This is a genomic window from Peribacillus sp. QJM3NY_7, from assembly GCF_056173225.1.
This window is the reverse complement of record NZ_CM149663.1, coordinates 4,410,787-4,526,129: the sequence shown is the minus strand read 5'-3', so window position 1 is coordinate 4,526,129 and position 115,343 is coordinate 4,410,787. Positions and strand designations below refer to the sequence as shown.

Sequence of the window (115,343 nt, the reverse complement as noted above, 5' to 3'; positions counted from 1 at the left end):
GTAGTACGGGAAGCAGGTGTTGACTTATCTGCTAGCCCATTCAAATTAGTAGGAGATGAAAAAAAAATCCGACGCTTTATCATGCAAAATTTGGATTTTGCGACATTGGAAACCTATCCCGATAAAGATTCTCTCGATGAAAAGGAATTTCAAACAACTTTACTTCAATTGTTTTCAAAACATTCGATGTCATTTCGGACTGGTGCCTTACAACGACTTACAATGATTTTATATATATCTAACCTTCGTGTTTCCATGGGTTATTTCGTTTCATATCCAAAATCAGTCTTAATTAATTATGAAGGCAGTAAGTATTTTGAATTCTCCAAGGAACTAGGACATTACATGGAAAGATGCCCCACAAGAGATATCCAGCTTCAGGAAATATTTTACTTAGCGATTTATCTCATGAGTGAGGAAAAACCACTTAATAGATCACAACATCTTCGATACCTTCGAAACAGGATGAAAAGTAAACGAGGGTTTCCGTTAACTCAATTTTTAGACTCCCTTTCTGAATATGTTTGTTTTAATCTATCACAAGATGATATCTTCTTGTTTCATTTATACCAAACATTAAAGAGAATATCACTTGAAACAGAATTTGAAATGGAGACTGTAAGGAATTCCATGTTGCAATATCTTCCATATTTCGAGTATAATCCAATTTTTCAGACCATTGAGGAGCTGGCTACTAAATCTTTCTTGACAGTTCCGCTTAAAATTAAGAAGCTGGATGTTTTGGAAATATTCTCGCTCCTTCAGGCAGCCATTTTACGAAATAAGAATCAACACACAATAATAGTTGCTTTAGTATGTCGTACATATACCGAAAAAGATTATATAAGGGAAGTGTTAAAGTATCACTACGGAAGTCAGGTTAGAATTTCAACATTCGATCCCTCCAGCAAAGAATTGATTTACAAGTATGAAGAGATTGATTTAATCATTTCGACGGAAGAAGACACTGGTGTATTTCAGAAAATTCCGGTAATTAAGGTATCCTCTTTTCCAACTACTTCGGAATTAATGCAAATTAAACAATTTTTTGAAGATCATTTTTTTGACCAATTCAGTATGGACCCGGGATTGATTTATCCATATGAAAAAATGAATGCCGTTGTTAAATGATTCACTATGCAGAAAAAACAGATTCGACTTTATTTTGCACAAACGAATGCTACCAATGGCAGGAAAACGTTGGGTTTCTGGGGTACTCCCTCTTTACCAGGGGTTTCACTTCAGCAAGGAATAGACATATGTATCATGAGGGATCCCGTTTTGGTACATATAACTCCTTAATATTCCTTCCTGGATGAAACCCAGCTTAAGCAAGAGCTCACTTGATGGCTGATTTTCCAGAAAAACGACCGCGCCGATACGGGTTAAATCAAGGTCGGTGAAACCGTAGGTGATAGCTTCCTTAAGCGCTTCTGACGCAAATCCTTTGCGCCAATGTGCTGGATGGATTTCATAACCGATTTCGGCCCGTCTGTATTTGGGACTGTGGGCATGAAAACCGATGGTGCCAATCAATTCCTGTGTATCTTTTCTTTCAATTCCCCATCGAACGGCTCGTTTTTCATGATAGTTTTTCGCAAAGGCTGCTACAATATCCTTGGCCTGTTCGACATTTTCCAATGAATCCTGTCCATAAAAGCGGGTGACTTCATCTTTTGATAAGCATTGGAAAAGAGCTTCCGCATCACTTTCACGAATTTCCCGTAAGCGTAACCTTCCCGTGTTCAATACAGGAAACATTTTTTTCCTCCTCATAAATCAGTTTTCTATCTATTCGGTCTCGATAAAGGTTTTTCCTTTATTATGAAGTGCTTATTTTGCCGGTATTATCGGTGGTAATCGGACAAGCTAATATTAGTTCAATTTTAAAAAAACATTGGATGAAGGGGAGATCGATCATGGGAAAAAAACATCGCAACCGCATCGCTTCACCAAAAAAGAATAACCATATACCGAAAGCGGATATCATTGCAGAACATGAAGCACACGGTAAGGAATATTCTGCAAATAAACGAAAGAACGGTCCTGGTTCCAATACAGATTGAGTAAACGTAGTGACCGCTCCTGCCTTTAATGGCTGGGCGGTCTTTTGTGTTTCTTGCCATCGAAGGGTCCATCCTATATCTTAAAGAATGAAGAAAGATTGAAGGGAGTTAGGATGATGAAAGCACTTGTCTTTGATGATTTCGGCGGACCGGAGGTTCTGTCCGTAAGGGAAATTGCAGAACCTGAACGTTCAAAATCAGCCGTGATCGTTCGAATGAAAGCAATTGGGTTGAATTTTGCTGATGTATATAGAAGGAAAGGGAATTATCATTTGGTGGGTGATCCCCCATTCATTCTAGGGTATGAAGGGGCAGGGGTCATCGAATATGCCGGGGAAGATGTCCATCATGTGAAAGCAGGAGATCGTGTCGGGTTCGCTGATGCTCCCCATGCCAATGCGGAGCTGGTTTCAGTTCCAGCTGAAAAGCTATTGCCGCTGCCTGAGGGCATTACCTTTGAAACGGCCGCTTCCGTTTTACTTCAAGGATTGACTGCCCAATATTTAACGCATGACAGCCATCGAGTTAAAGAAGGGGAAACCATTCTGGTCCATGCCGCTGCAGGCGGAGTCGGTCAATTACTGACACAGATGATCAGGATGAAGGGCGGTCAGGTCATTGGGTTGACCTCATCAAATGATAAAGCGGCTGTTGCCAAACAAATGGGTGCGGATCATGTTTTCCTTTACGGATCGGACTGGGTGGAGTCCATTAAGGATGTTACCGGCGGTAAAGGCGTTGATGTCGTTTATGAATCAGTGGGCCAAACCTTGATGGATAGTTTCCGTGCGACCAAGACTGGAGGAGCTGTCGTATTCTTTGGGATGGCAGGCGGTGATCCTGAGAAAATCGATCCCAGGATGTTAATGGATACATCCAAGGCATTAATAGGCGGAGACCTTTGGAACGTCCTGACTACCCATGAAGAACGGACAAGAAGAACAGCAGAGCTGTTTCAATGGATTCTGTCAGGGGAAATCCGCATCAAAGAACCGACTCTTTTTTCGTTGGAAAATGGGGCGGATGCACATCGACTTCTTGAAAGCAGGAAAAGTTCGGGGAAACTATTATTAATACCATAACAAATCATGAGGGCTTTCCATTCTAAATGGGGGCCTGTTTGTTTGCCGAGATTCAACCCCTTATTCATACTGATGATTAAAACCTTTTTCAGTTCCTTTATATAAACCCATGCTTAGACCCTTGGAATAACTCCATAATAAATGCACCTGCCTTTACAAGTGTTATGGCCTGCCGTCAAAACAACTTGCCTCCTAAGTCCCCTTATCCACAAAAGCCATATGCAATACACGAATTCAGAGGAGAAATCCACAGTGCGCCAATCACCAAACCACAATCGTCATTCTGCAATTCACAGTCGGCATTTGTTACAAGCAAAAAAAAGAGAACGGATCCGTTCTCATGGTAAGCATATTATTTTAGGCTCTTTTCGTAAAGATTGTTGTTTTTAAAACGAAACTATTTAAGGGTGATTGGAGCGGAAGTGCGAGACTCCTGCGGGAGCAGCGGGACAGGTGAGACCCCACAGGCGTTTACGCCGAGGAGGCTCACCGCCCGCCCCGCGGAAAGCGAGCATCTGGAGGGGAAATCAACCACACCGCACTACTTAGTAAATAGCAACAAAGTATGCGAAAACAGCCTTATTTTAAGACGAAATGGAGAGAACATCGAGACGCTCCTTTTGGATCGCGAAATAGGATTGGAGGGTTTCCTTTTTCTTTGTGAGAGGGAAGTTCCGGACGTCCGGGGCCACTGCATGATTGCCGAATTGGAGAAGCAAGGTCAACAGCCTGTCCAACTGGCCATATGCATCGTTTCTAATGCGGGCCATATATTCGGCCGCGGCCTGTTTATCTTCGGTATTTTTCCTTTTTCCTTCCGCCCGGAATTCATCGGTCACTGTCTTTACACGGGAAATGAGCCATGTTTCGCACCAGTCGTTCAGCACATGGCGGATGAAGTCCGCTTGATGGTATTTACGGAGAATGGGCTCGATATGTTCATCCATTTCCAAATCATTCACTTCCCGGCGGAGAGCTTTCTCGGAGATGTTTCTATGAAAATGGTCGCGTTCAAGCAGGCTTTTGATGGATTCTGCCTGGTGGGCATACTTGACCATCTGTTCCAATGCTTCATTGTACATGATTTTGCTTAAATAAGCAGAGGCTTGTTTTGGGGCTAGAAGCAACTGCTTATTGGCAGGTAGAGCCTTTCCAAATTTCTTAAGGGAATGAGAATAGATGAAACGGGCTAACTTCTGCAGTTCCTTTTGGATATCATGGGAGATGTTCGTCGCTTCTTGCAGAAATGAACGGAAAATATATTTGCCGACACGTTCCAATTCCCTGCATACAGAATCATTGATATGCCCAAGGTAGCCAGAGTTAAAAATCGTTCTCCGCAACAAGGTCCGTTCCGCCCTATTTTCCTTATACTCATCCAAGATGCCTTCGGTAAAGGTGAATACCAGAACTTCTTTTTTTGAAAAAGCCCTGCTCGCAAAAGAAATCTTTACGATATGGCCTAAAGCGTCATGGATGGCAGCGACTGCATCCAATAAGCGCTGCCTTGTGAATGGCGAGCTGGAATCAGGAACGATTTCATGATAATCGAACAGGACTTCTTCAGACTTCAAAACGGACATTCGGAAGGCACCCATAAGCAGCAGCCTTTTTCCATGAATCGTTAGGGCTTTGAAAGCAGCACTATAAAAGAAACGGTACTTTTTGCAATAACGGTCCGTCTTCCTGTTATAGCCAAGATTACTTGCAGGACCAAGGTTAAACTTGTACAAAACATCTTCACCTAGATGAACAGGCACAAACACTTTTTTTAGTGATCCTTGTGGTGCGGTGAATTTATGGATGATCTGCCTTAAGTACTTTTCTGTCGTTCCGACTCCCCGGGCCATCATATGAAGCGGGCTCTGAATGACCCCATCCCAATCACTGTGGAGCAAGGCGTACAAACACGTATCGAATTCAGTGGAGGATACATTTCTTAATAGGTATCGGTATGTTTCTTCATAAATCATAAGGCTTCGTCCCCTTTGGCATCGATTCTTTTCTAGAGTCTATATAAACATTGAATCGGAAAAAGTAGCATCGGTGGAGCAAATAGTTTGACGTAATTTCGCTAGATTTAAAAAATAGTAAATTAGTTGCACAAAAGTGGTAAAATGGGTAAATAGGAACATACATGACAAGGAGAGATTTTTCAAACCATGATACTTTCACTACTCGGTTTCATCTTAAAAGGAATTTTAATGAAAATACCATTTGCCATATTGGGACTTTCCTTGATTCCGCAGAGATGGACGAACGCCATCACCAAAAAAGATATACCTTTTTTCATAGAACAAGTGCTGAGACTTTTAGTTTCTGCTGCCGTATTGTTTTTCGTTATCGATATCATGCTGCTGGATCTTACTGCCGCTGCATTCTTTTCGTGTTTTGCCATTATTCTCGGGCTCTTTCTCATCATCGATTCAAGCATGTATATGTACAGGGCCACTGAATCTTCAAGCACCCGACGGAATCGGAGGGGAAATGAAGCGGCAAAGCAGCCAAAAACACCTTGGAACGTACACTTCAACAGTTTGATGGGTGTCGTGTTGATTGCCGCATGGATCATCATGCTGTTCTACCCGCTCACTTTTGCCGCAAATCTCCATGGATTGGCGAAGGTCGATAAGAAAAAAGAGCTGGAAGAAGTTCAAGATATAAAAACCATGCCGCTCGTTACAGTGAAAATGGCTGACGCAAAAGGCGATGCAGCGATTAATAAAATAGAAAATGCATCATATTTCACTGAAGGCGAATACCGTCTGACCAATATCAATGATGAATTGGCTTATACATCACCCATTGAAATGGACGGGTTTTTAAAAGCCGGGAAAGCGGAATACACGCCAGGTTATAATCTGATTTCCGCCATATCGACGGATAAAGGGGCAAGTACTGTCAAAGGGAAGATGCTGTATGCTCCATCACAGTACCTTGATCATGATTTGGAAAGGACCATCCGCAAGGCATATCCGAATAAAATCATCCATGATTCATATTTGGAACCGAATGAAGATGGAAAGCCCTTCTTCGTAGCTTCAGTCGGACATTATTTGAAATACCGCAGCGGTCCCGTGGTGGACGGGGTGGTATTGGTGAATCCGGAAACGGGGGACACGAAATACTATCCAAAAGGAAAAGAACCTAAATGGGTAGATCGGACATTCACATTGGAAACAGCCCTGGAATATTGGACTTACTGGGGAAAATATGTTCATGGTTGGAAAAACCAGTCCCTGATTGGGCCGAAGAAAGATGTCCTTATTCCTAATGAGGATAATATGCAGGTTACGTTTAACGAAAAAGGCGAATTGATTTATGTAGTGGACTTTACCCGGGCTAAATCAAAAGGCAACTCCAAAACCCTTGTAGGTTATGGTGTTTTCAATGCCAAAACCGGTGAAATGACGTACTACAAAGGCGTCACGTCCGTTCTGACTGGAAAGGAAGCAAAATCCAACGCGAATGCGAGTGAGTTTTTGTCCAAATATCCAGGCTGGAAAGCCACTAATGGAATTTTCTATACGATTTACGGTGCTCCCACATATGTGATTCCGGTTACAAAGGGCAGCAAGTTCCAAGGTGTGGCGATCGTTTATGCCAATAGCGATAATCCCCAAGTGGTCTTTGGGAAAACGAAAGACGAAGCTTTCCGCAATTATAAAAAACTGATTGCCTCTTTAGGGAAAGTAAGCGGTGTGACGCCTCAAAAAGGATTTGAGATGAAAGAAATAAAGGGGAAGGTAATGAGGATCAATGATGCCAATCTCTCGAATGGATACGTATTCCATTTAATCGTCGAAGGCAATGCCAAGAGGTTCTCGGTGGACCCAGGTGTCAATGCGCTATCTGATGTTGTGTTGACGAATGTAGGAGACCGGGTTGTGCTGAAGGTGATGGATATGGAAGAAGACATCGTTCCAGTCGATGAATTCACTAATCTGGATTTGCCAAAGAAATGATAATGGACCGTGGACATATACACTTTCCATATCCAATATAAGCATGAAAAAAAGCATTGTTATCCACAATGCTTTTTTCATGTTTTCGAATGATTGTCATGATAAGTCCGATAAATTGAATGAATGGATGGATTCCATATAATATCCCTTTTGAATGACGGCTTTTATGGCAAAGTGCCCATTTAACCGTTTCCGCACGCGATACAGAAGTGAAGCGATTTCCTCTGCCGTCACAATTTGCTCGGGATCCCCGACCCGCTCTGGCCAGACTTGCTGGACAATTTCTTCCTTTGAAATAAGATTGTCCAAATTTTCATATAACAGTTTAAAGCAATTGAATTCCTTGGTCGGCATTTTAATGGGTGCTTCTTCATTGATGATCACGGTCTGAAGGTGCTCATTGATAGCGACGGTTTGCAGGAATTCGGCGGGGTTCACCGGCGTGAAATCCATTGTTAAATCGTTGTCGATGGAGATTATGAATTCAATCAATCCATTGACCAACGTAATCGAATCCCCCGGTTCAATGTGACAGGGATTGCCCGGTACAAGCGGCATCTGGTTCACGGAGGTGCCGTGTTTGCTTGCCAAATCTTCAATGAGGAGCTGCCCTTCCTCCATATAAATCCGGCAATGTTCCCTGGAAACAAAGTCATTGTAAAGCCTGAAATCAGCTTTGGAGTGCTGGCTTGCCCGGCCGATCAGCAGGCTTTTCCCTTCATATACATAGGCGAATTCCTCGGTTTGGCCTTTGTGCATGGTCCTCAATACAACCTTGAAAGTTTTATAGATCATTCACTTCATACCCCTTAAAAAATCTGAAAATTTAAATTATTTTCATGAATTTATCATTTTGGCTACATGGCTGTTTAGTGGGTTCAATTTTATAATTATAAATTATCAGTCGCTTACTTACTAACGAAAAATGAAAAAAATCCAAATTAGGCACACAGCCATTATAACAAAGAGGAACGAAGGATGAAGAAGAAACTCTATTTTTGCTGATGTCCGCTTTGACTGTGGGAGAAGTGGTTCCTCAAAGCCGGCCAGGCAGCACCGGAAGAAGTTTGCGATTTAAAATGTACATTACGCTTGTGGAAAAGGAGTTGACCAAAGGTGAGTATGTGGAGAGATAGGATAAATGCCTTCAGCATCCTGCTGATGATCATCAGTATGATCGTATATATTATTTTTCCCCAGCCCTTTACCCTCATTCTGTACTGTATATTTGGCATTGCCTTTATCAGCCTGACTTTACTGAATTAAGCATATCCTTGAATGGGTGGAGGATGGAACCAATAAGAGGAGATGAAACTAGCCTGCCGAATCAATGGCAGGCTTTTTTGATGCATAATGTTTCATAATGGAATTGTAACTATTGGCATCTTAGGAAAAGAAGCAGGAACCTAAAGGGTCCGTACTTGAGTTTATAGGCAAATGGAACAAAATTGATTGGAACGGAAGGCGCGAGACTACTGCGGGATAAGCGCGTCGAGGGAAGGCCCCACAGGAGTAAAGCCAGTGCCTCGGGTGGAATGATTTTCATCGGGTTTGTCTACAGTCTGAAGCAGGAACCCATTAAGGGTACCTGCTTTCTTTCATCCCAAGGAACCGCAATCGGTTTATGAAATCCCGGGAAGTAATGGATTTAACACGACTTTAAAAGAGCCATTTTTATGCAAAAAAGGTATAATTAATTGTTAGAAGCAGACATTAAAAAATGGACTGCAACTTAGTTTCATCGCGTGTTTTAACTGAATCTTGAGCGAAATATCTTTTATAAAAAAGTCAAAATAAGAAAAGGAGAAACCATGACTAATGAAACAGGATGGAATTTAGACAATAGCTATGCACGTCTGCCGGAAAAGTTTTTCACGAGCACGAACCCGACTCCTGTACGTTCACCGGAGTTGATCATTCTCAATGAGGGTGTGGCGGATTCTCTTGGTTTGGACGTGAAGTCGCTGCAAAGCGAAGATGGTGTGGCGGTGTTTGCCGGAAACGAGATCCCGCAAGGTGCTTCGCCTCTTGCCCAAGCATATGCTGGGCATCAATTCGGTCATTTTAACATGTTAGGGGACGGCCGGGCGATATTGCTTGGCGAGCAGGTGTTGCCAGAAGGCGGTAGGGTCGATATCCAGCTGAAGGGTCCAGGAAGAACGCCATATTCCCGCGGGGGCGATGGCCGGGCTGCGCTTGGACCGATGCTGCGCGAATATATCATCAGCGAGGCGATGCACGGGCTCGGCATTCCTACCACCAGAAGTCTGGCAGTGGTGACGACCGGTGAAACGGTGCTCCGTGAAACAGGGCTGCCTGGTGCCATCATGACCCGTGTGGCTTCGAGTCATCTTCGTGTCGGAACTTTTCAATTTGCTGCAAAATGGGGCACGATCGAGGAACTGCGGACACTTGCCGATTATGCCATTGAGCGTCATTTTCCAGACATTGAAGCAGATGAAGGCCGTTATCTTTCACTGCTGCAGGAAGTGGTCAAGCGTCAGGCTGAGCTCATTGCCCAATGGCAGCTGGTCGGCTTCATTCATGGAGTGATGAACACCGACAACATGACGATTAGCGGGGAAACCATCGATTATGGCCCTTGCGCCTTCATGGATGCCTATGACCCTGCAACCGTATTCAGTTCAATTGATAGGCAAGGCCGCTATGCCTATGGAAACCAGCCGGTAATTGGAGGCTGGAATCTTGCACGGTTCGCCGAATCCCTATTGCCGCTGTTGCATGATGACGAGGATCAGGCCGTTACACTGGCCCAAGATAAGATTTCCGTTTTTAATGATCTGTATCACTCCAATTGGTTAGCGGGAATGAGGGCGAAACTGGGGATATTCAATGAAGAGACTCAGGATGAGGCCCTTGTTAATGGCATCCTCAGTATGATGAAGAAGCATGGTGCCGATTATACCAATACTTTCCGTGCTCTGACCTTTGATAAAATGGAGGATACGGTCCTTTTCGGTACACCGGAATTCGCCCAGTGGCAGGAGCTTTGGCAGGCGAGGCTAGGGAGGCAGAAGGAATCGAAAGAGTCTTCGAACCAGTTGATGCAGAACAGCAATCCTGCAGTGATTCCGCGGAACCACCGGGTGGAAGAGGCGTTGGAGGCGGCAGTGGAACAAGAGGACTACAGCGTGATGGAACGGCTGTTGGATGTTCTTGCAAATCCTTATGCACACTGCGAAAAACAAGCAGAATACGCCGCACTGCCTGAGTCAACAAAACCTTACCGGACTTTTTGCGGTACCTGATCATAACATTAGAGAAAATAAATTGTATAGATTGAGAAAATAAGACGGTGCCCCGAGGTCATTTGATTCTCTGGATACCGTCTTTTTTACTTTTTTAGCATGCAAATCAGATGAGGATTTGCTTTGTTTAACGGAAGTTAAACATACTAATGGGGAAAATGAAGGAACTAGGAATAAGAGGGGGCTATAGGGGCTTCTCAAGAAAACAAACAAAAAGTAGAGGAGATAAAACAATGTCTAAAAGCGGAAAATTCAATAAAGGGATACCGACATATATACCTTTAAAATTAAAGCATTTTCTAAATTAATGAGTTTATCCATATCATATTGAAAGGGTCTGAATAGCAAATACAGCTGTTCAGACTTTTTTCATTGTAAGAACATAACAATTTAAAGAAAGTTACAAATAAGATATAATTAAAATTTAATGGAGGTTGTTTTTAATGATTGAAGTTTTACTAGAAAAAATAAATAAAAATTCCATTGATACAACTTCTGATATAAATAGAAGTCTTTATAAGGAGCAGAATGACCAATACTTTACTCCAATTTCTATTGCTAATTTTATGGGCTCAATGTTTAAAGAAGTTAATAAAAATGAAATTAATATTTTAGATCCAGGTTGTGGTACAGGGAATCTTACTGCATCATTGATAGCTAAGATTTGTAATTGGAAAAGAAAACCAAAAGTGATAAATGTTGAATTATTTGAAATTGATAACTCGCTTTCTGAAAAATTAAATGAAAATTTACTTGAATTAAATAGGTTATGTGAGAATTTTAGGATTACTGTTAATTTTACGATTAGATACAAAGACTTTATTAATGAAGGGTTAATGAAAATTAATGAGGTCAATAAAAATGAATTATTCGATTATATTATTTTAAATCCCCCATATCGTAAATTAAGTAGTGATTCTGACCATAAAAAAGAATTGCTAAAAAATGATATCGATGTGCCGAACTATTATGCAGCCTTTTTAGCAGTATCATATAGATTGTTAAAAGATAGAGGACAATTAGTTGGTATAGTCCCAAGGAGCTTCTGTAGTGGGACATATTTTAAATCTTTTAGGGAAGACTTAATTAATCATACAAAGATTGACCATATTCATATTTTTAAATCTAGAAAAAATTTATTTTATGATGAAGTATTGCAAGAGACTATTATTTTATCTCTTCAGAAACGGAAACAAAAATTAAATGATATTATCAAAATAACAGAATCTTTAAAAGACGATTTTACAGAAACTAAGAGAACACATAAACGTTTTGACAATGTAATATTTCCTTTAGATAGTGAAAAAGTAATTAGAATTATTCATACTACAGATAAAAAAATTGTAGATCAGATGCATTCATTACCATGTACTTTAAGTGATTTAGAAATCGGAGTTTCGACGGGGCCAGTTGTTGATTTTAGAGAGAAGCCAGGGAATCTCCAGTTCGAACGTGATTTATCTTCATTCCCTATGATTTATCAAGATAATTTTAATAGTGGCATAATTAATTGGCCAATTGAAAATATTAAACCAGGAGTAATAATTGAAGATGATAGTAACTTTAAACGTTTAAGGAATTCTGGAATATACGTTTTAGTAAAACGGATGACTACAAAAGAAGAAAAGAAACGTATAATAGCAGCTGTGTTTAACAACACTAATAATCCTTATCAAAAAGTCGGATTTGACAATAAAATCAATTACTATCATGTAAGACATGCGGGAATAGGGAATTTAAACTTAGCTAAGGGGTTGTGTCTTTATCTTAATTCATCTTTAGTGGATTTTTATTTTAGAACTTTCAGTGGAAGTACACAGGTAAATGTAGCGGATCTAAAAGGTTTAAAATATCCTTGTATAGAGGATTTAGAAAAGATGGGGAAATTATATATCGGAAATCTTCCAACTCAAGATATTATAGATAAAATCATAAACAACTTATTAAAAGATACTACGAATAACTAATTAAATAGTCCATTTGTTTGTATTAAATATAGTGCAGAATTGTAAATTATGTTATTTAAAGGAGAGGTCAATCATGGATTTGGAAATACAGATAGCTAAAAGTATAAATAATATTAATACAGATTCTTATAGTATGTCTATAGGGGAAGTTGTTAATCTATACAAAGACGGCGATATTGATATTTCTCCTGTATACCAAAGGTATTTTAGGTGGAGTATTAATCAAAAATCAGATTTAATCGAATCAATTATTTTAGGTATTCCAATACCTCCAATATTTGTTGCGCAAGATTCATCAGGTAAATGGGATTTAATAGACGGGCTACAACGCATTAGTACTGTTCTGGAGTTTATGGGTGTATTGAAAAAAAAGGATGATGGAGATAATCTTTATCCACCGAGTCAAATGATTGGTACTAAATTTTTACCTGCACTCGAAGGAATGTGGTGGGACAATATGGATTATCCACAACTGAGCCTGAGTGAAGAAGTTAGACGTAAGTTTAAAAGAAATAAACTTAATTTCATAATTATTGATAGTACTGTTAATCCAAAAGCGAAATATGAAATGTTTCAAAGGCTAAATACCAATAGTTCGGAACTCACAGGGCAAGAAATTCGGAATTGTTTGATGATTATGATTGACCGAGATTATTTCGATTTAGTTATGAGTATGTGTGAAACTAAAGAGTTCCAAGAATTATTAAGGATTACAGACAGACAATCATCGGAACAATTTGACAAAGAATTGGTAGTGAGATATTTAATAGCTAGATTTGTTGATTTAGAAAAAATTAATCATCAACAAGATATGGGTGATTTTTTAACTATCGAACTTGTTAACTTAATGGAAGGAGATACTAATTTCGCCAGTATCATTGGAGAATTCTATAAAACAGTTTCTTTGTTAAATAAAATTTTAGGATCAAATACCTTTAAAAAGTTTAATTCCGAAAAAGGTGAGTTTGAAGGAGCATTTTCTTTAAGTATGTACGAAGCTATTATGGTAGGGTTAAGTATGAATATAGACAAATGGCAAGATGTCAATAGATTGGAAAATCTAATAAAAGCGATTCCAAGTGATGCAGCATTTTTAAGAGCTACTGCTAGAGGGAAAAGAGCTATATCCCGGTTTAAAGAATTAAACTTACTTTCTAAAGAGTTGTTCGGAAATGAAAATTAAAAATTTAGAAAAGTTAGAAGATCAGATAGATAGAGATTTTGCATGGAGAAAGATGGAATTAGCCCAAATACATTTAGCTATAAAAGGAGTGAATGCTTCTGCTGGTATTCATAAAAAAACACTGGTCAGAGGTGGAATTACACTATTATGTGCTCATTGGGAAGGTTTCATTAGAAACGTAGCTAATTATTATATAATATACATCTGTCATCAAAAAGTTAAACATCGGTATCTGAAAGAAAATTTCATATCCTTTAAAATGTATCAAGAACTTAAGTTAATTGGGGAAACTTCAAGAAAGACAATTCATACAGCATTTATAAAGGAAATGGTTAAAGTCCAAGATCAAGTATTCTTTATGAAATACTCAGATAAAAAAGGAGAAAGGTTTATAAATACGGAATCTAACTTAAATTATGCTCTATTCTCTGAAATAGTAGAATGTTTAGCACTAGAGAATAGATATTCTACAAAAGAAAAGTATATAGATAATGTTCTTTTATCATATAGACATGAGATTGCACATGGAGAATTTGATAGAAAAGATAATTATGATTTTGAAGATGTTTACATTAATATATTAAGTATAATGGAAGATTTTAAGAATCAGATTATTGAGGCGGCATCTCAAAAATCTTATTTAAAACCATTATATCAATTTGATTATATGAATTAAATTTTAACGAAACATAGAAGGTTAAAGAAATTGTAAACCTTAAGGAAATAGGGGATGGAATTTCAATAGCTTTTATAGTTCATTGGGTTACATTGATTCTTTTGAAAAGAAAGCATTGAGGAAAAATACTATTATAAAAAAAAGCCAGAATATACTATTTTATAATTGTTTAGTTCAGTTATAGTATATTTATACAATCCACAAAAACATGACTAGCAAAATAATCATTATAAGAATCATTAAGAAGAGCACTTCTCTATTTAAAGTAGGAGATTTGATTATCATTTGGTGGGTTAAACAATGAACTAATTAATAAATAAGCGAAATATTATGAATATCATATTAAAAACTTTTCTTTTACTTCGAGATTTCTGTAAAGTTGTTAAATAATTTTCTTACAAAGTGACTTACTGTAAAAAAGATAACATTTGAAAACTTAAAAAACTTTATTGTTTGGTAGACTATAGTGCATGTATAAAGCAGCTCCCGCGATTGAAGTCGATTCTTCGTCAACTTCAATTGCGGGAGCCCTTTTTGTGTTCATCAGTAAAAAAGTTTTGTTTGAAGAATGTCCAGGGCACGGTCAATCTCCGCTAAATCTTCCTTTGATGCATGTTGCAGCCGGCTTTGAAAACGGGATTCCACGATTGCAAAAGCCTCGTTCATCATCATTTCCCCTTCTTTGGAGAGGCGGATGTATTGTTTCCGTCTATCTTCCGAATCACTTATTTTTTCAATTAAATTCTTTTCGCTTAATTTTTTCAGTTCACGGCTCGTGTTAGGCATGGAGATATGATGACAGTCACTGATTTCACTTGGTGTGACAGGCTGACTGACGGTTATATATTCAAGGATTTTATATTGTACCGGCGTGATGGAATCGGATTTGGCGTTTTGTGTCAATTCGTGTGTGACTTGATGTACGGAAGTTGTAAATGTGAGCATTTTTTCAAAAAGAGCTTTTTTGTCCATAACTTTCACCTCTTACTGAGAAGATATCAAAAATATTATCAAAATACAATTATCATTTGACAATAAAAAAGATGGTGTTATATGATTGTTATCAAATGATAAGTAAATAGGGGGTGCGTCATGAACATGCTGGTCATCTACACATATCCAAATCATAAAAGCCTAAGCCATGCTTTTTTAGAAAAAGTCGTCAAGGGTAGTAAGGAGAACCCGAACATAAAGGGGCTGCAGGTCTTGGATTTATATGAAGAGGGCTTCAATCCGCTCTTGGAGTTCAATGAGCATAAACGAAGGCGTGATATGCATCGTGATCCTCAGTTTGAGAAATATAGAAAGCAAATTATTTGGGCCGACAAGATTGTCTTGGTCTATCCGATCTGGTGGGGGAGGCCACCGGCCATGCTGATGGGATACATCGATCAAATATTTTCTGCGAATTTTGCCTACAGGGATAAAAAGGGCTTGTTCCCGGAAGGCCTTCTGAAAGGAAAGTCGGTCGTATGTGTGTCCACGATGAAGGGACCTGCAAAGTATCCGCTTCTCTGGTTGAATGATGCGCATAAAATATTGATGAAAAGAGCACTATTCAATTTTGTCGGGATCAAGAGAGTGAAGTTTTTCGAATTCGGTAATATGGAAAGCCCAAAGGGGAAACAAACGCAAAAGCTAGAAAAGGTTTATCGGTATTTCAGGAAGGTGGCTAGCTAAGTTTTTACGAGATTAAAGAAGAACCCCATTCATGCATAATGAATGGGGTTGGCCGTATTCATGGTTTTGTTTTCACGATCCTCCATTTGTTCTTGATGAGGGTAAGGATCGTACAAATCACCAGGATCATCAATGAAGTCAATCCGCTGAACCATATGCTTTGGAATTCGCTTACATGAGGCTGGATGATGTATGAAGCCACAATCGCCAGGACCGCGCTTATCGGTATGTAATCAGGGACTTTTCCTTTACTGAATACGATAACCAGGATTGGAGCCAGCAATGCCGAGTATATATTGCCTGAATAAAATAAGAGCTCCAATAGGTTTGGGGAATAGAAGAGTGTGGCAACGAAAACCAATCCTCCAATACAGATCGAAAGCAGGCAGGCCATCCTTATTTTTTGCTGGTCGCTTTTTTTTGTTTGTAATGGTTCAAGAATATTGGCTACGATCAAGCTTACCAATGAATGCAGGCAGGCACCGAATGTTGAGGTGATTGCACTGATGGCGCAGAGCACAAAAAGGATGAAAAAGAATGGTGTCGTTATTTTATTTGCCAATCCAGCCAGAATCGAATGTATATCAGTGAAGCCGCCCGTAAAGATTACCATGATGAACAGGGATGAAAAGGAGAGCGGGAATATGATCCATATAAGGCCGGATAAAGAGAATGTCAATCGAACTTTTTTCATTTCTATCATGAATAATCGCTGCCACGAAGTCAGGTCAAAGAAAAACTGGCCGAACCCGACAAGAAGTCCTGCAAAAAGAAAACTCCATAGATCATACTTATTGATTACGAGCATGTATGGATGGTATAAACGAATCCCATCATAAACAGGCTGAATCCCTTCCTTGACGAAAAAGTATAAAGGAATCAAGATAACTGCGGCAAACATGGATATGACCTGAAAAGCGGCGAATCCATGAATGAGCTTTAACCCGCCGAATCCAGCATAAAGGACACAGAAGGCGAAAAAAAAGAACAGCCCGACATAGAGGGGCGTATCGAAAAGAAACTGACATAGGGTGGACGCGGCCATTCCCTGAATGAATAAAATGTGTAAGCTGGTTATGACCAGGATCACGATCAATATCCAATATCCGAGGGGATGGAGCCGGGCTTTTAAATAGTCCGCGATGGTCAAGCCCTCGGGGAAATCCTGCCGGACCCTCTTCCCGATGAAGCTGAACATGAACAGGGCGATCGCTCCCATCAGGGCGTATCCGATCCCTCCGAAAACTCCATACTTCACCATCGATTCAGGGGAGGATAATATTGTGGTGCCTGTCACCCAGCGTGCCAGGAGGGAGATGATCCCCAATCCCATCCCGATTTGAATGGGGCCTTGTACGTATTCTTGAAATGTACGTGATCGCAATGTTCATTTTCCTTTCTCGCGGAACTCCTTGGGCGTGATTCCCTCTATCTTCCGGAATAAAGTGCTGAAATAATGCTGGCTATTGAAACCCGATTTTTCAGCGACGTCTGATATGCTCCAGCTGGTGTTATTGGTCAAGGCCCTTTTTGCGGCCTTTATTCTATAGTGCATTAAATATTCCGAAAACGAAGTGCCGACTTCTTCATGGAACTTCCTGCTTAAATAAGTCGGATTGGTATGCACTTCACGGGCGATGTCCGAAAGGGAGAGTTTTTCGGCATAGTTTTCATGAATGAATGAAAGCGAATGGTGAATAAGCGTTGAATAGTTATGGGAAGATTCCCTTTTGTCATACTTGGCAAGGACTTTATGCAAATCGCTTTCTATTACAGGTTTCGTTAAATAATCAACCACGCCTATCCTGATGGATTGCTGGGCATAATCGAAACTTTGATGCGCGGTCACCATGATGATTTCGACTTCTTTGTTCAGCGCCCTTAGGTCTTCACCAAATTCAAGACCCGATCGCCCCGGCAGATTAATATCCAGGAAAGCGAGGTTGATTTTATGATTTTGGTTGAGGGTCAGTGCCTGACAGGCATCAGCAGCTTTGTGAAATTTCCAAAAAGGGTAAATGGACTGAATCATATATTCCATTTGTTCAAGGACCAATGGTTCGTCATCAACTAATAATACATTCATTCCTCCGCCTCCTCCATTTTCCTATCAAAAACCAGTGGCCATGATACCTCTACCTTTGTTCCCGATTCATTGGAAGCTATATGCAATTGTGCACGGTCATTGAAATACAAATATAAACGTTTTTGGATATTATCGAGGCCATGGCCGCCATCGTCCGTAACGGAAGATTCATTTCCCATCAATCCATTGTCCGCCACTTCCAGATACACCATCTGCGATTCCAGATAGAACCGGATATGCAGCAGGGCTTCACCCACTTTTTTTTCCAACCCGTGTTTAAATGAATTCTCCACCAAGGTCTGGAGAATGAAGGGTGGGACCAGTGCGGTTGATAACGGTTCCGGGCACTCCATATCAATCTTGAGCCGATCACCGAAGCGAAGGGTCTGGATGTCGAGATAATGCTGGGTATACTGGATTTCCTGGGAAAGGGGGATCAATGGTTCCGATGCTTTATACTTGAATTTCAGGAATTGCGAAAAAGCCTCTAAGGCCCGTATCAATTCTGCCGTCCTGTTCAGGCGGGCCAAGCCCAGAATGACATTCAGGGTATTAAACAAAAAGTGCGGCTGGATCTGCTGGTTCAATTTATTATATTGTGCTTCTTGCAGTGCTTGCTCCAGGCGGATCTCCTTGTTTTTATTTTCAAGAAGATCGATCCTTTTCTCGAATATGAATAGAAATAAAAGAGCGATAGCTCCCATGATGGGAGCTAAAATGAAGAGCATGATAATTAACGTGAATCCCTCGTAACTTAGCATGGAGAACCTCTGCTTGTTATATTTTTAAATAACTTGAATGATTCTGTTTATTAGTATCATACTAAAGACCCCTCCGGAAATCTACAGCTTAAGACACAATGTGACAAGCCACTTGATGGTTTTGTGCCGATCGTTTCAGTTCGGGCAGATGTGTTTTGCAGATATCCTGTACAAACGGGCACCGTGTATGGAAGCGGCAGCCGTTTGGCGGGTCGATGGGTGACGGGACATCACCCGTCAATAGGATCCGTTCTCTTTCATGTACAGGATTCGGTACTGGGATGGCCGATAGCAATGCCCTTGTATATGGATGCTGCGGCTGTTCGAAAATGGACTTTTTATCGGCTATTTCGACTATTTTTCCGAGATACATGACCATGACCCGATCCGAGATATGTCTGACCACACCTAAATCATGCGAAATGAAAAGAAAGGTAAGGTCGAATTGGCGCTGCAAGGATTTTAATAAATTCAGCACTTGCGCTTGAATGGAGACATCCAGTGCAGATACAGCTTCGTCACATATGATCAATTTGGGGTCCACGGCCAGAGCCCGCGCAATCCCGATCCGCTGTCTCTGGCCGCCGCTGAATTCATGCGGGTATCTTTCCATGGATTCAGGTCTCAGCCCGACATGTCCCAATAATTCTTCAATCCGGCTCTTCCGGTTTTCTTTAGGGACTACATTTTGGATCGCCAAAGCTTCCCCGAGAATTTTGCCGATCGTCTGTCTTGGGTTGAGGGAGGCAAAGGGGTCTTGAAAAATAACCTGCAGATCCTTCCTGGTACGCCGCATTTCTTTTTTGCCTAAACTCAGTAAATCCCTATCCTGAAAGTGTATGCTCCCGCTCGTCGGTTCATCCAATCGAAGGATGGCCCTTCCGGTGGTCGATTTCCCGCAGCCGGATTCGCCGACGATGCTTAAGGTTTCACCCTGTTTGATATCGAAGGTAATGTCATCAACGGCTTTTACATGATTGATGGTCCTTCCGAAAAATCCACCCTTGATCGGAAAATATTGCTTCAATTGATCCACTTTAAGCAGAACCTTTTTCTCTGCAGCTGGTACACCCATCATTAAATCCCCACCTTCTCTTGAGCTTCATATGCCTTCTCCCATTGGGGGGTGAACATCCAGCAGCTGACCTCTGTGCTTGGGCCGATGGCCTGGAGATCCGGCACGGCTTGTTCACAAATGCTCTTCGCATGTGCACAGCGGGGAGCGAAGCTGCATCCCTTGGGCATGTTGTAAGGGCTTGGAACGGTCCCGGGAATTGTGGTCAGTTCTTCCTGGTCCATGTCCAGACGGGGAAGGGAGTTCAATAAACCAATGGTGTAAGGATGTTTAGGGTTCGTGAATATTTCCTTGGCCAGGGTGTATTCAACGATTTTCCCTGCGTACATGACAGCGACCCGATCACAGGTTTCGTATACGACGCCCAAATCATGTGTAATCAAAATGACAGCCGTCCCGAAATCCTTTTGCAGCGTCTTGATCAGTTCGAGGATTTGGGCTTGGATCGTCACATCCAGTGCTGTTGTAGGTTCATCGGCTATTAAAACCTCAGGGTGGCAGGCAAGTGCCATGGCAATCATGACCCTTTGCCTCATTCCGCCGCTTAGCTCATGCGGCTCCTGTTTTGCCCTCTTTTCAGGTGAAGGGATCCCGACGAGCCGAAGCATGTCGACGGCTTTATCCCATGCTTCCTTTTTTCCCAGCTTTTGATGGAGCCGGATCGCTTCCGCAATTTGCTCGCCCGCTGAATATACGGGATTCAATGACGTCATCGGCTCCTGAAAAATCATCGAAATTTCATTCCCGCGTATGGACCGCATCTGTTTTTCAGACTTCGTAAGCAGATCCTCCCCTTTAAAAAGGATGCTGCCGCCGGCAATCTTGCCGGGTGGCGATGGAATGAGCCTTAACAATGAGAGCGATGTTATGCTTTTCCCGCTTCCCGACTCCCCGACGATTCCGAGCGTTTCCCCTTTATTGAGGGAGAAACTGATCCCATTGACTGCTTTACTCGTTCCTTCATCAGTGAAAAAGTGGGTCTGCAGATTTTTTACCTCCAGTATTTTATCAGCAACCTGATTCATCATCCTACCTCCTTAGTTCAAGTCTATTCTTTTGTTAAAGTACCGATAGAGGACATCCACTGCCAAGTTCATGAATACGAAGATGACGGAAGCGATGAGGACCCCGCCTTGGACCATCGGCAAATCCCTCGTCCTGATTGCATCGACTATCAATCTTCCAAGTCCATTGATGGCAAAAACGGACTCTGTCAATACCGTGCCGCCAAGGAGTGCACCGAACTGGAGGCCAACGACGGTAATGACGGGGATGAGCGCATTTTTCAGGCCGTGTTTATAAATGATGATATATTCTTTCAATCCTTTGGCTCTCGCGGTCCGGATGTAGTCCTGGCGAACGACTTCAAGCATGCTCGACCTGGTCATCCTGGCAACGATGGCCGCTCCGCCGGCCCCGAGGGTTATGGCTGGGAGAATCATGTGGCTGAAGGTTCCCCAACCTGAAACCGGAAACAAATGAAGGTTCACGGAAAAGAAGTAGATAAGCATGAGACCCAGCCAAAAACTAGGTAACGAGATTCCCAATAAAGCAACGATCATGATGGAAATGTCAGCTGCCGAGTATTGCTTGGTGGCCGAGATGATTCCTGCGATCATTCCAAGCACAACGGTTATGAATATGCTGGCAAGTGCCAGTTCAAGGGTGATGGGCAAGCGGACCATGATTTCGTCCAAAACTGGGCGGCTGCTTCGGAGTGATTCCCCAAAGTCACCTTGAACGGCATGAAGGACATAGTCAACATATTGATAGAGGATTGGACGATCCAAGCCAAGCTCATGCCGCAGTGATTCAATCGTTTCCTTGGTCGCTCCTTCACCTGCAAGCAGTGTTGCCGGATCTCCCGGGACCATTTGCATGATGAGGAAAACAACAAGACTTACTCCCAGTAATACCGGTATCGTTTGAAGTACCCGCCGGATAATGAATACGAACATTTTCTCTCCTCCTTATTTTTTCATTCTTGGATCAAGGGCATCTCTAAGTCCGTCCCCGAAGATGTTGAAACCAAGTACCAGTGTTGATATCGCTATCCCCGGAAACAAAGCGATGTGGGGGGCACTGAACAAATAATCCCGTCCGCTGCTCAGCATCGCTCCCCATTCTGGTGAGGGCGGCTGGGCTCCAAGTCCCAGGAACGACAATCCGGCTGCCGACAGAATGGCCGTTGCCAGACGTAAAGTAGCTTGTACGATGACGGGTGATAGAATATTCGGAAAAATGTGCTTGCATATGATCGTGAAGTCAGTCGCTCCCAATGCACGAATGGCATCGATATATTCCAGCTTCCTGACTGAAAGTGTGGAACCGCGTACAATCCGGGCAAACATCGGTATCGAAAAGACGCCGACCGCTACCATTACATTGATCAAGCTCGGACCAAGGGCACTAATGATCGCAAGAGCAAGCAATATTCCCGGGAAAGCCAGCAGCACATCGACAATCCTCATAATGACGGTATCGATCCATTTTCCGTAATAACCAGCTGCTAACCCGAGGAGTATGCCAATGAACGCCCCGAAGAAAACAGAGACAAACCCAACCGTTAATGAAAGCCGTGTTCCATATAACAATCTGCTTAAAATATCCCTTCCCTTATCATCCGTACCCATCCAATGTTCGGCTGATGGAGTCTGGAGTTTGTTGACCAAATCAATTTCATAGGGATCCTGCGGTGAGATCAAAGGGGCAAAGATAGCCAATAAAATATAAAAAAGTACGATGTACCCGCCTACCAATGCCAATTTATTTCGCTTGAATTTTTTATAAAAGGCTTTCCAGTGTCTTAGTTTCGGAGATTTTCTTTCTTTTACATTCAATTCGGTATTATTGATGACGACCTCTGGCTTCATTGGATTTCCTCCTTTTCTTTCATTCAATTTATTCAAAAAAAGGATTGAAGTAAATATGATGCGGAAAAGCAGTAAAGATAATTAAAAAAAGAGTAAAGATTCTGAAAATATAAAATTCGGTTTTTTTTTATAATTTACAGTAAGCCCGATGTACTCATAGCTGTAAGTTACTTGGAGAAACAAAGGCAGGTTAAAAAGGGAGGAAATAGAATGAGAAAAGGTATGATTGGGTTGCTTTTTGCTTCTTTATTAGGCATCTCATCCGTTTTATCAGGGTGTGCAACAGAAGAAACCGGCAGTAAGGAAACAGTAGAAAAAGCGAAAGAAGGAGGTACGCTGATCGTCGCGCGCTTATCTGACGCGACCACACTTGACCCCCATTTCATAACAGACATTCCATCTGCAAACGTCATTTATGAAAAGGTTTATCAAACATTGGTCGTTCCTGACAAGAACATGGATCCTAAACCGCTGCTCGCAAAAGAGTGGAAACAACTGGATGATGTCACTTGGGAGTTTAAATTGCAGGAGGGAGTCAAATTCCATGATGGAGCTCCTTTCAATGCCGAAGCGGTGAAAACCAATTTCGACAGGATACTGGATCCGGCAACAGCTTCTCCGCAGGCTGGTAAGTTGGAAATGATCAAGGAAATTAAAGTGATTGATGAAACGACCGTACAATTCAAGCTGAAATATCCTTATGCTCCGCTGTTATCGATTTTAGTGAGTAATGAAGGAAGCATCATCAGCCCTAAAGCGATTAAGGAAAATAGTGACAAACTGGGGCAAAACCCGGTTGGGACAGGTCCATTCGTTTTTAAATCGTGGAAGCCTGGTGAAGAAATCGCCCTTTCGAAAAACAAGGACTATTGGGGGGATAAGCCTAAGATTGATGGGGTGGTATTCAAGGTGGTCCCTGAAGATGCCACGAGGATTGCGATGATTGAAACGGGTGAAGCGCATGTGACCGATCAAGTGCCAGTGACGGAGATTGATAGGATCGAAGCGTCGGGCACGATGGATTTATATCGCACAGAGGGACTTGCCGTTGAATACTTAAGCTTCAATGTTAAGAAAAAGCCCTTTGATGATGTAAGGGTCCGTAAGGCGGTCGCTCATGCCATCGAGGTCGATTCCATCATCAAAGGGGTTTATAACGATGTCGGCACAAGGGCAAATTCAACAATGAGCCCAAAGGTGTTTGGTTATGATCCGGATATAAAAGGCTATGACTATGATATTAATGAATCGAAGAAGCTCTTGACTGAAGCGGGAGTCAAGGATGGTTTGGAGTTTACCCTGACGACGAGTGACCGTAAGGAAAGGATCAATATGGCCGAGGTGATTCAATCCCAGTTAAAAGGAATTGGAATTAAGGTCAAGATTCAAGTCCTTGAGTATGGGGCTTACATTGATGCGACAGCCAAGGGCGAGCACCAGGTATCGATAGGCGGCTGGGGCAATGCTACCGGGGATGGAGATTATAATCAATTCAATCTTTTCAATAGTAAATCCCAAGGTGCTGCGGGAAATAGTTCATTCTATAGCAACCCGGAAGTGGATAAATTGATTGAAAATGCACGGAGAGAATCGGATGGCGATAAACGTAAGGAACTATATTCGAAGGCACAGGCAATTGAAAGAGAAGAAGTTCCATATGTTCCTATCCGTAACTATGAACACTTGGCCGTATATGGCGGGACAGTTAAAGGACTTTGGCTGAATCCGGCAAATTATTTAATGCTTGATGACGTAACCGTGAAGTAGGAATTCATCACAAAAGGAAGGCAGCATAAGGATGTTATGCTGTCTTCTCAATTAGGAGGGGAAAGTATGATAGATTTACTGCTAATCCATGGGACCGTCATTACCATGGATCAAAACAGGAGAATTCTGCAAGATGGCGCCGTCGCCATACATCAAGGAAGGATTTTAGCTGTAGATGCGACCGAAAAACTTAAATGGAAGTATGAGGCAGTAAAAGTCATCGATTGCAGCCATCAGTGCATATTGCCCGGATTGATAGATGTTCATGGGCATGGGGGACATTCCATGTTCAAAACGATTGCCATGGAGAATATTGATTTTTGGATGCCGATCATGACGAATACGTACAAGCATTTTGTAACGGATGAGTTTTGGTATTACGAAGGAAAGCTATCCGCCCTTGAGAGATTGAAGGCTGGCGTGACGACTGGGGTGAGCGTGTTAGGTTCCATGCCGCGGTCCGATGAACCGATTTTCGCCATCAATCATGCAAAAGCATACGCCGAAACGGGAATCAGGGAAGTGGTATGCACGGGTCCTTGCAATCCTCCATGGCCCCATTCATTCAGCCGATGGATCGACGGAAAGAGAGTGGTAAAGGAAGTTACCTATGAAGAAGTATTACAGGGGGCCGAAGCGGTAATCGAGGCGCTGAACCATGCAAATGAGGACCGCACGAGAGCCTTCATTACACCATTTGTCATCGTTACATCAGTGGATCCCTCCAATCCGACATCTCCTGACAGGCTTTATGGGCTGACTGACCATGACCTGTATCAAGCGAAGAAAATAAGGGAGATTGCCAGGAAATATAACACACGCATTCACTCAGATGCCTTTGGCGGGATGATCCATTTAGCGATACAGGATAAGGAAAATGCCCTATTGGGTCCGGATGTCCATCTACAGCACTGTCGGGGCATTTCCTTCGATGAGGCAAGAATACTGGCAGAAACAGGTACCAACGTCAGTGCATCACCTGGATTTGGCCAGGTCCATGCCCGTACCCCGATAACTGAATTATTGGAGATGGGTGCAACTGTGGCAATCTCCACGGATGGGACGTCCCCTTCGACAAGTTTCGATATGTTTCAGGCAATGAGGAAAACACAGTTCGTTCACCAGGCCGCCCTTAGGGACTACTATTATTTACCGCCAGGCAAGCTGTTGGAAATGATCACGATAGATGCTGCGAAATGCATTGGCTGGGATGATGAAATAGGCTCCCTCGAGATCGGGAAAAAAGCGGATGTCATTACGGTCAATCTTCATCAGCCTCACCTGACCCCTGAATTCATGCATGTTCACCGGCTTGTATTTCAAGCTGTGGCGAATGATGTGGAGCATGTCATCGTGGATGGGAAATTGATCATGGAAGGCAGGAATGTACGGACGGTCCATGAAAGTACAGTGCTTGATGAAGCGAATGAGGAGGCCTTTTCAACGATAAAGCGTGCAGGGCTCGAAAAGTATATGCAGCCGACTAAATATTTCTGGGGCCATGCCAGGGCCTATGTAGATGAAAAGCGATATGACGAACGCGAAGACGCTGCCGCGATGGTGAAAGGGGAATAAGATGAAAACCAAACTTAAAGGAAGATATGTAATCGGGTATGATGGGTGCGATCATGTCATTTTGGAAAACGCGGAGATCGTTTATGAAAAAGACACGATTTTGTATGTCGGAAAAAATTATCCAGAAGAAGTGGACGAGGTAATGGATGCCGGTAATGCGATTATCAGTCCCGGGTTCATAGATTTAAATGCATTAGGGGACATTGACCATGATATTTTACATTTTGAAGCCGGTGCCGACAGACAGAAAAACCTTCTTTGGTCGGAGAATTATATCAAAAGCGGACATCCCGAATTAATGACCAAGGAAGAAGAAGCTTTTAAATCACTATATGCTTATTCACAGCTCATACTGCATGGCGTGACGACGGCGATGCCCATTACTTCCGTCTTTTATAAAAGCTGGGCTGAAACCTATGATGAATTGGCAGCTGCCGCAGAACATGCCGCTGGCTTGGGGTTAAGGATTTACCTTGGCCCAAGTTTCCAATCAGGAATGAGAGCCGTCCAGCCTGACGGGAAAATCAAACTGCATTGGGATGAAAAAGCCGGTGAAGCGGGGTTACGGAAAGCGGTCGAGTTTGTGGAAAAGTTCGATGGAGCCCATGAAGGCATGGTCAGGGGGATGCTTGCTCCAGAACGGATTGAGTCTCAAACGGCCGATCAATTAAAACAGATTAAATATTACAGCGAAATATTGAATGTACCCATAAAGCTTCATGCTGCACAAGGAAGTTTTGAATTCAGCACCATCTGGGAAGCCCATCATGTTACACCGATCAGATATTTGTATGACCTTGCCTTTCTCGGTCCAAGAACAGGGATCCCGCACGCCCATTTTATTTCAGGATACAGCAAAGCGAAATATGGCGAGGGTGATGACTTGGCGCTGCTTGCGGAAACGAATACAACGGTGATCCATTGCCCGCTGATCATCGGGAGGCATGGGGAAGCTTTAGAATCTTTTGCCAAATATAAACGGGCTGGGATCAATATAGCCCTTGGAACGGACACATTCCCTCCTGATATGTTCCAGAACGTCAGGACAGGCAGCATGCTCTCACGGCTGGCGGCGGCAGGAGAAACGGAAGGCTCTGTCTATGCCGATTTCTTTCGGTCAGCCACACTGGATGCGGCCGCTTTTCTTGGCAGGAACGATCTAGGACGCATAGCTGCGGGGGCCAAGGCGGATATCATCGCGATTGACCTGGACGGTTTCCATATGGGGGTAATCGATGATCCGATTCGAACCATGTTCGCAAGCGGATCCGGGAGGGACGTTAAATTATCGATCATCAATGGAAAGGTGGTCATGAAGGATCAAAAAATCCCCGACCTTGATTTAACGGAAATCAAATATATGGGGCAGCAATATTTCAATAAGATGAGAAGAGGCTATATGGAAAGGGACTATCAGGAGCTTCCCGAGAATGAATTGTTTAAGCCATCATTCAAGGTCGTTGAATCGGTAAGCGCTACAGAAGCCATTTGTGAAAACAAGTAAAGAAAATGAAAAACATAGTAAAGATATTCGAAAAAAATAGTCAGAATATTTCCTATAATTAGATAAATGTTCGAAAAATGAAATTGGGAGGTAGAAGACCATGGGGGTAAAACGTGGGGCAGGAAAGCTTTTTCTAGTCATGATCATGGCTATCATCATTACGGGCTGTTCTTCTAACAATGACGTAAGCACAACAGAAAGTGATCCGAACAGAGCATCAAACGAAGGGGGTACATTGGTCATTGCCCGCCTATCCGACGCTGAGAATTTGGATCAGCAGTTCATGTCCACGATTAACGCCGCTAGCGTCACTCACCATAAAATCTATGAAGGTCTTGTACAGCGGGATGAGAATAGTGAGATACAGCCAATGCTAGCAGAAAAATGGAAGCAAATAAATGACACGACCTGGGAATTCAAGCTTAGGGAAGATGTAAAGTTTCATGATGGCACACCATTTAATGCAGATGCGGTAAAGAAGACGTTTGATCGGCTATTGGATCCGGCGGTCGCTTCTCCCAGAGCGGTGGTATTCGATATGGTGAAAGAGGTGAAACCGGTTGATGAATTTACCGTGCAATTCATCCTGAAGGAGCCTTTTTCCCCTCTCCTTTCCATATTGGCGAATCACGAGGGGGGAATCATCAGTCCGAAAACGATTGAAAAGTACGGCAAAAAGATTATCCAGGAACCGAATGGAACCGGTCCTTTCGCTTTTGATTCATGGTCCCCAGGCCAGGAAATCACATTGACGAAAAACGACAGCTATTGGGGAGACGAGCCAAAAGTGGACAAGGTCATCTTCAAGGTCGTCCCGGAAGACTCCACGAGGATATCGATGATAGAAACCGGTGAAGCGCATATCGCCGAGCCGCTTCCTGTAGCGGTCATGGACCAGGTGGAATCATCACCGGCAATGGATGTTTACCGCAGTGAAGGGTATGGTACCGAATATTTAGGATTTAATGTCAATAATGAACCGTTCAATGATGAAAGGGTCCGTAAAGCCATTGCCCATGCCATTGAGATGGACTCGATTATCAAGGGTGTCTTCAATAATGTGGGAGTAAAGGCGAACTCCTTGATGGGCTCTAAAGTATTCGGGTACAACGAAGATCTCGAAGCCTATGATTACAACTTAAAGGAAGCAAAGAAACTGATGGCCGAAGCTGGATATTCAAAAGGCTTGGATGCGACCATCCTGACAATGGATAGTAAAGAAAGAGTCAACTTGGCTGAGGTCCTGCAATCCCAACTGAAAGGGATCGGGATTAATTTGAAAGTACAGGTCATGGAGTACGGTTCGTTCGTGGAACAAGTGAATAAAGGACAATCGGAAATGTTCATCATCAGTTGGAGAAACGCGACAGGAGATGCTGATTATAATCAATATAACCTTTTTCATACGGAATCACAGGGAGCGGCAGGTAACACATTCTTTTACAGCAATCAAAAGGTTGATCGTTTAATAGATGCCGCCAGGAAGGAAAAAGAAGAAGGGAAACGCAAAGAACTATACGCAGAGGCACAGGAAATCGAAATGGCTGACACCCCGTACATCCCTGTAAGGGTCATAGAAAATGTTGCTGCAGTCGCCAAAGAAGTAAAAGGATTTTCAATCAGCCCTTCAGGTTACCTGGAGATAAATGAAGTAACGATCAAGTGATGCAGTGTGTAGAGGAAAGGGGTTCGGAGTCCGAAGAATGATTCTTTCTTGTAATCCTCATTGGAAGAGATTTGCGACACTCCTTCCGAATTACTGGCTAGCCGAGACCCCACAGGCGCTTGCTTTGATGCGGCTTGGCAGACAGTCGGCGGAAAGGGATTTTAAAGCAAAGTTGATTGGAACGGGTGTACGAGACTCCTGCGGGAAAAGCGCGTCCAAGGGAGACCCCACAGGCGCAAAGACGCCGAGGGCGGACCGCCCGCGGAAAGCGAGTGCCCTACGTTTCAATCAACGTCTATAAAAGAAAGACAGTCGATCTCTGAAATCAATTGAACGTTTCAAATACTGCAGGCAAACTGAGTTTTCATCGAGTTGTCTTCAGTCTGAAAGGGTTCATCCATTAGGGTGAGCCTTTTTCTTTGGAACAATAAGTAAAAATAACATAAAAACGAGTAAAAATACTGAAATTATTTGTTGATCTTTAAAACTATAATGAAAGTGATGCATAGTCAATCTGGAATGAAAGGGTGAGTGTAATGTCTCAATCGTATTGGTTAACGAATGTCCGCTTGGAAAATGGTTTTATTTATAATGAAAATGAAACGATCACCGGCACGGAAACCGGCAATTACCACATCAAGATTGAAAGTGGGAAAATTTCTTCCATTTTATCGGCGAAGGAATCGATAACGGATCAGGATCCGCAGCATGATGTTCACGGTCTCCTGATGGTTCCCTCGTTTAAGGAAATGCATATCCACATTGATAAAACGTACTATGGCGGTCCGTGGAAGGCTTGCATGCCTGCCATTAATGGCGTGAAAACCCGGATAGAGGAAGAGCAGGTCTTGCTGCCCGAATTATTGCCTACCGCAAAAGTAAGAGCAGAGAAAATGCTCGATTTATTATTGAACTTCGGATCTACCCATATACGCACACATTGCAACATCGACCCCGTCATCGGACTGAAGAACTTGGAAGCGACCATTCAGGCACTGGAAGGCTATAAGGATAAATTGACATATGAAATCGTCGCATTCCCACAGCATGGACTTTTACGCAGCGATTCCGTTCGGTTAATAAGGGAGGCCATGAAGAATGGGGCGAATCTGGTAGGAGGCGTGGACCCCGCCACCATTGATGAAAACATAGAGCGGTCCTTAGAAACGATCATGGATATCGCGGTTGAATCCAATTCCGATATCGATGTCCATTTACATGATCCGGATCACCTTGGTCTCTTCACCATGCAGCGACTTGCTTCACTGACGGAAGACGCAGGCTGGCAAGGAAGGGTCACGGTTAGCCACGCCAGCGGGTTGGCAGATCTTTCAGTCCCGGAGGCTACGGGCATAGCCGAAAGGTTTTCGGAAACAGGAATATCGATTACATCCACAGTGCCCATCTTCAGAACGATCCCCATCCCCCTGCTTCATGAAAAAGGGGTGAAAGTGGAATTGGGTAATGACAGCATCACTGATCATTGGACACCATTTGGGATCGGGGACAATCTGGAAAAGGCCGGTCGCCTTGCAGAGAGGTTTCGCATGATTGATGAACGTTCCTTAGCGAAAAGCCTGCAATTCATAACAGGAGGGAAGACCCCATTAAACCAAGACGGGGTCAAGGCATGGCCTAATGTCGGGGATGAGGCGAATATCGTTTTGCTTGAAGCCAGCTGTTCAGCGGAAGCGGTGGCTAGAAGGGCGAAGCGTGCTGCTGTCATCTTCAGGGGCAATGTTGTTAGCGGATCCATTTCATCTTTTGAGACGACAGGTGTTTAATCTTTTAATAAAGAGAGTGATTGGATGAATGAAGCATACTGGCTTACAAACGTTACGCTTGATAGTGGATTTGTTTTTGAGAATGAACGGATTGATCGGACGAAAACAGCTACATACAACATGTATATAAAAAATGGGATCATAGAGGATTTGCAATTGGCTTCAACTATGCCTTTGAAAACGGATGGTCCTGTTCACGACGCGAGAAAGCTGCTTGCACTTCCTCCTTTTAAAGAGATGCATAACCATCTCGACAAGACTTATTTAGGACTGCCATGGAAATCATGCACTCCGGTTCCGAGCTTAATCGAACGCTTAAAATTAGAAGCAAAAGAGCTTGCAGAACTGGCTGAAACTGGACAGCTCCGGGCTGAACGGATGCTTCAACTATTGTTAAGCGGCGGGGCAACGCATGTAAGGACGCATGTAAATATCGATCCATACATTGGTATGAAGAACTTGGAAGAGATTCAACGTGCCCTATATCGTTTCAAAGGGAAAGTGACATACGAGATCGTGGCTTTCCCGCAGCACGGACTGCTAAGAACGAATTCAAAAGGGTTGATGAGACAAGCAATGAAAGAAGGGGCATCCTTGGTGGGCGGCCTGGATCCTGGCGGGGTGGATAATAATATAGAAGCTTCCCTGTATGAAATGGTAGATTTGGCTGTTGAATTTGATGCAGATATTGATATTCATATACATGATCCAGGTCACCTTGGTTTATATACGATCAAGAAACTGGCTTCTTTGATCGATGAAGCAGGCTGGAAAAACAGAGCGGCCATCAGTCATGCTTTTGCACTTGGTGATGTTTCAATAGGAGAATCGAATGAACTGGCCAGTGAATTATCAAACCTGGGGCTAGCGATCATGTCTACAGTTCCGATCAACCGGGTCATGCCCCCGATTGATTCACTGCATGAGAAAGGTGTCCATGTTGCTCTCGGTTGCGATGGCTTTTACGACTCCTGGTCCCCATTCGGTACTGGGGATATGCTGGAAAAGGCAGGCCGATTGGCTGAGAGGTACAACTGGAAGGACGAGTATGCATTGTCTCAATCGCTCCAATTCATTACGGGCGGAGTCAAGACATTGGACGATGAAGGAAATCGTTTATGGCCGAAAGCGGGAAATGACGCAACTATGGTTTTTGTGGATGCATCATGTGCTGCCGAAGCAGTTGCCAGGAGATCGACGCGGGCTGCGGTCATGGTCGATGGAAATGTGGTTTACGGCGGACTTGATCGCGAATTTGCCTTGAAGTCGAATTGAAGATATGGTTCAAGAAGGGAGAAGATCATGAATAGAATCTATTGGTTAAAGAATGTTCGTTTGGAATGTGGTTATCGGAAAGAGAATGAAAGAGTTACAGGAACGATCACCGGGTTATTTCATCTGTTGCTGGAGGATGGCAGGATCACGAAGATTGTCAAAGATGGGGAAGCCGTACGTGATGATTTACCAGTGGAAGATGCAAAAGGATTGCTGGCTGTACCATCCTTCATTGAAAAGCATGTCCATCTTGATAAGACACTGATGGGGGATGTTTGGAGAGCGTGCACTCCTTCTTCAAGTGTCATTGAACGCTTTGAAAATGAGAAGAGGGTTCTGCCTTCCATTGCAACAAGTACATGTAAACGTGCAGAATCTTTACTGGAAATCCTGTTAGCTTCCGGCTCTGCACATATTCGGACTCATGTTGATATCTATCAGGAAGCGGGCTTGCAAAACTTAGAGCAAGTTCAGCAGGCGCTTGCTGGCTATTCCAATCGACTCAGTTCAGAAATCGTCGCATTTGCGCAGCACGGTTTGCTGCGGTCCGGCTCTGTCAAGCTTGTCAGGGAGGCATTGCGGAACGGAGCAGGAATCGTCGGGGCGGTGGATCCGGCCACAGTCGATAACAATATTGAAGCATCGCTCGTGCAATTGATGGATTTAGCAGTGGAAGCTAATGCTGATGTGGACTTGCATTTACATGATCCCGGCCATCTGGGCACGTTCACCATGAAACGTTTGGCAGCTCTGACCAAGCAAGCGGGCTGGGAAGGAAGGGTGGCATTAAGCCATGCGTTCGGCATCGGGGACGTATCCAGGGAAGAAGCCTATGAACTGGCTGACATTCTTAGGGAGGCGGGGATTTCCATCGTCACCAGTGTCCCGATCAACAGGCAGATGCCCCCTGTTGATTTATTGCATGAAAGAGGGGTTGAAGTATCAGTAGGAAATGATAATATCTTTGATGTATGGTCACCTCTTGGGAATGGTGACATCTTGGAGAGGGCAGGAAGGCTCGCAGAACGTTTCAAATGGATTGATGAAGTCTCGCTTTCCCGGACACTCGGATATATAACTGGCGGAAAAACCCCATTGGATGATAAGGGTAACCAGGCATGGCCGAAAGTTGGGGATGCCGGAAGTCTGGTGTTAATTGACGCAAGCTGTTCTGCAGAGGCAGTTGCCAGGCGTTCGGAACGTAAAGCGGTCATTTACAAGGGGAACTTGGTTTCCGGTTCACTATATAAACAAAAGCAGTCCATTGAACGGTAGGACTGAACCAAAAAAGGATTTCTGGATATTTCCGGATTTCCTTTTTCGTTTTTGGCGGCTTCCGTGTACTTTTATTTACATCTGTTATATGCTGTGGAAGTGATTTTTTTTGGCTATATGAATTAGCCCCCCCAACTTTATCATTATTATATTTTAAAACGCTCTGCTTGCCTGCCTTGCATCCTTTATCCAAGCAAACAAATTAGCGGGGAGACGCAGTCTTTGTTACTATTAATGGGAACGTTATCATTTCTCATGCATCTGCAAAGGTCATATGACATAAATCATGTGTCCAGCCATGCAGCAGCGGACCATCCGGGACCGCGTCTATTAACATGGTGCTGTCCTTTCGCCATTTTCAAGGGAAGGACAAGTGAAGTTCACCATGAGTTTGAAAAGTATCATGTTCAAAGGAGATGGAATCTATGAAAAGTTGGAGATCTTCTGTGACTCTATTTTCTTCTTTTCAATGGTTGTTTTTTATTTTTGCAAATACGGTAGTTGTGCCCATATCGATTGGCGCAGCTTTTGATCTTCCTCCCGATGTTACGGAAATGACCATGAGAAGCTCGCTCATTTTCACGGGGATCGCTTGCGTGTTTCAGGGGTGGAAGGGGCATAAGTATCCGCTTATGGAAGGTCACTCCGGTCTATTGTGGGGAGTGATGCTTAATTTAGGTTTATCTGCACCATCCATAGGTCTCGGTTATGCTGAGATAGGAGGGGGCATAGCTACTGGCCTCATTGCCGCTGGTGTCGTGACCCTCATTATTTCTGCCTTCAACCTGATATCTCATGTCCAGAAGATTTTCACTCCCATGGTCATGACGGTTTATTTATTCCTTTTGACGTTCCAGCTCATTTTTGTCTTCTTTAAGGGGATGCTGGGGATTACGGAGAATGGCGAAATCAACATCCCGGTCAGTTTCCTATCAGTGGGGATTGTACTTCTAGTCAGTATATTAAAAATAAAAGGACCAAGGACAATAAGCAATTTCTCCATATTGATCGGGATTATAGTGGGATGGATTTTTTACGAGCTGCTATTTCCGGAGGCCGGGGGGGAAATGGGATCGACGAGTGCCGCTTTTTCATTTTTCCCATTAGGTGCTCCAAACCTTCAATTCGGGATCATAGCGATTTCCTTTTTTGCAGGATTGCTGAATTTGTGCAACACGTTCGCTTCCATTCAGGCTGCATCGGAATTAATCGGTGATGAAGCTGAACACAAGCAGTATCGAAATTCTTTATTCATGACTGGCGGATTTACCATTTTCGCTCCGCTGCTTGGCCTTGTTCCGTATACACCTTTTACTTCATCGATTGGATTTTTGCAGAGCACTCAAATCTATGAGCGGAAGCCCTTCTTGCTTGGAGGCATGTTATTGACCATAATCGGGCTCATTCCTCCTTTCATTTCTTTCCTGGCCACGATGCCGATAACAGTCGGGAATGCAGTATTGTTCGTTGCGTACCTTCAGCTGTTCGGTACGGCTTTCAACAGCGTCAAGGGTCAGAATTTCACTTCAGACACGATATTCAGGCTTGCCGTACCAGTATTGATTGGCGTGAGTTTGATGAATGTCCTGCCTGCTGCATTTTCGAACCTGCCCGCGCTATTACAGCCCTTTTTGACGAATGGGCTCATAATGGGAGTATTGATATCAATCGTGCTGGAAAAATCGGTCAACTGGACTCGTTATGAACAACTGCATAACTAATGGGACTTTGATTGAAAAGGCTATACATAAAGGGAAACGACAATGCTAATTGAAGAGGCGATCATGAAAACCGGAAGGGTATTACCCTTCCGGTTTTCTGTTTTTTCATGGGTCTTTTAATGGGAAATGGGCGTTGTAATCAGTAGCAATACCCACTCCCTTTACATATTTTGTTGGAGGGAATACTTGACGTGGTGTTAATTCCCTGACCATTTCGTTCTGGCTTCCCTTTCTAATCTAAGCTCTACCTTATAAATAATAACGGAGGTTATATAAGATGTATGAATTTCAAAATCAATTGCAAAATCTGAATGTCGATGATTTCCAGGTGACTCAGCCAGTTCCTTGGGAGCAAAACCAGTATAGTTTGGATGATTCGTCTCGCCAATTCATTGGTGTGGGCGGCTTTGGTTGTTTTGGCTGTTTCTTGTGCTTCGGTTGCTTTGGTTGCGGCGGTCGCTGTGGACGCTGTGGTGGATGCGGACGTTGCGGCGGGTGCGGCGGTCGTTGCGGACGTTGCGGACGTTGCGGCGGTTAAGGTTTCAGGTCTTCTAAAGAAAAGTCCCTGCGGTGCTGAACTGTGCCCCATTTTACGGACAGTATAAAAAAGTGCCTAAGCGGCTAATAAATGGTCCCGGTATTGTACCGGGGCCATTTTCTTTAGCCCCCATTGATAACGATGATCATTATATTCTTCAATAACTCGATCAACTTCTTCCTTCACATCCGTTAAATGAGTACATGTTTTATATTCTGCCAAATCCTTAAAGTGGCCAAAGAAACTTTCCATTGGCGCATTATCCCAACAGTTTCCCTTGCGGGACATGGATTGGGTTATCCCAAGTTCCTTCACTTTGCGCTGAAATAGCGGATGGGTGTAATGGAACCCCTGGTCAGAATGAAGGATTGCATTCGGATGGAACTTGTGACACACAGCCTGCTTTAGCTTACTTAAAGTCTCGTAAACGATATCCATTTCTAATGAAGTGGATAAATGGTACGTAACGATTTCTTTTGTCGCGGCATCTTTTACGCAGGATAAATACGCTTTTTGGCCTTTCCCATAATAAAGATAGGTAATGTCAGTAAGCAGGACCTTGCCTGGCTCCTCCTGATTGAATTCACGATCAAGGAGGTTTGGACAAGTAAGGTGCTCCTTGGTTGCTTTGGCCATCTTCCGATATGGGTTGGCCCTTCTGATTTTCGCTAGGAGATTATATTTTGTCATCAACCGCCTGATTTTTTTATGATTCATTACCGCTGAGTAGTCATTCTCCATAATCATTTTGATTTGGAGGGCGCCTACTTTTTCCTTTTTACTGATGAAAATATTTCTAATCAATTCTATGTCCAATTCATCCTGTTCTTCACGAAGCTCACGGTAAGGAGCTGCCTTTAACCAATCATAGTAGCCACTTCGACTTACACCAGCCAACTTGCATAGATAGGAAACAGCCTTCTTTAATTGGTGTATTCTGATTGTCCTTTCAATTAGATAGAACTTCTCAGCAACAGTTAGAATCATTTCTTTTTCAGAGCCTGCCTTTCTAGCTCTTCCAGCTTTTTTAGGAAGTCATTTTCTGCTTCAAGGAATTTGATTCTCGCCTCGGCCTTCCTAAGTTGGTCCTCTACAGACTGTGGCTTAGAAGTGGGGCGTCCTGTACTTCCTTTTCCACGGCGTTCCGTAAGGAAGCCTTCCTCACCAAACCTTTCAAAGGTACTACGCCAGCGCTGTAGACAACGTTTAGGTTGTTTCTTTCCAATTATTTCGAGATTAAATCCCTGGTCAATGAAAATTTGAGAGGGGGATTTCCCCTTTTTATAATCCTTAACAGCTTTTGTCTTAAATTCCGGACTATAGGAAATAGATCGCTCGGAAGCACTAATGATATTTGGATTCTTTTCAAGTTCTTTAATCTGAAATTCAGTATATATATTCTTACTCATAGAAACCCTCCGTCCATACTCATTACATCTATTGAAACATAAAAAAACCCGGATAAGGGACACTTTTTTATGTGTGTCCGTTATCCGGGGTATAGTTCAGTGCAGCAGGGACTTTTCTTTATGGCATTAGACATAAGAGACAAATTGTCGTACATAGGATTGAAGTGAAGTACTGTGCTAAAAGCGGTACTTAGAATGCATCGGGTTAGGAGGAGCGGAATGGTGAATTTAACCCCTTCTATGCGTTTGAAAGTGAAAAGGGATACGTTTTTTCTTCCGGAACCAAACAGAGGTGTGTATTTCAGGAATAACGTAAGTTCGTTCCGTATGGAGGGCACCTCGATCGTTCAGTGGATTGAAAAGTTATTGCCGATGTTCAACGGGAACCATACATTAAGCGAGTTGACGGATGGATTGCCTGACCCATACCGGAAGCGGGTGATGGAAATCGCCGAGGTTTTGTACGGGAATGGGTTTGTTCGGGATGTAAGCCAGGACAGTCCCCATCAATTAAGGGAACAAGTTCTTGAAAGGTATGCTTCGCAAATCGAATTCCTGGAAAGCTGCGGCGATTCGGGGGCTCACCGTTTTGAAACTTATCGAAAGAAAAAGGTGTTGGCCATAGGCTCTGGCCCCTTGTTCCTTTCATTGGTGTCCTCCCTGATCGAATCCGGATTGCCTGCTTTCCATATCTTCATTACGGACACGGTACCGACCAATAGAAAAAGATTGAACGAGATCGTGGCACATGCCCGTAAGACAGACGACGAGGTTGCCATAGAGGAGGTCATGCTTGAAAAGGGAAATGAGATTGAATGGCGGGAGATCGTGCGGCCTTTTGACTCGATCTTATATGTGTCACAGGAGGGTGATATAGAGGAATTAAGAGAACTTCATTCGGTTTGCAGGCAAGGGGAAAAGATCCTGTTTCCTGCGGTGATCATCAATCAAGCAGGCATGGCTGGACCGCTCATCCATCCGGATTCCAAGGGGTGCTGGGAGTCAGCGTGGCATCGTTTACATCAAGCTGAGCTGGAAAAGAATCAGGCATCATCTTCTTTTTCCGCCACAGCCGGAGCGATGTTAGCCAATATCATGGTATTCGAATGGTTTAAAGACGCTGCAGGCGTTATGACAGCAGAACAAGCCAATCAATTTTATCTGTTGGATATGGATACATTGGAGGGAAAATGGCATCCGTTCATTCCCCACCCTGGCGTGACGGGTAAAGGGACTGCTGCATGGATTGAAGATTTTGAACGGCGGCTTGAACAGAAAGCGGACCAGAATGATCCGGGGAAAGTGTTTATGTATTTCAGCCGGTTGACATCCGCGGAATCCGGTATCTTTCATCGTTGGGATGAGGGGGATTTAAAACAGCTGCCGCTGGCTCAATGCCGCGTTCAGGTCGTGGATCCGCTATCGTCCGGTCCGGCCGGACTCCTGCCCGAAATCATCCGTTCAGATCTGACGCATGAGGAAGCGAGGAGGGAAACCGGTCTTGCAGGAGTTGAAGCATATGCATCCAGAACACTCAGCCAGCTCGTTGCGACTCTTCCTCCGCTTAAGGGAGCAGATAAAATAAAGGAATCGATCGGTGTCGGAGCAGGGGAAACATTTGCTGAATGTGTCTGCCGTGGACTGCAAAGCAGTTTGGATACAGAGTTTTTAAATAAGCGATTCAACCAAGAGAAACTTGTGACGGTGCAATTGGCTCAAGTGGAAGATGAGCGCTGCAGGTATTATCTACAAGCGTTGACCCGGCTGCAGGGAGATCCGATCATCGCCTTGGGTGAGGGAGTGTCAGGCTTCCCGGTAGTTTGGGCAGGAACGAGCGATGGCTGGTCCGGCGCTGTCGGTTTGAATGTAACGATCGCATTACGGAACGCATTGCAAAAGGCCGTCATGAAAGTCCAAAACCAGACCGTTTGCTTAACAGCTCCAGGTTTAGTGGCATCACCTGTTCTTGAAGAAGAAAAGGTGGATCTTGTGATTCCTTCATGCGGGGTGAAAGGTAATTCCGAACTGGTACTGTCCGCCATTCATGTTTTGAAGAAGAACAGTAAGCGAATTCACGTTTTCGAAATGGATCTGGAACCTTTCTTGAAGGAAGAAATGGCAGGAGTGTTCGGGGTGTTTTTGCGAGAGGAGGAATCAGGGTGAAAACTGACGTATTGCTTGTCGGGGAAGGAGTGTTGGCCGACCATGTTCATGGGGACCTGTCTGGACAATATCAGGTGAATCGCCAAACCGATTTCGAGGCAGGAATCCCGCAAACCACGGCGATGGTCCTTCTGCTGCAAGATGCTTGGAATCCCGCTGTCCATATAAAGGCGGAAGTGGTGATAAGGCAAGCGGGCATTCCATGGCTGAGGGGGTTCGTATCATTTGGAGAGGGAGTGGTAGGGCCGTTGGTGCACCCTGGTGTTCCTGGCTGCTCACAGTGTGCGGACCAAAGGCATCTCATGGCCGGGCGTGATCGAAAAGAAATGTGGGGAATCCGCCAGCAGCTGGAGGAAAATGGGGGGATGGAGCGTGATCCGGCGGCATCCCGCACTGGCCTTTTACAGATGGCCCACTTGATTTGTGCAGAGGTAAGGAAGGTGATGAAAGGAGAGCGCGCCCGTTCGGAAGGGCATGTATCTTTAATCAATCTGAAAACGCTGAATGGTTCTTGGCATTCCTTTTTACCAGATCCATTGTGTCCGGTTTGCTCAACATTACCTGATGACTCGAAGGAGCGTGCAAGAATTTCGTTGCAGCCAAGTCCGAAAGTCAGCCCCGACAGTTACCGAACCCGTTCAATGGATGAGCTGAATGAAGTGCTGGCCAAGGATTACTTGGACCACCGCACAGGATTCCTGAATAATAAAATGATAGACCTTGTACCGCCATTTGCCGATGTAAGTGTTAATTTGCCTTTGTTCATAGGCGATGAGGGGGCGGCTGGCCGGACTCTCTCATATGCGGTCAGTGAGATGACGGCCATATTGGAGGGATTGGAAAGGTATTGCGGAATGGAGCCCCGCGGTAAACGGACAGTCATACATGACAGCTACAACAACCTGAAAGATTCTGCGCTCGACCCCACCAGGATCGGGGTGCACTCGAAGGAAAATTACGCACAGCATGATTTCCCGTTTCAACCGTTTAATCCCGACCGCTCAATAGATTGGGTATGGGGCCACTCATTCTTGCAAGAGAGGCCGATCTTGGTCCCGGAATTGCTTTCCTATTACAGCTTGGGCTGCGGTCATGGATTTGTCTATGAAACTTCCAATGGCTGTGCTTTAGGGGGAAGTTTGGAGGAGGCCATTTTCTACGGCATCATGGAAGTGGTCGAACGTGATTCGTTCCTGCTGACCTGGTATGCGCAGCTGCCACTCACACGCCTTGACCCTTATTCTGCAAATGACAAAGAACTTGAGCTGATGATTGACAGGGCGAGGGCGGCAGCGGGATATGACATCCATTTGTTTAATGCGACAATGGAACATGGTATACCGAGCGTATGGGCGCTGGCGAAAAACAGGAAACAAAAAGGATTGAATATCATCTGTGCGGCAGGGGCCCATCTCGACCCGGTCCGGGCTGTGAAAAGCGCAGTCTTCGAGTTGGCCGGCATGATGCTGACACTTGACGATAAATTGGAAGAGAACCGGGATGAGGTTGAGAAAATGCTGCAGGATTCCTCACTGGTACGGAAAATGGATGATCATGGCATGCTGTACGGTTTACCGCAAGCCGAAGAGCGACTGCAGTTTCTGCTGGATGATGACCGCCCGATGAGAACTTTCGCTGAAGAATATGGGGAAAAGGTGAACCATCCGGATTTGACGGAAGATTTGCAGGAAATCCTTCAGCAGTTTCGCCGATTGCAACTCGAGGTGATTGTGGTGGATCAGACGACACCGGAGATTGCACGGAATGGATTACATTGCGTGAAAGTCCTGATCCCGGGGATGCTGCCGATGACATTCGGCCATCATCTTACCCGCATAACGGGGCTTGAGAGAATACTGCGGGTTCCGATGGAACTTGGATATGCTGAACGGCCGCTTGATTTCGAACAGCTCAATCCGCATCCGCATCCTTTTCCATAAGCGGTGACGTAGGAGGTTGGAGGATGAGTCTAGAGGCATTTTTGCACAATTTACATTTTGATATCGAAAAGGCAAGTCCGCCGGATTGGGAAGTGGATTGGGATGATGCACCGCTAACGTATAAGCTTTACCGTGACTTGCCTGTTTTTCCGCTATCACTGGAGGTGCCGCTGACGCTCGAGGGGGGAAGCGGGCCTTCAAAGCAGGACCTCGAAGGAATCGGTCATTTCCTCTGGTATGCCTATGGCCTGACCCAAGTCAGTCAGGTACCGAGATCCTCGGAATCTGAGGACCTCATGCAGTCATTCCGGCGCTTTCCGCCATCAGGGGGGGCTTTGTATCCAAGCGAATTGTACGTATATTTGAAGATCGAGGGATTACCTGCTGGCGTATACCATTATGATGCGGCACACCACCGGCTGGTTTTGCTGCGGGAAGGGAATTTCGATTCATATGTAACAAAGGCTCTTGGTGGAACCATTGATATGTCCGCTTCCTTTGGCACGGTTTTCGTATCGACGATGTTTTGGAAAAACTTCTACAAATATAATAACTTTTCATACCGTCTGCAAGGTCTTGATGCAGGGGTGCTTCTTGGACAGTTGCTCGAAGTGGCGAAACGCTTTGGAATCGCTGCCGGGGTGTGCTTCCAATTCCTTGATCGGGCCATCAATCATCTGCTCGGGCTTTCGGAGGACGAAGAGAGCACGTATGCGGCGATCCCCTTATCGGCAGAGCCTTCTTGGAGATTTAAGGAAGTAAGGAGTATGGAACGACCTGTCACTTCTACGGAATTATTGCTGGAATTGAAGGGAATTCAGCCTGAACACTATGTTCGGTCGCAAAGGATCAAGGAATTTCCGATGCTGACCAAAATGAATGAAGCATCCATGATCGAATCCACCCAATCATTCCGGCGGATCCATCCAAAGAATGGGACGGAGTCAGAAGGGAAAATTATAGCCCTTCCTATCGTGAAACGGTTGTCCTATGACTTGGCATCAGTTTGCCGGAAGCGCTTCTCACCTGAAATGGACTTTGTACTCGGGAAAGTCAGTCAATCGCAACTGGCCGTTCTCCTGCAGGAAGCAACCGCTTCGTTCTCCTATCGAAATGACTTGGATGGAACAAACGGGAACAACGGAAATCGCGTTTCCCTCTATGCTTGTTTATATAATGTGGAAGACATACAAGATGGGGCCTACCATTATGACAGCACCACACATTCATTACGGCAAATACAACCAGGAGATCATCGGCTCCTATTGCAATACGGAATGTCCCTCGATATCATGAACTTTCAGCAAGTGCCGATCTGCATACATGTAGTTGGTGAGCGGGACCATTCCAAAACGCAACTTGGATATAGAGGATACCGGATCCAGCAAATGGAGGCGGGGATGCTCGTTCAGAAATTACTGCTGGCATCGTCAGCCCTTGGAATGAATGGGCACCCGCTGCTCGGCTTTGATGTGAATATATGTGATGAGCTTTATAAGATAGACGGTCCGCAAAGGAAAACGAGCCTGATTCAAATCCCTATCGGACACTTTCTGAATCGCCCTTGGCTGAAGGGGAGTCTGCATAGTTGAAGAAGATGAAACGAAAGTCTCCATTTCATTTAAGGAATGGAGGCTTTCATTTTTATATTGCAGTATGGCAGAGTGCAATAATCGCTGCTGAAGATTATACTGAATGAATAAGTAGATAAAGTATTAATGCAGTACGCTTTTAACTAAACATTTTAAAGGATGTAGCTTATGGAATGGAAAACGGACAGAAAATCCAAGAAGCCTTTATATAAACAAATAGCCGCTTACATCGAGAGTGGCATAGCTGATGGAACGTTCCTATTGGATAAGCCGTTACCGTCTGAACGCTTCCTGGCAAGTGAACTGGGAGTTAACAGAAGCACAGTTGTTGCGGCTTATGATGAATTGGAAGCAAATGGGCTGGTTGAACGAAAAAAAGGAAGCGGAACGATGATCAGCAAAGATATCTGGGGAATTACCCGAAAACGTATCCCTAGCTGGAATAGATATATCGAAGCGGGTTCTTTTTTGCCCAATATGCCAGTAACCCAAAAAATACGTAAAGAGACGGAAGGGCATAACCTTATTAACTTAGCTAGCGGGGAGCTTTCAGAAGACTTATTTCCAGTCCAATCCTTACGTGAGATCATTTCCAATAGATCCTTCATTGGTAGCTTAGGTTATGATCACCCTCAAGGCAATGCGGTTTTAAGGGAAACGATAGCCAATCATGTTAAACAGTATAGGAGAATTGACACGGATCCATCTTCTATACTCATTACTTCTGGTGCACAGCAAGCCCTGCATCTGGTAGTCCAATGCTTGTTAAAGCCAGGGGAAGCCGTTGTATTGGAAGATCCATCATATAGTTACAACCTTCCCATCTTTCAATCCGCGGGGCTAAGAACCTTTCCTTTGCCGGTTGATAAAGATGGCATCAACCCAGAGGATTTACTGGAACTCCATAAAAAACATCGGATCAGGATGATTTTTTTGAACCCTATATTTCAAAACCCTACAGGAACTGTCCTTCATATCAACCGTCGTAAAAGGATTCTTGAGCTTTCATCCGAATATGGAATACCGGTCATAGAAGACGATCCTTATAGTTTAACGTCCTTTGCCGGGGAAGAAATTTCCACTCTTAAATCGATGGACAACAACGGAAATGTTTTATACATAAGCTCTTTGTCAAAAATTGTTGCTTCCGGTTTAAGAATTGGGTGGATCATTGGACCGAAATCAGTCATAGATAGACTATCGGATGCTAAGCAGCAGGTTGACTTCGGTCATGGCTCATTCACTCAATGGATAGCGAATGATTTTTTGGATTCAGATTATTTTCCTGCCCATCTTGCCGGCTTAAGGGCGCAACTGGAAAAAAGAAGGGATGCAATGGTTTCGAGTCTTCAACAATTCCTGCAAAAGGAAGTAGATTATCATTCGCCAAATGGCGGAATTCATTTGTGGTGTAAGCTGAAAGTGCCATTGAACGAAATAGAGTTACTGGAGGAATCCATCAAAAGAGGAGTCATATATGTTCCGGGTTCTACGCTAGGTACAAATAAGGAATACGTACGCTTTACATTTGGAAGGGAAAATGAGGATTCCATTCACGAAGGCATCAAAAGGTTTGCGGAGGCGGTAAAAAGTTTATAATCATATGATTCCAGACTGTAGACAAACTTGATGAAAACCAGTTTCATACGTTCTTTTCTAAATAAATATCCAGCTTGATTTCAGAAATCCGCTCCCTTTCCGCCGACTGTCTGCCAAGCCTCCTCGACGCAAGCGTCTGTGGGGTCTCGGCTAGCCAGTAATTCGGCAGGAGTGTCGCAAATTTCTTCAATCCAATAAGTATTTCAGGAAAAAAACATGAAGGGTAAATCCTGAGATATTCCGAAATCTCCTTTTGTTAACAAACTCGAAGAAAACCAGTTTCATACGTTCTTTTCTAAATAAATATCCAGCTTGATTTCAGAAATCCGCTCCCTTTCCGCCGACTGTCTGCCAAGCCTCCTCGACGAAAGCGTCTGTGGGGTCTCGGCTAGCCAGTAATTCGGCAGGAGTGTCGCAAATTTCTTCCATCCAATAAGTGTTACAGGAAAAAACATGAAGGGTAAATCCTGAGATATTCCGAAATCTCCTTTTGTTAACAAACTCGAAGAAAACCAGTTTCATACGTTCTTTTCTAAATAAATATCCAGCTTGATTTCAGAAATCCGCTCCCTTACCGCCGACTGTCTGCCAAGCCTCCTCGACGCAAGCGTCTGTGGGGTCTCGGCTAGCCAGTAATTCGGCAGGAGTGTCGCAAATTTCTTCCATCCAATAAGTATTTCAGGAAAAAAACATGAAGGGTAAATCCTGAGATATTCCGAAATCTCCTTTTGTTAACAAACTCGAAGAAAACCAGTTTCATACGTTCTTTTCTAAATAAATATCCAGCTTGATTTCAGAAATCCGCTCCCTTTCCGCCGACTGTCTGCCAAGCCTCCTCGACGCAAGCCTCCTCGACGCAAGCGTCTGTGGGGTCTCGGCAAGCCAGTAATTCGGCAGGAGTGTCGCAAATTTCTTCAATCCAATAAGTATTTCAGGAAAAAAACATGAAGGGTAAATCCTGAGATATTCCGAAATCTCCTTTTGTTAACAAACTCGAAGAAAACCAGTTTCATACGTTCTTTTCTAAATAAATATCCAGCTTGATTTCAGAAATCCGCTCCCTTTCCGCCGACTGTCTGCCAAGCCTCCTCGACGGAAGCGTCTGTGGGGTCTCGGCTAGCCAGTAATTCGGCAGGAGTGTCGCAAATTTCTTCCATCCATTAAGGAGTACAGGAGAAAAAAAATGAAGGATAAGCTAGTCTTAAAGAGTGTTTGGAATAAGACGAGCCAACAGTTACTTCTTTTAAAACACAAAGTTGATTGGAACGGAAGGTACGAGACTCCTGCGGGAAAAGCGTGGCATGGGAGACCCCGCAGGCGCGCCGAGGAGGCTCCCGCCCGCCCGCGGAAAGCGAGTGCCTGGAGTGGAAATCAACATCTGAAAATTGTAACCATATCCGAGGGGTGAAGTTCTTTTTCGAGGATGCAAGTTAGGCATGAGTTCCTGCAATCCGCGGTATCTTAGCAATTTCTTCAGTGGCGCTTTGCGCTTTTCTATGGATATTTGCGAGAGAAACAAAAAGTGGATGGTGGAAATTTTACTGAATTGGATGGTCCTAAAAATGGTTGTTCTTTTATTATAGAGGGGAAGGGTTTTACTAATATATTTACTCAGTAAACACAAAGAGCGATCTACCTGTCATTTTGACATGCAAATTAGGTGCGATCTTCATGAAGTTACACTGCGAAATGCGATGAGAATCGGAAGGATTTTAAATGGTTCAAGGAAATAGAAAATAATATTGGGAGGCGTTGATTCATGACGGTAAGTGTAATAGCAGTGGTGGTCATTTGTTTAGTTGCCCTGGTCGGCACCCTTTCATTAACGGGGAAAAGTGATAGTGATTATTCTGCAGCAACGAGAGGGAATTTATTGAACCTTAGTTATATTTATATCGGTCTCGCCCTAATATTAACTGTGGGCATCATCTACTTCGTAATAAAATCAGCCTAAGATACCGTGATGATTTTATAATAGCCTATCAAAATGAATGGAAATGTGAATTTGTTCACAAATGTGTCGAAAATATGAACGAAAAGAATCTGATCGATACCTGGAAACAATACCTTTGTAAGCTGAGTGAACAATCCTTTCGACATAATTATGGATGAAAAAAATATAGATGAATCATTAAATAATAGAGTAGCGGAGATGATCAAATATGACATGGCCAGTATTGATTTTGACAATTATCTTAAGTTTGCTTAAATTATTAGTTACGTGTCTTCCAACCGATGCCGTGAATTGGATTATGAGTAAATTTAAAATACATTCTGAAATTAGTGACGCGGATGCAATCGTGACCTTTGATGGAAAGCGTTTGGAGGGTGAAGATAAAGTTCAAGTGCTTCATTATTTTAACGAAGCTAAGTTTTTGAAAAAAAATCATATATTTCCCGGGAACGAGAAATTGTTTTTACATCCAGAGAACAGCGGGACTCCCATTATAATGGATGTAAAAAGAGGGAAAAACGATGTTAGATTATATGTGTACATATACAACGACCATGTGGACGTAGTCAAACAGTACAAGAATAAAGTAGTGGCGTATAGTCTTCTTTCCGAGAGCCTCCAAGAACGTTCCATGCCAGTAATAAGGAATTTAGTTTAAAAGGAATAAAAGTGAACTGCACCCCAATTGGAGATGCAGTTTTTTTATGAAGAATAACGACAAGGACTATTGCACAAGGTTCAGCTAAGCAAGCAAACTGATAACTTTCAGATGCCGAAAGTCAGTCGGTCTCGGTTAATACCTTTAAAGTCTTTTCCCTGATGCTTATCCGGTTTTTATAATCTTTAGCTACCAACTCTGTATATAATAAATCAAAAAGCAAAAGGAGCGGAAGCAATGGAGAGATGTTTTGTCCCATATGCATGCTGTTTTTGCTTGTGACCAATAGTGTTAGGTCGCCAAGCTGGGAGAGTGCGGAATTCTTATCTCCAGTAAAGACCAAGATGCATGCGCCTTGCTTCTTTGCGATTTTAACTGCAGAAATCACTTCTTTCGTCGTTCCGGAAATGGAAATGCCGATGACAACACTATTCTCGTTACTTAAAGCTGCATCCATCATGGACTGATGGGGGTCTGTAATGGCTTCGACAGTTAAGCCGATACGAAAGAACTTGGACTTGAACTCCTGGGCCGCTATACCAGAACTCCCTATTCCATATACATGAATCTTATTTGCCTTTGTAAGGAAAGAGACAGCTTTTTGGATATTGTCATATGTCGTTATATGAAAGGTATTATCAATGATACCTAAGTGATCTTGATACAGTTTAGCGAAATAATCCACCTGCTTGATGTTCTTCATGTTTTTCGGCGTATTTCGGAGATCGACGAACCTTTTTAACTCATGCCTGAACTCATTAAACCCAGAAAAGGCTAATTTCTGGCAGAAACGCGTAATGGTTGCAGGTGAAATATGGAGCTTTTTAGCTATTTGACTGATCGTTAACTGACTTACTTCTTCAGGGCGCTGCAGAATATAATGGGCCAATTCTTCCTCTGTTTTGGTGAACTTGTCCATGCTGCACTCTATGCCGTATATGAGGTTTTCTGCTAGGTATTCCATTTGATCACCCATTTCGGATTTCTTATCTGTATTTATAGTTTAATGTATCCAGCAGGGACGTCAATAACCGGAGGAACGGAAACAGGAATATGAAAAAAGAAAAGACCCAAACTGTTGTTGCCAGTCTGGGTCTTTTCATTACTATGTGCCATGTTCTATTCTTGGATGGCATCGACGAATCTTTTGGTGATTTGCTGCGGCCTGGTAATGGCACCGCCCACCACTACTGCATGGACGTTCATATCCAATACAGAGCGGGCGATTTCTGGTGTGATGACATTTCCTTCCGCGATCACTTTCGCTTTTTTCACTGCTTTTACAATCTCTTTGAGCACAGCATAGTCATCCTGATATATTTTCTCTCCGAGAGTTTCGTTCGTATAGCCGTATAAAGTGGGCGCCACAATATCGAATCCTAAATCGTCAGCGTATTTGGCTTCCTCAATGGTGGATACATCCGCCATTAGCAGGACATCCGGATATTTTGCCCTTATTTCACCATAAAACTGCTTTAACGTTTTACCGTCCGGCCTTACACGGGCTGTAGCATCCGTCGCAATGATTTCCGCTTTGGTTTCCATCAATGCATCGATTTCGGTCATGGTGGGAGTGATATAGACATCGTTTCGTCCATACACCTGTTTAATGATCCCTATGACTGGAAGGTCCACATTTTTCTTGATTTCCATTATGTCAGCTACAGAGTTTGCGCGAATGCACTTCGCACCGCCTTCTTTGGCAGCAATGGCCATGCGTCCCATAATAAAAGAGCTGTGCAGCGGCTCATTCTCCAATGCTTGACATGATACAATTAAGCCCTTGTGAATTTTATCCAGCACCTGTTGCATGTTTAACACGTCCTTATCGTTGTCTATATTCTCAATGTCCCAAGAATTCTTCCACTTCATTTTTGATGATCGTCACTTGGGGACCGTAAACTATTTGAATGCCGTTTCCTTTTTTTACGACACCTTTTGAACCGGTTTGTTTTATGACGTCTTCTTTCACCAATGTTTCGTCCTTTACCGTGACACGGAGACGGGTTGCACAGCAATCGACGATCTCGATATTTTCCTGTCCGCCCAATCCGTTAACGATGGTCTGGGTTCTTTCTGATGCCGTTACTTGTGTAACAGCGGCCTGTTCATCATCTTCACGGCCAACCACTTTCAAATTCTTCTTCCTGATCAAGAATTTAAAAGTGAAGTAGTATAGGAAAAACCACGGAATGCCGACGAAAAGTACATAAATCCAGTTTGTTTTACTGATGCCTTGGAGTATCCCGAATAAAGTAAAATCAATGAATCCTCCAGAAAAGGTTTGACCGATCGTGATATTGAATATATCTGCCATCATGAAGGCAAGTCCGTCAAACAAGGCATGAAAAACATAAAGGATCGGTGCGACAAATAAGAAACTGAATTCAAGCGGTTCGGTGATGCCTGTTAAGAAAGAGGTCAAGGCAGCTGAAAGCAGCAAACCGGCCACGACTTTCTTATTTTTAGGTTTAGCGCAATGGTAAATGGCCAATGCCGCGCCAGGCAGACCAAACATCATCGTGATGAACCGTCCCGACATGAACCGGGAAACACCCTCATAATATTTGACGGTAGTTGGGTCGGCCAATTGTGCAAAGAAGATGTTCTGGGTCCCGCTGACAAGCTGCCCTTTAATTTCCATCGTTCCGCCTAAAGCTGTCTGCCAGAAGGGAAGGTAGAAAATATGGTGCAGCCCTAACGGCCCGAGCATCCGTAATATGAATCCGTAAAAGAAAGTCCCGATCGTACCTGTGCTCGTTACCAGCGCACCTAATTGGTTTATGAAAAGTTGGAAATAAGGCCATACGATAAAAAGCACGGCTCCAACCAAGATGGATGCGAAGGAAACGATGATGGGAATGAAACGGGAACCCCCGAAAAATCCTAACACTTGCGGAAGCTGAATTTTATTATATTTATTGTGCAAAAGTGCGGCAACGATCCCTACTACGATACCGCCGAACACACCGGTCTCCAGTGTCTGGATCCCGACCGCCATTCCTTGTCCGGCACCTGCCAAATTCTCTTTGGCAAGTTCCCCGGTTATTTGAAGCAGTGCATTGATTGAACTGTTCATGACGAAATAGCCGATCATGGCGGCCAATGCAGCGGTCCCTTTATCCGAACGTGCCAGGCCTACTGCAACACCTACGGCAAAAATAACCGGCAAGTTGCCGAATACGATGCTTCCTGCAGAACTCATGATCGTGAAAATGGCCTGCAGCCAAGCAAAGTCTAAAAATGGATAAGCCTCAACTGTATTTGGATTGGAAAGAGCACCGCCAATTCCCAGCAATAAACCGGCCGCTGGCAAAACGGCAATCGGGAGCATAAAAGATTTACCGAATTGTTGCGCTTTCTCGAAAGCTTTCTTCATAAATATTCCTCCCTCATTTAACGAGCCTTTGATACTCTTTATTTTTTATCGCTCTATACTAGCTATATTAAATCCCTTTGAGAGCGTTTTCAATGCGATGCAAGGTTATATCAACTGTTTTCAATCTTGTGCCTATTTCACTGAAAAAGTTTTCAATAATAGAAGGTGCTGGATTGGATAAAAAGTTATATGAATATATTGAAATCTTTATTGCTTATTTTTATAATTCGTGTATTGGTGAGTAAACGTACTATTTAATAAGAAAAAACTTTTTTTTTGTGCAAAATCCGAATATTATCTTGTGCAATCAAAAAAAAGTATATATAATTACCTCAAACGATAGTTTGGCAGGTGATAGTCATCTTACCGATAAACGCTAACGAAACGAAGAAATTGCTTTCTCATATGTATAATGAGGTATCGAAGGAATTGTTCGGCTTTGGTACGACGCTGCTGAAGGTTACTGTTGAGCAGAATGTGATTACATTTCAGGCCAAACATCGACGTGCCCCGCGCTCTGAAGCTTTAGAAGGGGAAGTTCCCAGCCTGAAGCAGGAGGTTGACTTCCATATGTCCCTGCTTTATAAAAAGAAACTGAAACAAAAGCTGGAAACGCAAACGAATTGGGATATCGAAGCTGTCCTGAGGGATTATGACTCAGCGACGCAGCTGGCATTCACCAATATAGTACTGAAGGAAAAAATTATTTAATCATATAAGTGGATTTCCCTTCGGATTTATCTGGAGGGGACGCCGCTAGAGAACCAAATGATAAGTTTTATCTTTGTTTACAAAGAAAAGACAATCTTGGGTAGAATTTCAATTCTATTTAAGATTGTCTTTTTTTACATGTAAATCAGTAAAAAGGAAATTTTAAACAATATGAACTTGGAGGTTTGGATGATGAAAAAAATATTGATGATGTTATCACTGCTCACATTAGTTTTAGCTGCATGTTCTTCAAAGGACAATGGAAAGGAAAAACCAGCTAAATTGGTCGTTTCCACTTGGGGATTCGCCGATGATTTCTTCCGTCCTGAAGTCTATGAGCCATTTGAAAAGAAGCATAATGTCGAGATTGTCGTTGATTCAGGAAATAATGCAGATCGATTGAACAAAGTGCGCCAAGCGAATAGCGATGTGGATGTTATCTATTTATCCGACTACTATGCACAGCAGGGAATCGATGAAGGGTTATTTGAGAAAGTTGACCATAGCAAAATTCCGAATATTGATCATATCTACGACAAAGCAAAAGCGCCGAATGGTGCTGAGTATGGACCAGCCTATACCATTGCACAATTTGGGATTGCCTATAATCCAGATGAATTGAGTAAACCGATCACCTCTTGGAAGGATCTTTGGAGCAAGGATATGGCAGGGAAGATCACGATCCCATCCATCACTTCGACAACTGGACCGATGTTTTTGGATGCCGCTTCAAAAGCTAGCGGAAGTGAAGAGTTCAATGAGGATAAAGCGTTCGATCAAATGAAAAAGATCATGCCGAATGCGGTGAAGGAATATGGGCAAACATCAGAGTTCGTCAACATGTTCTCGCAAGGGGAAATCGCTGCAGGCCCGATCATGGAAATGTATTTTGGCGATTTACAGGAAGCCGTTCCCAATGCTAAGTTCATTTCCCCTCAAGAAGGCGGCTACGCAGTGATGAATACGGTGAATATTGTTAAAGCCAGCGATCAAAAAGAATTGGCAGGCGAATTCATGAATTACATCTTAAGCAAGGAAGTTCAGGAAAAATCAGCGAAAGCGAAAGTGGATTCTCCTGTCAATACGGAAGTCAAGCTCTCTAAAACGGAAGCGAAAGGCTTAACCTATGGAGATGACGTCATTGACAGCTTGCGTGTATTGGACATGAAGTTTGTTAATGAAAACTCGAAACAATGGATCGATCGTTGGAATCGTGAGCTTACACACTAAGAAAGAAACGAGGTGTGCTTAATGAAGAAAAAAATGATTCTTGATGTGGATACTGGAATAGATGATGCAATCGGGATCATTCTTGCTGTTAAAAGCCGTCAATTCGACATATTGGCGGTCACAACGGTGAACGGGAATGTATCCCTTGATACGGCCACATTGAATACATGCAAAATATTGGATTTATTGAATGAACAGGACATTTCAGTCATAAAGGGGGCAGATAGCCCGATTATAAGGAGCCCCTTTTTTGAACACCGGATCCATGGCGAAGACGGGATTGGCGGAGCCTTGAAGGATGTGCCAGTCAAAAAGCGGCCTGATGATGGATTTGCTTCTGATTTCATCATCAATTCCATTTTGAATTTTCCTGGTGAAGTGACGCTTGTCATGACTGGACCTCTTACGAATTTGGCATTGGCGGTGAAAAAATGTCCGCAAATCACCAAGCTCGTTAAAGAAGTCATTTTCATGGGCGGAGTGATCAAAGGGGTTGGCAATGTCACGCCGACCTCTGAATATAACACGTATGTCGATCCTGAAGCAGCCAAAATCGTATTACAGGCGGGATTCGCATCCATCACGCAAGTTGGTCTTGATGTCACGAGAAAGGTTCTATTGGGTGAAGAGCATATTCAATTGATTCAAAACCATGAACTTGCTGACTATATAAGGCAAAGTACATCAGATTATCGGAAAAGGTATTTTGAACGTAACGGTATATGGGCATGTGCGATGCATGATCCATTAGCTGTAGCCATCGCATTGCAAGAAGATCTTGTCACCAGAGAAGAATATTATGTGGATGTTGAAACAAAAAGCGAGCTTTGTGACGGACAGATGGTTTGCGACTTTCAAAATAGGCTGATGAAGCAGCCGAATGCGCAAGTTTGTCTGGACGTCGATGCGGAAGCATTTTTCGACCTGTTCATTCGCATAATCAATTCATAAATAATACGAACAGGGGGTTCCGAGGTGAAGAAACGCTATCTATACCTGTTGCTGTTACCAGGCGTTCTATTTTTAACGATTTTCATGATCATTCCGATCCTAATGACGATTGGCACGACCTTTTTTCATGAAGGCGGCGGTTTTTCCGTACAAGGATATCTCGATTTTTTCCAAGACCGATACTTTATTGAAATTCTGCTGACGACACTTAGGGTGAGTCTGTTCACGACAATCATTTGCATTCTATTGGGATTTCCAGCAGCTTATTATATTTCAAAACTGAAACAACGAAAAAAAGCCATCATGCTTTTGCTGACGATCTTCCCGCTATTAACAAGCCCTGTTGTCCGCTCATTCAGCTGGATGGTGATCATCGGTAAAAACGGTGTCGTGAATAAATTGCTGATGGGCATGGGCTTGATTGAAAAGCCGCTTGATATATTGTACACGCCCACTGCCATCATCATCGGATTGGTCCATTTATTCCTGCCATTGATCATCGTGACGCTGGTGGGTGTGATGGAGAACATCGAGACGGACTTATTAAAAGCGGCGGAGAGCCTTGGAGCATCAAGATTGGCCGTATTCTCAAAAGTGATCATTCCGCTTTCGGTTCCAGGTTTGGTCATTGGCAGCATCCTTGTTTTCGTAGGAAGCTTCACGGCTTATACTACGCCTGCTTTATTAGGCGGGAAACAGCGGGTCATTTCGACCTTTCTTTATCAAAACGCGATTACATTGAATGAATGGCAAGTGGCATCGATAGTCGCTACGATAATGATTGCCGTGACCGTCCTGATCATATCGATCATGAATGGTTTGGCAAAAAAATTAAATCCAAAGGGGTAGAGGTGTATGCAGGAAAAAAATCGAGGATTGGCCCTGTTTACATTCCTGGTGTTCCTTTTTTTACTAGGGCCTTTGCTTATCATATCCGTTACGTCATTTGAAGGCGGAAATATTTTGAAGTTCCCGCCAGAAGAGTTTTCTTTCAGATGGTACGAAAATATTTTTAATGTGGACATGTTTTTGGTCGCTTTTAAAACGTCCATCCTTGTTTCACTGGGTGGCAACCTTTTGGCACTGTTACTGGGAGTGCCGGCTGCCTATGCATTAAGCCGGTTTGATTTCAAAGGGAAAAGCGTGATAAATGCCTTTTTCGTTTCTCCGATATTAATACCGGGAATTGTGCTGGGCTTTGCGTTTTTACGTTACATTGTGGGGACTTATCAGCTTCCGATATATGCGGCCCTGTTTGTGGGACATACTGTTATCATGCTGCCTTTCATCATCCGTGTGATTTCTTCAAGCTTATCAAACTTTGACTTTTCCATTGAAGAAGCGGCCGAGAGTCTCGGAGCGAGTAAATTGGGCACATTCTTTACAGTCGTCCTCCCGAATATAAAATCAGGAATTCTGGCGGCAGTCATGATCGCCTTCTTGGAATCCTTCAATAATGTAGACATTTCAGTTTATATGACAGGCCCGGGGGTAAGTACGTTTCCGATTCAGATGCTGACGTATGTGGAGAACTACTTCGATCCCACCATTTCGGCCATTTCCGTATTGCTCATGTTCATAACCGCTTTCTTCATGTTTATAGTGGAACGGCTCATGGGATTGTCTTATTTCACAAAACGATAAAGGAGGTAATGATGGGTGGCTTTATTCACTTTACAAGATATATCTGTAGCCTATAACAAACAGAATATATTAAAGGATTTCAATCTTGAGATTGAAAAAGGGAAACTGGTATCCCTTCTTGGCCCGAGCGGCTGTGGGAAAACGACGACCCTGCGTTTAATTGCCGGGTTTTTACAGGCGAATGAAGGGAAGTTTTTATTCAAGGAAAAGGACTATACGAAAGTGCCCGTCAACAAGCGGAATTTTGGCTTTGTGTTCCAAAACTATGCATTATTTCCGCATTTGTCGATATTCGATAATATTGCATTCGGTCTCCGTCTGAGAAAGAATTCAAAAAGTGAAATCGAAAAAAAAGTAATGAATGTACTCGAAATCGTTAATTTAAAAGGTTTTGAAAAACGATATCCCCAAGAGCTTTCTGGAGGGCAAAAGCAGCGGGTCGCGATTGCCAGGGCGCTGGTGATTGAGCCGGACATCCTCTTATTTGACGAGCCATTGAGTAATCTTGATGCCAACTTAAGGGTGAATATGAGAGTCGAGATTCGCCGTATCCAACAAGAGCTGGGGATTACAACGGTATATGTTTCCCATGACCAGGAAGAATGCTTTTCGATATCCGACCAGGTGGCGATCATGAATAAAGGGATCATCGAACAGCTTAGTGACCCTGCGACCATTTACAAATATCCTGAAACCAAATTTGTCGCGGACTTCATCGGCTTCAAGAACTTCATTGACTTCGATAAGCGGACAGATCATGACGGTAAAATCGAACTGAACAAATCTGGATACTCATTTGTGCTGCACAAGGATCCGCAGATGAGCAATTCAACGGGAAAAATAGGCGCCATCAGGCCGGACGATCTGTTGATCAGGGAAAAAGATAACACGGGAGCTGTTCAGGAAAATAGTTTACCTGGCCGAGTCAAGGTAAGTACGTATCTTGGAAGAAGCTATCAATATGTCGTTGAAACTCCAATAGGGGATTTCACTGTGAACAAGGAAATGGCGGAATCCTACCGGACGGGTCAGGAAATCATCCTTGAAATTCCGAGAAACCAGATGGTGCTTGTTGACTAGCTTAGGGGGGGAAGTTATGCGAATGGATATGCTTGTAAGGGATATCAACGTGTTTAACAGCTATTTTAAAAGATTCATTAAAGGGAATGCAGCCATCAAGGATGGAAAGTTCTATTATATTGGAGAACGTGAATTGGATGCCTTCGAGCCGGATCGAATCGTCGATGGACAGGGGAAGTATATGGTTCCAGGTCTGATCGATATCCATCTCCACATTGAAAGTACGATGGTGACGCCTGCGACTTTTTCCTACGGGCTAATCAAAAATGGCGTGACGACAATCGTGCCGGAACCGCATGAAATGGCCAATGTTTTCGGCATTTCCGGTGTGAAGGAAATGATCAAAGCAAGTCAAGATTGCGTAGCGGATATGTTTTATGCCATCCCGAGTTCCGTTCCTGCGACATCGATGGAAACAACAGGAGGTTCGATCGAAATAGATGATATAGACGAATTGATGCAAACCGAGGACATTATATGTCTCGGCGAGATCATGAATTACTATGAAGTCATAACCGACCCGGATTGCAAAACGAATAAGATCTTGTCCCATATCCGTTCCCGTTATCCAGATTTGATCATAGAGGGGCACGTTCCAAAGCTGCTTGACTTGGACTTGCAAAAGATTATGAATGCCGGAGTGAATTCAGATCATACACACCAGACCGTGGAAGGGATGGATGCGAGGATCGCTGCCGGCATGTTCATTGAGATTCAAGAGAAATCAATGACAGAAGAAGTGATAGATTACTTGAAGGAAAATCAGGTGGATGAACATTTCTGCTTTGTCACCGATGATGTCATGACCGACTCTTTCCAAAACAGAGGACATCTGAACGTCCTTTTAAAGAAAGCCGTCCAAATGGGGATGACTCCGGAAAAAGCCATTTATGCATGCACCTATACACCTGCACAGCGGATGCGGATGCATGACCGCGGCGCCATTGCACCTGGGAAAATAGCAGATTTCCTGCTGCTATCGGATTTGGAAACATTTGAAATTGAACAAGTATACAAAAAAGGTGAACTAGTTTATGAATCTTCACGCCCCTATGTCCAAGAAGTGAAGGAAGAACAATTTCCTGAGCATTTCTATCAAAGTGTGAAGCTTGCGGAACTTACCGAAAACGATTTTAACATCACGATCCCGGAGAGTCTTGAAAGCAGCAAGTGCCGGATCATAAACGTGCAGAACGGTTCTACTTTCACATCTGAAACCCATGATCGTATCGAAGGGAAGGATGGTCAATTAAGCTGGGAAGAAAGCCCTTATGGTTTAATCGCCACATTCGAACGATACGGGAAAAACGGTAATCGGGCGCACGGGTTGATCACCGGCGATGTATTGAAGCGTGGTGCTGTCGCCACAACCTATTCGCATGATAACCATAATCTTCTGGTGATAGGCCATAATAAGCAGGATATGATGATTGCCGCTAACGAAGTAATAAGGAAGCAAGGCGGTGTCTGCTGCGTCCACGATGGCAAGGTCCTATCGATGATTCCACTTCCGGTTGGAGGGATTCTTTCCGAAGAGCCGATGGACATCGTATCAAAGCAAGTTCAGCACCTGACAGATGCACTTAAATCGTTAGGCTACGAACATTATAATGTCATCATGTCATTAAGCACCTTATCGCTTCCTGTCAGCCCGGCTCTAAAAATAACCGACCATGGATTGATCAACGTGAACGAAGGGAAAACAGTCCCTCTCATGATGAGTGATGAAGCTTAAACCGAAAAGGGGATTATCCAATGGATAATCCCCTTTCTTAATGCATCAAATGTTAGCTGGATTTGTTTATTTTCATATAATTACCATTAGGGGAAAAATATGATAAAATAGAGGGACAACTGAGGATAGAGTGGTAGGTCACGCTTTGCTTTTCCATCTAATGATAGATTGGAAAGGAGGTGACCGCTTGATTCATTTCTTATTGAACTTGATTACAGATATGGGTAAAGAGATATTTGTTGCTGTAGCAACCAGTCTTATCCTGTCTATGTTCGCCAAGAAACGGAAAAAGAACCACTCATCCTCCCAAGATGGCAATGGTTCTTCTTCTGACGATTAATTAAGTTAGTTGTGACCAACCACTCTTGCTAGTTGTCAGCCTCATGTTAGCGCATGAGGCTGTTTTTAGTTTATGTCAATATAAGGATAACATACCCCGATTTTAAAGTAAATATTCAGACAATGAAAAGGGGAGTACCATGGGCTTGGCTGCATTTTTTTCTTAAATCTTTTAATGAAACTTTGGAAAACCGCAAAAATGAATTGACTATTTCTTACTAATATGGTATGTTAATTCCAATCTAAGAAAAGGTGTGGTGTTTTATGTCGGGAGTAGGTATCAACTAATTTAGTTGAATAAGGTATTTAATCACTGATTTGTCAGTGGATTACGTATGCCTTTTTTCACAGTGCAATTCTGCATTGTGAATACCTACCTTAAGACTGCTTCCTTTTCCATAATTCGTGTAACATGCAGGTGTTACGGCGAAAAGCATGGTGGGATTTGTCCTATCATGCTTTTTTGTGTACGCAGGTCTATTCGAGCTGCCCTATTTGTTATCGATTTCAGGCACTTATCCATGGATAAGGCCGATGCCCGCAGGAGCTTTCTACTCAAATGGCTTGTTCATTTGTAAAGGTAGGGGGACCATTGCGGGCATTTTTTGGATTCGGGAATTTTTTAATCACTCACTCATTCAAGGAGGATCATTAGATGAATACAATGACTTATGAAAAATTACAATATATCCAACTCAAGGAAATGGTTAAAAACCATTGCGTAAGCGGTTTAGGAAAAGCGTTATTGGATCGGCTTAAGCCGAGCGGCATCTTGAAGGTCGTTAAAAGTCGTTTGAACGAGACCACGGAGGCAAGGAACTTACTGAATGCGGAAAGCCATGTTCCCTTAAAGGGCATTTCACATATTGGCCTCCATATCGACAAACTGGAAAAAGGAATGATTTTGGAGCCGTCAGAGTTAGTGGCGATAGCAGACTTCTTAAGAGGCTGCAGGAATATTAAGAAATTCATGACCGATAAAGAGTTCTTTGCACCGACACTGCATTCCTACGCCCGATCCATGACTGAATTCAGGAGCATTGAAGAAGAAATCCAATTCACCATAAAGGGAAAGGCTGTCGTTTCCGAAGCAAGCAAGGACCTGAAACGGATCAGGAACCAAATCATCAAGACAGAAGGTAAAATAGAGGAACGGCTGAATAAGTTCTTGAAGAGCGGAGCCAATAAAGAGTTCATTCAGGAATTTTTCATCAGTAAAAAGGATGATCGCTACACCATCCCGATCAAAGCCTCCTATAAAAATCAAGTGGCCGGAACGATCGTGGAAGTATCCGCAAAAGGGGCTACCGTGTTCATTGAACCTGCCTCTGTTACGAAATTGAGTGTAGAATTGGCAAGCTTAAAGGCGGAGGAATCGATGGAAGAGTATCAACTTTTGGCCACATTATCCGGAACGGTTTTCGAACAGCTGAAACCGATCAAGATAAACATCGAGTTGATCAGTCAATATGACATGATCTTCGCAAAAGCCAAGTTCAGTAAAAGCATGGATGCCATCGAACCGAAAATCAATGATTACGGTTATATTAAATTAACGGGCTGTAAGCATCCACTATTGCCGCAAGACAGCGTACCTTTGGATTTTGAAATCGGTAAGGACTATCGCAGCTTGATTATCACAGGTCCTAATGCCGGGGGAAAAACTGTCGTCCTGAAAACGATCGGAATCCTTACATTGGCCGTCATGTCAGGACTGCATGTTGCCGGGAAAGAGGGGACGGAGCTTGCCGTCTTTGACCAGGTATTCGTCGATATCGGTGATAATCAAAGCATGGAAAATGCACTGAGCACGTTTTCATCGCATATGAAAAACATCTCGGAAATCATGGGGGCAATAACCAATAACTCCTTGCTGCTGTTCGATGAAATCGGGAGCGGAACGGAACCGAATGAAGGAGCCGCATTGGCGATTAGCATCCTTGAGGAATTTTATCAAAGGGGGTGCATAACCGTTGCGACGACCCATTATGGTGAAATCAAGCGCTACTCGGAAATACACAGTGATTTCATGAATGCCGCCATGCAATTCAACAGCGAAACACTTGAGCCAAAATACAAACTGTTGATCGGTCAATCCGGGGAAAGCAATGCCCTTTGGATAGCCAAAAAAATGAATGTCCGTGAAAAGGTTCTGCAAAAGGCAAAGCTCTATATCGAAAATAAAGACTACGATTTGGAGCGTGTCCAGGAAAGTAAAATCAAAAAAGCGAAGCCAGCGGCCGTTCCTAAAGAATCATCTTATGAATATGAAGTCGGCGACAAAGTGAAGGTTAGCGAACTGAATGGATACGCGATCGTTTATAAGAAAAAGGACTCCTTCAATAATGTCGTCGTACTTTTCGAAGATACCTTCAAGGAAGTTCATGCCAATAAGCTCGAGCTTGAAATAAAGGCCGTCGATTTATATCCTGAAGGCTATGATCTCGATTCTTTATTTGTCAGCTACAAAGAAAGGAAATTGAACCATGACTTAGAGCGGGGATCGAAAAAGGCGCTAAAGAACGTAGCAGCGGATATCCGGAAGAAGCTTGGTGAATAGACAGGGGGAATTTTGAACGGGAAAAACGGATGATTTATGAAATTGTAATAAAGTGGTTGTGATAACCGTGTTCCACAAAAAAAGTTAGACATTGGCAGGGTATGAGTTCTGTATGAACAGGGCTCATATTTTTTTGGCTTACATTCTCGTGTGGATATACCCTTTCTAAAAAGTAATACATAATATGAGCGTACTTTTGTTTAAAAAATGTAGGTTTAGAATTATAACAAGAAAAGATTTCGGCAGTATGATCATCGTTAGGTGAGGTAAAGAAGTTTGCGGTTTTTTGCAGCTTGAGTTACAATCAATTACAGATATTAAAAGTCTGTAATAGTTTTAATTATGAGGTGCATCAATGAAGTATTCAAAGGCAACCAATTATGCACTGCATACAATGGTGCATTTAACGATGGAACCAAAAGGTCATACGGTAAGCGTGGACCAGCTGGCGTGTTTGCAGGATTTGTCCCCGACGTACTTGTCGAAGATTTTGACGAAGCTTGTGAAGGCTGGATTAATTGAATCAGTGCCAGGGGCAAAAGGCGGCTACAGTATTTCACGCCGCGCGCAGGACATTTCGTTTCTGGATGTTATTGAAGCGGTGGAGGGTCAGTCGGTGCTTTTCAACTGTGCGTTTGACCATGAAGAAAGCGATTGTTTAATTGAGCGCGTGATGATCGAGGCGGAAGGCAACATGAAGAAAGAACTTGCTGGACGGACCATTCAGAGCATTGCGGAGCAGAGTAAGGAGATAAAAAAAGAAAAATAAATTTTTTTACACAAATTAAGGATATTAAGGGTCTCTAATAGATTTTATAAAAAAGGAGTGTTGCATGTGTTGGATTGTGTAATTATTGGCGGAGGACCTGCAGGACTGAATGCCGCATTGGTCATGGGGCGTGCTGGACGGAAAACAATTTTGTTTGATGAGGATAAACCCCGTAACCGGGTGACGCAGGAGTCGCACGGATTTATCACACAGGATGGCGTAAAGCCGTCAGAGTTCAAGAAGCGGGCAAGAACGGATGTCCAGAAATATCCGTCCGTCTCCCTTAAGAAGGAGCGGGTGGAGATTATTGAAAAAGCCAGCGGTGTGTTCCGGATTCAAACGAAAGGCGGAACGGATTACATGGCGAAAAAAGTGCTTCTCGCAACAGGTCTTCGGGATGTCTTGCCGGAGATTCCAGGCATTCAGAATGTATACGGAACGAGTGTTTTTGGCTGTCCATTTTGTGACGGCTGGGAAATGCGGAGCCAAGCATTGGCGGTGATTGCGGAAAATGAACGGGCTTTTCATATGGGAAAACTGCTGTCAAACTGGAGCGGTGATGTAATGGTGTTTACAAATGGATATCAGTTGCTTGTTGAGGAGAAGGATATCTTGGCTAGGCAGCACGTGACAGTCGTGGAAGAAAAGATTGAAGGTCTTGAATCGAAAGGAGGGCAGCTGACATCAATCCTTTTGCAAAACGGACGTGAAATCCAAAGGGAGGCAGGGATTGTGGTGACAGACTTGGTGCAGTCCGCTCCTTTTGCGGAACAGCTCGGCTGCGAAATCACTCCGAACGGCGGAATTAAAGTGGATTCATTTGGACGAACAACGGTTGAAGGGGTATATGCATGCGGAGATACATCACTCAGCACGCCTTCTCAGATAGTTATTGCGGCGGCGGAGGGCAATAAAGCGGCGGCAGGAGTCATCATGGATATAGTTGAAGCTGCCTTTCTTTTGGAGGCATAAAATCCTTTTTTAAAAGAAAGAGACCATTTGTAAAGGAGAATGAAGTATGACGGAAATCTGGGAATCAAGTTTTATAGAAAATCAAATGATGTGGGGACTTGAACCTTCAGACTCTGCAATCTTGACAAAGGATTTTTTCCTTGAAAAGAAAGTTAAGGATCTATTGATTCCTGGTATTGGTTATGGCAGAAATGCCAAGATTTTTACGGACAACGAAATACATGTAACAGGTATCGAAATTTCAAAAACAGCGATTGAATTGGCAAGGCAAAATGGGCTTGATCTTAATATTTTTCATGGTTCAGTAACCGATATGCCTTTTGATAACAAACTTTATGATGGTATATTTTGTTATGCCCTTATTCACTTATTGAATAATCGTGAGAGAGATAAGTTTATTAAAGATTGCTATAATCAGTTAAAGCCAAACGGATATATGATTTTCACCACTATTTCAAAGGAAGCCCCAATGTTTGGAAAGGGCAAACAACTGGGTAAAGACTATTTCGAGATAATGGAAGGGATAAAAATGTTTTTTTATGATTCCGACTCGATTAAACAAGAATTTGGGAATTATGGACTGATAGAGTTTTCAGAAATTATTGAGCCACATAAGAATATGGAAAATAAACCTCCATTTAAATTTATAATGGTAAAATGTCAAAAGGACTAGAATGACTTTATAAAAAGAGCATGTTTTGATCAATCATTTTTTCAACACATGCTCTTTTCTATTTGCTCTAAGTCCGCCGACAAAGTGAAGGCTGAGCTTGAATATAGGGCCAACGATTAAGCTTGGTGAATAGTACGATCATCAAAATGCAAAAAAGCCTCTTTAAAAGGCTTCAGTTATTAGATCTAAATAAAAAAGATGATTGGAATGGAAGGTACGAGACTCCTGCGGGAAGAGCGAGTCCAAGGGAGACCCCACAGGCGCAAGTGCGCCGAGGGCGGACCGCCCGCGGAAAGCGAGTGCCCTACGTTCCAATCAACGTCCAAATTTGTGCAAGCAAAAAAACTGTAGTCAAACTCGATTTTCATCGAGTTTGACTACAGTCTAAAGCCTCTCTAAATGAGAGGCTTTTTTGCGTTGTATTGCCAAAAGTCCACTTTATTGAATTCTTTTCCTTCTTTCATTATACAGATTGATCAATTCTGCATTTTGCTCATTCATCTTTTTCACATTCTTATTAATCGTTGCCAATTCCCAAAGTACAGCCAATCCAAAGATTAGCATAAGCGTTAGTAAATCCATTGTTGCCCTCCTATTGATGTTGTGTACCTTTAATTAAGTGTTTCTTCTCACTTGAATTCATTTTCTCAACCCGGAAAGGCAAGTTTTTTCTTTGAAAATAATTGTTTTGAATCAAAGCATATATCACTAAAAAAGTTCCGAGTAATTCGTAGGATGATAGTGATCCCCCTTGGCTGAAAACGATGGCTAACGTGGTGATTGGAACTAAATTGATAAATAGGATTCCATTGATCGGCGTTAAAAGTTTAATGCCTAAATTCCAGCTTAAAAGGGCTATGGCACCAGGGAAAATAATCATGAAAATCATCTCGCCATAAATGGATTGCATAACCTCTGCCGTAGGGACGGACAGGCCCATCGCCGTTGCGAGGAAGGTTATGATGGCTGATACGGCTGTTCCTAAAATGCATGTTAAAGTCGAATAGCGGAGTGTTGACCATCCGTTAAATTGGTTGCCGCCCATCGTATAAATAACCCACCCTATAACCCCGATAAGAATGAAAACGATAGGGATGATGCTATCTTTCAATAAAAATACGAATGATAAGCTTCCATTGGTAATGACAAGAATGGCCCCTATCAAGGCAAGGAACATGCTGGCGATGGTATACTTCATGGGTCTGGCACTTTTGAAAACCCACAAAATTAAAATTGAAATCATGGGCATTAATGATTCCATGATGGAAGCAACAATCACCCCGTTATGCCCCAGTAAATCTTGACCTGCGAAAATGAGAAAATTGTAGACAGTGAAAGCCATCGTCCCAAAAAACAATAATTTCTTTCCTTGCCCTTCCAGGCTAAAAGACTTCTTACCCTCTTTCATTAAAAGCAATATCCCTAAAATGACGCTAACAGCTAAATATCGCAAAAAAGCGAAATAAAAAGGATCAATATACATTAAAGCCCTTTCTGCAACTGGAAACATCGCTCCCCAAGAAATGCTGGCAGTCAAACATAAAAGTGCACCGATTAAAACTTGATTTTTTTTCATAAAAGCTTCCCCTCAAAAATAATGATTGATTTAATTCCTATACACACCTTATGATAAAGTCATTATCATGTAAAATGACTTAAAATGAATATAATCATCATTATTAATGATAGTTGAGAAAGGGGGGCACTTTTGTGGAAATGAGGGATTTGCAAATATTCCAGTGCGTCGCTAAATATGGCAGCGTAAGTAAGGCGGCTGTTGAGTTGAATTACGTCCAATCCAATGTAACGGCGAGGATTAAGCATTTAGAGCAGGAGTTACGGACGCCTTTATTCAATAGGCATAAACGTGGCATGTCACTAACTGCGGAGGCCAGAAAGATGCTGGAGTATGTAAACAAAATTTTGCTTGATGTAGAAGAACTCAAGCAAGTATTCCTGGATAGTGAAACACCTACAGGGATATTGAACATCGGTACAGTTGAAACGGTCAGCGATCTTCCCAAGATTCTAGCCTCCTATCATAAACAGTATCCAAATGTCGATTTATCCATAAAGGCGGGGTTAACGGAAGACTTAATCAAAGATGTCATTGAACACAGGCTGGATGGCGCTTTTGTTACAGGACCGATCAAACATCCGCTCATTCAGCCATACGATGTCTGTACAGAAAAACTTGTATTAGTTACAAGAAATGAAACATTTAACCTTGAAGAAATCATAACAGAACCATTTTTAGTATTCAGTCAGGGGTGTGGCTATCGCTCCAAACTGGAACAATGGCTGAGGGAAGAAGAGGTGATGCCCAAAAGGATCATGGAGTTCAATGTATTGGAAACGATCTTAACCAGCGTAACACTCGGCCTTGGCATTACCCTCGTACCACAATCGGCGGTAAATCACCTAACAGCCAATGAAAAAGTCCACGTGCATCCAATTCCGGAAGAATACCGCAATATCTCGACAGTCTTCATTCACCGTAAAGATGCTTATATGACAAACTCCATAAAAAGCTTTCTGCAAACGATTGAAGCTCATCATGAAGACCGATTCAAGCAAAATCCAGAAACAGCTCCTGAGGTGATATGAAGGGTGAGCAGCAAATCGCTTTGCATAGAATGATAGGGGATTGCTGAATAGGCTGCGAAACTATTCATATAAAGTAAAACATAAAAATGGCGAAACTGGGACAGCGATATAGCATGGTATGGCATTTATTATTGCTTCGGTTCCTTATGCTTGTCGTTTATTAATCATGTTACTTCTAGAAAGTATTTTGGGAATTATTTAGACACAAAGCCGACGATTTCGTTGGCTTTTTGTCATACATTCAAATGAGAGAAAAAATACCCTCCTATAGCTAAACTGGTAGTTTAGTTATCGAAAGACTGTATTACTTTTCATTAATTGGGAAAATATATAAATAAGAACAAAAAGGAGGGAACAGAGATGGAAGTAAATATGAGTGTTGAAGAAGTCGTGAATCAAATTTCCGACTTAGTAGAAAAAGAAGGGAAGCTACCTCGAAAGAAAGAGGTAAAGAAGTCAGATCCGGAGTTAATGAAGAATGCATTGTATTATTTTCCTAATTGGGATACTGCAGTAGAACATAGCATTGGATCTTAACCAAAACATATATTTTTCAATTAGTACATATAAGGCAAGGGAAGTAATGAAGGCCGCCAATTGGCGGCCTTTTGAACGTGCGATTCTTTACATTATCATACATTCAAGCACTCCTACTCAAACTATCTATTGAATGGTTTAGTTAAATAAAGATATAGACGCATCAAAGTGAATTTAATCTCATATTTTCTTTTTCGGAACGAGTGGAATATCGATCTTTTTAAGTCGATAAAGTCTGATATTTCAATGAAACGCAATGTAACTTTTTTCCATATGGGACCGTATAATAATTTGTTAAAACACAAGAAAAGAGGGTTCCAATGAAAAAGATATTGTTGATTTTGGCAGCCGTTTTTTTGGTAACAGGACTTAGTGCTTGTAAAGGAGTCCAGGAGGGAAATGAGGAATCTCCGCCAATTTCAGAAAAGCCAAATGATAATCCTAAGCAAACCGGCGGGCAAGATGAAGGTCCTTCAGGTGAATCGGTTGAAGACCCGACAAAAGGTCTGCCAAATACGAAAACGGATACGATCATATTGGAAGGTATGGAAGAACCATTCCAATTCACGCTTCATCATAGTCAGGCATTGGGATTCTCAACCTACATCGTGGATGACATGGTCGTTGAAGAGGCTAGTTCTGGTGAAGGAGATGCAATGATTGTTTTTGCGAATTTTGCAGGCAAGAGAAATGAGGATGCCAAAGTTCAGATTTTTTCCAAAAGTGAGGGTGCGAATGCGACAATAGAAGAAAAGAAGGAGTTTGCGAGGGAAGTTGTGATAAGCAACGGCTTTGAGATAAAACAGCGATCTGATAATTCGCCTAACCGATTTGATTGGTCTGAGGTGGAATTTGACATTAGTCAGAAGGGCAGTAATTACTCCATATTGGGTACAGTGTCCGTTTTTCAACATGGCGACCGTGTTTACTATGCGATCGTTCAATACCCGGAAGATTATGAAGAAGGCTTCATACCGCGGGTTGTAAAAATGTTTGATGATATCGTATGGTATGAAGCAACTTGATCAATGAGTATCCGAAATTGGGTACACCATTTTAACAGTGAGTGGTAATATATTTGTCAGGTAAGGAATCCTGTTGAAAGGTAGGGAGATAGTTGGTCTACAGTCTGGGCAGCTCTTTTGCTGCTCTTTTTTGTATGATAGGATTGTCTGCTTTATTCGATCTAGAAGGATAAATGATTGGGTTAGAGAATAATTAGTGATAGGTTTTCGAAAAACGAATTTGATAGAAAATAGGTGAAGCAAGTGGAGTTGGATACATTATATAAGACATATCGACCTTTTCTTTTTTCCATCGCATACCGGATGCTCGGATCGGTTACAGATGCAGAAGATATCGTTCATGATTTATTCCTGCAGCTTAAGCTTGATACCGACGAAATTAAGGACATGAAAGCATATCTTGCGAAAATGACGACAAATCGCTGTCTGAATTTTTTAAAATCAGCCCGTAAGAGAAGAGAGGTTTACACAGGTCCTTGGCTGCCAGAACCTCGGGTAAACGAAACAGATCAGCCTCTAGATAAGGTCGTAACGGATGAAACGGTTGCATATGCCTTCCTCGTTTTGCTGGAACAGCTTTCACCTGTTGAAAGAGCGGTTTTCGTGCTTAGGGAAGCATTCACTTACAGCTATGAAGATATCGCCGAGATGCTGGAAAAGAATGAAGTGAACTGCAGAAAGATCTACAGCCGGGCTAAGCGGAAATTACAGAATGATAGGCCCGTCCATCCGGAGGATACGAAACATGTCGATCTTTTGGCAAAAAAATTCATAAAAGCATCTGCGACAGGAAACTTTGAGGAGTTTTTGGATCTTCTTACAGAAGATGTTGTCCTTGTTACTGACGGCGGAGGTAAAGTGCTTTCTGCATTAAACCCAATTGTAACCAGACAGCGCGTATCCGCCTTTCTTAAAGGCGTTTCCGCTAAAGGAGGCTTCATAGGAGAACTTCTTCCGGTGATGGTCAATGGCCAGGAAGGAATTTTGCAAATGAAAGAAGGAAAGCCTACCAAAGTCATCTGCTTTGAATTAGAACCAAAACAAAAAAATATCCGCAAAATCTTCATTGTCACCAATCCCGATAAATTAAATCATATCCCTGTTATAGATTGAGGGGTCTTTTTTTGGATGTCACAAATCAAACCTCTATTTTGTCTTATAAGTGGAACCTAAAAAGATTTAATGGAGGAGATAGACATGGAACAACGGATTAACTACATGAAGACAAATCGTGAAGTGGTCAAATTAATGATGGGTTTGGAGGAGTACAAGAAAACAACGGAAATCGATAGCACATTAATCGAATTGATAAAAATTCGCGCTTCCCAAATCAATGGCTGTGCGTACTGCTTGGATATGCATACAAAGGATGCCCGGGCAATGGGTGAAACGGAACAAAGAATTTACTGTTTGAGTGCTTGGCGTGAAACACCATTCTATTCTGATTCGGAAAGGGCAGCGCTGGAATTGACGGAAGCGGTCACGGCCATTTCCGCAAACGGTGTACCTGATGAACTGTATGAGAGGGTCCGCCTTCATTTTGATGAAAAGCAATATATCGATCTCGTTACCATAATCATCACCATCAATGGCTGGAACCGATTGGCCATTTCAGCCCAAAACATACCAGGGCACTATAAGCCTGTAATGGAAAAATAATGTCGTTATCAAAACCCCTTGTATGATTACAAGGGGTTTTAATTGTAAACACGTGGCTTTTAAATTATTTTTCTTTTTTATAAAAGCGTTCACCTGTGTCAGGATTATAATACACCCTTGTTTTTTCTCCTGTCACAGGGTCTATATTTATTTCATCTGTCGATTGAAATCCATCAGGAACTTTTACACCGTGATTGCGTTTAAACCGTTTATCATAGATAAAGTATCCAAGTAAAATGCATAAGATAACTATAATAATTTGTAATATATAGTACCCTATGATGAATTTCATTATATTTTCTCCACAATGACGGCGGTTCCATATGCAACGATTTCGCTCATATTCGTACCGATTTCCCCAGAATCATATCTCATCATTATAATTGCGTTTGCACCCATTTCATTGGCATTTTTTATCATACGGTCCATAGCTTCTTTTCTTGAATCTTCAAGCATCGCTGTATATTGCTTGATCTCTCCGCCTACCAGGGACTTTAACCCTGCCATGATATCGCCGCCAATCCCTCTGCTTCTTACAATTAGACCGAAGGCAGGCCCTTTTACCTCTACAATTTTGTATCCTTCAATTTTTTCTGTGGTAACTACCAACACATTAATCGCCTCCGACTTATTTACTTTATTATGAAATTTTCCTGAACTGAAAGCCTAAACAAATTAGCTTAAATATTATATGTAGTTCCTTTTTTATCAAGCGCAATAATCATTCCTTTAAATTTTAACATAATATAAGCTTTACCCCTCTTAACAATGGTTATATGTGTGTAGATTTATGATGCTCATTGCACACATTCAAAATGAATTTCGCTTATTATTTCTAAAAATACTATAAATTGCGGTTTTCCATCTTCACTTCATGAAGAATTTCATGCAATTTATTTTCATAACAAGCTGATTAATTGTGATCTGGAGGCCACGTCTAATTCTTCAAACAGTTTATTTATTTGGTTACGAACTGTAGAAACGCTAATATGCAGATTATCAGCTATTTCTTTATCTTTGAGACCTTGCGTTATATTCTGGATGATCCGCAAATCAACATTATTTTGCGATTCCTGGTGAATAAAGACAATCTATCTGTTTTTATTATTTCTTCAATTAATAATTTCTCACGGTTGACATGTAACTCGTAGGAGATTTGATTAGCGAGCATTTCAGAAATCATTTTGAAATTTTCACTTAATTCCTTATTTTTAATTTCATGGAAGGGGGAAGATATAACACTAAAATCCTTTCCGGAAATTTGATTTTGCTCGAGAAAGGCAAAATTAGCTCAGGAGAATTTCTTATATTGGTCATCATATTTACGATAGGAGGTTCGATACTTAATGTACCTGCGCTGCTAGTCAATTTGGCAAAGCAGGATGCCTGGATTTCCTATATAATAACTACTCTCGTCAGTTGTCCGATTCCTTGAAAAACGACTCGGATAAAATGATTTCTTTCTATTGAAAAAGCCTTGGTATTTATAGGCTTTTTTTAGATTGAATCATATTCTAGCTTTTTCTCCGATATGGTCCCTCATTTTTTCCATGTTCTTGAAATCGTAAAAACAAAATTCGACAAGGATTTCATGGCTGGTGTAAGATGAATGAAAAAGCCAGAAAAGGGATGAATGCTTTGGTTGATTTATTACCGTCGCTGTTTGAAAAAGTGGGGATCATCGTGATTGCTGCCTTCCTGCTTTCTTATATGAAACCCTTTCGGCAAATGATAGGCCATGAACATGAAATGTCGAAGAAAATCATGCTTATCGCACTTTTTGGAACATTCGGCATCATAAGTAACTATACAGGAATCGAAATCGGAAACCATGCCATGCCGGAGGGTGATTGGCATGCTGAGATTGCTCCCGATAACGCGATTGCCAACACAAGAATTATGGGCGTGGCTATCGGCGGTCTGCTGGGAGGACCTTTTGTTGGGTTGGGAGTAGGTTTGATTGCGGGGCTTCACCGTTATTTTCTCGGGGGCTTTACGGCGGGGGCTTGTGCGGTCGCTGCAATTTTGGCTGGGGTTTTATCGGGTCTTTTGGGGAAAAGGCGGCGAAAGCATGGGACGATCACCCCTTGGTTTGCCCTGCCCATTTGCATGGCATTGGAAGCGGTCCAAATGGGCATCATCCTGGTGACGGCCAAACCCTTTGAAAGGGCGTGGGAGCTCGTACAAGTAATCGGGATTCCCATGATCATTATCAATGGATTCGGGACTTTACTTTTCATGCTCATCATTCAGTCGATCACAAGGGACGAAGCACGGACTCGGGCCGTACAAACCAATCTTGCGTTCCTGATTGCGGATCAGACTTTGCCCTTTTTCCGGCAAGGTCTGAATCAAACTTCATGCAAGAGAATAGCCCAAATCATCTTGGGGCTGACTGAAGCTGATGCCGTGGCCATTACCAATGAGCATAGCGTGCTTGCACATGTTGGAGCTGCGTCAGATCACCATGTCCCTAAGGTGGGGATAGCGACAGGCTTAACGAAACAAGCCCTTGAACAAGGGAAAATCATCGTGGCCAAAACAAAAAAGGACATTTATTGCTTTCATGATCAATGTCCATTGCAAGCGGCCGTAGTCCTGCCGTTGCAGGTCCAACAGAAAACGGTCGGGACTTTGAAGATGTATTTCAAGCATCCGGATAAATTAAGCCAAGTGGAACAAGAGTTAGCTGAAGGATTGGCCAAACTATTCTCCACTCAATTGGAACTGGCAAAAGCGGAAATGCAAACGAAATTATTGAAAGATGCTGAAATTAAGGCATTGCAGGCACAGGTCCATCCTCATTTTTTATTCAATGCAATCAATACGATATCCGTTCTATGCCGGACGGATGTCGAGAAGGCAAGAAGTTTATTGCAGGAGCTCAGTGCCTTCTTTCGTTCTAATTTACAAGGGGCCCGCCAAATACTGGTGCCGCTAGAAAAGGAATTAGAGCATGTTAACGCATATTTATCACTGGAGCAGGCTCGTTTTCCAGATAAATATCATATCGATTATCGCATTGAGCCAAGGCTTAAGGAAGTTCTCATCCCTCCATTCACATTGCAGCCACTTGTTGAGAATGCTGTACACCATGCATTTCCACATGTGAAAAACAAAGGTCAAATCATCATCCGCGCATACTTTAAAGACGATGCGATGCACATTGTTGTGGAGGATGACGGAAAAGGGATTCCGGGCGGGAGAATAGATGAATTGGGCAAGCATGCTGTAGAATCGGCTAAGGGAACAGGAACGGCCCTTCATAATATCAGTGAACGGCTGGAAGGGATCTATAAAGGTCAGGCCAGTCTCTCGATCGAAAGTGAAGCGGGACACGGAACCAAAGTGAACATATCAATACCACTCAACGAGAAAGGAGTATGGCAACGATGATGAAAGCATTTATCGTAGAGGATGAACCACTGGCTAGAGATGAATTGAAATATCTATTGAAGAGAAGCAGGCAAGTTGAGGTCGTGGGTGAAGCCGAGGGGATAGAAGATGCCATGAGGGATATCTCCCGCCTTAAACCTGAACTTGTCTTTTTGGACATTGAGCTTGCAGATGGCAATGGTTTGCAGTTGGCTAAGCAATTGGCGGAACTTGACCCCGCACCTTCGCTCATTTTTGCGACCGCTTATGATGAGTTTGCCCTCCAAGCCTTCGAGTTATATGCATTTGATTATTTATTGAAGCCCTTTAATGAAAAAAGGATACGTCAAACATTGGATAAGCTCATGAAGCAGCGTCAAATCGGGAAAGAAGAATCCGGATCAGCAGCTCCCGCCAGCCGAATGGCGGTGGAACAGACAGGTAAATTGGCTGTAGAAATAGATGATCGGATTGTTTTGATCGACCGGGATCATATTTTGTTCATAGGTCTCGTGGAAGGAAAGACGGTCATTAAAACCGGGAAAAATGAATATAAAATCGGCGACCCTCTCATCGTGCTTGAAAAGAAGCTCGATAAGCACTCATTTTTACGGGTGCATCGCGGTTTTATCGTGAATGTCATCCATATATCCGAAATACAGCCTTGGTTCAACTCGACTTATAATCTCATTATGAGTGACGGATCAAACATCCCGGTAAGCCGGACGTATGTGAAGGAGCTAAAGCAGCTGATCGGTTTTTAAAAATTTTCATAATTCTGCATTTTATCTTCGTCATAATGCAGTCCATCCCTCGATATCTGCATTATAACTTGAAAACCCATTGAATTCGCTTTCATTGTGATATCATTTTTTACGATGTAAGTAATAGAGGGGGTTCAAATATGAATGCGGTTACAATTGTCATAGGCTCCATTTGTATATTAATGATTGCCTACCGTTTATACGGGACATTCATAGCACTCAAAGTATTAAAACTTGATGATTCCAAGCCGACTCCGGCCCATAAATTAGAAGATGGAAAAGATTATGTTCCAACAAATAAATGGGTGGCATTCGGCCACCATTTTGCAGCCATTGCAGCGGCTGGTCCTTTGGTGGGACCGATCCTTGCTGCACAATTCGGGTATTTGCCAAGTTTATTATGGCTACTGATCGGGGCTGTAATCGGGGGAGCCGTCCATGATGCCGTCGTGCTTTTCGCGTCGATGCGTAAAGACGGCAAATCCCTTTCGGAAGTTGCGAAAGAAGAACTTGGACCTGTAGCAGGCTTCTGTACAGGGCTCGCGATGCTTTTTATCATCACGATCACGATGGCAGGACTTTCAATGGTCGTTCTGCATGCTCTGGAATACAATCCATGGGGGACATTCGCTGTCGGGATCACCATTCCAATCGCCATGGGTGTAGGGCTTTACCATAAAAAAACCGGCAACCTGAAAGGGGCGACCATCGTCGGGTTCGGGCTCATCATGGCCGCAATTTTACTTGGGCCGAACATTCAAGGAACGGCACTTGGCGACTTATTGACACTTGAGGCGAGCACACTTGCCATCATTTTGCCGATCTATGCTTTCTTCGCTGCCGCCTTGCCTGTTTGGCTGCTGCTGGCACCTCGTGATTACCTGAGTACATTTATGAAAATCGGTGTATTTGCCGCATTGATTATCGGCGTTTTCGTAGTGAATCCAGAAATCCAGTTTCCTGCGTTTACCGAATTCATTAATGGCGGGGGCCCGATTGTAGCCGGTCCTGTTTGGCCATTCATTTCAATCACCATCGCCTGTGGCGCGATTTCAGGATTCCATGCATTTGTCGGATCCGGTACAACTCCAAAAATGTTAAACCGTTGGAGTGATATCAAATCCGTTGGTTTTGGAGCGATGCTTGTGGAATGTGTCGTTGCCATCATGGCATTGATTGCTGCGGTTTCACTGCAGCCAGGAGATTATTTTGCGATTAACTCCACACCTGAAGTATTTCAAACATTAGGTATGGAAACCGTACACCTTGACGAACTCAGTGAAGAAATCGGCATTAATCTGGAGGGACGGACAGGCGGGGCAGTTACACTTGCTGTCGGCATGACCTATATTTTCACCGAAATCCCCTTCTTTGACAAACTGGCTTCGTTTTTCTTCCAATTCGTCATCATGTTCGAGGCGGTGTTCATATTAACTGCCATCGATTCAGGGACACGTGTTGCCCGTTACTTAATCCAGGACTTCTTCGGGGAGTTCTATAAACCATTAAAACGAGTCGACTGGCTGCCGGGGAACATCTTTGCCAGCGCATTAGCCTGCTTTATCTGGGGATATCTGCTTTACTCTGGGGACATCGGTTCGATCTGGGCACTTTTTGGCGTATCCAACCAGCTCATGGCTTCGATTGGACTCATAATCGGTGCGACCGTCGTACTGAAAATCGCAGACAAACGCTGGTATATCTGGACATGCCTCGTACCCCTTGCCTACTTATATGTAACAGTCAATGTAGCAGGGTACTGGATGGTGAAAAACGTATACCTGAACCCGGACTCTGCAGGATTCAGCATCTTGAACGGAATATTATCGATCACCATGTTAATCCTGGGCTTGATCATCCTGGTTGCCGCCTTGAAAAAATGGCGGGAGCTTTGGAAAATCCCTCAAGCAGAACTATTGAAAAGATCCGCATAAGCATATAAAAAATCCGGGTGGAAACTGCCCGGATTTTTGTACGTCATGACGCCAGCAATTAAAATCAAGACACCAAAACCTTAAAAAGGAAAGTATCAATAACCCCAACTTTGTTAATGATAGCAAATGAGGAGGTGTGATAAGATGGCAAAAGATGTTCTATGTGAAGTGAATAATTGTAAATATTGGGATTCTGGAAACAAATGCAGCGCAGATGCTATTTATGTTGTCAGCCATAAAGGGAACCAAGCATCAAATAGCAAAGAAACGGATTGCAAAACATTTGATCCAGAAATTTAAAACATCGGGGGTAACCATCAACTGGTTGCCCTCTTTCATTTTATTATTGATAATAAAAATCATTTTCATTCAAGAATATAGAAATTCATTTTATTTTTCTTCATGAAAAGGATATTTGGGTGACAATATCGTGAGTTTGAGCGATTTATTCGTGATTTTGGCAGATATAAACTGAGTTTGATCGATAAAATCAAAAATTTGATCGATATCCACGAGAATTCGTGCGATAACCCCGTGAATTCGCCATTTACTCGTGAGTTTGAGCAGTTTACTCGTGAGTTTAGGCAGTTTACTCGTGAGTTTGAGCCGTTTACTCGTGAGTTTGAGCCGTTTACTCGTGAGTTTGAGCCGTTTACTCGTGAGTTTGAGCAGTTTACTCGTGAATTTGCACTATTTACTCGTGAGTTTGATTGATTACTTTTGAAAGGGTCAGCCCGTCACCGATTGGGATTAGCATTGATTCCAGTTGAGGATGTTTGGCCACGGTTTCATTGAATGCCTTCATAAAGGCAGTGTGACGTTTAGGTTCAGCATCCGGATCTGCGACACTGCCCCTTGCAAGTACGTTATCCATGACGATTAAAGCGCCTGGCTCTGCGAGTTTAATGCAATATTGCAGGTAATTTTCATAATTGTCCTTGTCAGCATCTATAAAGAAGAAATCAAATTTCTTGTTATCATGAGCGAGTTTTTCAAGGCTTTGCAGGGCTGCTCCGGTCATATAGGATACTTGATCGCCAAAGCCAGCTTTGGTTAGATTGCGATAAGCTAATTTTGCGTATTCCTCCTGTAATTCAAGGGAGGTTAATGTACCTTCGTTGCCGAAACCCCTGGCAAGGCAGATCCCGCTATAGCCTCCAAGAGCGCCTATTTCCAACACATTTTTAGCTCCTGAAATGGATATGAGCATGGTAAGAAGTTTTCCAGATGAGGGAGAAACCGATATGGACGGCATTCCGTTTTCTTGTATGGACGCAATGACTTCTTCCAAAAGATCATCTTCAGTATAAAATAATGAATCGATATAACTGTTAATTTGTTTCATTCATTTCCATTCCTTTCTCATTGGAAGTTTCCTTTTCTTCACTGCCCTTTTCGGCTGCTTCTTCATTTTCTTGTATTTCAAATAATTGAATGAATTCGTTGATTAACATATCAATCGCTTTTAATTCACCGACTAAGATTTTATGTAGTCGTTAGTTTAGCATAGATGATAAAGAACAGTGTTAATTCGGCTATTATCACAATATTCGGTACACCGACAAACAAATTAAAAATAAAAAAGACGGCTAAAATCCCTAAAAATAACCCTAAATGATATATTTGCAACCGCTGGTGCTTATGTCTATATTGGTGGAAAACAAACGTTGCTGACATGAAATAGAGCAATACGGAACCAAAAACAAAATAGAGGATAAATGAATAATGGACCTCATGTAAAAACAATAACCTGATGGCTGCTGCAATCATGCTTATAGACATTAAAATAAACAGATGACCGTAAATGATGATTTGGCCGGAAGATTGTACAGACTTGTCGACTTTCTTGTCCATATTATCGAAATATTGCCACCACATGGCTATTATCAGGGCAAATGAAATGATGGAAAAGGCTATCGAATCCCAATTTCCTTGTTTAGGTTGAATGACCGCAAGCGTGCTTACAAGAGCTTCCCCAAAGAGAATGATGGTAAATAGGCCAAAGCGCTCCAACAGGTGGGCCGTATTTGTAGGAACCTTTTCCAAGCACTTTCTTCCAAGGATCGGGACAATGATATCGACCAGGATGCCCAAATACAACACAGCATACCGAAGCCAAGAATCAAAAAGGACGGACAATATTGAAATGGCGATTCCAATCCAAAAATACCTTCCCAAAAAGAGTGCTGCCTTTTTTCGAAATCCCTCTTCTATCCGCTGTACAACGAGATATTGGATAGCAGTAACGGCTCTTAAACCAATATAACCAATTAAAAAAGAAAGGTAATAAGGATCAAAATCTGCAGATAGGCTTGATGTCATGATCAGAACAAAAAACATTTGCAATATCAAAAATAGCCGTTGATGAAATACATCCTTTCCAAACCGGTTAATAAATATGGTTTGCCCTACCCAAGCCCACCAGATAGGAATAAAAATCAGCACGAACTTTAATAAATACTCTGGATGGATATATCCATCTTCAACATGCAGTAAAACATGAGTTGCGCCCGCAACGGCCGCCACAAATAACAAATCATAAAAGAGCTCTAACCATGTAACTTTCTTTTCATCCATTTCTGTACTCCTCCCAACGCCTTATAGGTTATAGTATGTTGGAAACATTCAGAAAATGGAAGGGGTCCAATATAACTTTGAGGTAAGATATGAAGTTCTTTTTTCCCAATATTAAGTTAAGCCAAATTTAGTACATACAAGCTTGTAATCAGGAGTAACGTCGCTTTTTTACTTTTGGTATATTGTGGTGCCGCATGAGATAAACAGGGAGGGAAGTAGATGACCCGAACCATCGGTCTTATTTGCGGCAGTTTACGGGAAAATTCTTATAATTGAATCATTGCTCAATCATTGATAGATATGGTTGATTCGGATCATTTAAATCCGCCATCCAGGACGTCGACGTATTTATCGTAAGTCCTGAGTACGATTCTGGAATGCCAGACGTATTAAAAAATACATTGGACTGGGCATCAAGACCTCATGAGTCCGCCGTTCTTACCAAAAAATCAGTTGGCCTTGGCAGACAGTCGGCGGAAAGGGAGCGGATTTCTGAAATCAAGCTACTTCTTCTTGGGTTTTGTAAAATATGAACGTTGATTTCCCTTTCATTTTGATTAGATGAAGCCCTTTAAAACGCTCATTCCACCCCCTCAACTTTCATCCCCGAATCCGCTTTATACCTTGTCCTCATGACCTCACTTGCCTCCAAACTGCATATGTACAAACCTTCCAAATATAGCCTGTATTGAAAACTGATTACATGCAGTATTGTGCACAAATGTTTAAAGAGTATATTATTGTGCAGTAACCATGACAACATTCGGACTGAGAAACGCTACATTTTTAATAAGAAGTGAGATATCGTAGAAGCAGGGAGAGGGATTGAGAATGTTTTTAGATGAAAGAAGCGCCAATTTACTAAAACTATTACAGCATTCGCCCATTTCAAAAATGAAAGAACTTGAAGCCCAAACAGGTCTGACGAGAAGGCAGATTCAATATGGATTGAGCAAAGCGAATGACTGGCTCCAATTTCATGGATATCAACCGATTCAATATAATCGTGAAATGGGCTACTCCTTTTCTGAAACAATCAGGGATGAAGAATTGAATGTAAAACTGACAAAACGCAATTATATATTTTCAGAGACAGATAGGGAAAAGGTTTTTTACCTTATGATCCTGTTAAGCCAAGAAGAATTATCCGTCTATCATTTCCAGACGATCACCGGGGTTTCGCGAAATACGGTGCTGAAGGATTTAAAAAGACTTAAAGAGAAAAACAGAGACTTATCGCTCAAGATCCAGTATTCCAAACAAGATGGCTACGTGGTGATTGGGGACAGCCGAACAAAGAGATATATCATTGAACGTCTCGTGCATGATGTACTGAACAGTCCCAATAGTGAATGGATCATGGAGTGCATATGGGGAAATCATGAAAAGCAAATCGGCTCGATCCGGTTACAGCTTGAAAGGGCCGAACGTAAATTGGGCATCACCTTTACGGATGAACGGCTTCATGAACTGAGCTATTTATTTCTATGTACAGATCAGCTCATAGGAAAAGGGGAAGAGTTACAGGCCGACCAGAGCTGGACGCCGTTTGTTGCGACGGAAGAATACAAACTGGTCGAGGAGATGACCGGGACGGATGCCTTTCAATCAGTATGGAGCGAAACGGAAAACTTATATGCAGCCTTACATTTATTGAGCATGAATCGAACGAAGGATATTTCCCCTCTTAAGGATGATGAAGTCATTCAACACCTTTTGCAGGAAATCGTGGAAGAGTTCGAGAGGCTGGCATTTGTTCACCTGAAAGACAAAGAGCAGCTATGCCAGCAATTATACGTTCATTTTAAACCGGCATATTATCGCCTGCGGTATGGTCTCCCGCAAATGAATCCGATGACGGGACGAGTGCAGAAGGTATATCCCGAACTGCATCATTTGACAAAAAAATCCCTGTGGGTGTTGGAGAAAGAGGTTGGCTGTCCAGTATCGGAAGAAGAAGTGGCCTATTTCACGATTTATTTTGGCGGATGGCTGCGCAGGCAAGGCACTACATTGGATGATCGAAAACGGGCGATTGTCGTATGCCCGAATGGTATCGGCATCAGCAATATCCTCATTTATACATTAAGGGAGTTATTTCCTGATATTTTGTTCCTGGATGTTTTGTCCGTTAGAAATGCGGCTGAATACCCGCTGTCGTACGATCTTGTTTTCTCGACCGTGCATATGAGAACAAAAGCGGCATTATTCGTTGTACCGCCGATTTTGGAAATGCAGGACAAACATACATTGCGCCAGCAGGTCATGCAGGAATTATATGGATATTCGACGGATAGTGTGGATGTTGCAGCTTTATTAAAGATCATTTCCAAGTATGCAACCATCCATGAACAGGATCAGCTTGAAAAGGCTTTGAAGTCGAATGTGTATACCCATACACCAAAAATAACCCAATTTTCTTTAAAGGAGGCAGAGAAGCCCGTGTTAGAAGAACTGCTCAATATGCAAACGATCCAATTACAGCAGCAAGTTTCCGATTGGAAAGAAGCGATTCAAGTCGCGGCCAAGCCTCTCGTGGACTTAGGTACCGTCGAAGAACGATATGTGGATGCCATGATCGAGGCCATAGAAACGAATGGACCATATGTAGTGATAACGCCTGGAGTGGCGATTCCCCATGCACGCCCGGAGCAGGGGGTCAGGTCTTTATCCATGAGTCTGCTGAAATTGGACGAAGCCGTGGACTTTGCTCCGGATAAACCGGTTCGCCTGATTATCATTTTGGCGGCCGTAGATATCGATTCGCATCTGCGGGCATTGATCCAGCTCACTCAATTATTGAATGATCCGGCCAATATAGAAGAAATAGTAAGCACTTCAGATAAATCGGTCCTTATGGAGTACGTTCATAAATATTCGAAGGAGGAAGCGGAATGAAAATCATGGTAGTATGCGGAAACGGATTGGGAAGCAGCTTCATCATGGAGATGAATGTGAAGAAAGCATTGACGGAAATGGGGAAGACGGCCGAGGTGGATCATACGGATCTGGCATCCGCAAAAACGGTTCAAGCTGACATTTTCCTGGGGGCAGCGGATATTGTTGGCCAGCTGGATGATGGAACCCGGACGATCGTCACACTGGAGAACATGATGAGCATCCCTGAAATCAAATCTAAATTGGAAATGCATGTAGGATAAAAAGGAGAGATGGATATGAAGAAAATCATGGTAGTGTGCGGTAATGGATTGGGAAGCAGCTTCATCATGGAGATGAATGTGAAGAAAGCATTGACGGAAATGGGGAAGACAGCCGAGGTGGATCATACGGATCTGGCATCCGCAAAAACGGTTCAGGCTGATATTTTCCTGGGAGCGGCGGATATTGTCGGTCAGCTGGATGATGGAACCCGGACGATCGTCACACTGGAAAACATGATGAGCATTCCTGAAATCACATCGAAATTAACTTCACATCTATAAGAAGAAAACATAAAGAAGAGGGGGAGAGGCAATGCTGGAACTTATCATGAATGACATCTTGGGTACACCTTCCATACTTGTGGGGCTGTTTGCCCTCATTGGACTGCTGTTACAGCGGAAATCCAGTGCGGATGTCGTATCCGGAACGCTAAAAACCGTCATGGGCTTCATTATCATCGGAGCGGGAGCGGCAGTGCTCATTGGCGCCCTTGATATATTCAGTAAAATGTTCGATCATGCATTCAACGTACAAGGCGTCATACCGAATAACGAAGCCATTGTCGCAGCCGCCCAAAGTGATTTTGGGACTTCGACTGCACTTATCATGGTATTTGGGATGGTTGTCAATGTTTTGCTTGCTCGTTTCACGCGATTTAAATATATATTTTTAACGGGACACCATACCTTATTCATGGCTTGTTTACTTGCAGTCACCCTATCCGTCGGCGGGCTCAGCGGATTTCCGCTTATCTTGGTCGGCTCCATCTTATTAGGAGTATGCATGGTGTTGTTCCCAGCCCTCCTTCAGCCATACGTACGGAAGATTACCGGCAGCGATGATTTTGCCATCGGCCATTTTGGGACTATCGGATATTTCGTATCCGCGAATGTGGGAAAATGGTTTGGAAATAAGGAAAAAACAACAGAACAAATCAAGGTTCCCAAGTCTTTAGGATTCCTGAGGGACACATCGGTCGCTGTATCGCTTACGATGACGATGTTCTTCGTGATCGTCGCATTGTTTGCCGGGCAGAACTATATCGAAACGGAATTATCGGGCGGTTCGAACTTCATCGTATTCTCTTTCATCCAGGCGATAACATTTGCTGCGGGAGTCTACATCATCCTTGCAGGAGTACGGATGTTAATTGCTGAAATCGTCCCTGCATTCAAAGGGATTGCCGATAAAGTGGCGCCGAATACAAAACCTGCATTGGACTGTCCGACCATCTTTCCATTCGCTCCAAATGCAGTGATCATCGGGTTTCTATTCAGTTTCCTGGCTGGACTACTATCTATGTTCCTCCTTCCGGCACTTGGATTGAAAGTAATCGTTCCTGGGCTCGTACCGCATTTCTTCACCGGAGCTGCAGCAGGTGTTTTCGGAAATGCCACGGGAGGCAGACGCGGAGCGATGCTTGGATCGTTTGCCAACGGACTCATCATCAGTTTCCTGCCGGCAATACTCTTGGTCTTCTTGGGGGATGTAGGGTTTGAAGGCACCACATTTGGTGATTCGGACTTCGGTGTGGTAGGTCTCTTGATCCTGAGTGTCATGAAACTTTTAGGATTATCCTAAACTGTTATACTAATAAGGTACAGAAGTAAAAATATATGAATGAAACCAACAGCCTAAGATCTTATAGATAATGGGCTGTTGGCATTTTAACATCATTCTGATTTTTGAGGTGATTGGCATGGCCAACAAAGCAATTGTGCTTGATTTGGATGGCACGACATTGAACGAAAGAAATACTGTGAATGAGACGCTGGAACAATACATAGGCGAACTTAGGGAAAGCGGTAAGCTGATTTTCATTGCAACAGGAAGAACGCTGGAAGAGGTGAGGGACGTTTTGCCGGCCGGCATGGAGGCCGACGGAATGGTGACCGCCAATGGAATGTCCGTATTCATCGGAAAGGAACAGATTGTCGAGCACGCCCTGTCGACGGAACTTGTCGAAGAATTGGTCGCCAAAGCAGGAGCGGAAGAGATTTTTTACGAAGTTCATCCGAACGAAGGAACACGGATGGCATTGCTTAAAGATAAAGACTATATGGTTAAACAAGGTTTGAAACCAAAACCTGGAACAGTCGATGAAAATGAATGGCTATCAAGACAGGACGCAGTCGAAGACAAGATAAGATGGTCAGAACAACTGGATATAAAGAGCGTCGCCAAAATCTACTTTTTCAGCAATGAAATGAATACGATTCGAAAATGGAAAGCGGAGTTGGGGAAAATCAAGCAGTACAATGCCTTTACCACAGCTTCCTCCACCCATCATAATGTAGAAGTGACCGTGGAAGGCATCACAAAAGCAACAGGCGTTCAACTGCTGCTGAAACATTTTCAGCTAGCACCCGAAGAGATCCTGGCAGTAGGCGATGGCGAAAATGACCTCCCGCTATTTAAACTCGCCGGACATTGCGTTGCCATGAAAAACGCCACTGACCTTGTCAAAGAACAAGCCGATGAAGTGACGGAGTATTCATATCGAGAAGATGGACTGTATCGCTTTTTAAAGGCAAAGTTTCACTAAAATATTCTGGAAGGCAAAGAAGATCCAATCTTGCTTATGAAATTTGAACGTGGATTGGAACGTAGGGCACTCGCTTTCCGGGCGGTCCGGGAGCCTCCTCGGCGCACTTGCGCCTGTGGGGTCTCCCTTGGACGCGTATTCCCGCAGGAGTCTCGTACCTTCCGTTCCAATCAACTGGATTGTTTTTTAAGTCTGGTCTCATCCCGAACCATGATTTTAAAACAAAACTAGATTATCCCTATTGGTTTTTATTGTTTTATGGAACCCTCATTATTGAAGAAATTTGCGACACTCCTGCCGAATAACTGGCTAGCCGAGACCCCACAGACGCTTGCTTTGATGCGGCTTGGCAGACAGTCGGCGGAAAGGGAGCGGATTTCTGAAATCAACGCCGAACGTTTTTAGGTCCAGTCCTAATCGGCATCTTGATTGAAGTGTTTTCAAGATCCACAGGTTACCTGATCATGGGGGCATTATCAATTGCTTCAACCATTCTTATCAAAACCTCCATAAAACGCTCAAAAAAAGAAGCTTCCAATGAAGAGTTTCCTCTTGAAGAGATGCTGATTAATAGAAAATGAATCTTTGAAACAGGAAAGAGCAGACCTTAACGGGTTTGCTCTTTTTTTACTTTTTTTAAAGTTCAACTTCACGTTATCAATAAAATGCATGCAGATTGTCTTAATGGCCATAATGATTTTTATTCACAAAATTTCATTAATATTGACGGTATCAATCTATGACTTTATCATAACAGCAGGATAATGATAATCATTTTCAATTATGATTAACTCGTGAAGAAGGTATAGATGACGGGAAGGGTGCAAAATATGAGGGAATTTAGAAAAGTAAGAACGTTTGGGGGAGGAGCATTCACCCTGTTACTTGCGATTATGGTGATGTTATCAGGATGTAATAATTCTCAAAAAACAACGGAAGCAGAGAAGACTTCTGCCAAAACAAGTAATCAAGAAATAAGGACGATTAAGCATGAAATGGGAGAAACGGAAATGAAAGATACTCCGAAAAAAATCGTTACGCTTGAGCTGTCTTTCGTTGATTCTTTAAATGCCCTAGGGATCAAACCTATCGGGATTTCAGATGACAACAAAAAAGATATGATTACAAAACTTGTAGGTCAAGAAATGGATTATACTTCTGTAGGGACACGTGAGCAGCCTAATTTAGAGGTGATCAGTTCTTTACAGCCGGATTTAATCATTGCAGATGCTGAGCGGCATAAAGGGATATATAAAGATTTGCAGAAGATTGCTCCTACCATTGTCTTAAAAAGCCGGGAATCTACCTATCAAGAAAACCTGGATTCATTTAAAACGATTGCAAAGGCAGTGAATAAGGAAGATGCTGCAGAAAAAAGATTGAGTGAGCATGAAAAAACGATTAAGGAACTTAAATCAAAGCTTACTGTTGATTCAAATATGACGGTTTTACCAGCAGTTGTACGAGATACTTCATTCCAAGCCCATACTTCATCTTCTTATGATGGAGAATTGCTTGAGCGCATGGGATTGAAAAATGCCATTCAGCAGGAACAGCCACATGCCGAGATGAACCTTGAGCAGCTTGTCGAGATCGATCCGGATGTGTTGCTTTTAGCGAACAATGAGGGTAAGTTACTTACTGATGAGTGGAAAGACAATCCACTTTGGAAAGACTTGAAGGCTGTAAAAAACGGACAAGTGTATAGTGTTGATCGAGACTTATGGACGAGATACCGCGGTGTTGTATCAGCGGAGGCCATTGCTAAAGACACTTTAAACATGCTTGGAGAAGAATAGACGAACAAAAGCGAAGTAAGAGATCCCATTCTTACTTCGCTTTCCATTAGGTTTAAATTTTGTCAGGAAGTGTGTTGTATAGAAAATGGAAACTGTAGGTAGAAGTAAACTGAAAGTATTATGTACGGCTATAGCTGGGATCGTTTTGTTAATTTTAGGCATCCTGACGAGTATTTCTGTGGGAGCGTCCGATATTGATGCATCAATGGTTTTGAAGTCCTTTTTTGAGGCCGACTCGTCCAAGGAACAGACTATTATAAGGACTCTTCGATTGCCACGAGCTTTAGTTGGAGCATTGGTCGGTGCCAATTTAGCGGTAGCGGGTGCTCTCATGCAGGCTATTACTCGGAATTCATTAGCTTCTCCGCAAGTGTTTGGTGTTAATGCCGGTGCCTCATTTTTTATTGTGTCAGCTTTTGTTTTCTTTCCTAACCTCTCTTCCGTGTCTCTAGTTTGCGTTGCATTCATTGGTGCAGCAATGGGAGGGATGGCAGTCTATTCTTTTGCTTCGGGAGGAGGAATGACCCAAGTGAAGCTGGCATTGGCTGGAATGGCTGTTCACTTTTTTTTATCTTCTTTAACGCAAGGCATGATCATCTTTAATGAACAAGCGAAAGATGTGCTCTATTGGTTAGTCGGGTCAATTAATGGAAAAACATGGGCCCACGTGAACATGATTCTTCCTTGGTCTATCTTCGGGCTGCTTGTCGCTGCCATGTTCTCTCGATCTGTTTCCATCCTTGTCTTAGGAGAAAATATGGCGCAGGGACTTGGGCAGCGGGTGTACCGAATCCGTATTTTAGCAGGAATATTGGTGATCATTTTGGCAGGATCTTCGGTTGCCGTCGCAGGCCCAGTGGGATTTGTGGGATTGATCATTCCTCATATCGTCAGGAGGCTGGTGGGCGGGGATTATCGAAGGATCATCCCTTTTTCTGCATTATTCGGCGCTTTACTCTTAGTGTACGCAGATATTCTCGCACGTTTCATCGCTTATCCTTTTGAGTCGCCGGTAGGCATCGTAACCGCTATGATCGGTGCGCCATTCTTCCTTTATTTAGCGAAGAGAGGGAGGAATATTAAGCAATGAAACTAAAACGGACATTTGGGTTGAAATCAACTTTGCCCCCTTATTCCATTATCCTGTTGCTGACGGTTACCGTGCTGATTTTAGCAATCGTGAGCCTGGGCTTAGGGGCCATTTATATTTCACCTTTAGAAATTCTCCAAAATTTCCTTGGAAATGGCATGCAAAGTCAGACATTCATTCTGCACAACTATCGCATACCGCGCATTCTGATTGCCGTGATAGTGGGGGCCGGATTGGCAACGGCCGGAGCCATTCTGCAAGGGGTCCTTCGAAATCCGCTGGCTTCTCCAGATGTGATTGGGGTAACAAAAGGGGCCGGATTGGCAGCAGTTATCGTCATTGTTTTATTTCCGCAATCGCCCATTATCATACTGCCTCTTTCAGCATTTATCGGAGCGGCGGTCATGGCGGCCATTTTGATGATATTTGTTTATAAAAAAGGAGCACAACCAAATACGATAGCTTTGGTCGGAATCGCTTTAGGGGCCATATGTCAAGCTGGCATAGAGTATTTCATGGTCAAGTTCCCGGATGATGTAAACACGACACTGCTGTGGTTGACTGGCAGTCTATGGGGAAGAGGATGGGATCAAGTATTCATTTTGCTACCATGTCTTATGCTTGTACCGGTATTGATTGCATTAACTTCAAAAATGGATGTACTGAGCCTTGGAGACGATATGGCCACAGGTCTCGGTGAAAGGTCAAAATTACTGCGTTATATATTGTTAAGCGTTTCAGTTATATTGATCGGAGTCTGTGTAGCTGCGGTTGGTTCAATCGGGTTCATTGGTTTGATCGCCCCCCATATTGCAAGGAGAGTGGTAGGGTCAAAATTCAAGGTTTTACTTCCCGCTTCAGCTCTTTTTGGTTCTATCTTTCTACTTGTTGCCGATAGCCTGGGAAGAGGATTGTTCCCTCCAATAGAAATCCCCGCCGGTATTATCACTGCGGTGATTGGTGTACCATATTTTTTATATCTATTGCGCCGTGAAAGAAAAATAACATAAGGAAGGCTGAATATCATGACAACATTATCAGCAGAGCATCTTTCGCTCTCTTATGGGGCAACTCAAATCATTGATAATATCGATTTGGAAATTCCTGAAGGTAAGATCAGTATAATCATTGGTTCCAATGGTTGTGGCAAATCTACGATTCTGCGGTCCCTAGCTAGATTATTGATGCCGCAGCAAGGCACGATCTATTTAGATGGAAAGTCCATTCATCAGCAATCTTCCAAAGAAGTGGCGAAGAAATTGGCCATCTTACCCCAAGCTCCGGAAGCTCCGGAGGATATAACCGTTAAAGAACTATGCTATTATGGCAGGCATCCGCACAAAGGCTTATTTTCCAGACAAACCCCAGAAGATCATAGGATTGTCGAACGTGCCTTATCAGCAACAAAAATGACGGAGTTCGCTGATCGGACATTGGATGCATTATCTGGAGGACAAAGGCAAAGAGCATGGATTTCGATGGCCTTGGTACAAGAAACCGACCTTTTACTGTTAGATGAACCGACAACCTATCTGGATTTAGCGCACCAAATTGAAATATTGGAATTACTGCGCGATTTAAACGAAACGTATGGACGCACGATTGTCATGGTTCTGCATGATTTGAATCAAGCGGCACAGTATGCCGATCATCTGATTAGCATCAAGCAGGGAAAAATCTATAAAGAGGGACCGCCTGAAACGGTATTCACAAAAGAGATGATCAAGGACGTTTTCAGACTGGAATGCTGTATTATTGAAAACCCTGTTGATCAAACGCCTCTATGCATTCCCATTGGTTTATCTCAGGATTAGAAAAACTATTTCTAATAAAGTTAGAGATGCATTTAGAGTCTATCGAAGGCAAAAAAACATCAGGGGGATTTCCCATCCCCCTGATGTTTTTTTTGTTCTTATTTATTTCCTGGAGCAGGTTGGTCGACCCCGTTAATTCTATGTCTATGCCCATCATCTTCCGTTGTGTAAAAATCGTAATAGTGAACGTGCATTCCATTTCCAACCGGAATGGGCGGTCCCGAATATGCCTTATAATAATGGGAATGTCCATCCTCAAATAACACATATCCTTCAGTATAATGAATATGTCCTCCCTCTTGTGCTGAAATTGGCGGGGATGTTACATCTAAACATTGATGGACATGGCCGTCCGCTATGGAAGTATAATCAACAGATCCATGATTGTGATGTGGTACAAAACCAGATACAAAATCATTTTTTCCTACCTTATTCAATCTCTTCACCCCTTGTACATAATAAAAAACGTTTTATAAAACATATGCTTGGAACAACAAGATGATTCTTAACGACAAATTTATGGAAGGAGGGATTAAAACGTGGAAAACCAGAATCATAATATAATAATTCCACAGTTAAATGTTAAAATGGAAAGACTTATATATTAAAGGAGACTACTATTTTGGAAGCCAAATGTATTAAATTCTATGAGTTTGGGGATCCGCAAAAGGTATTAAAGGTTGAAAATAAATGTATACAAAAACCTTTCGAGGGGGAAGTCCTCGTTCGGATGATCACACGTCCCATTAATCCGTCTGACTTGCTGCCCATTCGCGGTGCCTATTCCCACAGAATCCCCTTGCCTTCCATACCTGGTTATGAAGGGGTCGGCATTGTTGAAGAGGTGGGTCCAGCAGTTTCGAAAGAGCTGATAGGCAAACGTGTACTGCCCTTGCGCGGTGAAGGGACCTGGCAGGATTATGTTAAAACATCAGCGGAGCTGGCCATCGTCATTCCGGATTCGATTGAAGACCATATAGCAGCGCAATTATATATAAATCCGGTAACCGCATGGCTAATCTGTACAGAAGTATTAACTTTGAAACCGGATGATGTATTACTCGTAAATGCTTGCGGATCTTCCATTGGCCGTATACTCGCCCAGTTATCCAAGATTCTTGGATTTAAGCTGATTGCTGTAACGAGAAACGATAAGTATACGGAAGAACTGCTTAAACTTGGTGCTTCATATGTGATCGATACATCCCGATCATCATTGCATGATACTGTGATGGAAATGACGAATGGGCGCGGTGCGAAAGCGGCCATAGATTCAGTGGGCGGCACCGATGGTTCAGAACTGGCTTTTTGTGTACGGCCTAATGGCATCTTATTGACGATTGGCCTTTTATCAGGACAGTCAGTGAATTGGGCGGAAATTTCACGAAGGACAAAAGTGGATGTTAAAATGTTTCATCTTCGGCATTGGAATCAGCAGGCTTCCGTTCGAACTTGGCAGGAAACATTTAACCTTTTGATGGGGTTCATTGCTGATGAAAAGTTGAAGTTCATGATGCCCGATTCCCACTACAGCCTTCAAGATGTTCAAGAAGCGATTATTGTCACGAGCAATAAAGGGAAGATATTTTTAAGCAGCTGATTTCACAAAGGATAACCACTTAATTGAAGCATTTATCTTGGTGCTCTTCCAATAGGTTCCTAAGGTAAAGTGAAATGGCCCCTGATAATATGGAATTACTTGATTACCTGTAAGGTGCTAGTTTAGAATTCGGAATAGGACATGTTGATACTGATACGACTTTGGAGGAAATACTTATGAAAACAATATATGTGAATGCAACATTTTTTACGATGGACAAGGAAAACCAAATCATTGAAAACGGCATGATGATTGTACAAGATCATACCATATCCTACATAGGCCAGCATGATGAACAGCAATTGTCAGATGCAGATCATGTGGTCAACCTTGGCGGGAAATGGATCATGCCAGGCCTTGTGAATGCCCATTCGCATATTGTAATGACCCTTTTACGCGGTATCGGGGACGATATGCTGCTGAAGCCATGGCTTGAAACGAAAATATGGCCGATCGAAAGCCAGTTTACAACGGAAATCGCCACTGTAAGTTCACAGCTAGGCATTATGGAAATGATGAAATCAGGAACCACGACATTTTCGGATATGTTCAATCCTAATGGAATAGATGCCGGTGCCGTCATGGAGACGATAGGCGAAACAGGAATGCGTGGAGCCTTTTCCTATACGATTTTCAGCTTGGGTACCGAAAAAGACCAAAAAGCGAACCTCATGGGGGCTGAGCAGTTTTCAAAAAACTATAAAGCATTTGCCGATGGCCGCCTGACTACCATGGTCGCACCACATAGCCCATATGCCTGCACGCCTGAAGCGATCATGGAAAGTGCACGAATTGCGAAAGAGAATGATTTGATGGTGCACATCCACGTATCGGAAACGGACTTTGAAATCCTCGACATCGAAAAACGTTACGGATCCCGTCCTGTCGAGCACCTCCGCCGTCTAGGCCTGTTCGATCAGCCCACCGTCATGGCACATGGTGTGGTCCTTAATGATGAAGAGCGGGCGATCCTAAAACAGCATGATGTTCGCGTTGCCCATAATCCAATCAGTAACCTGAAGCTCGGATCTGGGATAGCAGATGTCGTAAGCCTTCTTGATGCAGGCATTAAAGTGGGAGTGGCAACGGATGGCGTTGCCTCCAATAACAACTTCGATATGTTCGAAGAAATGAGGACAGCCGCATTACTGCAAAAAGGAATATATAAGGATGCCACAAAATTCCCTGCCCAAACAGCACTCGCCATGGCCACAAGAATGGGCGCCGAAGCGATAGGCATGGGTCATACAGGATCACTGGAAGCTGGTAAAAAAGCGGATTTCATCACCATTTACCCATATAACAAAGAACACCTGCAGCCACTGAGTGAAGCCTATTCGCACCTGCTCTATGCAGCGCGCGGAAATGACGTATGTGATGTATACATTGATGGAAAAGTGGTAGTGAAAGATGGCCGCTGCTTAACGATCGATGAAGAAAAAGTAATCGCCGAAACCAATCGTCTGCAAGGCACCCTATCAAGATAACACTGATGGGAAAACGACCGGATGCACAGAAGAAAGGAGCTGCCATTAGCAGCTCCTTTTTTTTATGGGTTGCGGGAGTAAATATTTAGAGGTAAAAAAGGAATGGCCGCTAGTATTGTGGAATCAATGGTTTACTTAGAAATCCGCTGTGAGTCCAGTTACGAAGTCAGCCAGCTAAAAATAGTAATAAAATGGGGACGGCAAAAACGGTTAAAAACGAGAAAATGCCGATGGCCGCAATATGAGCCAACTGCTAATCTGCAAGCAGCTGGATAAAAAAATTTAAATCGCATGGTTCATGAATTACTGAAAATCTACGTATTAATTATTCGCGATTTTCCAATTTCGTTGCTTCGAGGGAAATGGTTGATATAGGAGGACAAGATGAATGGACAGGGAATCTTCATTATTAAAAGAGCATTTGTATCAGCTGGAGGAGAAATTGTTAAAATCTGAAGTTCGTACATCTCCAGAAGAGCTTTCATCATTATTGAAAGATGATTTCTTTGAGTTCGGCAGTTCGGGTAACATATGGTCAAAAAGCGATTTTATGGGGCAAGAGGGAGCCGGAGCTGTGAACATGACCCTAAGTCAATTTGAGATGCATCCATTGTCTGATGATACCGTGTTAATTACATACCGGATTTTTGATGAAGATAAGCTGGAACATACCTTAAGAAGTTCAATCTGGAAATGTGCGAATGGAAGATGGCAGATGTTTTTTCATCAAGGCACAAAAACAAAAGGGCCCCTTTAAGACTTTTATTTATGAAAAAGAAAGTTTTCCCTGCTTGAAAACTATTTCACTAAAATGATAGGAGTGATGAAGTTGATCTTTCGTACCATTGATACGGACAAAGATAAAGATACTATCATTAAATTTCGGAAAGATTCCTTTGTTGTAAGTTTTGGAACTGATGCGGGTTTTGGAGATGAACATGCCTATCTGCAACGAATGGAAGAAAGGGTCCGCAAATTTCCGGATGGACAGGTGATCATTGAAAAGGACCAAGAAGCGATTGGACAAATGGAACTTCAAATTCGGGAGTACGAAGGAACTGAAATTGGCTATGTGAATCTATTTTATCTTATTCCCGAATACCGCAGTAAAGGCCTTGGCAAGGAATTGGTCCGCTACGCAGAAAACTTTTTCAGGCAATTTAATGTATCCGAATATCACTTAAGGGTTTCTCCGGATAATCAAAGGGCGATTTCTTTATATACGAATTCAGGCATGGTGAAGATAAGGGAAGAAAATGAAAAATACCCTGTATGGAGAATGAGCAAATCATTATAAAAGTAGAAATATAAAATATATTGATATAATAAAAAAGTATCGATTCACTATACTATGAAACTATTTATCGCGATGAAAAATATGGTTGACTTTAGCGAAATTAGAATATATAGTGAAGGACATAATTAAATATAACGTTAATTCTTATCAAGAGATGTGGAGGGACTTGGCCCTATGATACCTCGGCAGCGGGTTTTTACTTTTGTAAAAATACTGTGCTAATTCCAACGGACGAAAGTTTGAAAGATAAGAAGGAGCTTTTCTTAGATAATTAATTTAAGAGTTTACTCTTTTTTATGTCTAAAAGAGGCCTCTTCTGTCTGATGACGGAAGAGGCCTCTTTTGTTTATTCAAAATGTATATGGTTATTTGGAGAATGGGTGCAATTACTCGTGAGTTTCGCGCAATAATCGTGAGTTTGGCGCAGTTACTCGTGAGTTTCACGTAATTACTCGTGAGTTTGGTGCATTTACTCGTGAATTTTGCAGTTTTACTCGTGAATTTCGAAAATTAACTCTATCATTATGAAACGTTGCAAAGCTCTTCTCTCTGGATAAAGAATTCGTACAAATAAACAGCGTGGGGGGAGATTGGATGATTGAGTTTCAAAATGTCAAAAAGGTTTATCAAACAAAGAAACAGACTGTCGAGGCTTTGAAGGGCATTGATTTGACAGTGGAAAAGGGGGATATATTCGGGGTAGTCGGTTATAGCGGGGCCGGAAAGAGTACGTTAATCAGGTTGGTCAATTTGCTTGAACATCCTTCAGATGGTTCGGTGATTGTTGGTGGCAAGGATTTAACCAAATTAAGCCCGAAGGAATTACGGGCAGAAAAGAAAAAAATCGGGATGATCTTTCAGCATTTCAACTTACTAAACTCAAAAACTGTTTTTGATAATATTGCCATGCCGCTGGTATTATCGGGAACTCCAGCTAAGGAAATTCAAAAACGTGTAGGCGAGCTGTTGGAGTTCGTTGGCTTATCGAGCAAAGCAAAGAGTTATCCGGAACAATTATCCGGCGGGCAAAAGCAGCGAATCGGCATTGCGAGGGCATTGGCTACGAATCCATCGATCTTATTGTGTGATGAAGCAACGTCGGCATTGGATCCACAAACAACGAGTGCAGTTCTGCAGCTCTTAAAAAAAATTAATAAAGAATACAATATCACCATCCTGCTAATCACTCATGAGATGTCTGTCATTCGGGAAATTTGCAATAAGGTAGCGGTCATGGAGGGCGGCTGCGTCGTTGAACAAGGTTCGGTTTTCGAAGTTTTTGCCAAGCCGCAAACGGATATTGCAAAAAACTTCGTGAGAACGGTCATACATGACGAAATTCCACAAAGTTTCTTAAAAAGCATAGGGTCCCATATCCCGATTATTTGGAAAATTAATTTTATTGGAACTACTTCGGGTACTCCTTTACTTTCAACGATCTCGAAGAAATATGATGTTCATTTAAGTGTCTTATCAGCCAATATTTCTGAAATCCAGGAAACGCCTTTCGGGAATTTGATCATCGAAGTGACCGGGAGCAAAAATGAGGTCGACAAGGCTTATCAATATATTAAAGATGAGGGGATTCTCGTCCAGGAGGTGCAAGTATAAATGGGTAATACGCTTTGGGGTATGGAAATAACGGCAGAACAGCTGTCGACAGCTTTCGGTGACACACTTTATATGGTAGCCATCTCATTGATATTTTCCGGATTGATCGGGCTTCCGCTCGGTATCCTGCTTGTCATTACAAGAAAGGGTCACATCCTGGAGAATAAATGGATTTTTAATGTATTGAACCCGATCATCAATATCCTGCGGTCCGTTCCTTTCATCATCTTGCTTGTAGCACTCATTCCGTTTACAAGAATGATTGTCGGCAGTGCGATCGGAACGAATGCGGCCATTGTTCCGCTAATCTTTTACGCGGCTCCTTATATTGCCCGGCTTGTGGAAAACTCGTTGTTGGAAGTGGACAAAGGGATCATCGAGGCAGCTCAGGCGATGGGGGCGACAACATGGCAAATCATTTACCGCTTTTTGATTCCCGAGGGACTTAGTTCGTTGATCCTGACATTTACAACAGCGACAATCGGGCTTGTTGGATCTACGGCGATGGCAGGTGCCGTCGGTGCAGGCGGGGTCGGGGATTTAGCCTTGGCTTACGGTTACCAAAGGTTCGATACGATGACGATGATCGTCACAGTAGCGGCGCTCGTGATCATCGTTCAATTATTGCAATCCACCGGGAACTTTGTTTCAAGAAAAATAAGAAGAAGATAAAAATAACAGGAGGCAGGAAAAATGAAAAAAATCTTATTAACGATTATGGTATTGGCATTGGCCATCGTGGCTGCAGCATGCGGGAACGATGAGGGTGCATCAGGAAGTTCGGATGATGTAAAAACTGTGAAAGTCGGTGTCAGCAGCGGGGATACGAGAACATGGGAATACATAGTCGATTTGGCGAAAGAGGAAGGACTTAATATCGAACTGGTCACTTTCAATGATTATATCCAACCGAACCTTGCGTTAAGCGAAGGTGAAATTGATGCCAATTCATTCCAAACCGTCGCCTATTTCGATGAATTCGTTCAAGATCAAAATCTGAAATTGGAGGCCATCGGGTCGACTGTCATTGCACCTATGGGCCTTTATTCGAAAAAACATAAACGTCTCGAAGATCTTCCGGATGGTGCTACGGTAGCCGTTCCGAATGAAGCAACAAATTTTGGCCGGGCACTGCTCCTGCTTCAGGAAGCTGGATTGATTACATTGAAAGAAGAATTCAATGGATCGGGATCATTGGAAATCATTAAGGAAAATCCGAAAAACTTGAAAATCCAGCCTGTTGCTGCCGGCAATACACCGCGTCTATTGGATGATGCCGATGCTTCAGCCATCAATAATAACTTTGCCGTCGAAGCAGGCCTTACATTAAAAGATTCTTTATTCCATGAAAGTAAAACGGCGAAACCATATATTAATATCATTGCAGTTAAAAAGGGAAATGCCGATCGTCCTGAGCTGCAAAAATTAGTGGAGCTTTATCAATCGAAAGAAGTGGAAGCGTTCATTGAAAAAACGTTTAAAGGAAACACCATTCCTGCCTATGTTTCTGTAGATGAATTAGTGAATTATCAAGACGCTTGGACAAAACCAGCTAATGAAAAGTAATGGATGCATTCAAGAAAAAGGGGAGATTAAGACATGGCGAAAGAATCAGTGCTGAAGCAGCATAAGCAGATCATTGAAGATCATATCGACCTTCATTCCGAATTATATATCGAAACGAGTCAAGCCATTCATGCCAAACCTGAAATTGGGAATCAAGAGTTCTTCGCTTCGGATACATTAACCGGAATACTTCAAAATGAAGGATTTGAAGTGACCCGCAATATTGCCGGCCATGAAACAGGGTTCATCGCCAAAAAAAACTCTTCAAAGCAAGGACCTACAATTGCCTTTTTAGCCGAGTATGATGCATTGCCGGGTTTAGGCCATGCTTGCGGCCATAATATCATCGGCACAACGAGTGTGGCGGCAGGCATTTCCCTGGCCCAAGTACTGGAGGAAACGGGCGGAGAGGTGATCGTTTTCGGAACACCGGCTGAAGAGGGCGGGCCGAATGGAAGTGCAAAAGGAAGCTTTGTGAAGCACGGTCTATTTGATGGGGTGGATGCGGCCATCCTTATCCATCCTGCAGGAAAAACGGGTGTAACAAGTCCGTTTTTGGCTGTCGACCCCCTTGATTTTCATTTTTACGGGAAGTCAGCACATGCAGCAGCTGCACCTGAAGAAGGCGTGAATGCACTTGACGGGGTGATTCAGCTGTTCAATGGCATTAATGCTTTGCGTCAGCAGCTCCCGGCCGAGGTCAAAATTCACGGAATCATCACCAATGGCGGGGAAGCGCCTAACATCATTCCTGAATATGCTTCCGCCAGGTTTTACATTAGAGCAACAACATGGAAACTTTGCCAAGAAGTATCCAATAAAATACGTGCAGTTGCTGAAGGTGCAGCACTTGCCACGGGAAGCACGGTTAAAGTGGAACGTTTCCAAAATGAAGTGCTCGATTTTGTCATCAATCCAGTTCTGGATGAACTGCTAAAAGAAGAACTGACTCAATTAGGGGAAGCGGTGGCTCCTCGAAAAGAGAGTGGCTTTGGCTCGACGGATGCAGGTAATGTAAGCCATGCAGTGCCGACAGCACATCCTTATATAAAAATTGGACATGATGAGTTGATTGCCCATACGAATGAATTCCGCGACTGTGCCAAATCTCCTGCTGGAGACAAGGCCATCCTGACTGGAGCAAAAGCTCTAGCACTTACAGGGTATAAATTGCTTTCGGATAAAGACCTGTTGGATCAAGTGAAAGCGGCATTTCATGAAGCGAAGCAAAAATAAATAAGATGCAGGAAAAAAATTGTTGACTGCGGATCACAGAGTTAGTATTATAAAATTAATAATACCGAGTAAATAAATAGGAATTATAGGTTAATTGACCGGAAAACCGGAGACTTTTCTTTCATGTAAAGAGGTGTCTCCGGTTTTTTGTGAATGGGCAAGTCAATACGTATTAAAAAGGAGGATTTATCATGGGGACATTATTGCGTAAAGCCATTGAGAAAAAAAGGAACTTCCTGATCAATAAGTTGATTAACAAGGGAGTTTATAAAAAGAATGACATCCATCTATTTGAATTGACCTTAACCGATTTAGAGAATGAATATATTAAAATAAGCAAAACCGAAGAGAAGGAATCCGACGATCATTCCCCCTGTCTAGGGATACATTTCATATAATATTAGAATAAAAGGAGAGGGTGAAATGAGGAAGGGTGTGGAAGAAAGGCGGAAGGAATTAATCTATAAACTTATGATCCATACTGTAAATAAAACGGTGGAACAGCTTATGAAGTTAACCTTGAAAGAATTGGAAACAGAATATAAAAAGGTTCAAAATGACTGTCACCCCCATAGTGATGCGGGTTCCATACATTGGATCCATACAAAACGGCAGTAGGGTGAATGCGGAACCTTAATTCACCATAAAAAATTCCAGCATTTTGCTAACGGCTGCTTGTGCTGATTCTGCATGATATTTTGAATGGTAAGGGTCGCTGAATCCGTGTCCCCCCATGAATTTATGAACTTCGACATCCTTACTTTCTAAAGCTGAAATTAACTCGTCGACATTAAATGATGGCTCTTCATGTGGGAAAAATAGCAGTGCAGGGCATCGTGGCGCCAATTCTGCATAATTCCTAATACGCGAACCGTAGTAACCAACAATTCCATCGACACACTCTTCCTCACTGCACAGCCAAGCTACAGTTGCCCCTGCACTGAATCCAAGAATGAAAATCTTTTGGTATGCATCTTTTATATCCGATACTATATCCTTTATCTTAAATAAAGCACCCGTGAAACCTACGTTCTCCATAAAATGCCGATAAGCAGCATCCTCTTCGGAATAATCAAATGGCCTCTCACGTTCTAACAAATCCGGACAGATCACATCAAAACCCTGTTTTGATAATAACTCACAAAAATCCTGCATATGTCGGTTCAGGCCATATATTTCGTGAATGACAATGATGACAGTATCGGACTTTTTCTGTATGTTCAGCATTTTTTACCTCCTTGTGCGAATTTCTTCTATTGTAAATACAGCCGTCTCCAGAAGGGGGACAGCAACGATTTTTTATAAACATGGAAATGAACTAGATTCTCTTTCAAATGAATGATTAGGTATAGGGAAGTTCTTTTCCTTCTAAACATGCTTTTAAGTTAGCCAAACTAAGTTCATATCCGTCCATGTTAATGGATACTCTAGTGCCTTCGGATTCTGGGAATATTTCAAAAGTGTAAACGAGTTTATCCGAATCCGAGGAATAAGAAAACCTTTCGTAAGGGATTATCTCTTGGATTGTAAAGCTCATTGGGATGCTTTCATTCTCTTTAAGGCTGTTATGTGCACTAGGCATTAATACGAAGATTGCCTTCTCTCCAACCTGGAGTTTAGGAATATTCCATTTTTAACCCGGGGCATACCATTTTGAAATGATTTCATCATTCGTGATCGCATTCCAAACCGTTTCCTGTTTTTCATGAATTAGAACAGAGTTCCTACATTATTCATTTGACTGACCTCCGTATTTTTCCTTGGATTATATAGAAAGTTCAGGAAATATACAAGACCCCACTAAGCTTCTTTAACCGCGTGACAAAATTGTAAGACGACAGCTTAAACTGTTAGGAAGAACGATGGCGATATATTTCCTTTCTCTTTAATATGTAAGAAAAAGAGGAAGGTTGGGTATGAAATGGACTTTTTTGAGTTGAATACCAATGTATTCAGAATGATCAATGACTTAGGGAAACAGTACGATTATTTAAACCCTTCTGCCATTTTCATTGCCGAGTACATGGTATTTTTATTAGCTTTGGCAGTCATCGTAATATGGTTCACTCGAAATGAACAGAGTAGGATGATGGTTGTTTGTGGGATGATTACGTTTGTAATGGCTGAAATGATGGGAAAAATGGCAGGGAGATTACATTCGAATAATCAGCCATTTGCCGAATTGGCCAATGTTAATCAGTTAATTGAAAAAGCAGTGGATAATTCATTTCCAAGCGACCATACGATCTTGTTTTTCTCGTTTTGTGTATCGTTTTGGCTTTTCAAAAGAGGATGGTGGTTATTATGGATCATGCTGGCTTTCCTTGTTGGCATTTCCCGTATTTGGGTAGGTGTCCACTTTCCGGCGGATGTGCTGGCAGGAGCAATACTGAGCACCATTTCAGGATTGGCGGTATACCTTATTGTTCCTAAAATAAGCTTGATTCATAAATTATTAGGGGGATATGAGAGGTGTGAAGAAATGGTTCTATCCCCGTTAACTAAATCGAAGGAAAAAAAAGCAAAGGATTTGTAAGCGAAAACAGGGTTGCTAAGGCAGCCTTTTTTTATAATACAAAAATATCCATATGATGATCCTGATGGTAAAATTAAGTGAAAGCAATCCAGCGCAATGGGGGACTTAATATTGATTGATATCCAAGAAATCAAAGACATTATCAGGCATCGCTATCCATTTCTTTTAGTTGATAGAGTTTTGGAACTGGAAGAAGGAAAGAGGGCGGTGGCCATTAAAAACGTCACGGCAAATGAAGAGTTTTTTTCTGGTCACTTTCCCGATTACCCAGTGATGCCAGGTGTGTTGATCATAGAGGCATTAGCACAGGTAAGTGCTGTTGTCATGCTTACAAAAGAAGAAAATAAAGGGCGGATCGGGCTTTTGGCCGGGATCGATGGATGCCGTTTTAAAAGGCAAGTAAAACCAGGGGACCAATTACGTTTAGAAGTGGAGATTACTCGCTTGAAAGGTCCTATCGGTAAAGGCACAGGAAGGGCTACTGTCGAGGGGGAAACTGTATGCGAGACAGAGTTCATTTTTGCTTTTGGTGATTGATGATGATACCGATAAAAAAAGCTTACGGGTATGTGACAAGAATCAATAATGGAGAAACACAGGTATTGGTTTTTCAACATCCCATTAAGGAAGCCGGTATACAGATACCCAAGGGAACGGTGAAGCCTCAAGAAGATGCTTACCAAGCAGTCATTAGGGAAATGAAAGAAGAAACAGGTCTGGAAAATTTTCATGTGGAGAAATTAATAACAGAAGATTTTTGGGAGAACGTCGATGGTGCCATACATAATAGATATTTTTATCAAATAAGTGTATCGAATGTTCCTGATGAATGGGACCATCAGCCGACGGGTGGAGGAGATGAAGCGGGGCTGACATTTCATTTCTTCTGGATTTCATCCGAACATGAAGTGCAGCTTATCAAAGGGCATGGAGATTATTTAAACCGGATATTTACCTAACCTGCAGTTTATCACAGCCGGCCAAGATCATTATTGATCTTGGCCGGCTGTTTTTTTATGATCAGGTTTGTTTCTCGGTAATGAAAGTTTTGACGGTTGGCGGTTCATATGTAATGAATTGATCAAGAAGTCCATTAGGTTCAACATCCACCAGCGCCATGGAACGGAACTTTTCATGAAGGAACTGTTCGTCGGCCATATGGTTGAATAAAGCGACCAAGGGATCATAATAGTGATTGATATTTAAGAGTCCGCAAGGTTTTTGATGAAGACCAAGCTGAGCCCAAGTGAAAATCTCAAAGAATTCTTCCAATGTTCCAGGCCCGCCTGGCAAAGCCATGAACCCATCTGCAAGCTCAGCCATTTTTGCTTTTCTTTCATGCATGGATTCCACGACGATCAGCTCGGTTAAGTTCTTATGTGCTATTTCCTTTTTTTCCAGGAAATCCGGCATTACGCCAATTACATTTCCGCCTGCTTCCAAGACGGAATCTGCAACTGCACCCATGATTCCTACACTTGATCCTCCATAAACTAGGGTAATCTTACGTTTTGCCAGTTCCGCACCCAGTTTTTTAGCCTCTTCTACATAGACAGCAGATGCACCTTTGCTTGATCCACAAAATACAGCTAGACTTTTCAAAATATCACATCTCCCATTTAGTAATCTTGCTTTCTTATCATACAAAATTAAAGGGGATTTGTTAAACTTGAATAATAAAAAAGAAGGGTGGATGGATATGGACGTCACTGAATTTCAACAATGGGTAAAAGAATATTATGAAGCACGGGGATGGTCAGAATTGGACATTTTCATTCGCATTGGCTTTTTGGCAGAAGAAACTGGAGAGGTTGCACGAGCCATTCGCTCCCTTGAGATCGGCAGGGATAGACCTGATGAAGTGATTGGTTCGTTTGAAGAGAACATACAGGAACTAACCGAAGAATTGGGAGATGTGTTAGGAAACTTGATTGTGATTGCGAACAAATACAATATCCCCTTGGAGGAAGTGTTCAATGCCCATAAAAAGAAACTATCTGAACGCTATAATCAAGCATAAGTTTTTTTTCGTGTGAATAAAAAGTTTGCCTATATAATTTCAGTAAACCTGTGAAAGAGCTGTGACTATCAGCTCTTTTTCTTATGGGGCAAACGATAGTTCATCATCCCATTTTATTCCTTGAAAAGAAATAATTTCAGCCTTTTATCCCCCTCCATTAATAAAAAATTCACAAAATATGGGTAGTATGCGCGATTGAGATTGGATTTTATTGGGTATACACTTGGATTAAAGGAATGAACGTTCATTCCGCATCTTTTGAAAAAAGGGGGGATCATTATGATCACGGCAGCAAATAAACGAGACAGTATAGTAAAAAGCGCTTTAGTGCTTTTCGCAGAACGGGGATATGATGCGACGACGATTCCGATGATTGCTGCATCGGCCGGAGTTGGAGCGGGTACCATTTATCGTTATTTCGAGAATAAGGAAGTGCTGGGCAACAAGATCTTTCAAGAGTACTTGGATATTTTCACTGAAACGGTCAAGAATGGATTTCCTCATGATGATTCAATTCGCATGCAGTTTCACCATATTTTTAAAACGATGGTTCACTTTACAACCGAGCAGGACCAAGCTCTTTATTTTATTAAAATCCATAGTGGGGCCCATTTTTTAAATGAAGATAGTCATGCCAGCTTTCAAGGGCTATTGAATATATTCAAAAACTTCTTTGATTCAGGAAAAGAGAAAAAAGAAATTAAGGAGCTTCCTTCTTCAGCTTTGATTGCCATCATTTACGGAGCTTTTCTTGAGCTTGAGCGACTTGTTCGCATCGGGGAGTTTGAACCTGACCCAAAACTTTTGGCAGATGTGGAAGAAAGCTTTTGGGATGCAGTGCGATTACACGTTTGAGACACTTTCAATATAAACGGAATGAACATTCATTCCGCATTCTAACTATCGTAATGAGGTGCTAATAAAATGGAAAATACAACTCAGTTTCCACAGCCAAAGACATATGGCCCCCTAGGCAGCCTGCCTATCATTGATAAGGATAAGCCGCTTCAGTCTTTCATGAAGCTGGCACGAGAACTTGGGCCGATTTTTCAGTTTCAATTTCCGGGGCGAATCACTACATTCGTCTCCAGTGCTGCCCTTGCTAAAGAAATATGTGATGAAACAAGATTTGATAAGAAAGTCGGTCCAGCCCTTCAGAAAGTGAGGGCGTTTGGCGGTGATGGTCTCTTCACAAGTGAAACGAAGGAACCGAATTGGAAAAAGGCGCATAACATCCTGCTGCCCAGCTTTAGCCAGCAGGCAATGAGGGGCTATCATGCTAAAATGGTGGATCTTGCTACCCAGCTCATTCAAAAATGGGCTCGCCTGAATCCGCCTGATGAGATAGATGTTCCTGAGGATATGACACGATTGACCTTGGATACGATCGGACTATGCGGGTTCAATTACCGCTTTAACAGTTTTTATCGGGAGACCACCCATCCATTTGTGAACAGTATGGTGCGTGCGCTGGATGAAGCGATGAGCCAAACGCAGCGGCTTGGCATCCAAGATAAACTGATGATCAAATCTAAAAAACAATTCAGGGAAGACATTCAATATATGTTCTCTCTAGTGGATGAATTGATTGCCGAACGAAAACAAAATGGTGATCACGGAGAAGATGACCTTCTTTCCCATATGTTGAAAGGAGTCGATCCTGAAACGGGTGCATCACTGGATGATGAAAATATTCGTTTCCAAATCATTACCTTTTTAATAGCTGGGCATGAAACGACGAGCGGTCTCCTATCGTTCGCCATCTATTTCCTCATGAATAACAGAGACAAGTTAAAAAAAGCGCAGCAAGAAGTCGATGAAGTGCTGGGTGATGATGTTCCTGATTACAAACAGGTGAAAAAGCTGAAATATGTCCGGATGGTACTGAATGAAACGCTTCGTCTGTGGCCGACAGCTCCGTCGTTTTCCGTTTATGCAAAAGAAGATACCATGCTGGATGGAAAATACAATGTGAAGAAAGATGATGTGTTCTCGCTGCTCATTCCCGAGCTTCACCGTGATCCATCCGTTTGGGGTGATGACGTTGAATCGTTCATTCCTGAGCGGTTCGAGGATTTGGATTCCATCCCTTATCATGCGTATAAACCGTTTGGAAACGGGCAGCGCGCCTGTATCGGACAGCAGTTTGCCCTTCATGAAGCGACACTGGTGCTTGGCATGGTTTTACAGCACTTTGACCTGATCGATCATGAAGAATATCAATTGGAAGTTAAAGAAACATTGACTCTTAAACCGGACGGATTGACCATGCGCGTTTCACCAAGGAAGAAGGCGATGTCGTTTACCGTTGCTTCTTCAGAACCAAAGTCTCCGGAAAAAGGTGCCGCGGTATCTCCAACCGAATCAGTACATGGAACACCATTACTCGTCCTGTATGGATCAAACATGGGAACAGCGGAAGGGATTGCTCGCGACCTTGCCGAAACAGGGAAGCGGCAAGGCTTCCATGCCGAAGTTGCCCCTTTAAATGATTACACCGATCGGCTTCCAAAAGAAGGAGCTGTTCTCATTGTCACGGCATCCTATAATGGAAATCCCCCTGATAATGCAGGTGACTTCGTTTCATGGCTGAAGGAAAACCATGGTGACACATTGGATGGTGTTCACTATGCGATCTTCGGCTGCGGGGACCGCAATTGGGCCAATACGTACCAACGCATTCCAATCTTCATTGATGAGCAGCTGGAACAAAAAGGTGCAGTGCGGCTGTCAGAAACAGGCTATGGGGATGCAAGCGATGACTTTGAAGGGGATTACGAGAAATGGTCAGAAGCCCTTTGGCCGAATCTTGCCGAAACCCTGAACATTGAAGTGAATAAGAATGATCGGGAAGTCAGCTCGATTACGATGAACTTCGTAAGTGATGTGAGCGGCACACCGCTTGCCCGGACCCATCATGCGTTTACATCCATTGTAAAAAGGAATACTGAATTACAGCATGAAGATAGCGGAAGAAGTACACGACATATAGAATTAACGCTCCCAGAGGGAATACATTATCAGGAAGGCGATCATCTTGGGGTGCTTCCGCAAAATCCAGCGGAACTTGTCGAGCGAGTGCTCAATCGATTTAACCTAAACGGCCAAGATTACGTGAATCTGACTGGGGATTCCGGAAAAGCTGCCCATCTTCCTACAGGAAAACCGGTAAAACTGGAAGAGTTACTATCAAACCATGTAGAGTTCCAAGAACCCGCCACCCGGTCTCAAATACGGGCGCTTGCCACTCATACGGTATGTCCTCCACATGTAAAAGAACTTGAAGATCTTCTATTGGATAATACCTATAAACAAGAAATCTTGAACAAGCGCATAACCATGCTTGACCTAATCGAAAAGTATCTTGCATGTGAAATCCCGTTTGAACGTTTCCTGGCTTTACTGCCACCTTTAAAAGCAAGATACTATTCCATCTCAAGCTCACCACTCCACAACGAAGGAGAAGCAAGCATCACCGTAAGCGTCGTCCGTGGAGAAGCTTTGAGCGGCAACGGGAAATACAAAGGAATTGCATCGAATTATTTGGCAGAACGCTCCCAAGGAGACAAAATAGCCTGCTTTATCAATACGCCGCAATCCAACTTCCAGCTGCCAAAGCAAACAGGAAAACCAATCATCATGATCGGCCCTGGAACAGGCATTGCACCATTCAGGGGATTCATACAATCACGTCGCGCTTTAAAAGAAAAAGGTGAAACGCTAGGGACGGCCCACCTCTACTTTGGATGCCGTAATCCGGAACACGATTTCCTCTATCAAGAAGAACTCATCCAAGCCGAACAAGAGGGCCTTGTAACACTGCACACCGCTTACTCCAGATGTCCCGGTCAAGAAAAAACATATGTCCAGAACCGATTGGCGGAAAACGCCCATGACATCCTTCCTTTATTAAAAGAAGAAGGAGGACACCTATACATCTGCGGAGACGGAAGCAAAATGGCGCCAGATGTTGAAAGAACCATAATTGACAGCTATATGCATATCTATCAAACACAAAGAGAAGAAGCCACAGAATGGCTGCAATCATTAGAGGAGAATGGCAGATATGCGAAAGATGTTTGGGCAGGAGCATAAATAAGAAGAGCAGCGATCCTTAAAGGAGTCGCTGCTTTCTTTATGAAAATACGAACTCACGAGTAAAACAGCGAAACTCACGAGTAAATAGCGAAAACTCACGAGTAAATCGCTCGAATTCACGAGTAAAACAGCGAAACTCACGAGTAAAGCCCGAAATCACGAGTAAAACAGCGAAACTCACGAGTAAATCGCGGAAATTCACTAGTAAATCGCTCAAACTTACGAGTAAAGTGCGAATTCACGAGTAAAATAGCAAAACTCACGAGTAAATCGCGGAAATTCACGAGTAAATTGCTCAAACTCACGAGTAAAACAGCAAAATTCACGAGTAAGGTGCGAATTCACGAGTAAAATAGCGGAAATCTAGAATATATCACTCAAACTCTTGAGTATATCGCCCAAACTCTTGAATATATCACTCAAACTCACGAATATATCGCTCAAACTCACGAGTAAAGTGCGAATTCACGAGTAAATCGCTCAAACTCACGAGTAAAGTGCGAATTCACGATTATATCGCTCAAACTCACGAAAAAATCGCTCAAACTCACGAGTAAAGTGTAAACTAACGAGTAAACAGCACGAACTAACGATAAAGGGGTTCTTTTTAAAATGTTTAAGTATACTGTTTGTTTTGTAAAGAAGAATAATGAACTTCTCATGCTTAACCGGGAGAAAGCTCCAATTATGGGTGTCTGGAATGGGGTGGGGGGCAAAATCGAGAAAGGTGAAACACCTGATATGGGTGCGCAGCGTGAGGTATTTGAGGAAACGGGGATAGAGGTAGAGTCCTTTTTTTCTAAAGGAACCGTAACCTGGGAGACTCCAGAAGGTGAATTGGATGGAATATATGTATATTTGTATATGGCGGATGAGGATTTAATTTATGAAACACCGAAAAAAACGCGGGAAGGCATTCTTGATTGGAAGTCCATTGATTGGATACTTCATCCACTTAATCTCGGAATTGCTGAGATGGTCGCACAGTACTTGCCGGTCTTATTGAAAAAAGAAGGAAACTATTCATTCACATACAAAAATGGACAAATGCATAGATTTTGAAACCGCCTTACTCATTCTCGAATATCGTACCCTTTTTGAATCCTTAAAGGCGAACTTCATCAGAATAAATGTAAGCCTTGAAATTCATTTAAAAAAAGTGATAAAATTGTTATATCAGTGTGTAGAGATATTGGTCTTTTTTTTTGACCAAAAATATATGTCTCACGATACGTCTGCCATCTGAAATATTTTTATAATGGAGATGAATCATATGCACGATGAAACAAGATTACCGCGAAATGGAAAAGACTTTATACTATTCTTAGCGATAATATCAATCCTTTCAGTCAACATTATCGCACCTCTTATTATGGGATTTAAATTTGGATTCAGTAGAGAAGTGTATTTTGAAACCTTAAAGGTAATTCCATTTGTCTGGATTTGTGTCATTTTATTGGTAACACTTGTTGTGAATCCGATAGTTAATAAACTCGTACAAAAGTTCATTGAACCCTACGGACGGTTTTAATGCAAGAGTTTTATTCACGATATTATTCAGCGTAACCATCCTGTCCATTTTACTGACGGTAATCGGATCTTGGATTGGCATGAGAGAGATTAGTTTGGAGCCTATTCAAACGTTCTTTTATGATTGGCCGCGTAACTTTTTCATCGCATTTTGGGTTGAAGTTTTGATCGCACAGCCGATTGCAAGATTTGCAATGAAAAAATTACATGCAAGCCAGGCCCGTAAAGTAGTAAATGTGTAACAATCAAATAAATTAAAAGCCCATACAGCTGATTGGTTTTATTAAAAAACCAGTCGGCTTTTTTGTGCAGAAAAGGGGATTAGCGAATGAAGGAATTTCCATTTTCTACACAAATGAAAAGGTGTTAAGTGGTATGAAAAAATTGTACTTAAGGGGAATTATATTCTTGAAAATAGTTAAAATCATCTTAGCAATGATTGTAGTTGCTTTATATGCCTATCAGCTAATTACTGGAAGTGTTGAGTTGATGCCATATTCTATGCTGTTTCCTGCGGCAATTTTGCTAATAACAGGATTAGAGGAACCTCAAAAAGATAGAAAAGGAGGTTTTTTGAGGTACGCTGTTGTCTCATTATTTCTTTTTGTTGTTTCCATAGAGGAAACCGATAACGTATTGAAAAAATTTAGTGTTTTCACATACGAATGATTCTTCGAGAAGCCAAATTTAGAATATGGGAGAGTCCTTAGGTACAATGGACTCTTTTTTGTTCATTGATTCCTAGAGGAGTGTTTATTGTTATTGTTTTCATGAATCACAAAATAGGTAATTATTTTACTAAAATGGGAATATTTTATTTCTATATCAAAATACTATATCATGTATTTGGTAGATAATAGAAAAGGGGATGCGTAAAAATGAAAAAGGTTGCAAATTTAGGTTTTGCATTAGTATTAGGAGTATCACCATTTTTAATGACGGGAAATGCTTCGGCCGAAGAAACAAATGAACAATTAACTGAAGAATATCAAGTGAATTGGGACGACGCATGGGAGAATACAGAAGAGTCTTATGAGTCAGTTGATTTTGGTACTTCTAGTAATTCAGATTTAGCAAGAGCATCTAAATGGGGAGACTTAGCGTCAGGAAAAACGGCATTGTCACCTACTACAAAAAGCATTACAAGTGAAGGTACTACAAAAGGGAAAATTATTTCTACGGTAGTGTCAGCTACAACAAGTATTAGAAATGCTAATTTATCCCTTACTAAAAATGGATCTAAAAAAATTGCTATTGGTAAATTAACAGCAACATCTGAGGCAGCCTTAGGCCGAAACTCATCATCAAATGTATATACTGGTTTAACCATTCATACTGCAACTAATTCAGGTGTCCTTTATGAGGCAAGAACAACAAAGAGTAATGCCTATTAAAATATTTGATTAGCGCTGTAGTGTAATTGCAGCGCTATTTATTTTAGAAAGGTTTGTTTTAATGCGAAAAATACAGATTTTAATTTTATTACTGCTATTAATTATATCAGGATGCTCTAATTCATCCGAAACTAATTTATACGATGAAAAAGATATACTACAATTGACTTCAAATAATAAGAGTACCATCGTCTCTAAGGACATGGATTTGCTAAATAAATCTGATAAAGTTGCTACATCTAGTACTCCTTTTACTCAGGTCAAAGCATTTATTCCTAATGACGAATATATACAGTATGAAAAAGTGCAAGGAGAAGAGTTTCTCTTTTTAAAAATCCCTAAAAATAACTCTTTTATATCTGGTAAAGTAAAGTATGAAAATAACACTAAGGAAAAAATGGTCATTCAAACTTTGTTTTTACAAGGAAATAAAAACGCGCAAATCAAAACATCTGATTCTAGTAGTTGGAAACCTGCAATGATATATAATATCCCACCATATTCATCAGTTACTATCAATCTTGATATTAAATGGGATGTAGATGAAATGCAGGAACTTACATTCTTCCCTATTGATCAAACAAGTAATATGAACCGTTATAATGGAGGTAGTTTAAGTAATTATCGTTTCTTTGTACAGAGTAAAAATATTTCAATGGATAAACAGCTAATAAATGATCAATCTTTTACTTTGGATCAAAAGGAATTGTCAAACCAGCAAAATTTCTTTCCAATTCCCACTTGGATAGGTAGTGATAATAAAGAATCAAAGTTAGTTGATAAAAATAATAAATTAATGACAGAGGAGGAAGTTGAAGGGATAAAATTAGCTGCAATTCCTTATAAAACAAAGGTAGATGTACTTTTAATTGATGAATTTGGAAATACCTCTGTATTAGCTAAAAAAATAGATATTCATGAAAATAGGCCAACTTTTGTTCATATAGAACCCAATAAATTAAAGGGAATGTATGAAAATAAAAGTAGAAAGTTTATTTTTATTTTTAATAATCGTGAAAAAGAAATACTTGCAGACTTAAAAACTTTAGACATGCAAAAGAAACCTTTTGCTACAAGTTATCAAGGAGTTATCGAATTTTATGATAAGAAAAAATAATTTTGGGTTTTAGGAGGAGGATAATCATCTCTCGTTGGTCTTTTTTTCAAGTTATAACAATATTTATGCTAATAAGTTCTATGTTCATAGCTGATATATTTAATAAAAATATATCAGTCCCTATGTCATCTAATCAAATTGGTCTACCAGTACCTGCTTATATGACTATTTTATTTATTATAGTAATAATTGGGTGCTTTTATTTAATAACAATATTTCAATTCAAAAAAAAATCGACTATATTATCCCATTCTATTTGGAACAAGATGCATATAATTAGTAGTTTGATTTTTATTATTTCTATTTTTATACTTATGGTGTTAGTGGCAGGTACTCCTTTAGACGAATGGATTCAAAAATGGAGATGGATTTTATATTTAATAATCAATTATTTCTTATTTTTAATATATTGGTTTGTACTTTCAATAGTTAATAAATATGGATCTAAAACTATAACTAAACCAAAAAAAATATATTTCTCTTTTTTATGGACTGTTTTACTACTTATACTTGTTATATTTTTTTTACCTGCAATTTAAAAGAGAATACAAAAAAGCTTAAAGTAGATATACATATTAAAAATCAGTTAATAGAAAACTAGTAGATGAATTGCTCATTGCTAATCCGCATTTTTGTTTAAATGTCGAGAAAGCAGAACAGTCTTTAAGAAAGATTAAGGATCTAAAAGCTGAAAACTACTACTGTTATCATGGCGGGACATTCACTTTATAAATGGGTCCTTGCTTAACCTCTTTTTGTCGATATACTCGATAATTGGGTCTGTCTGCAATTATTAAAGAACGTTCGGAATTGATTTCAGAAATCCGCTCCCTTCCCGCCGACTGTCTGCCAAGCCCTCACTGCAAGCGGCTATGGGGTCTCGGCTAGCCAGTTATTCGGCAGGAGTGTTGCAAATTTCTTCAATCTAATAGGGTTCATACCATATCGAAAAGTGAAAATTAATGAAGGATAAACGGGTCTTCATTTGAATGGTCCGGGGTGAGACCATTCCGGAGATTTGTAGACTAACTCGATAATAATCAAGTTGTCAAAACTTGAACATTTATTTCCACTCTAGGCATTCGCTTTCGGCGGGTGGCTCGCCCTCGGCACTTTTGCGCCTGGGGATTTCCTTAATACTCGATTTTCTTGCAGGAGTCTCGAACCTTCCGATCCAATCAACTAGAATGTTTTTTTACTAGACTTAAATCAGCCTAAATACTGCTTTAATATTTCTAATCCTATTTTTAACTCATCGAATGAGTTTGTGGAAGAAAGTGCGATACGCAAATACAAATCAGGGGTGGTTTGCCCGCTTTGAAAACGATTGGAATGAAAAACCCGAATGCCGCGCCTTTTCAAATCGGTTTCCAGCTGTAACGCATCGTTATGCCCTTTAATTGGAAGCCAGCGATATAGACTGAGAGGATGTCCGACATCCTTTCTTAAGGGGAAATATTCCGAATAAATATCATTTGCAGTCTGTGCAAGCCGTTTCTTATGAGAAACAATTTCATGAGCCTTTCCTGATAGGATTAGCTCTGTGATAACCTCTGCATCAAAAGAAGAGGTCTTTACATTTATGTTGAAAATGGCCTGGGAAATTTTCTCGCGTAATGTTTCTCCATAAACCATATAGGCAACTCTTAATCCGGAACATATGGACTTAGAGGTGCCGCAAATATAAACGCTCTGTTCCGGAAGCAAATGAAACATCGGCTGCCGGTAGTCGGAGATAATGCCTGCCGTCAGGAATGCATGAATATCATCCTCAATCAAAATTAAACGATGCTTTCGGATTACCGCTGCCAATTCTTGCTTTCGAATATCCGACATCATGATTGTGGTCGGATTGTTGCAGGAGGGCATCAGAAATATCCCGTCAATATTTGTTTGACAGCATTGCTTTTCAAGTTCATCTGGCAGCATTCCAAACTGGTCCCCGTGAATGGGCACTAACTTAATATGAAACATCTTTGCCAGCTCGATAAAGTTTGAATAGGTATATAAGTCGGTTGCAATTCTATTACCAGGCCCAAACAAAGCAGCGAGGGCAACAGCCAATGCATTTTGGGCACCGGAAACGATTGCTATATGCTCTTGATCCGCGTGAATGCCGAAAGATTCCATCCAGTTTAGAGCTGCTGTTTTTTGATGTGGAATCCCAGTCGGATCGTTGTAATTGAGCAGCTGCTCCAAATAACTTTTGTTCACGGTTTTTTGTAAAGTTTCTGAAACGATATCATTGGTTTGCTCAAAAGATGCCACAAAACCAAGATCGATGCTGTTTGCCGTTTTATCCGCGGAAATGGTTATGGAACGAGTGGCATTGGGAGCCACAAAGGTTCCGCTTCCCGTAACGGCATATATCAATCCCTTTACCTCGCACATTTTATAAGAACGGGTAATCGTAGTGAAATTTAAGTCAAGAAAATCTGCCAATTCTCGTTGAGGGGGCAACTTGGTTCCAGGTGCTAAAAAGCCATTTGTTATATCTTGTTCAAGTAATGATGCGAGAGATTTATAAAAAGGACGCTTTAATGCATTCTTATCAGGTTTCCAGGACATTGGATAATTGTCAAATGAATTTACTGGCATATTTCACCTCTCCTAGACTTATTCCATACAATCATATCATTTTTTGTATGGAATTCTAATATTGAAACGGTCGGCTTTAAAAGAATATATGGTGATTAACCTATCAGACTCCCCCATTTTGATGAAATGGGGCAATTTTATTTTAATTGTAATCCATACAATTAACTTGTTTTTTGTACGGATTTTGTATGTTAAGTTTAAATAAATTTAGCCATCAGGATGTGATTTATATGAAAAAACGAACTCAACTGATACCAGCATTTCGTGCGGCTTTTCCGTACACAGTGCCCATTTTGGCAGGCTTTTTATTTTTAGGCATCGCTTATGGGATCTTTATGAATTCATTAGGGTTCAGCGCGATTTACCCGATATTGATGAGTCTAACGATATTTGCAGGATCGATGGAGTTTATTGCAGCCAATTTATTGCTTGTCGCGTTCAATCCGATTAACGCCCTTTTTCTAACCTTAATGGTGAATGCACGGCATTTGTTTTATGGCATATCCATGCTTGATAAATATAGGGGGACCGGGAAGAAAAAGCTGTATCTGATTTTTGGGCTTTGCGATGAGTCTTTTTCCATCAATTGTACCGTTGATGTACCGAAGGATGTGGATAAGGGCTGGTTCATGTTTTTCGTGACAATGCTCAACCATTGCTATTGGGTGATAGGAGCAGCGATTGGCGGCATCTTTGGCTCTTTTGTCAAATTCAATACAGAAGGACTCGATTTTGTTATGACGGCTCTCTTTGTCGTGATTTTCATTGAACAATGGATGAAAGAGAAAAACCATCATAGTGCTCTTGCTGGGCTTGGCCTGTCAGCTGTCTGCCTAATTATATTTGGCGGAAGCAACTTCATTATCCCTGCCATGTTTGCCATTTTGGGGTTACTTTCCTTACTTAGAAAGCCGTTAGAGAAAGTTGAGGTGAGAACCATATGACAATGACTTTAACTCAGCAAATCATTACAATTGCGATGGTTGTTTTAGGTACAATGCTTACAAGGTTTCTGCCGTTCATCGTTTTCCCATCAGGAAAACCCACACCGAAGTATGTACAGTATCTCGGTAAAATGCTGCCATCCGCAGTAATTGGGCTTTTAATCATTTATTGTTTAAAGGATGTAAGCCTGCAATCCGGAAGTCATGGCATCCCTGAATTCATTGGGGTGGCGGTAGTTGCCCTGCTTCACGTTTGGAAGAAAATGATGCTCCTCTCGATAGCGGGGGGAACGATTGTCTACATGATGCTGATTCAATTGGTTTTTTAAAGAGATAATGATCAGCACAGCCAACTCCCATCACAATTACTGATATCAATGGAATTGGAAGGGGCAGGTATAGGCAATAGACGTCCTGCATGAGCAAAACCTGTTCGCAGCCATGGAGGCAGTGTCATACCGAAAAGATCATTATTTTATAGAACTTGATGAACAAAATTAAGCACTAATAGTTTACGAGCAGAGCTGTCTTTAAGGCAGCTTTTTCTTATGGCATTTTAGGGCAGGGCAGTTTACATGCATTTCTTCATAAGTTATTGAAACATTAATCAATCCTCTTTCCAGCAACCCTGAAATGGGTCGGTTATTCTGAATCGCTGAAAAGGCTAGGCAGTGGGCATGCCTAGCCTTTTCATACTCAAGAAAGTTGTTGTGTAGGAGTAAACTTGTAGTTTCTTAGGAAAATCATTACCGAACTTAATAACAATGATAGTAAACCCACGAATACCACGTATTGTGTACCCAGCTCTGATATGAATAATCCACCTGCTGCAGCACCAATTGTCGTTCCCAAGTTAACCGCTGTTAAAAATAGTCCATTAGCGAAATCAGGAGATTCGGAGGCTGAAGACATGATCCAGTATTGATTGATATTACCCCCTATACCAGCTAAAATCCCCCAAATTAATGTAAGGATAGCCATAGGTATGGTGAACTGTCCAAATAAGAATAATATGATGTAAACTGCTCCCAATGCAAAAGGGAAAATCACTACAGATTTGTTCGCATTTTTAGTAAGCAGCTTCCCTGCCGCGATGTTTCCAATAATATTGGCACCACCGTAAATGAGTAACATTAAACTGATTGTGTTCGAAGACATATTCGTAACAGTTTTCAGATACTCAGTAAGATAGCTATAAACTCCAAATATGGCTGAGTTCAATAAAATGACAGCCATAATGGAAAGCCATGTAATCGATTTTTTTAATACGGATAATTGCGCTCCGTAAGAAAGTTTTTCCTCAACAGGCATGGATGGTACAAAAAACAATGTAGCAAGAAATACAATCGCATTAACAATCGCAAAGAATGCCATCGCCATTTCAATTGAAACGGCATTCGCAATAAAACTTACGATGGGTACACCGACTACCATTCCAGCGGATACTCCGATAAAAACTTTAGAAACAGCTTTTGGGGCTTCTTCCTTGCTGACGGAGTCTGCCGCTACGGTAAAAGCCAATGAACAGTAAATCGGATGAAAAAAGGCTGGAACTATACGGGCAACTAATGCAAGGGTGAAGTTAGTTGTAAATATGGATACGATGTTCCCCAAAACGAAAACACCTAGCACAAGCAGCATGACCTTCTTCCGGTTCATCCCCGAAAATAATAACGGCATAGTTGGACCGGATACAGCTACAGCAAGGGCAAAAAGACTCACAAGCAATCCTGCTTTTGAGATGCTGACATGAAAGTGATCGGCAATGGAAGGCAAGATGCCGATTACCCCCATTTCAGTATTGATGATTCCAAAAACACCGATGGTTAATATAAAGATAAGTAAGTTATTTGGTTTAGTCATAAAATAGATTTCCTTCTTTCAGGAAAGTGTCATTTTCTAGTAGCGATAAGGAGTCATCTTACATTTATCAATTAGGTCAACTTTTTCAATTGTAACGGTAAAATCACTATTGATATCCACTCCAGATTCAATTTTCCCTAGTTTAATAAGACATATCCAAAGGCCTTATAAAATGTCCGAATTCCTTGCATTGCGTATGGAATTCAGACAAAAAAATGTGAATCCCGACAAGATATGCAGGACTCACACAGTGGTTTCACTCAAAGTAACATTGGCACGAAAAGCTCGCTGTGGTTCATACTGGCCTTATTTCTTCTTCAGATTTTCTTTGAAGAAGGAATCGAGCTTATCAAATGGGATTAAATTCACCCGGTCGTACAGATCCACATGACCTGCACCCGGAACAATGTAG

General features: G+C 42.3%; 112 protein-coding genes, 2 pseudogenes and 1 riboswitch (2 of these 115 only partly in view). Of the genes and pseudogenes, 84 read left to right on the top strand and 30 right to left on the bottom strand.

All coding sequences use genetic code 11. The features are described from left to right. A protein-coding gene (locus tag AC0VX1_RS21710) for a BglG family transcription antiterminator (RefSeq protein WP_475468938.1) crosses the window boundary here: on the top strand, window positions 1–1,131 show its 3' portion. It extends 372 nt beyond the left edge of the window; only the last 1,131 of its 1,503 coding nucleotides appear in the window; the start codon falls outside the window, past its left edge; the stop codon is at window positions 1,129–1,131. A 105-nt stretch (window positions 1,132–1,236) separates the two neighbouring features. On the opposite strand, the gene AC0VX1_RS21705 is transcribed toward AC0VX1_RS21710, so the two are convergent. Beyond that, complete coding sequence (locus tag AC0VX1_RS21705; protein ID WP_475468936.1) at window positions 1,237–1,761, bottom strand: GNAT family N-acetyltransferase; 525 nt, start codon at window positions 1,759–1,761, stop codon at window positions 1,237–1,239. Window positions 1,762–1,919: 158 nt separating this feature from the next. Here AC0VX1_RS21705 and AC0VX1_RS21700 point away from each other — a divergent pair, with 158 nt between their 5' ends. After that, on the top strand, window positions 1,920–2,066 hold the full coding sequence (locus tag AC0VX1_RS21700; protein WP_100298038.1) for a hypothetical protein: 147 nt from the start codon (window positions 1,920–1,922) through the stop codon (window positions 2,064–2,066). Between the two features lie 116 nt (window positions 2,067–2,182). Continuing rightward, complete coding sequence (locus tag AC0VX1_RS21695; protein ID WP_475468933.1) at window positions 2,183–3,148, top strand: quinone oxidoreductase family protein; 966 nt, start codon at window positions 2,183–2,185, stop codon at window positions 3,146–3,148. A 584-nt stretch (window positions 3,149–3,732) separates the two neighbouring features. Here the strand turns inward: AC0VX1_RS21695 and AC0VX1_RS21690 are convergent. Further along, window positions 3,733–5,121, bottom strand: a complete 1,389-nt coding sequence (locus tag AC0VX1_RS21690; protein WP_475468931.1) for a hypothetical protein — start codon at window positions 5,119–5,121, stop codon at window positions 3,733–3,735. 231 nt (window positions 5,122–5,352) lie between these two features. On the opposite strand from AC0VX1_RS21690, the gene AC0VX1_RS21685 reads away from it, so the two are divergent. Continuing rightward, entirely contained in the window at window positions 5,353–7,113 is a 1,761-nt protein-coding gene (locus AC0VX1_RS21685; protein ID WP_440438481.1) for a hypothetical protein, read from the top strand. A 96-nt stretch (window positions 7,114–7,209) separates the two neighbouring features. On the opposite strand, the gene AC0VX1_RS21680 is transcribed toward AC0VX1_RS21685, so the two are convergent. Continuing rightward, window positions 7,210–7,908, bottom strand: coding sequence for an FHA domain-containing protein (locus tag AC0VX1_RS21680; RefSeq protein WP_268938455.1), 699 nt, complete (start codon window positions 7,906–7,908; stop codon window positions 7,210–7,212). A gap of 1,016 nt (window positions 7,909–8,924) precedes the next feature. Here AC0VX1_RS21680 and AC0VX1_RS21675 point away from each other — a divergent pair. The 4 genes from AC0VX1_RS21675 to AC0VX1_RS21660 all read left to right on the top strand — a co-directional run bounded on the left by AC0VX1_RS21675 (window position 8,925) and on the right by AC0VX1_RS21660 (window position 14,208). Then, on the top strand, window positions 8,925–10,382 hold the full coding sequence (locus tag AC0VX1_RS21675; RefSeq protein ID WP_475468928.1) for a protein adenylyltransferase SelO: 1,458 nt from the start codon (window positions 8,925–8,927) through the stop codon (window positions 10,380–10,382). 443 nt (window positions 10,383–10,825) lie between these two features. Beyond that, a complete protein-coding gene (locus AC0VX1_RS21670) occupies window positions 10,826–12,349 on the top strand; it encodes an Eco57I restriction-modification methylase domain-containing protein (protein WP_475468926.1) in 1,524 nt (507 codons plus the stop codon). Between the two features lie 73 nt (window positions 12,350–12,422). Beyond that, entirely contained in the window at window positions 12,423–13,532 is a 1,110-nt protein-coding gene (locus AC0VX1_RS21665) for a GmrSD restriction endonuclease domain-containing protein (protein ID WP_475468924.1), read from the top strand. Further along, a complete protein-coding gene (locus AC0VX1_RS21660; RefSeq protein WP_475468922.1) occupies window positions 13,522–14,208 on the top strand; it encodes an MAE_28990/MAE_18760 family HEPN-like nuclease in 687 nt (228 codons plus the stop codon). Before AC0VX1_RS21665 ends, AC0VX1_RS21660 begins: the two co-directional genes overlap by 11 nt. Window positions 14,209–14,751: 543 nt before the next feature. Here AC0VX1_RS21660 and AC0VX1_RS21655 read toward each other — a convergent pair. After that, window positions 14,752–15,180, bottom strand: a complete 429-nt coding sequence (locus AC0VX1_RS21655) for a MarR family winged helix-turn-helix transcriptional regulator (protein ID WP_475468920.1) — start codon at window positions 15,178–15,180, stop codon at window positions 14,752–14,754. A gap of 120 nt (window positions 15,181–15,300) precedes the next feature. Here AC0VX1_RS21655 and AC0VX1_RS21650 point away from each other — a divergent pair, with 120 nt between their 5' ends. After that, window positions 15,301–15,888, top strand: coding sequence for an NAD(P)H-dependent oxidoreductase (locus AC0VX1_RS21650; protein WP_475468918.1), 588 nt, complete (start codon window positions 15,301–15,303; stop codon window positions 15,886–15,888). 58 nt (window positions 15,889–15,946) lie between these two features. On the opposite strand, the gene AC0VX1_RS21645 is transcribed toward AC0VX1_RS21650, so the two are convergent. The 7 genes from AC0VX1_RS21645 to nikC form a co-directional block, all read right to left on the bottom strand. Further along, on the bottom strand, window positions 15,947–17,272 hold the full coding sequence (locus tag AC0VX1_RS21645) for a sodium:solute symporter family transporter (protein ID WP_475468916.1): 1,326 nt from the start codon (window positions 17,270–17,272) through the stop codon (window positions 15,947–15,949). Between the two features lie 3 nt (window positions 17,273–17,275). Beyond that, window positions 17,276–17,974: a response regulator transcription factor gene (locus tag AC0VX1_RS21640; RefSeq protein WP_057278356.1), complete on the bottom strand. Its 699-nt coding sequence runs from the start codon at window positions 17,972–17,974 to the stop codon at window positions 17,276–17,278. Then, window positions 17,971–18,735, bottom strand: coding sequence for a sensor histidine kinase (locus AC0VX1_RS21635; protein ID WP_034304264.1), 765 nt, complete (start codon window positions 18,733–18,735; stop codon window positions 17,971–17,973). Before AC0VX1_RS21635 ends, AC0VX1_RS21640 begins: the two co-directional genes overlap by 4 nt. Before the next feature lie 88 nt (window positions 18,736–18,823). Further along, entirely contained in the window at window positions 18,824–19,813 is a 990-nt protein-coding gene (locus AC0VX1_RS21630) for an ABC transporter ATP-binding protein (protein WP_475468913.1), read from the bottom strand. Then, on the bottom strand, window positions 19,813–20,835 hold the full coding sequence (locus AC0VX1_RS21625) for an ABC transporter ATP-binding protein (RefSeq protein WP_475468911.1): 1,023 nt from the start codon (window positions 20,833–20,835) through the stop codon (window positions 19,813–19,815). The genes AC0VX1_RS21630 and AC0VX1_RS21625 overlap by 1 nt, the downstream gene beginning before the upstream one ends. 12 nt (window positions 20,836–20,847) lie before the next feature. Further along, window positions 20,848–21,768: a nickel ABC transporter permease gene (gene nikB, locus AC0VX1_RS21620; protein WP_034304259.1), complete on the bottom strand. Its 921-nt coding sequence runs from the start codon at window positions 21,766–21,768 to the stop codon at window positions 20,848–20,850. A 12-nt stretch (window positions 21,769–21,780) separates the two neighbouring features. Beyond that, window positions 21,781–22,683 (bottom strand): nickel transporter permease, encoded by a 903-nt coding sequence (gene nikC, locus AC0VX1_RS21615; protein ID WP_063575165.1) that lies wholly within the window; start codon window positions 22,681–22,683, stop codon window positions 21,781–21,783. Between the two features lie 210 nt (window positions 22,684–22,893). On the opposite strand from nikC, the gene AC0VX1_RS21610 reads away from it, so the two are divergent. The 11 genes from AC0VX1_RS21610 (at window position 22,894) to AC0VX1_RS21560 (ending at window position 35,788) form a co-directional block, all read left to right on the top strand. Then, window positions 22,894–24,450 carry a glutathione ABC transporter substrate-binding protein gene (locus AC0VX1_RS21610; RefSeq protein WP_475468908.1) on the top strand — a complete coding sequence of 519 codons (1,557 nt, stop codon included), beginning with the start codon at window positions 22,894–22,896 and terminating at the stop codon, window positions 24,448–24,450. A 66-nt stretch (window positions 24,451–24,516) separates the two neighbouring features. Then, complete coding sequence (locus tag AC0VX1_RS21605) at window positions 24,517–26,025, top strand: amidohydrolase family protein (RefSeq protein ID WP_475468905.1); 1,509 nt, start codon at window positions 24,517–24,519, stop codon at window positions 26,023–26,025. A 1-nt stretch (window position 26,026) separates the two neighbouring features. Beyond that, window positions 26,027–27,529 carry a chlorohydrolase family protein gene (locus AC0VX1_RS21600; protein WP_475468903.1) on the top strand — a complete coding sequence of 501 codons (1,503 nt, stop codon included), beginning with the start codon at window positions 26,027–26,029 and terminating at the stop codon, window positions 27,527–27,529. 100 nt (window positions 27,530–27,629) lie between these two features. Further along, window positions 27,630–29,195 carry a glutathione ABC transporter substrate-binding protein gene (locus AC0VX1_RS21595; RefSeq protein WP_413009104.1) on the top strand — a complete coding sequence of 522 codons (1,566 nt, stop codon included), beginning with the start codon at window positions 27,630–27,632 and terminating at the stop codon, window positions 29,193–29,195. Window positions 29,196–29,232: 37 nt separating this feature from the next. After that, on the top strand, window positions 29,233–29,496 hold the full coding sequence (locus AC0VX1_RS21590; protein ID WP_475468901.1) for a hypothetical protein: 264 nt from the start codon (window positions 29,233–29,235) through the stop codon (window positions 29,494–29,496). A gap of 235 nt (window positions 29,497–29,731) precedes the next feature. Next, window positions 29,732–30,979 carry an amidohydrolase family protein gene (locus AC0VX1_RS21585; RefSeq protein ID WP_475468899.1) on the top strand — a complete coding sequence of 416 codons (1,248 nt, stop codon included), beginning with the start codon at window positions 29,732–29,734 and terminating at the stop codon, window positions 30,977–30,979. A gap of 24 nt (window positions 30,980–31,003) precedes the next feature. Next, window positions 31,004–32,254 carry an amidohydrolase family protein gene (locus tag AC0VX1_RS21580; protein ID WP_475468897.1) on the top strand — a complete coding sequence of 417 codons (1,251 nt, stop codon included), beginning with the start codon at window positions 31,004–31,006 and terminating at the stop codon, window positions 32,252–32,254. A 27-nt stretch (window positions 32,255–32,281) separates the two neighbouring features. Continuing rightward, a complete protein-coding gene (locus AC0VX1_RS21575) occupies window positions 32,282–33,529 on the top strand; it encodes an amidohydrolase (protein WP_475468895.1) in 1,248 nt (415 codons plus the stop codon). A gap of 222 nt (window positions 33,530–33,751) precedes the next feature. Then, window positions 33,752–33,958, top strand: a complete 207-nt coding sequence (locus AC0VX1_RS21570; protein ID WP_475468893.1) for a hypothetical protein — start codon at window positions 33,752–33,754, stop codon at window positions 33,956–33,958. Beyond that, window positions 33,955–35,250: a uracil/xanthine transporter gene (locus AC0VX1_RS21565; RefSeq protein WP_475468891.1), complete on the top strand. Its 1,296-nt coding sequence runs from the start codon at window positions 33,955–33,957 to the stop codon at window positions 35,248–35,250. Before AC0VX1_RS21570 ends, AC0VX1_RS21565 begins: the two co-directional genes overlap by 4 nt. A gap of 277 nt (window positions 35,251–35,527) precedes the next feature. Beyond that, window positions 35,528–35,788 carry a heterocycloanthracin/sonorensin family bacteriocin gene (locus AC0VX1_RS21560; protein WP_328144357.1) on the top strand — a complete coding sequence of 87 codons (261 nt, stop codon included), beginning with the start codon at window positions 35,528–35,530 and terminating at the stop codon, window positions 35,786–35,788. Window positions 35,789–35,863: 75 nt separating this feature from the next. Here AC0VX1_RS21560 and AC0VX1_RS21555 read toward each other — a convergent pair. Then, window positions 35,864–37,197, bottom strand: a protein-coding gene (locus AC0VX1_RS21555) for an IS3 family transposase (RefSeq protein WP_475468889.1) whose coding sequence is annotated in 2 segments (ribosomal slippage) — window positions 35,864–36,825 and window positions 36,825–37,197 — 1,335 coding nt in all. Because the reading frame shifts where the segments join, the coding sequence is not laid out codon by codon here. Between the two features lie 219 nt (window positions 37,198–37,416). Between AC0VX1_RS21555 and AC0VX1_RS21550 the strand changes: the two genes are divergently transcribed. The 4 genes from AC0VX1_RS21550 to pdxR all read left to right on the top strand — a co-directional run bounded on the left by AC0VX1_RS21550 (window position 37,417) and on the right by pdxR (window position 44,491). Further along, complete coding sequence (locus tag AC0VX1_RS21550) at window positions 37,417–39,360, top strand: putative thiazole-containing bacteriocin maturation protein (protein ID WP_475468887.1); 1,944 nt, start codon at window positions 37,417–37,419, stop codon at window positions 39,358–39,360. Then, complete coding sequence (locus AC0VX1_RS21545; protein WP_475468885.1) at window positions 39,357–41,300, top strand: TOMM precursor leader peptide-binding protein; 1,944 nt, start codon at window positions 39,357–39,359, stop codon at window positions 41,298–41,300. Before AC0VX1_RS21550 ends, AC0VX1_RS21545 begins: the two co-directional genes overlap by 4 nt. A gap of 23 nt (window positions 41,301–41,323) precedes the next feature. After that, the gene (locus AC0VX1_RS21540) at window positions 41,324–42,892 is read left to right on the top strand and encodes a SagB family peptide dehydrogenase (RefSeq protein ID WP_475468883.1); all 1,569 of its coding nucleotides are present in this window, start codon (window positions 41,324–41,326) and stop codon (window positions 42,890–42,892) included. 168 nt (window positions 42,893–43,060) lie between these two features. After that, window positions 43,061–44,491 carry a MocR-like pyridoxine biosynthesis transcription factor PdxR gene (gene pdxR, locus AC0VX1_RS21535; RefSeq protein ID WP_475468881.1) on the top strand — a complete coding sequence of 477 codons (1,431 nt, stop codon included), beginning with the start codon at window positions 43,061–43,063 and terminating at the stop codon, window positions 44,489–44,491. Between the two features lie 281 nt (window positions 44,492–44,772). Here the strand turns inward: pdxR and AC0VX1_RS21530 are convergent, their stop codons facing one another. Then, window positions 44,773–44,946, bottom strand: coding sequence for a hypothetical protein (locus tag AC0VX1_RS21530; RefSeq protein ID WP_475468879.1), 174 nt, complete (start codon window positions 44,944–44,946; stop codon window positions 44,773–44,775). 1,304 nt (window positions 44,947–46,250) lie between these two features. On the opposite strand from AC0VX1_RS21530, the gene AC0VX1_RS21525 reads away from it, so the two are divergent. Both AC0VX1_RS21525 and AC0VX1_RS21520 read left to right on the top strand, forming a co-directional pair. Next, on the top strand, window positions 46,251–46,445 hold the full coding sequence (locus AC0VX1_RS21525; protein WP_063575181.1) for a hypothetical protein: 195 nt from the start codon (window positions 46,251–46,253) through the stop codon (window positions 46,443–46,445). A 208-nt stretch (window positions 46,446–46,653) separates the two neighbouring features. After that, window positions 46,654–47,103: a YfmQ family protein gene (locus tag AC0VX1_RS21520; RefSeq protein WP_427602463.1), complete on the top strand. Its 450-nt coding sequence runs from the start codon at window positions 46,654–46,656 to the stop codon at window positions 47,101–47,103. Window positions 47,104–47,224: 121 nt separating this feature from the next. Here AC0VX1_RS21520 and AC0VX1_RS21515 read toward each other — a convergent pair whose 3' ends face one another. The 3 genes from AC0VX1_RS21515 to AC0VX1_RS21505 form a co-directional block, all read right to left on the bottom strand. Further along, the gene (locus AC0VX1_RS21515) at window positions 47,225–48,079 is read right to left on the bottom strand and encodes a MurR/RpiR family transcriptional regulator (RefSeq protein WP_230136805.1); all 855 of its coding nucleotides are present in this window, start codon (window positions 48,077–48,079) and stop codon (window positions 47,225–47,227) included. A 143-nt stretch (window positions 48,080–48,222) separates the two neighbouring features. After that, entirely contained in the window at window positions 48,223–48,915 is a 693-nt protein-coding gene (locus AC0VX1_RS21510) for an N-acetylmannosamine-6-phosphate 2-epimerase (RefSeq protein WP_475468876.1), read from the bottom strand. Window positions 48,916–48,946: 31 nt separating this feature from the next. Beyond that, a complete protein-coding gene (locus tag AC0VX1_RS21505) occupies window positions 48,947–50,482 on the bottom strand; it encodes a maltose/glucose-specific PTS transporter subunit IIC (RefSeq protein WP_057278334.1) in 1,536 nt (511 codons plus the stop codon). Between the two features lie 360 nt (window positions 50,483–50,842). On the opposite strand from AC0VX1_RS21505, the gene AC0VX1_RS21500 reads away from it, so the two are divergent. From AC0VX1_RS21500 to AC0VX1_RS21445, 12 genes are all read left to right on the top strand, one after another. Further along, a complete protein-coding gene (locus tag AC0VX1_RS21500; RefSeq protein ID WP_095679093.1) occupies window positions 50,843–51,193 on the top strand; it encodes a DUF2294 domain-containing protein in 351 nt (116 codons plus the stop codon). A 192-nt stretch (window positions 51,194–51,385) separates the two neighbouring features. Further along, complete coding sequence (locus AC0VX1_RS21495; RefSeq protein ID WP_475468874.1) at window positions 51,386–52,423, top strand: ABC transporter substrate-binding protein; 1,038 nt, start codon at window positions 51,386–51,388, stop codon at window positions 52,421–52,423. A 21-nt stretch (window positions 52,424–52,444) separates the two neighbouring features. Beyond that, the gene (locus AC0VX1_RS21490) at window positions 52,445–53,374 is read left to right on the top strand and encodes a nucleoside hydrolase (protein ID WP_098863931.1); all 930 of its coding nucleotides are present in this window, start codon (window positions 52,445–52,447) and stop codon (window positions 53,372–53,374) included. 24 nt (window positions 53,375–53,398) lie between these two features. Continuing rightward, window positions 53,399–54,223, top strand: coding sequence for an ABC transporter permease (locus tag AC0VX1_RS21485; RefSeq protein ID WP_096340021.1), 825 nt, complete (start codon window positions 53,399–53,401; stop codon window positions 54,221–54,223). A gap of 6 nt (window positions 54,224–54,229) precedes the next feature. Further along, window positions 54,230–55,018, top strand: coding sequence for an ABC transporter permease (locus AC0VX1_RS21480; protein WP_048687496.1), 789 nt, complete (start codon window positions 54,230–54,232; stop codon window positions 55,016–55,018). A gap of 15 nt (window positions 55,019–55,033) precedes the next feature. Then, a complete protein-coding gene (locus AC0VX1_RS21475) occupies window positions 55,034–56,098 on the top strand; it encodes an ABC transporter ATP-binding protein (RefSeq protein ID WP_048687495.1) in 1,065 nt (354 codons plus the stop codon). 16 nt (window positions 56,099–56,114) lie between these two features. Then, window positions 56,115–57,833, top strand: coding sequence for an adenine deaminase (locus AC0VX1_RS21470; RefSeq protein ID WP_475468870.1), 1,719 nt, complete (start codon window positions 56,115–56,117; stop codon window positions 57,831–57,833). A gap of 187 nt (window positions 57,834–58,020) precedes the next feature. Next, a complete protein-coding gene (locus tag AC0VX1_RS21465) occupies window positions 58,021–58,173 on the top strand; it encodes a hypothetical protein (protein WP_153246156.1) in 153 nt (50 codons plus the stop codon). Between the two features lie 654 nt (window positions 58,174–58,827). Next, complete coding sequence (locus tag AC0VX1_RS21460; RefSeq protein WP_475468867.1) at window positions 58,828–60,732, top strand: endonuclease MutS2; 1,905 nt, start codon at window positions 58,828–58,830, stop codon at window positions 60,730–60,732. A 355-nt stretch (window positions 60,733–61,087) separates the two neighbouring features. Then, window positions 61,088–61,501, top strand: coding sequence for an RrF2 family transcriptional regulator (locus AC0VX1_RS21455; protein WP_096340025.1), 414 nt, complete (start codon window positions 61,088–61,090; stop codon window positions 61,499–61,501). A gap of 66 nt (window positions 61,502–61,567) precedes the next feature. After that, the gene (locus tag AC0VX1_RS21450) at window positions 61,568–62,473 is read left to right on the top strand and encodes an NAD(P)/FAD-dependent oxidoreductase (protein ID WP_475468864.1); all 906 of its coding nucleotides are present in this window, start codon (window positions 61,568–61,570) and stop codon (window positions 62,471–62,473) included. A 46-nt stretch (window positions 62,474–62,519) separates the two neighbouring features. Further along, a complete protein-coding gene (locus tag AC0VX1_RS21445; protein ID WP_475468862.1) occupies window positions 62,520–63,146 on the top strand; it encodes a class I SAM-dependent methyltransferase in 627 nt (208 codons plus the stop codon). Window positions 63,147–63,584: 438 nt separating this feature from the next. Here AC0VX1_RS21445 and AC0VX1_RS21440 read toward each other — a convergent pair whose 3' ends face one another. Both AC0VX1_RS21440 and AC0VX1_RS21435 read right to left on the bottom strand, forming a co-directional pair. Further along, window positions 63,585–63,728 carry a YrzO family protein gene (locus AC0VX1_RS21440; RefSeq protein WP_133350491.1) on the bottom strand — a complete coding sequence of 48 codons (144 nt, stop codon included), beginning with the start codon at window positions 63,726–63,728 and terminating at the stop codon, window positions 63,585–63,587. A 10-nt stretch (window positions 63,729–63,738) separates the two neighbouring features. Next, window positions 63,739–64,722 carry a DMT family transporter gene (locus AC0VX1_RS21435; protein WP_475468860.1) on the bottom strand — a complete coding sequence of 328 codons (984 nt, stop codon included), beginning with the start codon at window positions 64,720–64,722 and terminating at the stop codon, window positions 63,739–63,741. 134 nt (window positions 64,723–64,856) lie between these two features. Between AC0VX1_RS21435 and AC0VX1_RS21430 the strand changes: the two genes are divergently transcribed. From AC0VX1_RS21430 to AC0VX1_RS21410, 5 genes are all read left to right on the top strand, one after another. After that, window positions 64,857–65,753, top strand: a complete 897-nt coding sequence (locus AC0VX1_RS21430; RefSeq protein ID WP_475468858.1) for a LysR family transcriptional regulator — start codon at window positions 64,857–64,859, stop codon at window positions 65,751–65,753. 360 nt (window positions 65,754–66,113) lie between these two features. Then, window positions 66,114–66,290, top strand: coding sequence for a hypothetical protein (locus tag AC0VX1_RS21425; RefSeq protein WP_164468801.1), 177 nt, complete (start codon window positions 66,114–66,116; stop codon window positions 66,288–66,290). A 320-nt stretch (window positions 66,291–66,610) separates the two neighbouring features. Then, window positions 66,611–67,315, top strand: a complete 705-nt coding sequence (locus tag AC0VX1_RS21420; protein WP_475468856.1) for an LptM family lipoprotein — start codon at window positions 66,611–66,613, stop codon at window positions 67,313–67,315. Between the two features lie 243 nt (window positions 67,316–67,558). Next, window positions 67,559–68,428, top strand: coding sequence for an RNA polymerase sigma-70 factor (locus AC0VX1_RS21415; RefSeq protein ID WP_475468854.1), 870 nt, complete (start codon window positions 67,559–67,561; stop codon window positions 68,426–68,428). 84 nt (window positions 68,429–68,512) lie between these two features. Then, window positions 68,513–68,974 (top strand): carboxymuconolactone decarboxylase family protein, encoded by a 462-nt coding sequence (locus AC0VX1_RS21410; protein ID WP_063235135.1) that lies wholly within the window; start codon window positions 68,513–68,515, stop codon window positions 68,972–68,974. A 64-nt stretch (window positions 68,975–69,038) separates the two neighbouring features. On the opposite strand, the gene AC0VX1_RS21405 is transcribed toward AC0VX1_RS21410, so the two are convergent. The 3 genes from AC0VX1_RS21405 to AC0VX1_RS21395 all read right to left on the bottom strand — a co-directional run bounded on the left by AC0VX1_RS21405 (window position 69,039) and on the right by AC0VX1_RS21395 (window position 70,026). After that, complete coding sequence (locus AC0VX1_RS21405) at window positions 69,039–69,266, bottom strand: hypothetical protein (RefSeq protein WP_034304201.1); 228 nt, start codon at window positions 69,264–69,266, stop codon at window positions 69,039–69,041. Next, complete coding sequence (locus tag AC0VX1_RS21400; RefSeq protein WP_034304199.1) at window positions 69,266–69,586, bottom strand: YbjQ family protein; 321 nt, start codon at window positions 69,584–69,586, stop codon at window positions 69,266–69,268. Before AC0VX1_RS21400 ends, AC0VX1_RS21405 begins: the two co-directional genes overlap by 1 nt. A gap of 287 nt (window positions 69,587–69,873) precedes the next feature. Next, a complete protein-coding gene (locus tag AC0VX1_RS21395; RefSeq protein WP_475468851.1) occupies window positions 69,874–70,026 on the bottom strand; it encodes a response regulator transcription factor in 153 nt (50 codons plus the stop codon). Window positions 70,027–70,193: 167 nt separating this feature from the next. Between AC0VX1_RS21395 and AC0VX1_RS21390 the strand changes: the two genes are divergently transcribed. The 5 genes from AC0VX1_RS21390 to AC0VX1_RS21370 all read left to right on the top strand — a co-directional run bounded on the left by AC0VX1_RS21390 (window position 70,194) and on the right by AC0VX1_RS21370 (window position 75,347). After that, the gene (locus AC0VX1_RS21390; RefSeq protein ID WP_475468849.1) at window positions 70,194–70,409 is read left to right on the top strand and encodes a GerAB/ArcD/ProY family transporter; all 216 of its coding nucleotides are present in this window, start codon (window positions 70,194–70,196) and stop codon (window positions 70,407–70,409) included. Window positions 70,410–70,612: 203 nt separating this feature from the next. After that, window positions 70,613–72,370 (top strand): LytS/YhcK type 5TM receptor domain-containing protein, encoded by a 1,758-nt coding sequence (locus AC0VX1_RS21385; protein WP_475471852.1) that lies wholly within the window; start codon window positions 70,613–70,615, stop codon window positions 72,368–72,370. Continuing rightward, window positions 72,367–73,113, top strand: a complete 747-nt coding sequence (locus tag AC0VX1_RS21380) for a LytR/AlgR family response regulator transcription factor (RefSeq protein ID WP_475468847.1) — start codon at window positions 72,367–72,369, stop codon at window positions 73,111–73,113. Before AC0VX1_RS21385 ends, AC0VX1_RS21380 begins: the two co-directional genes overlap by 4 nt. A gap of 140 nt (window positions 73,114–73,253) precedes the next feature. Further along, window positions 73,254–75,047: a carbon starvation protein CstA gene (gene cstA, locus AC0VX1_RS21375; RefSeq protein ID WP_475468845.1), complete on the top strand. Its 1,794-nt coding sequence runs from the start codon at window positions 73,254–73,256 to the stop codon at window positions 75,045–75,047. Window positions 75,048–75,191: 144 nt separating this feature from the next. Further along, window positions 75,192–75,347 (top strand): DUF1540 domain-containing protein, encoded by a 156-nt coding sequence (locus AC0VX1_RS21370; protein WP_065310844.1) that lies wholly within the window; start codon window positions 75,192–75,194, stop codon window positions 75,345–75,347. A 394-nt stretch (window positions 75,348–75,741) separates the two neighbouring features. Here AC0VX1_RS21370 and AC0VX1_RS21365 read toward each other — a convergent pair whose 3' ends face one another. Genes AC0VX1_RS21365 through AC0VX1_RS21355 form a run of 3 tightly spaced genes read right to left on the bottom strand, consistent with a single transcriptional unit; the run spans window position 75,742 to window position 77,624 of the window. Next, window positions 75,742–76,392, bottom strand: a complete 651-nt coding sequence (locus AC0VX1_RS21365; RefSeq protein WP_475468843.1) for an O-methyltransferase — start codon at window positions 76,390–76,392, stop codon at window positions 75,742–75,744. After that, a complete protein-coding gene (locus AC0VX1_RS21360) occupies window positions 76,379–76,501 on the bottom strand; it encodes a hypothetical protein (protein ID WP_264639418.1) in 123 nt (40 codons plus the stop codon). The genes AC0VX1_RS21365 and AC0VX1_RS21360 overlap by 14 nt, the downstream gene beginning before the upstream one ends. Window positions 76,502–76,532: 31 nt before the next feature. Next, entirely contained in the window at window positions 76,533–77,624 is a 1,092-nt protein-coding gene (locus tag AC0VX1_RS21355) for a low temperature requirement protein A (protein WP_063575198.1), read from the bottom strand. A 276-nt stretch (window positions 77,625–77,900) separates the two neighbouring features. Here AC0VX1_RS21355 and AC0VX1_RS21350 point away from each other — a divergent pair. The 10 genes and pseudogenes from AC0VX1_RS21350 to AC0VX1_RS21305 all read left to right on the top strand — a co-directional run. Next, window positions 77,901–78,085 (top strand): annotated as a pseudogene (locus tag AC0VX1_RS21350) (NAD(P)H-dependent oxidoreductase); the annotation flags it as partial. Between the two features lie 370 nt (window positions 78,086–78,455). After that, complete coding sequence (locus tag AC0VX1_RS21345; protein WP_475468841.1) at window positions 78,456–80,522, top strand: BglG family transcription antiterminator; 2,067 nt, start codon at window positions 78,456–78,458, stop codon at window positions 80,520–80,522. Next, window positions 80,519–80,785, top strand: coding sequence for a PTS sugar transporter subunit IIB (locus AC0VX1_RS21340; RefSeq protein WP_048883162.1), 267 nt, complete (start codon window positions 80,519–80,521; stop codon window positions 80,783–80,785). Before AC0VX1_RS21345 ends, AC0VX1_RS21340 begins: the two co-directional genes overlap by 4 nt. A gap of 15 nt (window positions 80,786–80,800) precedes the next feature. Then, window positions 80,801–81,067 carry a PTS sugar transporter subunit IIB gene (locus AC0VX1_RS21335; protein WP_053536259.1) on the top strand — a complete coding sequence of 89 codons (267 nt, stop codon included), beginning with the start codon at window positions 80,801–80,803 and terminating at the stop codon, window positions 81,065–81,067. A gap of 31 nt (window positions 81,068–81,098) precedes the next feature. Then, window positions 81,099–82,367: a PTS ascorbate transporter subunit IIC gene (locus AC0VX1_RS21330; RefSeq protein WP_413009132.1), complete on the top strand. Its 1,269-nt coding sequence runs from the start codon at window positions 81,099–81,101 to the stop codon at window positions 82,365–82,367. 118 nt (window positions 82,368–82,485) lie between these two features. Next, window positions 82,486–83,331, top strand: a complete 846-nt coding sequence (locus AC0VX1_RS21325) for an HAD family hydrolase (protein WP_475468838.1) — start codon at window positions 82,486–82,488, stop codon at window positions 83,329–83,331. An 830-nt stretch (window positions 83,332–84,161) separates the two neighbouring features. Beyond that, window positions 84,162–85,130, top strand: a complete 969-nt coding sequence (locus AC0VX1_RS21320) for an ABC transporter substrate-binding protein (RefSeq protein WP_475468836.1) — start codon at window positions 84,162–84,164, stop codon at window positions 85,128–85,130. Window positions 85,131–85,215: 85 nt separating this feature from the next. Further along, on the top strand, window positions 85,216–86,220 hold the full coding sequence (locus tag AC0VX1_RS21315) for a FecCD family ABC transporter permease (protein WP_475468835.1): 1,005 nt from the start codon (window positions 85,216–85,218) through the stop codon (window positions 86,218–86,220). Continuing rightward, on the top strand, window positions 86,217–87,230 hold the full coding sequence (locus AC0VX1_RS21310; RefSeq protein WP_475468833.1) for a FecCD family ABC transporter permease: 1,014 nt from the start codon (window positions 86,217–86,219) through the stop codon (window positions 87,228–87,230). Before AC0VX1_RS21315 ends, AC0VX1_RS21310 begins: the two co-directional genes overlap by 4 nt. Window positions 87,231–87,245: 15 nt before the next feature. After that, the gene (locus AC0VX1_RS21305) at window positions 87,246–88,034 is read left to right on the top strand and encodes an ABC transporter ATP-binding protein (RefSeq protein ID WP_063575205.1); all 789 of its coding nucleotides are present in this window, start codon (window positions 87,246–87,248) and stop codon (window positions 88,032–88,034) included. 98 nt (window positions 88,035–88,132) lie between these two features. Here the strand turns inward: AC0VX1_RS21305 and AC0VX1_RS21300 are convergent, their stop codons facing one another. Continuing rightward, window positions 88,133–88,471, bottom strand: a complete 339-nt coding sequence (locus AC0VX1_RS21300; protein WP_413009151.1) for a YmaF family protein — start codon at window positions 88,469–88,471, stop codon at window positions 88,133–88,135. 185 nt (window positions 88,472–88,656) lie between these two features. Between AC0VX1_RS21300 and AC0VX1_RS21295 the strand changes: the two genes are divergently transcribed. The 11 genes from AC0VX1_RS21295 to AC0VX1_RS21245 all read left to right on the top strand — a co-directional run bounded on the left by AC0VX1_RS21295 (window position 88,657) and on the right by AC0VX1_RS21245 (window position 97,449). Then, the gene (locus AC0VX1_RS21295; protein ID WP_475468831.1) at window positions 88,657–89,634 is read left to right on the top strand and encodes a zinc-dependent alcohol dehydrogenase family protein; all 978 of its coding nucleotides are present in this window, start codon (window positions 88,657–88,659) and stop codon (window positions 89,632–89,634) included. A 176-nt stretch (window positions 89,635–89,810) separates the two neighbouring features. Then, window positions 89,811–91,121 (top strand): amidohydrolase family protein, encoded by a 1,311-nt coding sequence (locus tag AC0VX1_RS21290; RefSeq protein WP_475468829.1) that lies wholly within the window; start codon window positions 89,811–89,813, stop codon window positions 91,119–91,121. 102 nt (window positions 91,122–91,223) lie between these two features. Further along, window positions 91,224–91,397 carry a hypothetical protein gene (locus tag AC0VX1_RS21285; protein ID WP_475468827.1) on the top strand — a complete coding sequence of 58 codons (174 nt, stop codon included), beginning with the start codon at window positions 91,224–91,226 and terminating at the stop codon, window positions 91,395–91,397. 112 nt (window positions 91,398–91,509) lie between these two features. Then, window positions 91,510–91,878 (top strand): nuclear transport factor 2 family protein, encoded by a 369-nt coding sequence (locus AC0VX1_RS21280; RefSeq protein WP_034304172.1) that lies wholly within the window; start codon window positions 91,510–91,512, stop codon window positions 91,876–91,878. Between the two features lie 72 nt (window positions 91,879–91,950). Further along, a complete protein-coding gene (locus tag AC0VX1_RS21275; protein ID WP_475468825.1) occupies window positions 91,951–92,418 on the top strand; it encodes a GNAT family N-acetyltransferase in 468 nt (155 codons plus the stop codon). A gap of 141 nt (window positions 92,419–92,559) precedes the next feature. Beyond that, window positions 92,560–92,671: riboswitch (SAM riboswitch) on the top strand. Window positions 92,672–93,012: 341 nt separating this feature from the next. After that, window positions 93,013–94,029, top strand: a complete 1,017-nt coding sequence (locus tag AC0VX1_RS21270) for a methionine ABC transporter ATP-binding protein (RefSeq protein ID WP_475468823.1) — start codon at window positions 93,013–93,015, stop codon at window positions 94,027–94,029. Between the two features lie 21 nt (window positions 94,030–94,050). Further along, window positions 94,051–94,701, top strand: a complete 651-nt coding sequence (locus AC0VX1_RS21265; protein WP_034304722.1) for a methionine ABC transporter permease — start codon at window positions 94,051–94,053, stop codon at window positions 94,699–94,701. Window positions 94,702–94,722: 21 nt separating this feature from the next. Then, window positions 94,723–95,595 (top strand): MetQ/NlpA family ABC transporter substrate-binding protein, encoded by an 873-nt coding sequence (locus AC0VX1_RS21260; protein ID WP_475468821.1) that lies wholly within the window; start codon window positions 94,723–94,725, stop codon window positions 95,593–95,595. A gap of 33 nt (window positions 95,596–95,628) precedes the next feature. After that, complete coding sequence (locus tag AC0VX1_RS21255) at window positions 95,629–96,831, top strand: M20 family metallopeptidase (RefSeq protein ID WP_475468819.1); 1,203 nt, start codon at window positions 95,629–95,631, stop codon at window positions 96,829–96,831. A gap of 191 nt (window positions 96,832–97,022) precedes the next feature. Continuing rightward, window positions 97,023–97,229 (top strand): Fur-regulated basic protein FbpA, encoded by a 207-nt coding sequence (locus AC0VX1_RS21250; protein WP_413009159.1) that lies wholly within the window; start codon window positions 97,023–97,025, stop codon window positions 97,227–97,229. Window positions 97,230–97,254: 25 nt separating this feature from the next. Further along, a complete protein-coding gene (locus tag AC0VX1_RS21245; protein ID WP_054399704.1) occupies window positions 97,255–97,449 on the top strand; it encodes a hypothetical protein in 195 nt (64 codons plus the stop codon). Window positions 97,450–97,464: 15 nt separating this feature from the next. Here AC0VX1_RS21245 and AC0VX1_RS21240 read toward each other — a convergent pair whose 3' ends face one another. After that, window positions 97,465–98,058, bottom strand: a complete 594-nt coding sequence (locus tag AC0VX1_RS21240) for a dienelactone hydrolase family protein (RefSeq protein WP_475468817.1) — start codon at window positions 98,056–98,058, stop codon at window positions 97,465–97,467. 694 nt (window positions 98,059–98,752) lie between these two features. Between AC0VX1_RS21240 and AC0VX1_RS21235 the strand changes: the two genes are divergently transcribed. From AC0VX1_RS21235 to AC0VX1_RS21225, 3 genes are all read left to right on the top strand, one after another. After that, the gene (locus AC0VX1_RS21235; protein WP_475468815.1) at window positions 98,753–99,367 is read left to right on the top strand and encodes an undecaprenyl-diphosphatase; all 615 of its coding nucleotides are present in this window, start codon (window positions 98,753–98,755) and stop codon (window positions 99,365–99,367) included. Between the two features lie 111 nt (window positions 99,368–99,478). Further along, entirely contained in the window at window positions 99,479–99,904 is a 426-nt protein-coding gene (fabZ, locus tag AC0VX1_RS21230) for a 3-hydroxyacyl-ACP dehydratase FabZ (protein ID WP_475468813.1), read from the top strand. Between the two features lie 2 nt (window positions 99,905–99,906). Then, window positions 99,907–100,326, top strand: coding sequence for an NUDIX hydrolase (locus AC0VX1_RS21225; RefSeq protein ID WP_034304156.1), 420 nt, complete (start codon window positions 99,907–99,909; stop codon window positions 100,324–100,326). 61 nt (window positions 100,327–100,387) lie between these two features. On the opposite strand, the gene AC0VX1_RS21220 is transcribed toward AC0VX1_RS21225, so the two are convergent. Beyond that, on the bottom strand, window positions 100,388–100,969 hold the full coding sequence (locus AC0VX1_RS21220) for an LOG family protein (protein WP_034304154.1): 582 nt from the start codon (window positions 100,967–100,969) through the stop codon (window positions 100,388–100,390). A gap of 97 nt (window positions 100,970–101,066) precedes the next feature. On the opposite strand from AC0VX1_RS21220, the gene AC0VX1_RS21215 reads away from it, so the two are divergent. The 10 genes and pseudogenes from AC0VX1_RS21215 to AC0VX1_RS21170 form a co-directional block, all read left to right on the top strand. Next, a complete protein-coding gene (locus tag AC0VX1_RS21215) occupies window positions 101,067–101,387 on the top strand; it encodes a MazG nucleotide pyrophosphohydrolase domain-containing protein (protein WP_098863960.1) in 321 nt (106 codons plus the stop codon). Between the two features lie 279 nt (window positions 101,388–101,666). After that, window positions 101,667–102,242 carry a TetR/AcrR family transcriptional regulator gene (locus AC0VX1_RS21210; protein ID WP_475468811.1) on the top strand — a complete coding sequence of 192 codons (576 nt, stop codon included), beginning with the start codon at window positions 101,667–101,669 and terminating at the stop codon, window positions 102,240–102,242. A 69-nt stretch (window positions 102,243–102,311) separates the two neighbouring features. Continuing rightward, complete coding sequence (locus AC0VX1_RS21205; RefSeq protein WP_475468809.1) at window positions 102,312–105,482, top strand: bifunctional cytochrome P450/NADPH--P450 reductase; 3,171 nt, start codon at window positions 102,312–102,314, stop codon at window positions 105,480–105,482. A 663-nt stretch (window positions 105,483–106,145) separates the two neighbouring features. Continuing rightward, window positions 106,146–106,547, top strand: coding sequence for an NUDIX hydrolase (locus AC0VX1_RS21200; RefSeq protein WP_475471849.1), 402 nt, complete (start codon window positions 106,146–106,148; stop codon window positions 106,545–106,547). 211 nt (window positions 106,548–106,758) lie between these two features. Further along, entirely contained in the window at window positions 106,759–107,016 is a 258-nt protein-coding gene (locus tag AC0VX1_RS21195; RefSeq protein ID WP_475468807.1) for a hypothetical protein, read from the top strand. Then, window positions 106,994–107,257, top strand: a complete 264-nt coding sequence (locus AC0VX1_RS21190; RefSeq protein WP_475468805.1) for a DUF2798 domain-containing protein — start codon at window positions 106,994–106,996, stop codon at window positions 107,255–107,257. Before AC0VX1_RS21195 ends, AC0VX1_RS21190 begins: the two co-directional genes overlap by 23 nt. 166 nt (window positions 107,258–107,423) lie before the next feature. Beyond that, window positions 107,424–107,684 (top strand): hypothetical protein, encoded by a 261-nt coding sequence (locus AC0VX1_RS21185; protein WP_475468803.1) that lies wholly within the window; start codon window positions 107,424–107,426, stop codon window positions 107,682–107,684. A gap of 209 nt (window positions 107,685–107,893) precedes the next feature. Beyond that, complete coding sequence (locus tag AC0VX1_RS21180; protein WP_475468801.1) at window positions 107,894–108,409, top strand: hypothetical protein; 516 nt, start codon at window positions 107,894–107,896, stop codon at window positions 108,407–108,409. Between the two features lie 61 nt (window positions 108,410–108,470). Next, entirely contained in the window at window positions 108,471–109,526 is a 1,056-nt protein-coding gene (locus AC0VX1_RS21175; protein ID WP_475468800.1) for a hypothetical protein, read from the top strand. A gap of 606 nt (window positions 109,527–110,132) precedes the next feature. Next, window positions 110,133–110,258: pseudogene (locus AC0VX1_RS21170) on the top strand (MBL fold metallo-hydrolase); the annotation flags it as partial. 477 nt (window positions 110,259–110,735) lie between these two features. Here the strand turns inward: AC0VX1_RS21170 and AC0VX1_RS21165 are convergent. Beyond that, complete coding sequence (locus AC0VX1_RS21165; protein ID WP_475468798.1) at window positions 110,736–112,124, bottom strand: aminotransferase-like domain-containing protein; 1,389 nt, start codon at window positions 112,122–112,124, stop codon at window positions 110,736–110,738. Between the two features lie 188 nt (window positions 112,125–112,312). On the opposite strand from AC0VX1_RS21165, the gene azlC reads away from it, so the two are divergent. Both azlC and AC0VX1_RS21155 read left to right on the top strand, forming a co-directional pair. Next, entirely contained in the window at window positions 112,313–113,068 is a 756-nt protein-coding gene (gene azlC / locus AC0VX1_RS21160) for an azaleucine resistance protein AzlC (protein WP_095679027.1), read from the top strand. Continuing rightward, window positions 113,065–113,397 (top strand): branched-chain amino acid transporter permease, encoded by a 333-nt coding sequence (locus AC0VX1_RS21155; RefSeq protein ID WP_034304141.1) that lies wholly within the window; start codon window positions 113,065–113,067, stop codon window positions 113,395–113,397. Before azlC ends, AC0VX1_RS21155 begins: the two co-directional genes overlap by 4 nt. Window positions 113,398–113,764: 367 nt before the next feature. On the opposite strand, the gene AC0VX1_RS21150 is transcribed toward AC0VX1_RS21155, so the two are convergent. Both AC0VX1_RS21150 and AC0VX1_RS21145 read right to left on the bottom strand, forming a co-directional pair. Then, window positions 113,765–114,931, bottom strand: coding sequence for an MFS transporter (locus AC0VX1_RS21150; protein WP_475468795.1), 1,167 nt, complete (start codon window positions 114,929–114,931; stop codon window positions 113,765–113,767). Window positions 114,932–115,237: 306 nt separating this feature from the next. Then, window positions 115,238–115,343 carry the end of an alpha/beta hydrolase gene (locus AC0VX1_RS21145; RefSeq protein ID WP_475468793.1) on the bottom strand. It continues 980 nt past the right edge of the window, so the window shows 106 of its 1,086 coding nt (coding positions 981–1,086); its start codon lies off the right edge, out of view; its stop codon occupies window positions 115,238–115,240.

Excerpts from the sequence above, each read along its gene's own strand:
- pdxR (WP_475468881.1), top strand. The coding sequence starts at position 43,061 with ATGGAATGGAAAACGGACAGAAAATCCAAGAAGCCTTTATATAAACAA.
- AC0VX1_RS21655 (WP_475468920.1), bottom strand. The coding sequence starts at position 15,180 with ATGGACAAAAAAGCTCTTTTTGAAAAAATGCTCACATTTACAACTTCC.
- AC0VX1_RS21490 (WP_098863931.1), top strand. The coding sequence starts at position 52,445 with ATGAAGAAAAAAATGATTCTTGATGTGGATACTGGAATAGATGATGCA.
- AC0VX1_RS21355 (WP_063575198.1), bottom strand. The coding sequence starts at position 77,624 with ATGGATGAAAAGAAAGTTACATGGTTAGAGCTCTTTTATGATTTGTTA.
- AC0VX1_RS21425 (WP_164468801.1), top strand. The coding sequence starts at position 66,114 with ATGGAAGTAAATATGAGTGTTGAAGAAGTCGTGAATCAAATTTCCGAC.
- AC0VX1_RS21290 (WP_475468829.1), top strand. The coding sequence starts at position 89,811 with ATGAAAACAATATATGTGAATGCAACATTTTTTACGATGGACAAGGAA.
- AC0VX1_RS21590 (WP_475468901.1), top strand. The coding sequence starts at position 29,233 with ATGATTCTTTCTTGTAATCCTCATTGGAAGAGATTTGCGACACTCCTT.
- AC0VX1_RS21525 (WP_063575181.1), top strand. The coding sequence starts at position 46,251 with ATGACGGTAAGTGTAATAGCAGTGGTGGTCATTTGTTTAGTTGCCCTG.
- AC0VX1_RS21550 (WP_475468887.1), top strand. The coding sequence starts at position 37,417 with ATGGTGAATTTAACCCCTTCTATGCGTTTGAAAGTGAAAAGGGATACG.
- AC0VX1_RS21480 (WP_048687496.1), top strand. The coding sequence starts at position 54,230 with ATGCAGGAAAAAAATCGAGGATTGGCCCTGTTTACATTCCTGGTGTTC.
- AC0VX1_RS21670 (WP_475468926.1), top strand. The coding sequence starts at position 10,826 with ATGATTGAAGTTTTACTAGAAAAAATAAATAAAAATTCCATTGATACA.
- AC0VX1_RS21470 (WP_475468870.1), top strand. The coding sequence starts at position 56,115 with ATGCGAATGGATATGCTTGTAAGGGATATCAACGTGTTTAACAGCTAT.
- AC0VX1_RS21330 (WP_413009132.1), top strand. The coding sequence starts at position 81,099 with ATGCTGGAACTTATCATGAATGACATCTTGGGTACACCTTCCATACTT.
- AC0VX1_RS21440 (WP_133350491.1), bottom strand. The coding sequence starts at position 63,728 with ATGGATTTACTAACGCTTATGCTAATCTTTGGATTGGCTGTACTTTGG.
- AC0VX1_RS21380 (WP_475468847.1), top strand. The coding sequence starts at position 72,367 with ATGATGAAAGCATTTATCGTAGAGGATGAACCACTGGCTAGAGATGAA.
- AC0VX1_RS21495 (WP_475468874.1), top strand. The coding sequence starts at position 51,386 with ATGAAAAAAATATTGATGATGTTATCACTGCTCACATTAGTTTTAGCT.
- AC0VX1_RS21445 (WP_475468862.1), top strand. The coding sequence starts at position 62,520 with ATGACGGAAATCTGGGAATCAAGTTTTATAGAAAATCAAATGATGTGG.
- AC0VX1_RS21575 (WP_475468895.1), top strand. The coding sequence starts at position 32,282 with ATGAATAGAATCTATTGGTTAAAGAATGTTCGTTTGGAATGTGGTTAT.
- AC0VX1_RS21345 (WP_475468841.1), top strand. The coding sequence starts at position 78,456 with ATGTTTTTAGATGAAAGAAGCGCCAATTTACTAAAACTATTACAGCAT.
- AC0VX1_RS21205 (WP_475468809.1), top strand. The coding sequence starts at position 102,312 with ATGGAAAATACAACTCAGTTTCCACAGCCAAAGACATATGGCCCCCTA.
- AC0VX1_RS21680 (WP_268938455.1), bottom strand. The coding sequence starts at position 7,908 with ATGATCTATAAAACTTTCAAGGTTGTATTGAGGACCATGCACAAAGGC.
- AC0VX1_RS21695 (WP_475468933.1), top strand. The coding sequence starts at position 2,183 with ATGAAAGCACTTGTCTTTGATGATTTCGGCGGACCGGAGGTTCTGTCC.
- AC0VX1_RS21595 (WP_413009104.1), top strand. The coding sequence starts at position 27,630 with ATGGGGGTAAAACGTGGGGCAGGAAAGCTTTTTCTAGTCATGATCATG.
- AC0VX1_RS21225 (WP_034304156.1), top strand. The coding sequence starts at position 99,907 with ATGATACCGATAAAAAAAGCTTACGGGTATGTGACAAGAATCAATAAT.
- AC0VX1_RS21390 (WP_475468849.1), top strand. The coding sequence starts at position 70,194 with ATGGAAGGGGGAAGATATAACACTAAAATCCTTTCCGGAAATTTGATT.
- AC0VX1_RS21155 (WP_034304141.1), top strand. The coding sequence starts at position 113,065 with ATGACAATGACTTTAACTCAGCAAATCATTACAATTGCGATGGTTGTT.
- AC0VX1_RS21320 (WP_475468836.1), top strand. The coding sequence starts at position 84,162 with ATGAGGGAATTTAGAAAAGTAAGAACGTTTGGGGGAGGAGCATTCACC.
- AC0VX1_RS21705 (WP_475468936.1), bottom strand. The coding sequence starts at position 1,761 with ATGTTTCCTGTATTGAACACGGGAAGGTTACGCTTACGGGAAATTCGT.
- AC0VX1_RS21510 (WP_475468876.1), bottom strand. The coding sequence starts at position 48,915 with ATGCAACAGGTGCTGGATAAAATTCACAAGGGCTTAATTGTATCATGT.
- AC0VX1_RS21435 (WP_475468860.1), bottom strand. The coding sequence starts at position 64,722 with ATGAAAAAAAATCAAGTTTTAATCGGTGCACTTTTATGTTTGACTGCC.
- AC0VX1_RS21515 (WP_230136805.1), bottom strand. The coding sequence starts at position 48,079 with ATGGGTGATCAAATGGAATACCTAGCAGAAAACCTCATATACGGCATA.
- AC0VX1_RS21565 (WP_475468891.1), top strand. The coding sequence starts at position 33,955 with ATGAAAAGTTGGAGATCTTCTGTGACTCTATTTTCTTCTTTTCAATGG.
- AC0VX1_RS21200 (WP_475471849.1), top strand. The coding sequence starts at position 106,146 with ATGCTTAACCGGGAGAAAGCTCCAATTATGGGTGTCTGGAATGGGGTG.
- AC0VX1_RS21285 (WP_475468827.1), top strand. The coding sequence starts at position 91,224 with ATGGCCGCTAGTATTGTGGAATCAATGGTTTACTTAGAAATCCGCTGT.
- AC0VX1_RS21370 (WP_065310844.1), top strand. The coding sequence starts at position 75,192 with ATGGCAAAAGATGTTCTATGTGAAGTGAATAATTGTAAATATTGGGAT.
- AC0VX1_RS21520 (WP_427602463.1), top strand. The coding sequence starts at position 46,654 with ATGACATGGCCAGTATTGATTTTGACAATTATCTTAAGTTTGCTTAAA.
- AC0VX1_RS21585 (WP_475468899.1), top strand. The coding sequence starts at position 29,732 with ATGTCTCAATCGTATTGGTTAACGAATGTCCGCTTGGAAAATGGTTTT.
- AC0VX1_RS21560 (WP_328144357.1), top strand. The coding sequence starts at position 35,528 with ATGTATGAATTTCAAAATCAATTGCAAAATCTGAATGTCGATGATTTC.
- AC0VX1_RS21280 (WP_034304172.1), top strand. The coding sequence starts at position 91,510 with ATGGACAGGGAATCTTCATTATTAAAAGAGCATTTGTATCAGCTGGAG.
- AC0VX1_RS21580 (WP_475468897.1), top strand. The coding sequence starts at position 31,004 with ATGAATGAAGCATACTGGCTTACAAACGTTACGCTTGATAGTGGATTT.
- AC0VX1_RS21270 (WP_475468823.1), top strand. The coding sequence starts at position 93,013 with ATGATTGAGTTTCAAAATGTCAAAAAGGTTTATCAAACAAAGAAACAG.
- AC0VX1_RS21180 (WP_475468801.1), top strand. The coding sequence starts at position 107,894 with ATGAAAAAGGTTGCAAATTTAGGTTTTGCATTAGTATTAGGAGTATCA.
- AC0VX1_RS21315 (WP_475468835.1), top strand. The coding sequence starts at position 85,216 with ATGGAAACTGTAGGTAGAAGTAAACTGAAAGTATTATGTACGGCTATA.
- AC0VX1_RS21420 (WP_475468856.1), top strand. The coding sequence starts at position 66,611 with ATGAAAAAGATATTGTTGATTTTGGCAGCCGTTTTTTTGGTAACAGGA.
- AC0VX1_RS21625 (WP_475468911.1), bottom strand. The coding sequence starts at position 20,835 with ATGAATCAGGTTGCTGATAAAATACTGGAGGTAAAAAATCTGCAGACC.
- AC0VX1_RS21265 (WP_034304722.1), top strand. The coding sequence starts at position 94,051 with ATGGAAATAACGGCAGAACAGCTGTCGACAGCTTTCGGTGACACACTT.
- AC0VX1_RS21530 (WP_475468879.1), bottom strand. The coding sequence starts at position 44,946 with ATGTTTTTTCCTGTAACACTTATTGGATGGAAGAAATTTGCGACACTC.
- AC0VX1_RS21690 (WP_475468931.1), bottom strand. The coding sequence starts at position 5,121 with ATGATTTATGAAGAAACATACCGATACCTATTAAGAAATGTATCCTCC.
- AC0VX1_RS21640 (WP_057278356.1), bottom strand. The coding sequence starts at position 17,974 with ATGAATGTATTATTAGTTGATGACGAACCATTGGTCCTTGAACAAATG.
- AC0VX1_RS21685 (WP_440438481.1), top strand. The coding sequence starts at position 5,353 with ATGAAAATACCATTTGCCATATTGGGACTTTCCTTGATTCCGCAGAGA.
- AC0VX1_RS21305 (WP_063575205.1), top strand. The coding sequence starts at position 87,246 with ATGACAACATTATCAGCAGAGCATCTTTCGCTCTCTTATGGGGCAACT.
- AC0VX1_RS21630 (WP_475468913.1), bottom strand. The coding sequence starts at position 19,813 with ATGATGGGTGTACCAGCTGCAGAGAAAAAGGTTCTGCTTAAAGTGGAT.
- AC0VX1_RS21660 (WP_475468922.1), top strand. The coding sequence starts at position 13,522 with ATGAAAATTAAAAATTTAGAAAAGTTAGAAGATCAGATAGATAGAGAT.
- AC0VX1_RS21650 (WP_475468918.1), top strand. The coding sequence starts at position 15,301 with ATGAACATGCTGGTCATCTACACATATCCAAATCATAAAAGCCTAAGC.
- AC0VX1_RS21195 (WP_475468807.1), top strand. The coding sequence starts at position 106,759 with ATGCACGATGAAACAAGATTACCGCGAAATGGAAAAGACTTTATACTA.
- AC0VX1_RS21260 (WP_475468821.1), top strand. The coding sequence starts at position 94,723 with ATGAAAAAAATCTTATTAACGATTATGGTATTGGCATTGGCCATCGTG.
- AC0VX1_RS21675 (WP_475468928.1), top strand. The coding sequence starts at position 8,925 with ATGACTAATGAAACAGGATGGAATTTAGACAATAGCTATGCACGTCTG.
- AC0VX1_RS21410 (WP_063235135.1), top strand. The coding sequence starts at position 68,513 with ATGGAACAACGGATTAACTACATGAAGACAAATCGTGAAGTGGTCAAA.
- nikC (WP_063575165.1), bottom strand. The coding sequence starts at position 22,683 with ATGAAGCCAGAGGTCGTCATCAATAATACCGAATTGAATGTAAAAGAA.
- AC0VX1_RS21605 (WP_475468905.1), top strand. The coding sequence starts at position 24,517 with ATGATAGATTTACTGCTAATCCATGGGACCGTCATTACCATGGATCAA.
- AC0VX1_RS21665 (WP_475468924.1), top strand. The coding sequence starts at position 12,423 with ATGGATTTGGAAATACAGATAGCTAAAAGTATAAATAATATTAATACA.
- AC0VX1_RS21325 (WP_475468838.1), top strand. The coding sequence starts at position 82,486 with ATGGCCAACAAAGCAATTGTGCTTGATTTGGATGGCACGACATTGAAC.
- AC0VX1_RS21635 (WP_034304264.1), bottom strand. The coding sequence starts at position 18,735 with ATGCTAAGTTACGAGGGATTCACGTTAATTATCATGCTCTTCATTTTA.
- AC0VX1_RS21610 (WP_475468908.1), top strand. The coding sequence starts at position 22,894 with ATGAGAAAAGGTATGATTGGGTTGCTTTTTGCTTCTTTATTAGGCATC.
- AC0VX1_RS21210 (WP_475468811.1), top strand. The coding sequence starts at position 101,667 with ATGATCACGGCAGCAAATAAACGAGACAGTATAGTAAAAAGCGCTTTA.
- AC0VX1_RS21600 (WP_475468903.1), top strand. The coding sequence starts at position 26,027 with ATGAAAACCAAACTTAAAGGAAGATATGTAATCGGGTATGATGGGTGC.
- AC0VX1_RS21250 (WP_413009159.1), top strand. The coding sequence starts at position 97,023 with ATGGGGACATTATTGCGTAAAGCCATTGAGAAAAAAAGGAACTTCCTG.
- AC0VX1_RS21150 (WP_475468795.1), bottom strand. The coding sequence starts at position 114,931 with ATGACTAAACCAAATAACTTACTTATCTTTATATTAACCATCGGTGTT.
- AC0VX1_RS21365 (WP_475468843.1), bottom strand. The coding sequence starts at position 76,392 with ATGAAACAAATTAACAGTTATATCGATTCATTATTTTATACTGAAGAT.
- AC0VX1_RS21700 (WP_100298038.1), top strand. The coding sequence starts at position 1,920 with ATGGGAAAAAAACATCGCAACCGCATCGCTTCACCAAAAAAGAATAAC.
- cstA (WP_475468845.1), top strand. The coding sequence starts at position 73,254 with ATGAATGCGGTTACAATTGTCATAGGCTCCATTTGTATATTAATGATT.
- AC0VX1_RS21175 (WP_475468800.1), top strand. The coding sequence starts at position 108,471 with ATGCGAAAAATACAGATTTTAATTTTATTACTGCTATTAATTATATCA.
- AC0VX1_RS21455 (WP_096340025.1), top strand. The coding sequence starts at position 61,088 with ATGAAGTATTCAAAGGCAACCAATTATGCACTGCATACAATGGTGCAT.
- AC0VX1_RS21245 (WP_054399704.1), top strand. The coding sequence starts at position 97,255 with ATGAGGAAGGGTGTGGAAGAAAGGCGGAAGGAATTAATCTATAAACTT.
- AC0VX1_RS21215 (WP_098863960.1), top strand. The coding sequence starts at position 101,067 with ATGGACGTCACTGAATTTCAACAATGGGTAAAAGAATATTATGAAGCA.
- AC0VX1_RS21235 (WP_475468815.1), top strand. The coding sequence starts at position 98,753 with ATGGACTTTTTTGAGTTGAATACCAATGTATTCAGAATGATCAATGAC.
- AC0VX1_RS21460 (WP_475468867.1), top strand. The coding sequence starts at position 58,828 with ATGAATACAATGACTTATGAAAAATTACAATATATCCAACTCAAGGAA.
- AC0VX1_RS21405 (WP_034304201.1), bottom strand. The coding sequence starts at position 69,266 with ATGAAATTCATCATAGGGTACTATATATTACAAATTATTATAGTTATC.
- AC0VX1_RS21255 (WP_475468819.1), top strand. The coding sequence starts at position 95,629 with ATGGCGAAAGAATCAGTGCTGAAGCAGCATAAGCAGATCATTGAAGAT.
- AC0VX1_RS21310 (WP_475468833.1), top strand. The coding sequence starts at position 86,217 with ATGAAACTAAAACGGACATTTGGGTTGAAATCAACTTTGCCCCCTTAT.
- azlC (WP_095679027.1), top strand. The coding sequence starts at position 112,313 with ATGTTAAGTTTAAATAAATTTAGCCATCAGGATGTGATTTATATGAAA.
- nikB (WP_034304259.1), bottom strand. The coding sequence starts at position 21,768 with ATGTTCGTATTCATTATCCGGCGGGTACTTCAAACGATACCGGTATTA.
- AC0VX1_RS21165 (WP_475468798.1), bottom strand. The coding sequence starts at position 112,124 with ATGCCAGTAAATTCATTTGACAATTATCCAATGTCCTGGAAACCTGAT.
- AC0VX1_RS21360 (WP_264639418.1), bottom strand. The coding sequence starts at position 76,501 with ATGTTAATCAACGAATTCATTCAATTATTTGAAATACAAGAAAATGAA.
- AC0VX1_RS21540 (WP_475468883.1), top strand. The coding sequence starts at position 41,324 with ATGAGTCTAGAGGCATTTTTGCACAATTTACATTTTGATATCGAAAAG.
- AC0VX1_RS21335 (WP_053536259.1), top strand. The coding sequence starts at position 80,801 with ATGAAGAAAATCATGGTAGTGTGCGGTAATGGATTGGGAAGCAGCTTC.
- AC0VX1_RS21505 (WP_057278334.1), bottom strand. The coding sequence starts at position 50,482 with ATGAAGAAAGCTTTCGAGAAAGCGCAACAATTCGGTAAATCTTTTATG.
- AC0VX1_RS21240 (WP_475468817.1), bottom strand. The coding sequence starts at position 98,058 with ATGCTGAACATACAGAAAAAGTCCGATACTGTCATCATTGTCATTCAC.
- AC0VX1_RS21340 (WP_048883162.1), top strand. The coding sequence starts at position 80,519 with ATGAAAATCATGGTAGTATGCGGAAACGGATTGGGAAGCAGCTTCATC.